We start from the raw sequence: 112,706 nt of genomic DNA, 5'->3' as shown, positions 1-112,706 counted from the left end.
TCTGCACGACCTTCACGATCACGAGGCCGACCGCGATCACCAGATAGCCGCGCAGCACGGCCATCCAGATCCGCGTCGCGAGCGTCATGTTCTGCGGCGCCAGCGTGTCGAGCGGCGGCATGCGCCACGTGTCACGCAGCGAGCGATCGACGGCCGGCTCGACGACGCGCTTGTTGCGGCGAATCAGTACCGTCGCGAGATAGCCGGCGATCGCGAGCACGGTGCCGCCCACCAGCACGTCGACGATCGCTTCGCCGCTGATGTCCGGATACATCACCGACGCGGTCAGGATGATCGACAGCAGCACCAGCACCCAGATCACCGCGCCCGTGAACACGTTGAGCTTCGTCGAATTGACCCAGGGGCCGAGCACCTGGCGGTCGTTGCACAGCACCAGCAGAAACACCGTCGCGCTCGGCAGCAGCACGCCGGCGAGCGTCTGCACGGCTTCGGTCAGCAGGCCGAGCGGGCTGCCCGGGATCAGCACGAGCGTGGCCGCGGCCGCGACGATGCCGAAATACACGAGATAAAAGCCCTTCGCGTCGGTCACGCCGCGGTGCAGCGAGTGGCGGATCTTGAACACGTCGCCGATCGCGTAGGCGGTCGACAGCGACACGGCCGCCGCGCCGATGATGCACGCGTCGAGCAATGCGACCGCGAACAGCGTCGCGCTCGTGCGGCCCGCATACCGCTCCAGGCCGGCGATGACGCCGCCCGCGTCGGTGAAGTTGCCGGCTTCCGGATGGCCGCCGAACAACGCCGAGCTGAAGCCGATCATCGCGACCGCGCCGACCAGCACGAACGCGATGCCGATCCACAAGTCGGCCTTTTCATATTTCATGAAGCGCGGCGTGATGCGCTTGTCGATCACGTAGCTCTGCTGGAAAAACAATTGCCACGGCGCGACCGTCGTGCCGACGATACCGATCACGAGCAGCATCACGTCCGACAGCTTCGCGTGCGCGGGCCAGTTCGGCACGAAGAAATCGCGCGTCATCTGCGCGACCGGCGGGTGGATCGACACGAGCACCGGCACGAGCAGCAGGCTCAGCACGCACAGCCCGATCGCGAACCGCTCGAAACGCCGGAAGTCGCCGGTACTGACGGCCGCCATCGTCAAGGCCGCGGCCACGCACACGCCGGCCACCTTCGGCAATCCGAAGAAATCCAGCACGAACGTGATGCCGATGAACTCGGTGACGATGGTCAGCGCGTTGAGCAGAAACAGGTCGATCACGCTGAACGCACCCCAGAACTTGCCGAAGCGTTCGAAGATCAGCCGTGCATGGCCGACGCCCGTAACGGCGCCGAGGCGCAGCACCATTTCCTGGTTCACGTACAGCACGGGCACGAGCAGCAGCAGTGTCCACAGCAGCGTCGTGCCGTAGTTCTGGCCGGCCTGCGTATAGGTGCCGAATGCGCCGGCGTCGTTGTCGCCGACCATCACGATCAGGCCCGGGCCGATGATCGCGAGCAGCGTGCGCAGGCGCGCCCACCACGTGCCGCGCGCACCGGTGTCGTGGTGCGAGATCGTGCCGAGCGCACCGCGGATGTCGCCCAGATGGGCTTCGTCGAGCACGGCGCTGCGCTCGACCGCGATCGGTGGGGAGACGTTGGAGGGCGTGGACATGATGTATTCCGTACGGCTAAGGGTTATGCGATTCGATGAGCGTGTGACCTTGGCATGCGCGCGGGACGGCCGCTCGAAGGCGGGCGCGCGTGCGCATGCCGAGGCGCGCTCGACGCTTCTTTTCAGTGGATCAACGCTTTCAGCTGGTTCAGCAGGCGGGAGAACACCCGCGGACGGGCGTCGAGCGTCAGCATCGCGTCGTAGTGGTGGCGCGATTCCGTGACGTGCGGAAGGTTCGACAGCAGAAGGCCGAAGTTCATGGTCTGGCTCCGTGCGGCGACGGCATCGTGCCGGCCGCGTCGTGGGCGCGGGGCCAGTCCGGTGCCTGAACGACGTGTCAGGCTAGGCGGCCGGCGTGTCCCCGCGACCCGGGTTCAAAAGGGTCTGCGTATGCAACGGGCATAAGGGACAACTGTCACTGTCGTTCACGGCGGCTCCTGTGCGGTGTTCCGGAGAACACGGTTGACCGCCGTCCGGCGGGCGGGCCGGCGTTCGCGCGCCCGGAGAACGGATGCGCGAACGCGGCCGCCTGCCTGGCGGCGGTGAAACCGGGCAACGCATGCGAGAACGCATCACGCTAACCGGCGCGAATCAGGGTGCACGTAGGGAGTGGCTGCGGAATACTGCTGCGCGCACCGTTTGCCCGGGAGACAAACGGCGGCGTCGATGAGGCGCGGACGTCGGTCGCTCAGGCGGAAATGTCGTTCGAAGATCGACTACTGCAGGCGTCCAAGGCGGCGGCCCCAAGAGTGAAGATGGCGGATTCTATGGACCGCCCGAAAGTGAAGTCAACCCCTTGAAACCCCATTTTTCGAAATAAATTCCCCGCCTGACGCGACTGAAAGATTTGCCCTTGAAATAACGTTCCGAAACCTTTCAGCGCCGTCATCACGCGGCCGGGCGCCGATGCGTGCGAGCAACGGCCGCGGCACCCTACTGTGCATCCTTTTGACGATCGCCCGGCGGCCAAGTGCCCGCCCCGCCCCGCGGCGACGCGCACGCGACACAGCGCATCTTTCGTGCGTTTTCTGCTTGCGCCGCAGCAAAAGTCGCGACTACAATCCGCCCCAATTCATCAAGGGAGTCCCTCCGTGGACACATGCTCTAGTTGCAGTTCGATGCCGGTCCAGGCCGGCCAAGCCATCGCGAGATAGCAGCCAGACACATGTCTTTCGCCGCTAGCTCGCATTCGTCGGGTTAGCGCGCCTCCTCCCGGGCCGGCCATCGCCGGTTCGTCAGTCGCACGCTCCGTTATGTTCCATCCTCCGATCGCAGGGTCGCGTCACGCACCCGCGCTCGATCACGTCGTCCGGCGTTCGCCGGACGGAAACGGAGGCAGCGTCATGTTCTTTCAATCGTTCGCGGTCAGGCTCAAGCGCGTCGTGCACGTCGCGTGCGACCGCTCGTTCGTTTCCGGCCTTTCGCCGCTCACCCATGTGTTGAGCAACTGGCGCGGCTTCGCGCTCGCCCATGTGCCGGCGGCGCCCCGCCTGCTCGATTGCGTGCTGATCGCCGCGACGGCGGCCGCGGTCGCGCTCGCCGCGCTGCTTTGCTCGGTCGCGCCACGCGTCGGCTTCGCGCAGGTATGGCGCGTCGGCGGCTGGCTGCCGTAATCCCTCTGCGTCCGTGCGGGCCGTCTCGCCATGCGTCCCGCATCCCGTTCCCGTTTCTTCAGCCTAACGAATCAAATTGCCAACGGAACCAAATGAAGAACACTCTCGCACCCGTCCCGCGCAAGCGTCGCGTCGATGCGCTCGCCGCGCTGCTGCTGTCGTTCGCCGCCGCACCCGCATTCGCGCAAGCGACGTCTCCCGCCGCAACCGAACCGGCGGCCGGCGCGCGCGATGCGGCCGCCCCCGCGCAACAACAGGCCGCCGATGCTGCCGCGCCCGCTCCCACCGGCTTGTGGGAGCGCTCGAACCTGCTCGGCAACATCGGCGGCCTGCGCGACGTGCTCGACCAGCACGGCGTCACGCTGAGCCTGCAGGAAACCAGCGAGTACCTGTACAACACGTCCGGCGGCACGGGTCGCGGCGGCGCGTACCAGGGGCTCACGCAATTCGGCTTCAACGTCGACACCGGCAAGGCGATCGGCCTGCCGGGCGGCACGTTCAACGTGTCGGGGCTGCAGATCCACGGCACCAACCTCTCGCAGCGCTACCTGCAGACGTTGCAGACCGCGACCGGCATCGAAGCCAATTCGACCACGCGCCTGTGGGAGCTCTGGTATCAGCAGTCGCTGCTCGACGGCAAGGTCGACGTGAAAGTCGGCCAGCAGAGCGTCGACCAGGAATTCATGGTGAGCGAGAACGCGGCGACGTTCATGAACGCGACGTTCGGCTGGCCCGTGCTGCCGTCCACCGACCTGCCGTCCGGCGGCCCCGCGTATCCGCTGTCGGCGCTTGGCGCGCGTCTGCGCGTGAAGCCGGCCGACGCGTGGACCGCGATGGTCGGCGTGTTCGACGGCAACCCGGCCGGCCGCAGCGACGGCGACGCGCAGGTGCTGAACGCGCACGGCGCCAACTTCAACCTGCGCAGCGGCGCATTCGTGATCGGCGAAGTGCAGTATGCGCTGAACGCGCCGGCCGCCGATCCGAAGGCGCCGCCGCCGGCCGGCCTGCCCGGCACGTACAAACTCGGCGCCTGGTATCAGTCGCAGCACGCGAACGATCCACGCTACGGCACCGACGGGTTGTCGCTCGCCGATCCGGCGAGCAACGGTACGCCCGCCACGCATCGCGGCAACTACGGCTTCTATGCGGTCGCGGACCAGATGGTGTGGCGGCCGTCGGCCGACAGCCCGCGCTCGGTCGGCGTGTTCGCGCGCGTGATGGGCTCGCCGGGCGATCGCAATATCGTCGATTTCGCGGCCAATGCGGGCGTGACGCTGAAGGCGCCGTTCGTCGGACGCGACAACGACGTCGCCGGCATCGCGATCGGCTACGCGAAGATCGGCTCGCATGCGCGCGGCCTCGACGGCGACACCGGCGCGTACACGACGCCCGGCTATCCGGTGCGCCGCGCGGAGACGGTCATCGAGGCGACGTACCAGTATCAGGTCGCGCCGTGGTGGCAAGTGCAGGCCGACCTGCAGCACTTCTTCCGTCCGGGCGGCGGCATCCCGAACCCGAATGCGGCCGGCGCGCGCATCGGCGACGAGACGGTGGTCGGCGTGCGCACGACGATCACGTTCTGATGCCCGCCGCATCGAGGCACGGGCCGGACGGCCGCTTGCGCGACGGCCCGGCCCATGTGGTGGCTTGCCGTGCGGGCATGCGGCCCGCGCCGCCGTGCGTTACTCGCCGTACAGCCCCAGCAGTTTCAGCGTGACGCCGTTGGTCCAGCCGAAGCCGTCCTGCAACGGATATTCGCCGCCCCCGCCGCCACCCGTTCCGGTGCCCTCGACCACGTACTTCTCGACGAGCTTGCCTTCGGCCGCGTACACCTGCTTCACGTCGGACAGGAAACGCGTGCCGATGTCCTTCGCGAGCGCCGGTTCGCCGTAACGGCGCAGCCCGTCGATCGCGATCCACTGCAGCGGCGCCCAGCCGTTCGGCGCATCCCACTGCTGGCCCGTGTTCTCGGTCGTCGTCGCGAGCCCGCCCGGCTGCAGCAGCGTCTTGCGCACTTCGCGCGCGGTCGCCTTCGCGCGCTCCGGCCACGCGACGCCAGCGAACAGCGGATACAGCGCGGCCGCCGTCACGCCGTCGCGCGGCTTGCGCAACTGCCAGTCATAGTCGCCGTAATAGCCGCGACGATTCCACAGGTAGTGATTGATCGCGGCCGCACGCCGCCCCGCGCGCGCCGAGAAATCGGCCACGCACGCGATGTCGCGCGTGACCACGCAGCCCTTCACGATCGTCGTCTCGAGATGGAACATCAGGCTGTTCAGGTCGACCGGCACGATCGACGTCGTGCGGATCGTCGCGAGCGTCTTGCCGTCGCCGAACCAGCGCGAGCTGTAGTCCCAGCCGCTTTCGGCGCCCGCGCGCAGGTCGCGGTACACCTCGTTCGCCGGCCGGGACGGCACCGATTTCGCGGTCGTCACGTCCTCGAGATACGACTCGTCGCGCGGCGTGTCGCTCGCATCCCAGTAGCGGTTCAGCACGGCGCCGTCGGGCATCGCGACCACGTTGCGCGTCGCCTGCCCGCGCGGTGTCGTGGTTTCGCCCTGCATCCAGTACGCGTGCTCCTTGCGCAGCGCCGGCAGGTATTTCTGGTAGACCTTGTCGCCTTCGACCTGCGCGGCGAGCGTGACCATGTACGCGAAGAACGGCGGCTGCGAGCGGCTCGCGTAGTACGTGCGATTGCCGTTCGGGATGTGCCCGATCGTATCGATCAGGTATGCGAAGTTGTCGAGCATGTCGTCGACGAGATCCTCGCGCCCCGACACCTGCAGCCCGAGCATCGTGAAATAGGTGTCCCAGTAGTAGCCTTCGCGGAAGCGGCCGCCCGGCACGACGTACGGCTTCGGCAGCGGAATCAGCGAACTGTACGGGGGCGCCGCGGTGCTCGTGCGCGTGAGCTGCGGCCACAGCCAGTCGATGTGCTGGCGCAGCGTCTGGTTCGGCGGCGGCGTCACGCCGCCTGTCGCGGGCGGCGTGAAATGCTGGTCGACGAACGCCTTCAGCGAGAAGCCCGGCTGCGATTTCTGTTGCTGATACAACTGCACGATCGTCGCGGGATCGGTATCGGGCGTGGCGTCGACGAAGGTCTTCTGGTCGGGATAGAGCTGCGCGGTCTGCACCGCGACGAACAGGTCGCCGTAGAGCTGGCTCGGCGGCGGCAGCAGCGTGCCGGACGCGGGAGCGGATGCGGCTGCGGGGGTGGCCGGCAACGCGGACGGGCTCGCCGCTTGCGCGGCGGCCTGGTGCGCATTGTCGGCCTGCGCGGCGCAACCGGCGACGGCGAGATAGGCAATGGCCAGTGCGGCCGCCCAGCGCGGACGCGGCGCGGGCGGTGACTGACGCGACGGGAAGCGAGATGCAAGCGGTGCGGCACGACGTGACGTCATGGCGTGTCCCCTCCTTTCGAATGGTGAGTGGATCGGCACGAGGTCTCGTTCGCGCGCGCGTTCGTCTCGATGGCCTTCGATCGATACGCGTCATGTTGTGGTGCGAATGGGCCTGACTGTCGCACGAAACATGCATGTCAAGCAAGTTTCGATTCGCGCGACTCGCGGAGATAGCCGCGTACCGCCCGCCACGCACGCGCTTCGAGTGCATCCGCATCGGTCTCGCCGCGCGCGCCCGCCGCATCGACGATGCCTTTCACGATCGCGAGCAGATCGTGTGCCACGACGCCGGGCGCGGCGACGCGCGGCGCATCGCGCAGCCCGAGCGCATGCAGCAAGGTCGCGTGGATGCGGTCCGCGACGCGCGCGGTGCGCGCGCCGAGCGGCAAGCGCGCCTCCTCGAAATCGATCAGCCGCGCGAGCACCGGCCGGCGCATCTGATGCGCGACGGCCCCGCGCACCAGCGTGCGCAGCACGTCGTCACAGCACGACAGCGCGGCGGCCCGGTCGACGTCGTCGAGCAGACGCGCGCTCTCGCGCTCGACGAGCGCGGCCGTCAATGCATCGCGGTTCGGGAAGTATTGGTAGAGCGAGCCGATACTCACGCCGGCCAGCGCGGCCACCGCGTTCGTCGTGTAACCGTCGAAGCCGTCGCGCTCCAGAATGCGGGCGGCAGCCTCGACGATCGCATCGACGGTGGCCACCGAGCGGCGCTGGCGCGGCGCCTTGCGCGGCGAAAGCGGAATGCGCGACGACGATTCGGACATGGCGGGAAGGCGGCTTTCGAATGTGAGCAAGTGCTCATATTCTAGAAACGCACGGACACGCCGTCAAAAGGAATCGACATGACCGGGCCCAACGTCGTCCCCGCTCGTCGCGCATTCCAACGCGAACGCGCGGTCGACTTGCCGTGCGGCAAGCGGTTCGCAGATCACCGCGTCAACCTCCGGCCTCGCATCGAAAACGCGTGCGCATCGCGACGACGATGCCGCGTCGTTCATCGCCCAGGCAGCACATCGCTCACACGTGCGCGGTCGTCCTTTCCGCGCCATCCGCCGGAAAAGACGACTGTTGCAACATGCGGAACAACTGTTGTCGTACGTGACGCAGCGGTCACATTGTGGGCATAATGGCGTCTTTACCGCGCGCCCTGCCCATGTCGCCCGTCTTTCTAGCACCGCTCATCGTTGCCTGTGCGTTGTTCATGGAAAGCGTCGACGCGAACATCATCGTCACCGCCCTGCCCGCGATGGCGAGGGACTTTGGGCACAACCCCGTCACGTTGAACATTGCGATCACGGCCTACGTGGTCGGTCTCGGCGTGTTCATTCCGATCTGCGGCTGGCTCGCCGACCGCTTCAGCGCGCGCGCCGTGTTCCGCACCGCGATCGGCATCTTCGTCGTCGGCTCGCTGATGTGCGCGGCATCCAACTCGCTCGGCGTGCTCACGTTCGCGCGCTTCATCCAGGGCGTCGGCGGCGCGATGATGGTCCCGGTCGGCCGCATCATCATCTTCCGCGCGGTGCCGCGCGCCGATCTCGTGCGCGCGATGAACTACCTCGCGATTCCCGCGCTGTTCGGGCCCACGGTCGGGCCGCTCGTCGGCGGCTTCATCACGACCTACCTGCACTGGCGGATGATCTTCTTCATCAACGTGCCGATCGGCATCTACGGGATCTACCTCGCCAGCAAGCACATCGCGAACACGCACGAGCCCGATCCGGGCCCGCTCGACTGGTTCGGCTTCCTGCTGTCGGCCAGCGGCGCCGCGTTGCTGCTGATGGGCCTCACGCTGATCGACGGTTCGCTCACGTCGCGCTCGAACGCCATCATCATGTGCGCGGCCGGCGCCGCGATGCTCGCGCTGTACGTGCCGTACGCGCGCCGCAAGGAACGCCCAGTGCTCGACCTCAGTTTTCTGAAGATCCCGACGTACCACGCGAGCGTCGTCGGCGGGTCGCTGTTCCGCATCGGGCTCGGCGCAGTGCCGTTCCTGCTGCCGCTCGCGCTGCAGGAAGGGCTCGGCATGAGCGCGTTCCACTCGGGGCTCATCACGTGCGCGTCCGCGCTCGGCGGCGCGGTCAGCCGTTCGACCGCCACGCATACGCTGCGCCGCTTCGGTTTTCGCACGGTGCTGATCTACAACGCGGCATTCGCGGGCCTCGCGATCGCCGCGTACGGCGTGTTCCATCCCGGCATGGCGACCTGGACGATCTGGCTGATCGTGCTGGTCGGCGGCATCTTCCCCGCGCTGCAGTTCACGAGCCTGAATTCGATGATCTACGCGGACATCTCGCCGCGCGACGCAGGTCGCGCGACGAGCCTCGGCAGCGTCGTCCAGCAGATGTCGCTCGGCCTCGGCGTGACGGTGGCCGGCCTCGTGCTGCACGTGTCGCACTGGCTCCAGGGCCATCAGACGATGATGTGGTCGGATTTCTGGCCCGCGTTCCTCGTGGTCGGGCTGTGCTCGTTCGCGTCGATTCCGATCACGCGGCGGCTGCCGCCCGGCGCCGGCGACGAAGTCGCGCGCGGCAAGCGGGCATAAGCGCCCGACGGCCGACGCGGCGGAAACGTTTTCGCCGCAATCGGTCGCCCGCGTATTGCATCGCTTTATTTTCCAATTCCGCGATTTATTCAATCTCGCGAAACGCAAAAAGCATTCGCCGTATCCGCATGTCGAAATAACATCGGCTCGAAAATCGACTGCGCATCACCGCTTTCGATATCGGCCGGCACCCCGCCACGCCTGCTCGGTCGCTTGCGCTGGCGCGCCGAGAAATGGTGCATGCGAATGACTTGAAAATCCGAAATTCATTGATCAATAATAATCGCTCGCATCGGTGCGAACAGAATTCCCACGCCGGCATGCGGCAGTCGCCATAACGATCCCATCTGCTGTTTCACGTTTCGATCGCTTCCTCGCCTCGAAGGAGTCGCCATGACTCAAGAGCTGATTCTGCGCGCGCCGGCAACGTTCACCATCGACTCGCCTGCCGCATCAGAAACGGCCCGGCCGCCGTTGCCGACGCATCTTGCCGTCATTCTCGATGGCAACCGGCGTTGGGCGGACCGTCTCGGCCTGCCGGCCGTCGACGGCTATCGGGCCGGCGGGCGCAACGTGCATGCGCTGCTGTCGTGGTGCGAGGAAGCCGGGATCCCGTTCGTGACGCTGTGGCCGCTGTCCACCGAAAATCTCAATCGCGACGCCGCGGAATTGCGCGGCCTGCTCGCGGTCATCGCCGACGTCTTCGACGAGCTCGCCGCCGGCGGCCGCTGGCGCCTGCACGTGATCGGCGACCTGACGAAGTTGCCGCCCGCGACAGCCGAGCGCATCGGTGCCGCGCAACAACGCACGGCCCACGCGTGCGGGCTCGATGTGAACATCGCGGTCGCGTACAGCGGCCGCCTCGACCTGCTGCACGCAGTCCGCTCGCTGATCGCGGAGCACGTCGCGGCCGGCACCGTCGATCAGTTGCTCGCGCAGCTCAGCCCGGAGCTGATCGCGAGCCGGCTCTATACGGCCGGCCAGCCGGAGCCGGACCTCGTGATCCGCACGTCCGGCGAGCAACGCCTGTCGAATTTCATGCTGTGGCAAACCGCTTTCTCGGAGTTCTATTTCACGCCGACGTGCTGGCCCGATTTCGGACGCGACGATTTCGAACAGGCGATCGATGCATACGGCAAGCGCGCGCGCCGGTTCGGCATGTAGGCCGCCCCCCCCCTTCACGACACCTGTTGTCACCCGCCATCCGCGAGGTACGCCATGTCCACCGCCGAAACCGTTGCCGCCGAAGCCGCCGCGCCCACGCTCGTGCTGCCGCACCTGTTCCACCCGTTCGAAACGCCGGTGCATCCCGACGCCGACCGCGCCGAAGCCGACCTGCTCGCGTGGATGAACGGCCATGGCCTGCTCGACGATCCGCGCTGGGCCAACGGCATCCGTCACGGCAAGGTCGGCGAATACTGCTCGCGCGTCTATGCGCACGCCACCTTCGACGGCCTGTGCACGACGACCCGCGCGTACGGCTGGATCTTCGCGATCGACGACGGCCTGTGCAGCCTGCACGGCGTCGCGCGCACGCCCGGCGAGCTCGGCGCGCTCTACCTGTGGCTGTACGAAATGATTGCCGATCCGACCGGCCACGATCCGGCACCGCTGCGCGCCGCGCTGGCGGCGCGCCTGCCGCACCTGGCCGCGTTCCTGCCCGCCCTGCAACGGGCGACTCAAGATGTGTGCGCGCGTATCGCCGCGACGTCCACGCGCGTGCAGTACGCACGCTGGGTCGCGGGGATGATGACGTTCCTGTTCTCGACGCTGTGGGAAGCCGGCCGGTTCGCGACCGACGTCGTGCCCGACACGGCCGAGTACCTTTCCGGTCGCACCTATAACGGCTGCGGCGAAGGCGCGTTCGCGCTGATCGATATCGCCGCTGGCTACGAAGCGCCCGCCGCGTTCTACGCCGACGAAGGAGTCGAGCGCCTGCGCAAGCTGTCCGGCCTGATCCTCTGCCTGTGCAACGACATCTTTTCGTATCCGAAAGAAGCTGGCGAATCGAGCAGCAATCTCGTCTGCGTCCTGATGCACGAACGCGGGCTCGCGCCGCAAGCCGCGCTCGACACGGCGGCGGACATCCACAACGGCTATCTCGCGCGTTATCTCGATCTGGAAAAACAGGTACGTGCGCGCACCGACGACCGCGCGTCGCTGCGCCTGCTCGACGAGGCCCGGACGTACATTCGCGGCAATTACGACTGGCACTTCGGTTCGCCGCGTTACGGCGCGGCGAAACACTACGACCTGTCCCGCGCGCTGCGGCCCGGACAGACGAGCGCCGCGGCATGACCCGTCGCGCGGCAATGGGTGAAAACCGGAAAAACAAAAAAATCAGCGGACATCCACACGGGGCCGGTGCACAGCCGCATGGATGTCCGCTCAGGGCTCCGGGTCTCCCGATGGGGGTCGGGAATCCCGGATTCGCTTCCTGCGTGCCATGGACATATGTGCGTCGGAAGCGGAATCGTTGCGCGCATTGATCGTCGCGCCATGAACTGCACTATAGGGAAACTTGCGAAACGCATCTGTCAACCATTGTCAGACGTGTTGCAGCCGCACGTCGCACGCGCGCGCCGCTTTCGCGCTAAAGTGGTTCCCGATCGCCACCCTCGACCGTCCCGCCGATGCTCACGCTTTCGCCCGCCGCCGCCCGCGCGCTCCATCTCGCCGCACAGGGCCTGCTCACCCCGCCGCGCCGCAAGGCGACCAAGTCCGACGTGCTCGACACGATCCGCCGGATGGCGCAGTTGCAGATCGACACCATCCACGTCGTCGCACGCAGCCCGTATCTCGTGCTGTTCAGCCGTCTCGGCGATTTCCCGCCGCGCTGGCTCGACGAACATCTCGCCGAGGCGCGCCTGTTCGAATACTGGTCGCACGAAGCGTGTTTCCTGCCGATCGAGCAGTTCGGGCTGATGCGCTACAAGATGCTCGATCCGTCGGGGATGGGCTGGAAATATGCGGCCGAATGGCACGAGCAGAATCGTCCGGAGATCGAACGGCTGCTCGCGCGGATTCGCGACGAAGGCCCGGTGCGGTCGGCCGATTTCGCGCGCGAGGACGGCGTGAAAGGCAACGGCTGGTGGGATCGCAAGCCCGAGAAGCGTCACCTGGAAGTGCTGTTCACGACGGGCGACCTGATGGTGTCGGAGCGCCGCAATTTCCAGCGCGTGTACGACGTGCGCGAACGCGTGCTGCCCGACTGGGACGATACGCGCGACCTGCCGCCGCGCGATGCGGTGCTGCCTGCGCTGCTCGACTACACGTGCCGCGCGCTCGGCGTCGTGCGCGCGGACTGGGTGGCCGACTACTATCGGCTGCCGCGCCGTTCGTACCGCGCGGAACTGGAGCGGCTCGCCGAGGCCGGTGACCTGATTCCGGTGCAGATCGACGACTGGAAGGAACCGGCCTACGTGCATCGCTCGCTCGATGCGCTGCTGCCGGCGGCCGCTGCCGACACGCTGCGCTCGACGGTCACGACGCTGCTGTCGCCGTTCGACCCGGTCGTGTGGGACCGGCGGCGCGCGTCGACGCTGTTCGGTTTCGATTACACGATCGAGTGCTATACGCCCGAGCACAAGCGGCGCTACGGCTATTTCTGCCTGCCCGTGCTGCATCGCGGCCGGCTGGTGGGCCGCGTCGATGCGAAAGCGCATCGCACGCTCGGCACGTTCGAGCTGAAAGCCGTGCATGTCGAGCCGGGCGTGCGGTTCGGCGCCGGGCTCGCAGCCGACGTCGCGAAGGCCGTGAAGAAACTCGCGGCGTGGCACGGCACGCCGGAGGTCACGGTCGCCCACGCGCCGCCGGCCCTCGTGCAGGCATTCGCGCGGACCTGAACGCCGCGCGCCGCCGGCGCGCTAGAGCATGTGCATGCCGGCGTCGACATAGTGCGTGCCGCCCGTGATCGCCCGTGCGCCGTCGCTGGCGAGAAACGCGCAGAATGCGCCGACGTCGTCGATGTCCAGCGCGTGATGCAGCGGCGCCCGGCGCGCGGTGTCGTCGAGCAGCCGGCCGAAGTCCGGCAGGCCCGACGCCGCGCGCGTCGGCAGCACGCCCGGCGAAATCGCGTTGACGCGAATGCCCGCGCCGCCGAGTTCGGCCGCCAGGTACCGCACGCTCGCTTCGAGCGCGGCCTTGACCGGCCCCATCACCCCGTAGTTCGCGACGACCTGCTCCGCGCCGAGATAGCTCATCGCCATCAGGCTCCCGCCGCGCGTCATCAGAGGCTCGGCGAGCCGCGCCATCCGGATGAACGAATGGCACGAGGTATCCATCGCCAACGCGAAGCCTTCCGGCGAACTGTCGACCACGCGGCCGTGCAGATCGGCCTTCGGTGCATACGCAACCGAATGCAGCACGAAGTCGATTTCGCCCCATTGGGCCGCGATTGCATCGAACACCGCCGCCATCTGGTCGGGCCGCCCGACGTCGAGCGGCATCCGGATCGGCGCGTCGAGTTGCGCGAACAGCGGCTCGACGTGCGGCAAGGTCTTGTCCGACTGCCAGGTCACCGCGAGCGTCGCGCCGGCCCGGCAAAACGCACGCGCGCATCCCCACGCGATGCTCTGTTCGTTCGCAATGCCGACGACGAGCCCCCGCTTGTGTCGCAACGTCATGCCGCCTCCCTTGCCGATCCGCGCCGGCCTAGCGCTGCGCGGCGATCCATCGCGCGATGTCGGGCCACACCGTCGTCAGCGTGCGCGTCCCCATGAACAGACCGATATGGCCGCCCGGCACGAGCCGGCTCTCGATCCGCGACGCGGGCGTCCCGAGAAGATCGTGCGCACCGAACACCTGCTCCGGCGTCGTGATGTCGTCGGCCTCGCCACCCAGCAGATAGGCCGGGCACGCGACGTCCTTCAGGTCGAGCGTGCGCCCGAGCGCGACGAACGTGCCCTTCGCGAGCCGGTTCTCCTTGAAGATCTGCACGATCGCCTGCAGGTACCAGCGCCCCGGCAGGTCGATCGGGCTTTCGTACCAGTTCGCGAACACCTCGCGCTTGCGCAGGTATTCGGGATCGTCGAGATGCTCGTACAGGTCGACGTGCTCGGCGAGATAGTGCTGGTCCGGATGCATGTTCTTCCAGCCGCGCAGCATGAAGCGCCCGCGCATCAGCCCGCCGCCCATCGCGACGAGTTCCTCGTAGAACGACGTCGGATACGTGTGCACCATCCGCTTGATCGGGCCGTCGCCCGCGTCGGTGTCGATCGGCGAGCCGGCCAGCACGAGGCTCGCGACCTTGTGCGGGAAACGCGCCGCATACATCGCGGACATCCAGCCGCCCTGACACAGGCCGACGAGATTCACGCGGCCACCGAGTTCGTCGACGCACACGTTCAGCTCGGCCAGATACTGGTCGATCTCGAGGTCCTTCATGTCCTCGGTGGCCGAGCGCCAGTCGGTCAGGTACAGACGCGTCACGCCGTGCTCGCGCAGCGTCTGCATCAGGCTCTGCCCCGGCTGGTAGTCGGCGATCATCGCGCTGTGCCCCGCGTACGGCGCATCGACGATCGTCGGCAGCCCGTGCGCCGGCGCGACCGAATAATCGCGGAACGTCATCGTCCGCAGTTCCAGCAACGGCCGGTTCGCCGATGCGAGCACCGGATGCGCTTCGAAATGGAGCTTCTCCTCTTCCGCGAGGAAGCGGAGATTGCGCGCCGTGATCTCGGAGCCGGCGGCAAACATCGCCGTGGCGGCGGCCATCGGCCAGAAAATCGGCAGCGCGGGGGCGCTGACGGCAGGGGAAGGCGTGTCGCGTGCTGTCATCGGAGGTCTCACCGGGTCGGATACGGCGTGGAAGGGATCGCGTCGTCCAGCACGCGGCGCGTGTGGCGCGCGATCATCAGGTTCTCGTCGGTCGGAATCACGCGCACCGTCACGCGCGACGCGTCGCTCGAAATCACCGGCAAGCCGGCCGCGTTCGCCGCGTCGTCGAGCACGATGCCGAGCCACGCGGCGCGATTGCAGATCCGTTCACGCACGTGCGGCGCGTGCTCGCCGATGCCCGCCGTGAACACGAGCGTGTCGAGACCGCCGAGCACGCCGGCCAGCGCGGCGAGCTCGCGGGCCGCGCGATAGGCGAACAGCTCGACCGCATGCGCGGCCGACGGTGCGTCGCTCGCGAGCAGCGTGCGCATGTCGCTCGACACGCCGGATACGCCGAGCAAGCCGGATTCGGCATAGATCAGATGCTCGACCTCGTCGAGCGACCGGCCCGCGTGACGCTGCAGATACAGGATCACGCCCGGGTCCAGCGCGCCCGTGCGCGTGCCCATCGGCAGCCCGTCGACGGCCGTGAACCCCATCGTCGTCGCGACGCTGCGGCCGTTCTCGAGCGCACACAGGCTCGCGCCGTTGCCGAGGTGCGCGACCACCGTCCGGTGCTGCACCCACGACGGATCGAGGGCCGCGAGCGCCGTCGCGATGTACTCGTACGACAGCCCGTGAAACCCGTAGCGCACGATGCCCTGCTCGGTCAGCGCGCGCGGCAACGCGAACTCCCGTTCGAGCGCCGGCACCGTCGAATGGAACGCGGTATCGAAACACGCGACCTGCGGCAGGTTCGGCGCAACCGCGGCCACCGCGCGAATCGCGTCGACATGATGCGGCTGGTGCAGCGGCGCGAGCGGCGAAAGCGACGCGATCGCATCGAGCACGTGCGCGTCGATCCGCACCGGCGCGGTGAAATACGGGCCGCCATGCACGACCCGGTGCCCGACGCCGTCGAACCCGGCCTCCCGCCCGACGTGCGCGACGAACCACGCGTGCAGCGCCTCGATCGCGCCTTGATGCCCCGGTCGCGCGACCGGGCTGTCGGCGAGCGTCGCGCCGTGCGCATCGGCCACGAACAGATGCGGTGCGCCATGCAGGTTCTCAACCTGCCCGTGCAGGCCCGCATCGAGCGAACGATCGTCGCGCGTGTCGTAGACCGAGAACTTGAGGCTCGACGAGCCGGCGTTGAGCACCAGGACGGGATGTCGCATCGCGGCCTCGTCAGTGTGCGTCGGCCGCAATCGCCGGCGCGTCCATGGGCGCCGCCGTGGCGCGCGCCGCCGCCGCGACGAGCGCTGCGACCGCGCAGCTCGCCAGGCGCGTGCGTTCGCTGTCGGCGCGACTCGTCAGGATCACCGGCACGCGCGCACCGAGCACGATGCCGGCCGCATCGGCATTCGCGAGGAACGTCAGCTCCTTCGCGAGCATGTTGCCGGCCTCGAGATCGGGCACGAGCAGGATGTCCGCATCGCCCGCGACCGCGGAACCGAGATGCTTGAGCCGCGCGGCCTCCGGGCTGATCGCGTTGTCGAACGCGAGCGGCCCGTCGAGCAGCGCGCCGGTGATCTGGCCGCGCTCGGCCATCTTGCACAGCGCGGCCGCGTCGAGCGTCGACGGCAGCTTCGAGCTGACCGTCTCGACCGCCGACAGGATCGCCACCTTCGGCCGGGCGATGCCGAGCGCATGCGCGAGATCGATCGCGTTCTGCGCGATGTCGGCCTTCTGTTCGAGCGTCGGACGGATATTGACGGCGGCGTCGGTGATGAACAGCGGCTTGGGGTAAGTCGGCACGTCCATGATGAACACGTGGCTCAGGCGCCGCCCGGTGCGCAGCCCCGTGTCGGCGCGCACCACCTCCGCCAGCAACTCGTCGGTATGCAGGCTGCCCTTCATCAGCGCCTGCGCGTCGCCCGCGCGCACCAGCTCGACGGCGCGCGCCGCCGACGCATGACTGTGCGGCGCATCCACGAGACGATAGCCGGACAGGTCCACACCGAGCGTCGCGGCGAGCATCGTGATTCGCGCCACCGGGCCGACCAGCACGGGCACGATGATCCCGGCCCGGGCGGCGGCGGCCGCCGCGTGCAGCGATACCTCGTCGCAGGGATGCGCGACCGCGACCGTCACAGGCCGCAACGCGTGGCAACGCGCAATCAGCGCGTCGTATTTCTGATGCGTGTGCAATTCGGTCATCGACTGCCCCTTCGCAAGGATCACGTGAACGGATTCTGGTGCGGGACCGGGCGAAGTCGTTTGATTTCCGTCAATCGTTTCAGGTGAAGTCCCGATAGCATGAATCCGCACGATGACATCCGGACGGCCGCAACGCCCCCCTGACATGCACATACGCGAAATCCGCTCGAAGATCGCCAGTACCTCGTCCACGCGCAAGATCACGAAGGCGATGGAAATGATGGCGCGCACCAAGATGGCGAGCGCGCAGCGACGCGCGCGCGAGTTCCGCCCGTATGCGGCGCGTATCGCCGCGATGGCGGAACGCGTGCTGCGAGACCGTCCCGACCACGTATCGGCGCTGATGGCGCGACGCGATACCGTGCGCCGCGTCGGCCTGATCGTCGTCAGCACCGATCGCGGGCTGTGCGGCCCGCTCAATGCGCGGCTGCTCGTCGAATGCGTGGATGCGCTCGAACGCTGGGACCGTGCCGGTGTCGCATGCGAGTTGAGCGTGATCGGTGCGCGCGGCCTCGCGCCGCTGCTGCGCCACGGTGCGACCATCGCCGCGCGTGCGAGCGGCCTGGCCGCCGAGCCGCACTTCGAGCAGTTGCTCGGTGCGCTGCTCGTGCCGCTGACCGCGTTCGTCAACGGCGAGCTCGACGAAGTACACGTCGCATACAACCGGCTGACGAGCCCGCTCGCGTACGAGCCGCGCATCGATGCGATGCTGCCGATCGTGGGGCTCGACACGGGCGCGCCGACCGACGGCGCGCCCGTGTCCGCACCCGCGTCCGACTATCTGTACGAGCCCGCGCCCAAACCGGTCGTCGACACGTTGCTGCTGCGCTACGTCGAGGCGACGCTCTATCAGGCCGTCGTCGAGAACTACGCGTGCGAGCAATGCGCGCGGATGTTCAGCATGCAGACCGCGACAGACAACGCCGACCGCGTGTTGCGCGAACTGCGGCACCTGTACCAGAAGACGCGACAGGCGCAGATCACCACCGAGCTGTGCGAAATCGTCGCCGGTGCGGCGGCGGTCTGAAGGAGCATGCATGAAGACGTCGATGAGGCTCGACATCGTAAGCGTGGAAGCGGTGCTGTATGCCGGCGACGCGCATTTCGTCGTCGTTCCGGGGGAAAGCGGAGAACTGGGGATCTACCCGCACCACGCGCCGCTGCTCACGCGGATCCGGCCGGGCGTCGTGATGCTCGTCGATGCGCCGACCGGCGAGCATCGCCGCCTGCTCGTCGCGGGCGGCGTGCTGGAGGTCAGCCGCGACGGCGTGACGCTGATCGCCGATCACGCGTTGCGCACGCCCGAACTCGACGATCTGCGCGCACGCGAAGCGCGGCATGCGGCCGACGACTGGCGCCAGCGCTACGCGCACGAAAACCGGCGCGCGTTCGATTTCGCGTCGGCCCGCACGGAATTGATGGATGAAATTCGACGCTTCTTTGCGATGGCGCTGCGGCAACAGGCGCCGCACGACAAGCCGGGCAGCGCGAGCTAGACACCGGCGCCGGCCCCGGTGCCGCCCGCTCAGTCGCGCAGCTTGCGAAACCGCGGCGTGCCGTCTTCGAGGTTGCCGTTGAACATCGCTTCCGGCCGCACCCACAGCCCGCGCGCATGCGGCCACAGATGCTCGTAGACGACCACCGATTCCTCGGTTTCGGAATGGCGCGCAACGCCGATGTAGCGGTACAGGCCGCCCTTGTAGTGGCGGTGCGTCGCGAGCTGTTCGGCTTCCTGTTCGGTCATGGTGTGCTTTTCTTCGGCAAAAACGGAAAGCGCGTATTGTATGCGCTGCGGCGCGCGTCAGCGTTTCGTGTAGATGTCGGGCCGGCGGATCTCCATCAGCCGCTCGGGATTCGCGGGCGGACCGAAACCGACCGGCCGGTACAGCGCGTGCGCGTCGGTCGTCGCGAGCATGATGCGGCGCAGCCGCTGCACCATCTGCTGCGCGAAGATATGGTCGATCAGTGCGCGGCCGTAGCCGTTGCCGCGTTCGGCCGGCAGCACGAACACGTCGCACAGATACGCGAACGTCGCGTGATCGGTGACGAGCCGCGCAAACCCGACGAGCCGGTCGCCGACATACGCGCCGAAGCACAGCGAGCCCTCGATCGCCCGCTCGACCACGTCGCGCGGAATGCCCTGCGACCAATACGCGTCGCGATGCAGGAAATCGAAGATCGCGTCGATGTCGAGTTCGCGCTTGTCGGTGGAAATTCTCAGCATGGCGGGGGTGGCTGCGGGCACGTCTGTTCTCCGGTTCGAGGGGCGGAAGGCGCAGCATCGACGATACCGCGCCGTGGGGGGGCGGGACAAGGGGCACTGGAGTCCGCCGTGGACGAACAGCCGCACTGCCACCCTCGATTCGGCGACAATGGCACCCGCCGATAAACCCGAGACGCCGCTTCATGACCTTCCGCCTCATCGCCTTCGACTTCGACGGCACGCTCGCCGATTCGCTCGACAGTTTTCTCGCCGCGCTGACGGAAGCCTCGCGCCTGCACGGCTTTCGCGACGCCACGCCCGAACTGCGCCCGGCGCTGCGCGGGATGTCGGCGCGCGACATCGTTCGCGCGCTCGGCGTGCCAATGTGGAAAGTGCCGCGCGTGACGATCGACATGCGCCGCCTGATGCGGCCGCGCGTCGCGCACGTGCAACTGTTCCCCGGCGTCGCCGAAACGTTCGACGCGCTCGCCGCGCGCGGCATCCGCATCGCGATCGCCACGTCGAATACCGAGGAGATCGTGCGTGACCGGCTTGGCCCGCGCGCCGGCGCACGCGTCGACCATTTCGCGTGCGGCATTCCGCTGTTCGGCAAGGCGCGCCGTCTGCGCGCGCTCGTTCGCGAGGCCGGAGTGCGCGCAGACGAAGTGCTGTACGTCGGCGACGAAATCCGCGATGCCGACGCGGCTCGGCGTGCACATATTGCATTTCAGGGCGTCGCGTGGGGCTACACCGCGCCCGACGCGTTGCAGGCGCATTGCGCGACGCCGTTGCTGCCGCGCCTCGATGCGCTGCTCGATCGCGTGTGACGCTTTCACGCACGCCACGCACGCACCCCGTCCCTCGCACGACGCGCCGCGACGACAACTGCCGCGACGACATCGCACCGCTGAAATGCCGATGACACGCGCACGCATCTCATCCATTGCATGCGCCACGCGCACGCAAAAATTGCCGCCGCCACATGCGTATCAGGTACGCCCTACCGGGCTGCGCGCGTGCTCATCGTTTCGTCTTACCAACCGTTACACAAGCCACAGCACGGTTGCACCTGCTACCCGGCCGCTCTCCTAGAATCAGTCGGGCCGGAAAACACTTCGAACGCCGCCGCGGCAGAGCGGCAGTCGAACCCGGCCCGGGCGCGCCCGGTCTCTCGCACAGCGACGGATCGTACGATCCGTTTTTCAACCAGAGCCCCGATCGAGGAGGTCCCATGAACCGCTTTCCCCACCTTTCGCGCCTTGCCTTGTCTGCCGCTGGCCTGCTTCTCGTCGCCGTGACGGCGACCGCGCAAACCGCGCAACCGGCACCCGGCGCATCGGCTGCGCCGGCCGCGACCGCGACGCGCATCCACGAAGCCGACCAGACCTTCATCAACGACGGCACGAAGACCGTGTCGACCCAGCACGACGCCGCGCGCATCGCCGATGCGCGCACGTCGGACAGCCAGGTCAAGGCGTTCGCGCAACGCGTGTCGACCGACGATGCGAAGATCATCCAGGCGATGCGCGCGGCCAGCCCGCGCGGCGTCGACGTGCCGGCCAACGACCCCGACACGACCGTGCTGAACGGCATCAAGAGCCTGCGCGGCGCCGAGTTCGACAAGGCGTATATCGAACAGGTCGCGCTCGCCGGCCAGCAGAAGGCGATCTCGGCGTTCCAGGCCGAAATCGCATCGGGCCGCGACACCAAGCTGAAGGAAGTCGCCCGCCAGGCGCTACCGATCCTGCAGGCGCACTACGCGGATGCACAGAAGCTCGCGCAGCGTCATCACCTCGCATCGGCGCAGTAATTCATCCGATGCAGCGCCGCGCATCGCGCGCGGCGCACCGTTTCCCCCGCCGTCGCGCCGCCGCCTCCCCTGCCGGCGGCGCGACGCACGTTTCGAGCATCGAGCGCTCCGCCTCGCACGTCACGCGTTACGTCGCCAGCTTCGCGTCGAGTCGCGCCCGCACTTCCGGCCATTCGTCGTCGATGATGCTGAAGCGCACCGAGTTGCGCTTGCGGCCATCCGGCATGATCCGTTCGTGACGCACGATGCCCTCCTGTTTCGCACCGAGCCGCAGGATCGCCGCGCGCGATTTCTCGTTCAGCTCGTCCGTCGTGAACTGCACGCGCACGCATCGCAGCGTGTCGAACGCATAGCCCAGCAGCAACCGTTTCGCTTCGGTATTCGCGCGCGTACGCTGCGCCGATTCGCTCAGCCACGTATGACCGATCTCGAGCTTGCGATTCTTGCGGTCGATCTTCCAGAAGCGCGTGCTGCCGATGGCGCGGCCCGACGCGCGATCGACGATCACGAACGGCATCACGGTGCCGGCCGCCCGCCCCTGCAACGCCGTGTCGATGTAGGCGTCGACCGTCTGCGCGCCGGGCACGACCGTGACCTTCAGGTTCCACAACGCGCCGTCAGCCGCGGCATCCAGCAGCGCCTGCCGGTCGGATGTGTCGAGCGGACGCAGGACGACACGTGCGCCGGTGAGGGTCGGTTGTTCGAGGAAAGACGATGCGTCGGTCATGACGGGATTCCGGAAAATGACGGCGATGGCGGCGAAACGCCCATCATACGGCGGTGCCGCTAGCCGAGGTGGGCGGCCAGCCGGCGGCGGATCGCCTTCGCTTCGGCGCGCAGCGCATCGGCGAACGCGTCGACGAGCAGGTTCTTCGGCCGGTGCTCGGGCACGATCACGCTGACCCGGTACGGAAACGACCGCGTCAGCGGCCGCACGTGCAGGTCGCGGCCGACGAAATCGAGCGCGGTGAGCGGGTTGACGATCGCGGCGCCGAGCCCCTGCCGCACGAACGCACACACCGACACGGCCGACGGCGTGTCGACCACCGAGCGCGGCGCGATGCCGAGTTGCGCGAACGCCTCGTCGATCAGGATGCGATACGGATCGTTCAGCGACAGGCTCACGAACGGGCGATCGGCGAGATCCAGCAGGTCGATCGCGTCCTGCGCGAGCAGCGGATGGCCGCCGGGCAGCACGCACACTTCATCCACTTCGAGCAGCGGCGTGAGCACCGTGCCGGCCGGCGCGACATCGCGCTCGGTCAGCCCCAAATCGTAACGCTGCGCGGTGAGCCACTCCTCGAGCACCGGCGACTCCTGCGTCGCGACCGATACGCTGACGCCCGCATGCGCGTCGTGAAAGCGCCGGCATGCACCGGGCAGGATCGCGTGCGAGAACGCCGGCAACGCGATTACCGACAGTTGCCCGTCGCGAAACTCGCGCAGGCGCGCGGCCGTCGCCGCGATGCGTTCGAGCCCCGCATACGCGAGCCGCACATCGTCGAACAGCGTGAGCGCGGCCATCGTCGGGCGCAGCCGGCCGTGCGCGCGTTCGAACAGCGCAAAGCCGACGACCTGCTCCATCCGCGCCAGTTCGCGGCTGATCGTCGGCTGCGACGTGTACAGCATCTCGGCCGCGCGCGTCGTGCTGCCGGTGACCATCAGCGCGCGGAAAACCTCGATATGACGGTGCGTCAGCATGGCCGTATATATCAGAAATGAATCGAATGAAGATAAACAGGCATTTTACCGTATAGCTTTTCAGGCGCATCATCCGGCTATCCGTTCATTCGATCCGATTCATCCGCCATGTCCCTCGATTCCCGCCAGCTCGCGACGCTCGCGCAGCAATACGGCACCCCGCTGTGGGTGTACGACGCCGACGTCATTCGCGACCGCATCGCCCAACTGCGCCAGTTCGACGTGATCCGCTATGCGCAGAAGGCAAATTCGAACGTCCATATCCTGAAGCTGATGCGCGACGAAGGCGCATGCGTCGACGCCGTGTCGCTCGGCGAGATCGAGCGCAGCCTCGCGGCTGGGTTCAGCCCGGGCGGCGAGCCGGAAGGCGTCGTATTCACGGCCGACCTGATCGACCGCCCGACGCTCGCGGCGGTGCTGAAGCACGGCGTGACCGTGAACGCCGGCTCGCTCGACATGCTCGCGCGCATCGGCGAGCAGGCGCCCGGCCACCGCGTGTGGCTGCGCGTCAACCCCGGGTTCGGCCACGGCCACAGCAACAAGACCAACACCGGCGGCCCGCAGAGCAAGCACGGCATCTGGATCGACGACGTGCCGCGTGCGATCGAGATCGTGCGCCAGTACGGGCTGAAGCTGGTCGGCATCCACATGCACATCGGGTCGGGCGTCGACTACGGCCACCTGTCGCAGGTGTGCGATGCGATGGTCGATCTCGTCACGTCGCTCGGCCACGACATCGACGCGATCTCGGCCGGCGGCGGCCTGTCGATTCCGTATCGCGACGGCGAGCCGCGCGTCGACGTCGGACACTACTTCAGCCAGTGGGACGCCGCGCGCAAGCGCATCGAACGGCATCTCGGCCATCCGGTGCGCATCGAGATCGAACCGGGCCGCTTTCTGGTTGCCGAAGCCGGCACGCTCGTCACCGAGGTGCAGGCCGTCAACCGCCGGCCGAAGCACGATTTCGTGCTGATCGACGCGGGCTTCAACGACCTGATGCGCCCGTCGATGTACGGCAGCTATCACGCGGTGTCGGTGCACGCGCACGATGGCGCGTTGCCCGCCGGCCGGCCGCTCGTCGACCTCGCGATCGCCGGGCCGCTGTGCGAATCGGGGGACGTGTTCACGCAGGACGCAGGCGGCGTGGTCACGCACCGCAAGCTCGCGCAGCCGCAGATCGGCGACCTGCTGTTCCTGCACGACGCCGGCGCGTACGGCGCGTCGATGTCCTCGAACTACAACAGCCGGCCGCTCGCGCCGGAAGTGCTCGTCGATCGCGGCACGCCGCGGCTCATCCGCCGCCGGCAGACGATCGGCGAATTGCTCGCGCTCGAAACGTTCGAGTAACCCGCGCGCGGCGTGACGAACGCCAACGGCCAGGCTTGCCGCTACCGGTAGCCTGGCCGTTTTGCCTGGGGTCTTGCTGCCGGGCGCAGGATCGCTATCGTGCGTTCGGCAGCAACGGGCTTGCCGCCAGCCGCGGCGCCTGCATCACCCCACGCGCTGCACGGGCGCCATCTTCGAGAAGTACTTCGCGCCCGCCACGCAGCCGACCACGATTACCGTCACGACGACCATCGACGGCGGCACCGTCTCGTGCAGCAGCCCGGCCGCGAGCAGGAAGCCGAAGAACGGCTGCAGCAGCTGCAACTGGCCGACGCCTGCAATCCCGCCGAGCGCCAGCCCGCGATACCAGAACACGAAGCCGATCAACATGCTGAACAGCGACACGTACGCGAGCCCCCACAGCGCGGCGGCATCGACGCCGTCGAACGACGCGGGCCACGTCAGCCACGTGAGCGGCAGCATCAGCGGCAGCGACAGTACGAGCGCCCACGAGATCACCTGCCAGCCGCCGAGCTGGCGCGACAGGCGCGCGCCTTCCGCATAACCGAGCCCGCACGCGACGATCGCGGCCAGCATCAGCGCATCGCCGACCACCGACGCGTGCCCGCCGTTGCGCAGCGCGAACGCGGCCACCGCGCCGCTGCCGACGATCGAAAAGATCCAGAACGGCAGCCGCGGCCGCTCGCCGCCGCGCCACACGCCGAACAGCGCGGTCGCGAGCGGCAGCAGCCCGACGAACACGATCGCATGCGCGGACGTCACGTGCTTCAGCGCAAGCGCCGTCAGCAACGGAAAACCGACCACGACGCCGAGCGCGACGACGGCCAGCGACACGGCCTCGGTGCGCGACGGCCGCTTCTGCTTCAGCACGACGAGCAGCAGCAGGCCGAGCGCGCCGGCGATCGTCGCGCGGGCGAACGTGAGAAACAACGGGTCGAGCCCTTGCACCGCGACCCGTGTCGCGGGCAGCGAGCCACTGAAGATGATGACGCCCAGCATGCCGCTGAGCCATCCGTCGGTCGTCTTTTGCACGGTCAATCCTGAATGGAAAGTGGATGACCGATGATCCGCCGCCGGCGAAAACGGCGTAAGCTACAGCCCAATACAATTCAGACAAACTGTACTGGACAACCGGCCGTACAGTTCATCGTCCGCCATGCGCCCTTCCGCCCCGATTCCCGCTCCGCCCGCACCGTCGCGCACGCGCGTGGAAACCGTCATGGACACCCTGCGCGCGCGGATCGCGAGCCGCGCGCTGATGCCCGGTGCGCGCGTGCCGTCGATCCGGATGATGGCCGACGCGCTCGACGTATCGAAATCGACGGTCGTCGATGCGTACGAGCGGCTCGCGAGCGAAGGCGTGCTCGTCGCACGGCGCGGTTCGGGCTTCTATGTGTCGGGCCACGCACCGCCGCTCGCGCTCGCCGAGCTGGGCCCGCGCCTCGATCGCGAGCTCGATCCGCTGTGGCTGTCACGCCAGTCGCTCGAAGCGGCGCCGACGTCGGTGAAGCCCGGTTGCGGGTGGCTGCCGTCGTCGTGGCTGCCCGACGAAAGCCTGCGTCGCGCGCTGCGCGCCGTGTCGCGCGACGAAGCCGATGCGCTGACCGACTATGCGACGCCGCTCGGCCTGCCCGCGCTGCGCCAGCAGCTTGCATGGCGGCTCGCGCAGCACGGCGTCCACGCGGAACCCGCGCAGATCATGCTGACCGACGGCGGCACGCACGCGCTCGACCTCGTGTGCCGCCTGCTGCTGGAGCCGGGCGACACCGTCGTGCTCGACGATCCGTGCTACTTCAACTTCCAGGCGCTGCTGCGCGCGCACCGTGCGCGGATCGTCAGCGTGCCGTTCACGCCGAACGGCCCCGATCTCGTGCGCTTCGAGCAAGCACTCGCCGAGCATCGACCGCGCCTGTACATCACCAACGCCGCGCTGCACAACCCGACGGGCGCGACGCTCGCGCCGCCCGTCGCGCACCGGCTGCTGACGCTCGCGGCCGAGCACGGCCTGCTGATCGTCGAGGACGACATCTTCGCGGATTTCGAGAGCACGCCCGCGCCGCGCCTCGCGGCGTTCGACGGGCTGTCGCGCGTCGTGTCGATCGGCAGCTTCTCGAAGACGCTGTCGGCCGCGATCCGCTGCGGCTATGTCGCCGCGCGGCCGGAATGGATCGACGCGCTCGTCGACCTGAAGCTCGCGACGTCGTTCGGCAACGCGCAGATCGGCGCCAACGTCGTGCATCGGCTGCTGATCGACGGCACGTACCGGCGCCATCTCGACAGCCTGCGCGCGCGGCTCGCGGATGCGATGGGCGAGACGATCCGGCGCCTCGCGCGAGCCGGGCTCGGGATCTGGACGGAGCCGCGCGGCGGGTTGTTCGTGTGGGCGCAATTGCCGGACGGGCTCGACGCGGCGCGCGTCGCACGTCATGCGCTGGACCACGACGTGGTGCTCGCGCCGGGCGACGTATTCAGCGTGTCGCGCAGCGCGTCGTCGTACATGCGCTTCAACGTGTCGCGCTGCAAGGGGCCGGCGGTGTTCGATGCGCTCGCGCGGGCGATGGACGCGGTGCGGGTGGGAGAGCGCGGCGGCGCGCAAGCCGATGCAGGCCGGGGCGTGCTGGCTGATGAATGATCGAGGCCGGCAACATTCTTCTTGCCGAACAGATCCGCAACGCCCGAGTTGCATCGGTCAAGATGCCGTGATTCACCCATCGAAAATCGTACCTGTCTCATAGACGGGCATACCTTCTTAAATCGATAGTAGCCCCCTCATTCCGGATAACTATCGAGTCCATGGGCCTAACTTTCAACTCACACGACACCACACGCCAAGAAGAAGACGAAGAGTGGATTTGCGTCGGGACCACCTGTACCAACACAATACCCGGTTCCATTCACGCTATCGAACTCGACATGACGCAAATCTGCGAGAACATGTCGAACAAGACGTTCAGGCGGTTAATTGCACGTCTGCGTGACGCTGCAGTCGTCCTGATTCGCGAGCGGATGGAGGCGCTCGCCGCTTGGGATCAGGAAGAACAAAGCCGCGTCCGGACGTGGTTCGGGCGATCTGACGAGACAGTCCGGCAACGTTTGGGCATCGGGTTACCCAAGCTTCTGAGCGTCATGCAGCAACTCGAACCCGAGAACGTCATCAGATGGGACGAGCAAACGCAGAGGAACATAACGTGCACCGTATTTCCCGACAATGGGATTACGGATGCAGCAGTATGCAAACCCGACTCACACAAACGAATGATTGCAATTTACCCGCACTTCTGCACGCTTCCCGATGCTCGGCTTTCTACGAACTGCAAGCTGAAAGTGCTGATTCACGAGTGCACGCACTATATCGACACCTTCGATTCAAACGACGAAATCTATGGATTCGGCACCGGCCTGAAATATTGGGCTCAGACACACGCGGATGTAGCAATCGACAATGCAGACAGCCTCGCTTGTTATATTTCATTTTTCGACGACCGGACCCTGTGGTGATATCTCCCGCTCGCATGATCAGCATGGCAATCTGTACTTGCCTGTCGTTCCCGATTTCGTCCACTGCATGTACCGTTTCCGAAGACATGCTCGACAGCGTCCCGCTCAATTCCGATGCCATTCCCAACAAGGATCGCGTCAGAATAGCGGAGATGGTCATCCGTGCGCGCGAGTGGCCTGACGCCGAAATTCGAGGCATCGTCACGGCCGGCGCCTACATTGGCGAAACGAATCCGCAGGCACTCGCGCGGCAAAGATCGATGCACTTGACAGACTATCTGGTTCAACTAGGAGTCAAGCGCGAAAACATATGGTCGGACACCCACATGATTTCGAAGCCCTATCCGAAAGACAGTGCGGGTTACGAAGGCTATCTTCAGATTGGAGTGACGCTGGTCCCCATATGCAACGGTGGATGTCAGCATCTGTGCGGTGACCCGCGCGTCGCGCCGACATCCAGGGCACTCCGTTAAGATGCCAAAGTAACGCAACCTGTCTCAGGGCCTCACCCGCGTCACACCTCCCCCGCGTGCGCCCTTGCCCTGACCTCCGCAAACGACGTATCGACGACCAGACGCCCGGTGTCGAACACCGTCTCGAGCGCCTCGTCCCATTCGCCTTCCAGCGCCCGATCGTCCCACGCAACCGGCAGCGTCGCCGTCCGATACTCGCCGGTGCGCCAATTGCGCAGCAGCGTCAGCCGCCCTCGCTTCGAGCGCTTGCCCTGATCGGTGACCGGATCCTTGCGGACGTCGTGCCACACGCCGCCGCGCCGGATGGCCGAGCACTTCATCGCGAAGCGCTGCGTATCGCGATTCACCCGCTGCAACAGCGCACCGCCCATGCCGAACACCACGTTGCCGGCCGCGTAGCCTGCCTCGTCGAGCGCGGCGAGGATCGCTTCGATCGACTGCTCGTCGACGCCGTCGCCCTGGATCACGCGCACGTGGTTCAGCACGCGCCGCCCCTTGCCGTTCACGGTCGAGCCGAACGACACGTCGAGCGCCCGCACCGTTTGCAGCACGATCGTCACCGGGTCGCCGGAATCGGGACGCACGACGAGCGTCGCGCCCGAATCGATCACCGCCTGCCGAAGTTCGCCGCCCCACAGATCGAGCGCGGCGAACAGATCATAGGAGTCCGATACGACCGATACGATCGCGCCCGGCAAACCGAAGCGGTTGATCATGTTGCGGTACGCGTCGGCCTCGCCTTCGCGCCCCCACGACGTGATCGTGCTGTGCTCGGCCGCCGGCACCGAGTAGGCGGCCATCGGCTCGCGATAGAAGCGGTTCGCGGCCAGCACGCCGAGCACGGTATCCGAGCCCATGAAGCTTACGAGATGCGCGGCGCCGCCGATCGCGGCCGATTCCGCGCTCGACACGCCGCGCGCGCCGAAGTCGTGCAGCTTGAACGGCAGTTGCGCGAGATCGTCGTCGGTCCTTTCGAGGAAGCGGCGGATCGTTTGCCGCAGGTGCCAGCTGCGGGTCGCCACCGTCACCGGATACCAGATGCGCAACAACATCGTCTCGAGATACGACGCGAGCCAGAACACCTGCGGATCGTCGCATTCGACCGTCATCAGCACGTTGTGCACCGGCACGATCGAGCCTTCCGGCACCGCACGGATCTTCACCGGCAGGTAGCCGTCGTAGTGCTCGACGATATGGCGCCATCCGGCTTCGTTGAACGGCTCGCCGTGCACGGCGAAGAAATCGCGCGCGTCGTCGATCATCGCGTGCGTGACCGGCTTGCACAGGTACTCCTTCAGCAGCATCTGAAGGCCGAAGAACAGCGTGCGGTCATAGCGGCCGCCGCGCGATTCGACGTACGAGAACATCGCCGATGCGTCCGGCGGATATTGCAGGAAGTGGGAAGCCTTGTACGAATCCGTGTTGAGAATCGGATTGGCGAGAACCGCGGCAAAGCCGCCGGGATCGTTTTGCATGGCTAGAGCTCCTCTAGGCCGTTGAAGTGCCGCCGCGTCTGTCGCGGCGGACCGAATGCGGGGAATCAGCGCGTCACAGCTTCCCCAGGAAGTGATACGCGATGTCGAAGTGATCCTCGAACATCACGTTGCGCATCTGCGCGAATTCGTTGAGCGGAACCCAGCGCGCCTTGTCGGCGTCGTCGCTGCCCTTCACGCGCGGCAGCTCGCCGGTCGGAAAGTTGAACAGGCACGCATGCGTGATCGTGCGGCCGCGCAGCGAACGCGTCGGGTGATCGAACACCTGGCGATCCTTGATCGAGCCGCGCAGCACGGGCTCCGGCAGCTTGAGGCCGGTTTCCTCGCGCAGTTCGCGAATGCACGCCGCATCGAGCCGCTCGTCCTGGTTCACGAAGCCGCCCGGCAACGCCCACAGGCCGCGGCCCGGTTCGCTGCGACGGCGCACGAGCAGGATATGCCCCGAGTGCACGACCACCGCGTCGACCGTCACGAACGTGACCGGATACGGCGCGGCCGCCCACGCCTTGCGATACGCGGCGATGAATTCGGCTTCCGACTTCAGTTGCGCGAATTCCGGCTGCGTGCGGAACCGCTCGAGCCAGCCGAACACGGGTTCGGGCACGGCCCACTGCACGAAGCTGTTGGTCCGTTCGGCGAAATACTGGTCGCGGATCTCGGTAGCGGAAATGTCTTCCGTCGCGTCGACGTCGACGAGCGCCCATTGCGGGAACATCCGCAGGTAATACGACGTGGCGTCCTTCTCGTGGCCGATCAGCCCGACCTTGCGCTGCGCGACGTCGCCGAGCGCGCCGGCCACCGCATCCTGCACCCAGCGCACCCAGTCGCCGTCGTTGTAGGTCGAATCCTGCAGCGGGGCGATCGTCACGCGGTCGCGCTCGGACGCGTCGAGCAGCGAAGCCAGCATCTGGCGGCGCTCGTCGAACGAGAACGGATCCTTGATGGTGCGGGGCTTGTCGGTCGATCCAATCAGCACGCACACGCGCTCGGCCCGGCTCAGTGCCGACTTCAGCACGTTCAGGTGACCACGATGCGGAGGCTGGAAACGACCGATGAAAACGAGCGCGTCGAAGCGCCGGTTCTGTTGCGTACTCATGAGGCTCCCTCAAGAGATTGAAACGCTCCGGGTCTGTCCCGAAGGGTTGGGATAAATCCTAGGGGAATTCCCGAAGTGCGTCAATCGATCCCATTCGAGCCCACGCTCGACTTGACGATGTCTGACGAAACACAGGTTATTGGCGCGGTACACTCGATTGCATTCCAATCCGAACCCTGGCGCGCGCGCTCATGAGGATCTCAGTCAGCCGGACCGTCGGCGTCGATCGCAGACGCCTCTTCACGTGGTCGCAGGATTACGCGCGGCGGCTCGTGTGGGATAGCTTCCTCATCGATGCCTATCTGCTCGACGGAACGACCGCCCATGTCGGCGTCGATGCGTTCTGCCGCAGCCAGTCGGGCGCGACGATGGTGTCGCGCTACATCTCGTACCGCCCGCCGCAGGTCGCCGCCGTCGAAATGGTCGACGGGCCGAAAGTGCTCCAACGCTTCAGCGGCAGCTGGAACTTCACCGAGCACACGCCCGGCATGACCGAAGTGAAATTCACGTACCACTTCCGCGCCCAGCCTGCCTGGCTGCGCTGGCTGCTCGAACCGCTGATCGGCGCGTTCTACCTCGTGCACACGCGCCGGCGTCTCGATTCGTTCAAGCGCTGGGCCGAAGCGGAAGCGCTGCCGCGCTGAGCGGCGCGCCGCCGCGCGCAACCTGCTGCCGTACCTGCGCCTGCGTGCCGAGCGCCGCGGCGATCGCATCGACCGCGTCGGCCGCGCGCGCCGCGCCGCACATGAACGCGTCGACGGCCGCGAAACGATGCTCGGGCCACGTATGGATCGTGATGTGCGATTCGGCGAGCAGCACGACGCCCGTCACGCCATGTTCGCCGCCGAAATGATGGAAATGCGCGCCGATCACGCGTGCGCCGGCCCGCAGCGCTGCTTCGGTGAGAATCGACTCGAGCCGAGCGGGGTCACGCAGCAGCGCCGCGTCGATGCCGGCCAGATCGGCCAGCACGTGCGAGCCGAACGTCGCGCGCGGTGGCGCGATCCCGTCGCGCGCGGTCATTTGTGCGACCCGTACGACGAGTAACCGCTGCGCGCCGACGAACTGCCCCAGCCGCTACCGCCCGACCCGCTGCCGCCGATCGATGCGCAGCTGAACAGCGTGACGACGATCAGGCCGTAGATGCCGTAAAGGATGTACCGGATCACGCGTTGCCCCCGTCCGACGCAAAGCGCGCCCACAGCCATTCCGGCAGCCACAGCACCAGCAGGCCGACCAGCACGTAGACGGAGCGTCCGGTGAACGAGAACAGCGAACCCAGGTTGAAGACCACGAGCAACGCGCTGAACATGAACGGCAGCGGCGCAAAACTGTGCGGCCCCTTCCTGCCGAACAGGCCCATCGATTCGGTGGCGCCCGCGGCAGCGGCGGTGGCCGTCGCCAGCGCCGGCGTGCCGAAACGCTCGGCGAGCGCGCTGCCCGTCAGCGGCCGCGCACGCGACCAGACGATCTCCGCGTCACTGCGCTCGCGCGTGAGCTTGTCCTTCTGCCAGCCGTAATCGATGATCGACGTGCGGTCGCCCGCCTGCACGCGCCAGTTGAATGCCCCGACCACGTAGACGACCTCCGATTCGTATTCCTCGCGCAAACGATAGGTCTTGCCGCCATCGGTCACGCTGGATTCGCCGCCGATCGTCGGCCAATGGTCGAGCACCTGCACGCGCTCCCAGCGCCCTTCGCTTTGCACCAGCCACAGGAAGCCGCGCTTCGGGTTCAGCAGCAGGTATTCGTCCCATGTCTCGGCGTCGCCCGGCACGCGGCAGCGCATCATGCCGATCACCGTGTACTTCACACCGTCGAACGTGCCGATCGCGCCGAGTTCGAGCGCGCCCTTCACCGATTCGAGCTTGCGCTGCGCCGCGAACACGGTCTGCTGCTCGGCCGTGCACTGCACGCCCGCATGGCAGTTGCCGCACACGACGTAGTCGGCCACGTTCGGCGCATAGGACAGTGGCGCACCGCAGCTCGGGCACGCGAACGGCACCATCTCCGCGCCGCGTTTCTCGCGCGTATCGTTTTCGGTATCGCGTAACCCCGTGAACGCGAGCGCATCGAATGCCAGCGCCTCGCCCGAATAGACGGCCGGGCTCCCGGCGTTCGACTCGGCGTCGGAATAGTCGTAGGTCGCGAATGCATTGCCGGTGCGCAGGTCGACGACGCGCGCTTCCCACCCGGCATCGACGCGGAACGGCAGCTCGCCGTCGCCGCCCGTGCAGCGTGCGGTACGCACGTCGGACACCAGATACGCGCGGCCGCCGTGGTCGATCCGCATGCCCGGCTCGAGCGTGCCGAATGCGGGCCACGCGGCGCCTGCCGCATCGTCGGGTTCGCGCACCGTGATCGCGTACTGGCCCGACGCATCCGACAGCCATCCGAACGCGCCGTCGTCGAACACGACGTACCATTCGCTCCACGCACCGGCGTCGTAGGTCATCTGGATGCGGCCGAGCACCGTGAACACGCGGCTACCGTAGCGCCCGGCCGTGCCGATCTGGATCGGCGATGCATCGTCGAGCACCGTGGCCAGTTCGCCGATGCGCTCGACGTCGGCGCCGCGCTTGAGCAGCGTGCTGCGGCAGAACGCGCAGACGGCCATCACCGCCGCGGCCGAGCGAAACTCGACCGGCGCGCCGCATTGGGGGCACGAGGTACGGAACATGCGCGACGCTTACCGCGTGAGCTTCGCGAGGATCTCGGCCTTCGCGCGCGAATAGTCGTCTTCGGTCACGAGGCCCTTGTCGAGCAGCGCCTTCAACTGCTCGAGCCGCTGCACGTAATCGGTGCCCTCGGCCGCTCCCGCGGCGATCGGCGCCGCGACGGGCGCGGGCGGCGCAGCCTGCGCCGGTTGTGCGGCGCCCGCGATCTGGCCGGCCATCGCCTGCCCGATTGCCGCCCCGGCGGCCAGCCCCGCGCCGACCCCGGCGATGCCGCCCGGGTTTTGCGCGGCGAGCGGAATCGCCTGCGCGGTCTGGTATTGCGTGGCGCGCGCGAGATCGCCGGCCATCCCCGCTCCGATCCGCAGGTCGAGCGCCTTTTGCAGCTCGGCCGGCAGCGACACGCTCTCGACCGCGAACGCGTCGAGCGCAAGCCCGTAGCGCGTGAACACCGGCACCAGCGCGTCGGCCACACGCTGCGACAGCAGCGACTGGTTCGCGGCCATGTCGACGAACGGCACGTCGGCCGAGCCGAACGTCGTGCTCATCGCGGTGACGACCAGGTTGCGCAGTTGCTGCTCGAGATCGTCGACCGTATAGGCCGCGCGCGTGCCGCTGACCTCGCGATGGAATGCGGCCGCATCGACGATCCGGTACGAGTAGATGCCGAACGCGCGCAGTTGCACGAAGCCGAATTCGCGATCGCGGATCGTCACCGGCTGCGCGGTGCCCCAACGCCGGCCCAGCTGCAGCCGCGTGCTGAAGAAGTAGACGTCCGACTTGAAAGGCGACTGAAAGAATTTATCCCAGTTCTTCAGGTTCGTGAGCACCGGCAGCGTGCGCGTTTCCAGCGTATAGAGCCCAGGCTGGAACACGTCGGCGACCTTACCCTCGTTGACGAAGATCGCGACCTGCGTTTCGCGCACGGTCAGCTTGCCGCCGTACTGGATTTCCTGGTCTTCCATCGGATAGCGCCAGGCCAGTACGCCGTCGGTGTCTTCCGTCCATTGCAGGACGTCGATGAACTGCTTGCGGATGAATGAACCCAGACTCATGTCGGTCTCCTCGAAACGCGTGGCGCGTCAGGTCAGGCAGGCGGCATTGATAATGCCGACGACGAGCGACGCGGTGCCCATCAGGCCGCCCATCGCGACGTTGCGATCCTCGATCGCATGATTCATGCCGGGCATCACGCGCGTCAGCACCGCATAGGTGATCAGTTGCACGATCATCGCGCCGACGGCCCAGATCACGACTTCGCCGAGCGTGGAATTGTGCGCGATGCTGGACGCGAGCGTCAGGCAGAAACCGATCAGCGCGCCGCCGAACGACAGCGTCGCGGCCGCGTTGCCGTCGCGGATCAGCGCGAGTTCGTCGAACGGGGTGACCTTCAGGTACACTGCCGCGAACACAAGAAGCAGCACGAACGCCGACAGTAAATGAACCGCATAAAGATAGGCACTATTCATTCTTTTCCTCGGATTTTGTGCTCGGTTCGCCGCCCCGTCGCCGGTCGGCCCGCACGGGGCCGCCAGACGAAAATCCGCGCCAGTATATCCACATTGCCGAACACTGCACAACGGATGCGCGATGCTGCATAAGCGTGCGCTCGTCCTGTCGATTCTCGTGCTCGCGTCGTGCGGGCTCGGCTACGAACTGATCAGCAGCGCGCTGTCGAGCTACCTGCTCGGCGATTCGATCCTGCAGTTCTCGTCGGTGATCGGCTGCTACCTGTTCGCGATGGGGATCGGCTCGTGGCTCGCGAAGTTCGTCGAGGACGACGACGTGCTCGACCGCTTCGTCGACATCGAGCTGCTCGTCGGCCTGCTCGGCGGCGTATCGGCCGCGCTGCTGTTCGTCGTGTTCGCCTGGCTCGCCGCACCGTTTCGCGCGGCGCTTTACGCACTGGTGCTCGCGCTCGGCCTGCTGATCGGGATGGAGATTCCGCTCGTGATGCGCGCGTTCCAGCAGCGCCGCCAGGCGTTCCGCCATACCGTCAGCGAGGTGCTGACCTTCGACTATCTCGGCTCGCTCGCCGTGTCGCTGATCTTCCCGCTCGTGCTCGCGCCGCGTCTCGGCCTGCTGCGCACGAGCTTCCTGTTCGGTCTCCTGAACGCATTCGTCGCGTTGTGGACGACGCACCTGTTCCGCGACGAAATCCGCAACGTGCGCGGCAAGCTGATGCGCGCGTCGCTCGTGATCGGGCTGCTGATCGCCGGGTTCGCGCTGTCGGAGCGCATCACGCACTGGGCCGAGCACGGCGTATACGGTGACGAGACGATCTATTCGGAAACGACGCCGTACCAGCGCATCGTGCTCACGCAGTGGCACGACGACATGCGGCTGTACCTGAACGGCAACCTGCAATTCTCGTCGCGCGACGAGCACCGCTATCACGAAGCGCTGATCCATCCGGCCATCGAGGCGCTGCCGTGGGCGAAGCGCGTGCTCGTGCTGGGCGGCGGCGACGGCCTCGCGGTGCGCGAACTGCTCAAGCACCGCCATCTCGAACGGATCACGCTCGTCGATCTCGATCCCGCGATGACGAAGCTGTTCTCGACGTCCGCGCCGCTCGTCAAGCTGAACCAGGGCGCGCTGAAGGACCCGCGCGTGCAGGTGATCAACGACGACGCGGTGCGCTGGCTCGAATCGAATGCCGACGTGTATGACGCGATCGTCGTCGACTTCCCCGATCCGACCAACTTCGGGCTCGGCCGCCTGTATTCGGTGCCCGTATTCCGGCTGCTCGCGCGGCACCTGTCGGAGAACGGCTACACGGTGATCCAGTCGACGTCGCCGTATTTCGCGCCGCATGCGTACTGGACCATCATCGCGACGCTGCGCGAAGCCGGGTTCAACACGTGGCCGTACCACTGCTACGTGCCGTCGTTCGGCGACTGGGGCTTCGTGATCGCCGGCAAGCGCCGCGATTTCACGGTGCCGACGCACTACTCGGTGCCGACGCGCTGGCTCGATCCGCAAACGGCCGCCGAGATGTTCCACTTTCCGGCCGACATGCCGGCGCTGCCGATGTCGCCGAACGAACTCAACGACCAGCCGCTCGTGCGCCGCTTCGACGACGACTGGAAGCACGTACTGCGCTGATGGACCGTCGCACGTTCCTCGTCGCGTCGGCGGCCGCGTCGCTCGCCGCCTGCGGCCGCACCGGCTGGATCGAGACGACGCCGCGCATCGACTACCCCGGCATGCGCGAAGGCCACGCGCTGCGCGACCATGCCACGCTGCCGCCGCCGTCCGGCACGATCGAGACGGACGTCGCGATTCTCGGCGCCGGCGCGGCCGGGCTGTCGTGCGCATGGCAGCTCGCGCGCGCCGGCCATACGCGCTTCACGGTGCTCGCCGGCCCCGAATTCGGCGGCAACGCGGCCGGCGGGCGCTTCGGCGAACTCGGCTATCCGAAGGGCGCGCACTACCTGCCGCTGCCGTCGCTCGAGTCCGTGCATCTGCGCGACATGCTCGCCGATCTCGGCGTGATCGAATCCGCGCCGTTCTCTGCGCGCCCCGTCTACGACGAGCGCGCCCTCGTCCATGCACCCGACGAACGGCTGTTCATCGGCGGGCAGTGGCAGGACGGCATCGTGCCGACCGCCGGCCTCGATGCCGACGAACTCGCACAGCAAGCGCACTTCTTCGCGTACACGGACGGGCTGCGCACCCCGCGCGGCGCCGACGGCCGCAAGGTGTTCTGCATCCCGATCGCGGAATCGTCGCGCGACCCGCGCTGGCGCGCACTCGACCGGCGCTCGTTTCGCCAGTGGCTGCGCGACGAGGGCTATACCGCGAAGGCGCTGCACTGGTATCTGGACTATTGCTGCCGCGACGACTACGGCGCCGGTTACGAGCACGTCTCCGCATGGGCCGGGCTGCACTATTTCTCGTCGCGCGGCGGCCATGCGGGCGACGCGGGCGACGGCGCGGTGCTGACCTGGCCCGACGGGCTGCACACGATGGTGACGAAGCTGAGTGATTCGATCGCCGCGCGCACCGGCTCGAACGCATGGTCGCGGGACGGCTTCGCGGTGCGCGCGACCGAACGTGCGGGCGGCGTCGACGTGCTGTGCGCCCGCGTCGGCCGCGACGGCGCGCTGTCGACGTTCATGCTGAAGGCGCGCCGGGTCGTTTCCGCGATGCCGCTGTTCGTCGCGGCGCGCGTGTTTCCTCAGATACACGCATACGGCTTCGATCCCGCGCGCGATCTGCCGCCGCGCGCGCCGTGGCTCGTGTCCAATTTCCTGCTCGACGGCATGCCGGCCGAGGAAGCCGGCGTACCGCTCGCGTGGGACAACGTCGTCTACGGCGGCGCGGGGCTCGGCTATGTCGTGTCGACGCACCAGTTGATCCGGATGTCGCCGCCGACGCGCTCCGTCTTCTCCGCCTATCAGGCATTGAGCACGCAAACGCCGGACGATACGCGCCGCTGGCTCGCGCAGGCGAAGCCCGACGCGTTGCGCGAGCAGGCGGCAATCGACCTGCAGGCCGTGTACGGACGCGAGCTGTGGAAGCATGCGACCGCACTCGAGATCACCGTGCGCGGCCATGCGATGGCGACACCCGACGTCGGCTTCCTGAGCCGACCGGGGCTGCTCGCGCTGCGCGATGCCGACGGCCCCGTCGTATTCGCGCATGCCGACCTGTCCGGGCTGTCGCTGTTCGAGGAAGCGTCGTACTGGGGTATGCTGGCGGCCCGGCGCGTGCTGGCCTGACAACCGCCGTTCGTCATTGCGGCGTCGCCGCCACCCGCTATAATCGCGCGACATTCCGACTGCATAGAGCAGGCCGACGGTGGCGCGCCGTTCGACGCGCCGACCGCCCTTCTCGACAACAACAATGACGAACCGAACCTTCCGACGCCTTCGCCCGCTGGTGCGCGCCGCCGCGCGCGTGCTCGCGTGCGCCCCGCTGCTCGGCGCACCGCTGGCGCTGCACGCGGCCGATGCCGCCGTTGTCCGCGGCGCTTCCGGGACCTCCGTAACCGAGCCCGCGAGCGGGCGCTACATCGTCGTCGACACCGGCCATACGCCCGCGCGTCCGGGCTCCACCGGCGCGAGCGGCCGCGTCGAATACCTGTACAACCTCGACCTGTCCGGCGCGGTCGCCGACACACTCGCCGCGCACGGCGACCGCGTGCTGCGCACGTCGGCGGACGGCCGCGAGATCGCGCTCGATCGGCGTTCGACGCAGGCGCCCGACGCGAACCTGTTCGTGTCGATCCATCACGACTCGATGCAGCAGCAGTTCATCGACGCGGGCCGGCAGCGCGAATTCCGCGGCTTCTCGGTGTTCGTGTCGGAACGCAATCCGCACTATGCGGAAAGCCTGCGTTGCGCGAAGGCGATTGCCGAGCGGCTGGTCGCGGCCGGCGAACGGCCGTCGCTGTATCACGCGCAGCCGATCAAGGGCGAGAACCGCCCGCTGATCGACCCGCCACTCGGCATCCACCGCTTCGACGATCTCGTCGTGCTGCGCACCGCGCCGATTCCGGCCGTGCTCGTCGAAGCCGGCGTGATCGTCAATCCGGACGAGGAAGCGCGGCTCGCGCGGCGCGAGACGATCCAACGCCTGTCCGCCGCGATCGCGGGCGGCATCGACGCGTGTACGACACCCCGATAAACGACGGTATCGCCCGTCGGATTCACCGGTTTTCACCCCGTCAGGAGACTCACCATGAAGAAGAATCTGCTCGCATCCTGTGCGCTGCTCGCGCTTGCCGTTCCGTTCGCCGCGCACGCGGCCGGCTGCGGGAAGCCGCGCAGCGCGTTCGACCAGGTGTATTGCACGAGCACGCAGTTCTCGCAGTCCGACCGAGATCTCAACGACGAATACGGCCGGCTGCGCAAGCAACTGAGCGGCGATCAGCAGGCGACGCTGAAGGCCGGCCAGCTCGCTTGGCTGAAACAACGCGACACGCAGTGCAGCGAGACGCGCGGCAGCAGCTACCTCGTCGATATCCAGTGCGCGAACGACATGACGCAGTCGCGGCTGTCGTTCCTGCGCGAGCGTGAGCGCGAATGCTCGAGCACCGGGTGCGTGACGTCGAAGCTCGGGGAGTAAGGGCGTCGAGCATGCCATGCCGCGAAGCCGCTTCGCGGCATGCGTTCTCCGAAGTCTTCGATGACCCGATCGACTACTTTTTCATCGGCGATCTTCTGCCGCTGAAACGTTATCTACGAACGCGAAGGTTTCGTCGCCGAACGCGACATCAAGGCCTTCGAGATCGACGGTACGCCGATCGAGGAAGTGCACTACTGGCGCGCACTCCCGTAGCCGGCTGCGTCGACGCGCGCGGCCATCACAGAAACCACCGATACTCCCGCGCGCCGATTTCGTTGCGAAAATCCAGTTCCTCCTGCCGCTTGTTCTCGCAATACACCATCACGAACTCGCCGCCGAGCCCTTCGCGCACGGCCGGATGATCCTGCATCGCGGCGACCGCCGACAGCATCTCCTGCGGAAAATCGATGCCGCTGCCGCGATCGTCGTTGAGCGGCGCGATCGGCTCGAGCCGCGCATCGAGCCCGTGCTCCATCCCGCTCAGGATCGCCGCCAGCACCAGGTACGGGTTCGCATCCGCGCTCGCGAGCCGGTGCTCGATCCGCAGGTTGCGTGCGTCCGATTCCGGAATCCGGATGCACGCGTCGCGATCCTCGAAGCCCCAGCTCGCGCGGCTCGCCGCGTTCACCATCGACCCGTAGCGCCGGAACGCATTGTGGTTCGGCGCAAACACCGGCATGCAGTGCGGCAGCAGCGCGAGGCAGCCGGCCACCGCGTGCCGCAACGGCCGCTGCCCGTCGGCCGCAAGCACGTTGCGCCCCGCGTCGTCGTACAGGCTCACGTGCACGTGCATCCCGCTGCCCGGCGCATGCAGGTACGGCTTGCCCATGAAGCTCGCGCGATAGCCATGCCGCAACGCGACGCCGCGCGTGCTGCGACAGAACAGCGCCGACCAGTCGGCCGCGCGCAGCGCGTCGTCGGTATGCCCGAAATTGATCTCGAACTGGCCGGGCCCGAGCTCGGCGGTGATCACCGTCGCATCGACGCCCTGTTCGCACGCGGCGTCGACCATCTCGTGCAGCACGTCGGAGAAGCGCGACAGGCGCTCGATATGCATGTTCGGCTGATCGTCGCGGTCATCGCTCAGGCGATCGCGCGGATACTGTGGCATGCCTTGCTCGAGCTGCGCGGCGAACAGGTAGAACTCGAGCTCGAATGCGACGACCGGCCGGATGCCGCGCGCCGTGAACCGCCGCAGCACGCGCGCGAGCACCTCGCGCGGCTCGAATTCGATCGGCGAATCGGTGCCGTCGGAGCTGATCAGCATCTGCGCGAGCGGCTGCCGTTCCCAGCGCACGGGCTTCAGCGTGCCGGGGATCAGGCGGCGCGGCGCATCGGGATCGCCGTCGTTGAAGCAGTAATCGCCGATCTTGTAGAGGCCGCCCTGCGTGCCGAGCAGCACGCAGTTCTGCGGCAGCTTCAGCAGCGAGCCCGACGCGACTTTTTCGAGCGCGTCGATCGGATAGCGCTTGCCGTAGAAATGCCCGGGCAGGTCGAGGCAGATCAGGTCGACATAACGGATCTCGGGGTGCGCCTGCCGGAACGCGCGGACTTCACTGACCAGCGCGGGAACGACGTCAGCCATGTCTCATCCTTTCCATGTCTTGTAGGGCGGTGCCGCAACGCGGCGAACCGGATTCATGCGGCACACGGCGCAGCGCAAGCCGCAAATCACTCAGTAATGCAAACAGACTGCACGGCGCGGCGGCCTCCGACGCCGCCCGCCCCGCCGACCACTCGGCTCAGGTGAATACCCAGATCACGCGCGTCGGCGCGTCGGTCAGGTTCGCATACCGGAAGCGCTTGTGCGCGGGAAGCTGAAACGCATCGTTCGGGCCAAGCGTGACGTGCGTGTCGTCGCCGTCGAGCCAGATCGTCAGTTCTCCTTCGAGCACGAAGCCGCCCTGCTCGTCGCTGTCGTCGACCGGGCGCTCGCCGCTGCTCGCGCCCGGCCCGAGATGGCTTTCGAGGATCGAGAAGCGCGACCGCATGTTCGGCGACACGAGGATGTCGGTAATACCATTCGCGTAATACACGGTGCGCCGCTCGCCGGGCCGCGTGACCCACGGCACGCTGCGCGGTTTGCTGAGGCTGTAGAAATACGTGGTCGGCACGCCGAGCGCCTCGCCGATCGCGGTGAGATCCGCGACCGTCGGACGCGACAGCCCGCGCTCGACCTGCGACAGAAAGCCGACCGAGCGGCCGATCCGTTCGGCGAGATCGTTCAGCGTGACCTTGCGATGCTTGCGCAGGTCGCGGATCAGGATCGCCAGACTTTCTATCTCTTCCTGTTCGTTCATGATGGATTCCGGTGCAATCAAACGGTATCGCGCAGGCGGTACCAGGCCTTGCCGATCGCCTCCAGCGGCGCGGCCAGCCGGTCGCCGCCGGGAAAGCGCGGGTTGCGGATGCGCTGGTACTGCGCGAGCAGGTGTGCGTCGCCGAGCACGGCGTCGGCCACCGCGCGCGCACCGGCGAGCGTCGGCAGCACGCCGTGCCCCGAAAAGCCCTGCAGCCAGAAGCGCTGCCCGTGGCGACCGATGTCCGGCGTGCGACGCATGCTGATGTCGATGTGACCGCCCCACGCGTAGTCGAGCGGCACGCCGGCCAGTTGCGGAAACACGCGTTCGAGATGCGGGCGCGTCGCCGCCGCGATATCGGCCGGAATGCCGCCGAGATACGTGCAGCCGCCGCCGAACAGCAGCCGGTTGTCGGGGCTCAGGCGGAAATAGTCGGGCACGAACTGGTTGTCGATCACGCAACTGTTGCGCGGCAACAGCGCATGCGCGACGTCGGGCGCGAGCGGCGCCGTTGCGACCTGGTACGTGCCGACCGGCAGCAGCCGGCGCGCGAGGTCGCGATCGAGCCGGTCGACGTACGCATTGCACGCGAGCACCAGCACGTCCGCCCGCACTTCGCCGTGCGCCGTGCGCGCGACGTGGCCGCCGGCCGTCTCGCGGCAGTCGAGCACGCGGCTCTGTTCGAAGATGCGGCCGCCCGCGCACTCGATCGTCTGCGCGAGGCCGAGCGCGAGCTTCAGCGGGTTCAGGTGGCCGGCCTCGGGATCGTGAAGCGCGGCGAGATAGCGCGTGCCACCGATCCATTCGGGCATCTCGTCGCGGCCGATCACGCGCAGCCGGTCGTAGCCCCACCGCTCGGCGGCCTCGTCGCGCGCCTGCGCCAGCATCGCGACGCGCCGCGGCCGCACCGCGGCCCACAGGCTGCCGGGCCGGTAGTCGATGTCGAAACCATGCCGGGCCGGCAGTTCGCGCACCTCGGCCGCCGCCCAGCGCATGCTGTCCCACAGCAGCCGCGCGCCGTCGCGGCCGAGCGCATCCTCGAGCGGCTGCATGTCGCACGACCAGCCGAGCAGCGCCTGTCCGCCGTTGCGGCCCGATGCGGCCCATGCGACGCGGCTCGCTTCGAGCATGACGACGCGCTTGCCGGCAAGCGCGAGCCGCAGCGCCGTATGCAGCCCGCTGAAGCCCGCGCCGACGACCAGCACGTCGGCATCGATGCGTTCGTCCAGCGCCGGCCGATGCGGGATCGGCGTCGGGTAGGTGCCGGCGTAATAGCTTGCGACGTGACGGTCGGACTGCATGAACATGCGGATTTCCGTGAAAATTACACCGGTAAATTTCATGAAAAACTAGCATGACAATTTCACGGAAGCAAGGCCGGGCATGATTTCACCGATCGTCGGCGCGACGGGGTCGGGCCTTTCGGATCGTCTGACGGTTTATTTGTCGCGCGCTCCACCGACGCCTGCCCGCCGCCCGGCAGGTGTGACGGCAACGAAACGAGCATCGGGAATTCGACACGAACGCATTCCCCGCCATCCTAATGATATGGACTGCGAATTCAATCGAATCGACCTGAACGACGAAGCATTGGCAATCCCACCGCGTGTCGCCCCACCACCGACACGCGATCGTCTTCCGTCATCGAAGCGCCGCGATACCGCCGACGACGACATGGCTGGACTGCCATCGCTCGCGCCGATGCGCGCGACGGGCATCACGATCACGTCCGCGTCCGGCAATCGCGCTCCGCCGCCCATCGCAACCCCGCTTGCACTCGAATCATCCGCCGCCGCACGCCGCGTCGAAGTGCAATAACTGACAGTTTCTCGCCCGGGGGCTTTTCATTAGATTGGCGACACGATCCATGCAAAGTCTCGCGCCCCGACATGACTCTCACCGCCTGCGAAGCACAGCACACGACGACCGCCGCATACCGGGACATCGCCGAACGCCATGCGCGGTCCGCCCCTTGCGGCGCCTTCCATCGCGATGCGTGGGATGCCTTGTCCGACGCGGGACTGTGGCGCGTGCCGGTGCCGCGCGAACTCGGCGGCGCGGGCGGCACGTGGCACGACTTCGTCGATGCGTTCGAAGCGGTCGCCGCGGCGCTGCGCTCCGTCGGCTTCGCGATGGCGCTCGCGAATCAGGCGACGCTGATTCGCGCGCTCGTCGCATACGGTTCCGACGCGCAGCGCACGCGGCATCTGCCGTCGCTGCTGTCCGGCGCGATCGGCGCCACGGCGATCTCCGAGAAAGGTACCGGCACCGAAGTGCGCGCGCTCGAAACGTGCCTCGTTCGCGACGGCGACCACTACCGGCTCGACGGCCACAAGTACAACATCAGCCACGCGCCCGAAGCGCGCCTGATGATGATCGTCGCGACCCTGACCGGCGACGGCAAGCCGGCCACCGCGCTGGTGCTGATCGATCCCGAACGCGCGGGCGTGCAGCGCAGCGCCCCACAGGCGACGTTCGGCGTCGCGGATCTTCCGATCGGCGACGTCGCGCTGTCCGGCGTGCGCGTCGATGCCGACGAACTGCTCGGCACGCCCGGCGACGGGCTGCGCCTGCTGATGGACATCGCGTCGATGAATCGCGCGCTGTTCGGCCTGCTGTGCGCGAACGTCACCCAGCCGTTTCTCGCCGACGCGCTTGCGCACGCCAGCGCCCGCAAGACGCTCGGCGTCGCGCTGGACGCGCATCAACACGTGCAGCGCCGGCTGGTCGACGTCCAGGTCGGCATCGAACGCACCCGCTGGACGGCACGCGCGGCGCTCGACCTGCTCGTCGCGCAGCGTCCCGAGGCGCTCGCGAACTGCTCGATCGCGAAGCTCGCGGGCGCGCGCGATCTCGCGCAGGCCGCGCTGCACCTGCTCGCGATTCACGGCAGCGACGGCTACCGGCGCGGGCCGCTCGCCACCTTCGTCGCCGACGCGCTCGCGATGGGCTCGGCCGGCGGCACCGAGGAAATGCACTACCGCAACATCTTCAGCCAGATGCAACGCCGCGCGGCCGCCACGGCGCGCGCGGCGTGACCGCACACCCTTCCCTCACCCGTTCAGGAGTTGCCCTTGACTATCCAGACTGGCCTGCGTGCCCGCGCCACCCACCGCGTCGACACGATTTCGCTCGCCGATCAATGGGGCGGCGAAGCGCACGCGCTCGCGAGCCCGATCATGATCATCTTCATCGAACAGACCTGCATGCAGGCGACCGACCATCTGCTGCCGGCCGGGCAGATGACGGTCGGCTACAACTTCGAGATCAAGCATCTCGCACCGACGCCGCCCGAATGGGAAGTGACGGTCGATGCCGAACTGATCGAGGTCGACGGCCGCATGATGACGTACCGGGTCGAGGTGCGCGACGCGGTGGGCGTCGTCGGCGAAGGCGTGCATACGCGCTGCGCCGTGAGCCGCGACGGCTTCCACCGCCGCCTGGAAGAGCGGCGCGACAGCGCGGCGCTCGCCCGCTAACGAGCCGGAGCCCGACCATGATTCCGCTTCCGCTGCAGGGTCTCCGGCTGCCGGTGATTGCGTCTCCGATGCTGATCGCGAGCTATCCCGAGATGGTGCTCGCCCAGTGCAGGAGCGGGATCGTCGGCGCATTTCCGGCGCTCAACGCGCGGCTCAGCGCGCAGCTCGGCGACTGGATCGACACGATCGACGGCACGCTGCGCGCGTACCGGGACGCCCATCCCGATGCGCCGGTCGGCCCGTACGCGGTCAACCATATCTGCCATCCGTCGAATCCGCGCGTCGAACAGGACCTGCGCATCTGCATCGACCGACGCGTGCCGCTGATGATCACGAGCCTGCGCGCACCGTCGCGCGACGTCGTCGATGCGATCCATGCGTACGGCGGGATCGTGCTGCACGACGTCACGACGGTGCGACATGCGCAGAAGGCGCTGGAAGCCGGCGTCGACGGCCTCGTCCTCGTCGCGGCGGGGGCGGGCGGCCACGCCGGCACGCTGTCGCCGTTCGCGCTGGTCACCGAAGTGCGGCGCTTCTACGACGGCTTCATCGCGCTGTCCGGTGCGATCGCGACGGGCGACGCGATCGCCGCCGCGCGCGCGCTCGGCGCCGATTTCGCGTACATCGGAACGCGCTTCCTGGCGTCGCACGAAGCCAACGTGGTGCAGCGCTACAAGGACACGATCGTCGAAGCCAGCGCGGCCGACATCATCTACACCGACGCATTCACCGGCGTCCACGGCAACTACCTGCGCCAGAGCATCGAGGCGGCCGGGCTCGACGCGCGGCGACTCGCCCGGGTCGACGGCGCGCAGCTCGATTTCTCGCCGGACGGCGGCGCGAAGCAGTGGCGCGACATCTGGGGGGCCGGCCAGGGCGTCGGCGCGATGGACGCGGTGCTCAGCGTCGCCGAAATCGTCGAACGGCTCGCGGCCGAATACGCGCGCGCCGTCGCCCGCATGCAGCCGGGCGCGGCGACGCACGTCGCCCCGCACCGGCCGGCCGTTTCCGCGACTTCACGGACCGATACGCGATGACGCCGACCGAACTTGCCGCCCCGTCGTCCGTCGACGATGCGATCGCACGCCGCCGCGCGCAGATCGACGTGATCGACGACCAGCTTCTCGAGCTGATCGGCCAGCGCATCGCTCACGCAACCGAGATCGGTCATCTCAAGCGGAATGCGGGGCTCGCGGTGCGGCAGCCCGCCCGCGAAGCGTCGATCGTCGCCGAGCTGTGCACGCGCGCGCCGTGGGGGCTACGCGACCGCGACCTGCGCGCCATCTGGCAGACGCTGTTCAGCGCGAGCCGTGACGCGCAATCGCTGCCGTCCGTCGCGTTCCTCGGCCCGTCGGGCACCTACACCGAAACCGCGATGCTGCGTCACTTCGGCGAATTCGCCCGCGGGCAGGCGCACGAGACGATCGACGCCGTATTCGACGCGCTTGCGCGCGGCGACGCGGAATGCGCGGTCGTGCCGGTCGAGAATTCGTCCGAAGGCACCGTGACCCGCACGCTCGACCTGCTGATCGCGCAAGCGGCGCCCGTCACCGGCGAGATCGAACTGCCGGTCGCGCACTGCCTGCTGAGCGCCAGCGGCTCGCTCACCGGCGTCGACAGCGTGGTCGGCCATCCGCAGGCGCTCGCGCAATGCCGCGCGTGGCTCGACGCGCATGCGCCCGGCCTGCGCCGCATCCCGGTGTCCAGCAACGCGGTGGCCGCGCGCGAGGCCGCGCACCTGTATGACTGCGCGGCGATCGCCGGCGAACCCGCGGCCGCGCTTTATGGACTGCGAATCGTCGCCGCCGCGATCCAGGATCACCCGGACAACCGCACGCGCTTCGTGATCGTCGGCGGCCAGACGCCGGCGCCGACCGGCTACGACCGCACGAGCATCGTGCTGCGGCCGACCGATGCGCCCGACGCGCTGGCGCGCGTGTTCGACGCGCTCGCCCACCACCGCGCGCCGCTGCTCTGGGTCGACGTGCGCCCGGCACGGGACGCCGGCCATGCATATCGGTACTGCATCGACTTCGGCGGGCATCCGCTCGATCCGAACGTGCGCGCGGCGCTCGACGAGATTGCGTTCGCCGCTTCCGAGCTGCGCGTGCTCGGCGCCTATCCGCGTGCCGCGGGCGGTACCGACCGGCACGCCGACGGCCCCGCCGCATCATGACGACGGCGCCCGCTTCGTCCCGCGTCGCGGCCCGGCTGCTCGCGATTCGCGACGGTCGCGACGATCGCCTGCTCGTGCTGTGCGGCATCGCCGCGGCGGACTGCCTGCCGCTTGCCGCCGGACGATGGCTGCGCGCGCTGCGCGCCGAATACGACGACGAACTGGAGCTGCTGCCGTTCGTGCGCGGCACGCCCGACGCCGCCGGCATCGCGTGCCTGCTGCGGCGCTGCGAGCGTCTGCGGCTTCCGGCGGTGGCGATCGGCGACACCGCGGCGACCGCCTATGGCCGCTGGCGCGCGTGCCTGCCCGCGGCGCCGCTGACCTGGCGGGTGCTCGAAACGTCCGCTGCACGGGCCGCGACGCCGCTGCCCGGCGGTCTGCTGGCGCGCTGGCCGGTACGCGCGGCCGAGCCGGTCGACTGGCCGCGCTCGCGCCGCGTCATTGCGGATCTCGGCGCTGCGTCGCCGGCGCTTGGCGCGCGCATCGGCGCGCTCGCCGACGCACTGTGCGACGGCACGCTCGTAGTCGCCGGCATTGCGCTGGACACGGCCGCCGGCGCGCCGCACACCTTCATCACCGATGCGCTGGACCCGCTCGCGAACTACGTCCGGATGCAGCGCATCGCCGCCGTGACGCGCCGCGCGCCGTCGCTGCGGAGCCGCCTGTGAACCCGCGCCCGCAGGCCGGCCCGACGCGCATCGCGCTCGTCGGCATGCCCGGCGCCGGCAAGACGACGATCGGCAGCGCACTGGCCCGCGCGCTCGCGTTGCCGTTCGTCGACGCCGACCGCGAACTCGAACGCCGCTTCGGCGCGCCCGTCGCCGTGCAATTCCATGCGGGCGACTTCCGCGCACGCGAAGCCGACGTGATCGACGCGCTGACGCGCGGGCCGGCGCTCGTGCTCGCGACCGGCGGCGGCGCCGTGCTGCGCGACGACACGCGCGCGCGGCTCGGCCAGCGCTGTTTCGTGATCCATCTCGCGACCGATCTCGACATCCTGTGGCACCGCACGCGCGGCGACGCGTCCCGCCCGCTGCTGAACGTCGCCGACCCGCGCGCGGCGCTCGCCGTGCTGCACGACGCGCGCGAATCGCTGTACCGCGCCTGCGCGCACTGCCGCATCGACACCTCGGGCCAGTCCGTCGCACAAACGCTCGCGGCAGCGCTCGACGCACTCGCCATCGCGTAACCCGCGCGCCCCTGTCTGCCCCCCTTCCGCTGTTTCGACGATGCCGTCCGGTGCGGCCGACTGCCATTTCTACCAGTTGCCGATCGTCAAATAATATCTAAAGATATATTTTTAGATACAGATCGTTTGCCTTCACGCGACAGGAAACCGACCATGCCCCTCCTCATCGACCGCGCGCGCGGCGCCCGCCGCCTGGTTCCCGCGCTCGCCGCGCTCGCGATCGCCGGCTGCGCGCCGTTCGGCCCGCAACGCCCGGCGGCCCGGATCACGCCCGTCGAGCAGCTCGATGCGGGCGCCGCGATCGGCGCGGCCAGCGCCGGCTCGCCGACGGTCGCCGAACGCTGGTGGACCGCGTTCGGCGATGCGCAGCTGGATCGCCTCGTCGACGATGCGCTGGCCGGCGCACCGACGCTGCAGGCGCAGCGCGAACGGGTCGCGCAGGCGCTGGCCGACGCCGACGTCGAAAATGCCGCGCTGCTGCCGCAGCTCGGCGCGACGGCGAGCGCGGTGCCGACGCGCCTGCCCGGCAGCTACCGGACGCCGCCGCCCGCGGCCGGGCACTGGCAGGTCGACGCGCAGGCGCTGCTCGGCGCGTCGTGGGATCTCGACATCGCCGGCCGGCAGCACGCGCTGGCGCGCGCCGCCGCACTGCGCGCGGACCAGCAGCGCGCGCTCGAACGTGCGGCCGCCGTGTCGTTGCAGGCGGCGATCGTCGAAACGTATCTGCAACTCGCGCTCGAACAGCGACTGCTCGCGATCGCGCGCGATACGCTGCAGCAGCACAGCTATCTGCTGCGCCTCACGTCGCAACGCGCGGACGCCGGCCTCGACATGCACGTCGCCGTGCTCAGGGCGAGCGAACCGATTCCGCACGCGCAGGCCGACATCGACACGCATGCGGCCGCGTCGGCCCGGCTGCGCCACCGGCTCGCCGCGCTCGTCGGCCGGGGGCCCGGTTACGCCGATGCGCTGACGCCCGCCGCGCCGCCGGCCGCGGCGCTGCCGATGCCGGCCGTCCTGCCCGCGGCGCTGATCGGCCGCCGGCCCGACGTCCTGGCCGCGCGCTACCGGGTCGAAGCCGAAGCGGCGAACATCGACGCGGCGCGCGCCGCGTTCTATCCGGACGTCAACCTGCTGGCCTTCGCCGGCGTGCAGAGCTTCGGCTTCCGCGCGCTGTTCCACGGCAACAGCGGCACGCTCGGCGCGGGCCCCGCGATCACGCTGCCGATTTTCGAGGGCGGGCGCCTGCGTGCCGGCCTGCGCGCGCAAACCGCCGCGTACAACGCGGCCGTCGCGACGTACGACGACACGGTCGTCAACGCGCTCGCGCAGGTCAGCGACACCCTCGTCCAGATCGACACGCTCGGCCGGCAGCGCGCGCTTCAGCGCGAGGCGCTGTCGCGCGCGCAACAGGCCTACACCATCGAAACGCAGCGCTACCGGAAAGGCATTTCCGGCTATCTCGACGTCCTGCTCGCCGAAGGCCGGCTGCTCGACGACCGCGCATCGGTCGCCCGCGCGGACGCGTCGTTCGCGATCGAGCATGCCCGCCTGATCGCCGCGCTCGGCGGCGCCACTTCCACTGGAGTCACCCAATGAACCGTCCCGAATCCCCCGCCGCCGAGCCCGCGCTGCAACGCGCGCGCCGGCGCTACTTCCGCTGGTTCTTCATCGCGCTCGCCGGCGCGGCCGGCCTCGCCGCCGTCGCGTGGGCCACCACCCGAGGCACCGAGACGACCGACGACGCGTACGTCTCCGGCGACGTCGTGCAGATCTCGCCTCAGATCGGCGGCACCGTCGACGCCGTGCGCGTGCAGAACGCCGACTGGGTCCGTCCCGGCGACCTGCTGTTCAGCGTCGACAAGACCGACGCCCGGCTCGCGCTGGACGAAGCGGTCGCGCAACTCGCGCATGCGGTGCGCCAATACCGCACCGCGCATGCGGACGCGGTGCGCGACGAAGCGCAGATCCGGGTGCGGCGCACCGAATGGGCGAAGGCGAACGACGACCTGCAGCGCCGCCTGAGCCTCGCGCAAGACGGCGGCGTGTCGCGCGAGGACCTGCGCCATGCGCGGGATGCGATGGACGGCGCGGCCGCCGCGCTGAACGCGCAGCAGGCCGCGTACGATGCGACGCTCGCGCGCACCGACGGCACGTCGATCGACACGAATCCGCTCGTGCGCGCGGCGGCCGCCCGGGTCCGCAGCGCGGCGCTCGCGCTGCGCCGCACCGAAATACACGCGCCGCTCGGCGGGCTCGTCACGCGCCGGGTCGTGCAGGTCGGCCAGCACGTGTCGCCCGGCACGCCGTCGATGGCGCTCGTGCCGCTCGATCACGTGTGGGTCGAGGCCAACTTCAAGGAGTCGCAACTGCGCGGCATGCGCGCCGGGCAGCCGGTCGAGCTGTTCTCGGACCTGTACGGCAGCGACGTGGTGTTCCACGGGCGCGTCGTCGGGCTCGAAGCCGGCACCGGCGCCGCGTTCGCGGCCGTGCCCGCGCAGAACGCGACCGGCAACTGGATCAAGGTCGTCCAGCGCGTGCCGGTCCGGATCGCGCTCGATCCCGCCGAGCTGCGCGCGCACCCGCTGCGTATCGGCCTGTCGATGACGGCATCGGTACCGGTCGATCACGGCCCCGGCACCGCGTCGGCGTCGCCGCCCGCCCGTCCGCCCGAAGCGCGCCGGTCGATCGACGCCACGTCGATCTATCGCGACGACGACGAAGCGGGCGAGGCGCTCGTCACCGAGACGATTCGCGCGAACAGCGGCGCACGCCCGCTCGCATCGGGAGCCTGACGATGCGCTTCTTCACCCGGAACGCGGCGCCGAAACTGCCGCTGGAGCCGCTCGCCGGCATGCCGCTGGCGCTCGTCGCGATCGCGGTCAGCGTCGCGAATTTCATGCAGACGCTCGACCTGACGATCGCGAACGTCGCCGTCCCGACCATCGCGGGCGATCTCGGCGTCGCCCCGGACATGGGCACGTGGATGCTGACCTCGTTCGCGACGCCGCTCGCGATCACGCTGCCGCTCACCGGCTGGCTCACGCAGCGCTTCGGCCAGGTGCGGCTGTTCCGCGTGTCGGTGCTGCTGTTCGTGCTGACGTCGGTCCTGTGCGGGATGGCGCCGAACTTCGAGTCGCTGCTGCTGTTTCGCGCGCTTCAGGGCGCCGCGTCGGGCCCGATCACCGCGCTGTCGCAGGCGCTGCTGATGGCGGTGTTCCCGTCGACGCGCCGCCACGTCGCGCTGGCCGTGTGGCAGACCACGACGTTCGTTGCACCGGTGCTCGGGCCGATCGCCGGCGGCTGGATTACCGACAACCTGAGCTGGCCGTACATCTTCTACGTGAACGTACCGCCGGGCCTGCTCGTGCTGGGTGTACTCGCGCGGCTGCTGAAGGGACGCGACAACGCGACGCGGCGGCTGCCGGTCGACGTCGTCGGGCTGCTGCTGCTCACCGCCGCATTCGGTTCGTTCCAGTTGCTGCTCGATCGCGGCCAGAACCTCGACTGGTTCGCCTCCGACGAAATTCGCATGCTGGCGGTCGTGAGCATCGTGTCGTTCGTCGCGCTGATCCTCTGGGAATTGACCGACGACCATCCGATCGTCGACCTGCGGCTGTTCGCGGACCGCAACTTCACGACGAGCACGCTCGCGATCACGGTCGGCTTCGGGCTCTACTTCGGCGCGCTGGTGCTCGTGCCGCTGTGGCTGCAGACCCAGCAGGGCTACACGGCCACCTGGGCCGGCATCGCCACCGCACCGCTCGGCGTCGCGGGGATCGTGATCGCGCCGCTGCTCGGCCGCTTCCAGGGCCGCACCGACCCGCGCCTGCTCGCGACCGTCGCGCTCGTCGGCTGGGGCGCCGCGTCGTTCTGGCGCATGCATTTCAACAGCGACGTGACCCTCGGCGACATCGCCGCCAATTCGCTGCTGATGGGCGCCGCCACCGCGTTCTTCATCACGCCGCTCGTGTCGCTGTCGCTCGCCGGGCTGGCCCGCGAGCGGCTGCCCGCGGCATCCGGGCTGCAGAACGCGCTGCGCCGGATCGGCACCAGCGTCGCGACCTCGGTCGCGCCGACTTACTTCGAGCGTCGTTCCCGCGTGCACAACACCTATCTCGTCGACCACATCACGCCGTACGATTTCGCGTCCGCCGACTGGTTCGCGCGGCTCGATCACGCGGGGCTGTCGCCGTCCGGCGCGCTCGCGTCGGTCTCGCATGCGATCGACGTCGAAGCGCACATGCTCGCGCTGAACGATTTCTCGTTCGGCTGCCTGCTGCTGTTCGGCGCGACGCTGCTGGCGGTCTGGTCGATCCGCTATCGTCATGCGTGACGTCGTGAGGGGAAACCGCCGGAAGCCGTGTCGGCCGGCGGAGCGATCGACCGGGTAACCGGGCGGCGGGCGGCGGGCGGCGGGCGGCGGAAGTCTCTGCCGGATCGCATCGCCGCCTCACCGATGAATCGACTGCGCAGGGCCGCGTTCGGCGGCGCCCCGAATGAAAAAGGGGGCTCCGCGCCGAACGACACGGCGCGGAGCCCCTTCTACTTCTACTTCTACTTCTACTTCTACTTCTACTTCTACTTCTACTTCTACTTCTACTTCGCTTAACGCGGATCGCCGGGCGCCGGCACGTAGCCGTCGGCAAGGATACCGATCGTCCGCGCGGCCGGCTCGCGCAGGCGCTTGGCCGCCTGATAGCCCTCCGACCGATACCACTCGCGGGCGCGCTCCGCCGACTCGAATTCGAGCACGACGACGCGCTTCGGCGCCCAGTCTCCTTCCAGCGTCTCGACTTCGGCGCCGCGCACCAGGAAGCGCCCACCGTACTCCGCCACCGTCGGCGCACCGAGCCGGCGGTACGCCTGGTAAGCGTCGACGTCGTGCACATCGATATCGAACACCACGTACGCGCTCATGATCGCGCCTCCGCTGGCGCCGCCGCATCGGCCGGCGCGAGCTGCACGAACACGCGGCCGTTCTCGATCTTCACCGGATAGGTGTGCACGCACGTCGTCAGCGGTGCGCACAGCGCCATGCCGGTCCGCACGCTGAAGCGCCCCTGATGCAACGGGCATTCGATCTCGTCGTCGAGCAGGAAGCCGTCGCTCAATCGCGCGTCGCCATGCGTGCACTGGTTCTCGGTCGCGAAGATCTCGTCGCCGACCGCATACAGCGCGATGTCGCGGCCCCCCACCCAGACGCCGAGTATTCCGTCGGCGCGCACCGTTTCCGGCGCGACTGCATCGATCCATTCCGTAGTCACGTTCGGCACCTCGTTCAGATCGGGTAAATCAGCGAGTTCGGAATCATCTCGCTGTCGTACACGCAGATGCGCGACTCGAAACGCAGCCCGTGCGGCGTACGCACGATCCGGTCCAGGTAGCGCCCGGTGTTGTACACATCGCTCATCTGCTCGGTCTTCGTGCGCAGCACCGCGTAGTTCGTCTCCGCCTCGATCACCGCGTCGTCGAGATACGTGATGAACGGCAGCCCGATCACGTGGCGCTGGTAGTACGGATCGAAGAACAGCGTCTCCTTGATCCCGTAGACGCGATCCTTCAGCATGCCCTTGCTCTCGAAGTCCATCACCGCGAGGGGCAGGTTGCGCTCGTGGTTCTCGCGCGGCACCACCGTGTACCGGCATTGCTCGATGAAGAATTCCGGCCACGCGTCCCAGTCGCCGCCGTCGAGCACGGCCGCATATCTCGCATTGAGCTGGACGAGCGAATAGAAATCCTCGAAATTCGCGCCGCCCGCGTGCGGCTCGGCGGACGGTCGGTCCGTTCGTGTCGTGATCGTGCTCATTCAGGCCTCCATCACTTGGCGCCAGTACTGGTACATGCCGCGCACCAGCGTTTCGCTGACCATATGTTCGGTCTGCTCGTCGATCTGCCGGCCGCCGAGCTCGTTGTAGACGTTGCCGTGCTGGATCTGCTCGAAGCTCTGCTGCACGCATTCGATGACCTCGCCGTCGTCCGCCGACACGAAGCCGGCCGGCCCGAACAGATTGGCCTGACGCAGACGGCGCCGCGTCATCTCTTCCGTGTCGGTCTCGAAACCGAAATGCGTCCACACGTAGTCGAACACGCCCGGGCCGATCGGCCGGATGCGACGCGTCGACAACGCATTGACCTGCTGCTGGATGATGACGCTCGGCATCAGCGTGAGCATCACGACGGTCGGATCGCCCCACCACGGTTCGTGCACGACGTCGAGGAAGCGGTCGTCGTGCAGCGTCATGCGCTCCTTGAAGCTCGTCACGTTGTGGGTCACCTCGCCGCCGCCGCCGCCGCTGCGGATCGACACCATCGCGCCATGCCGGTGATGCGCATCGGTCACGAGCCGGGCGGGATTGTCCGCGCGCCACAGGCCGAAGTTGACGAACCAGGTATGCAGCAGCCCGGCGTGATACGGATCCTTGATGTTCTCGACCATCAGTTTCCAGTTGCTCGGCACGCGCTGCCGCGTGTAGCCGAGCACGGTCAGCTTCGGGCCGTGGAACAGACGATCGTAGTAAGGCAGGATGCGCGGGCCGAGGAAGTCCTCGAACGATTCGACGTTCTCGTCGAACGACGCGAACACGGCGCCGCCGCGCGTCGACACGCGCAGGCGCCGCAGCGCATGCTTGCCCGGCTCGAAATCCGCCGGCATGCCGCCGTTGATCGTGCCGCCCTGACGCACGCCGCGCCGGAACGGCACGCCGATCAGGTTGCCTTTCAGGTCGTAGTTCCACTGGTGATACGGGCAGTGGAAATCCTTCGCCTTCCCCGAGCGCTCGCGGCAGAACTGCATGCCGCGGTGCGCGCACGCGTTTTCGAAGACGACGATCTCGCCGTCCTCCGTGCGCGTCATCACGACGGATCGCTCGCCGACTTCCGTGCGCTGGAAATCGCCGGGAGACGGCACTTCGGCTTCGAGGCCGATGTAGCACCAGTGATTCGCATAGAACAGGCGCTCGAGTTCCCGCTGGTACAGCGCTTCACTCGTATACGCCTCGTAGGGTGTGCGGCTGGCGCCGTCGCCTTTCCAGTCGAGCGCGCGGGCGATGTCGATGGGTGAGTTCAAGAGAGCTCCTTTCATTCAGTAAGAAACGGCCTGCATCGCGACGGCGGCGCCGTGCGCGATGAAGCCGGCTGGCGAACGCCGCCGCGCAACCGCCGCGGCAGCCAACTGCTCGACGAGTTCGGCCGTGTGATCCCAGCCGAGACATGCGTCGGTGATGCTTTGGCCGAATACCGGCGGCGTGCCCGGCACCAGGTCCTGCCGCCCCTCGACGAGGAACGACTCGATCATCACGCCCACGATCGCGCGCTCGCCGCGATGCAGTTGCGCGGCGACGTTGCCGCACACGTCGATCTGCGCGCGGGTCTGCTTGCCGCTGTTGCCATGGCTCGCGTCGATCACGACATACGGGGGAAGATGGGCGTCGCGCAGCGCGGCGCAGGCGGCCGCGACGCTGGCGGCGTCGTAGTTCGGGGTCTTGCCGCCGCGCAGGACGACATGCGTGTCGGGATTGCCGCGCGTGGTCGCGATTTCCACGCCGCCGGACACGGACGACCTCAGGTAGCTATGCGACGCCCGCGACGCGCGGATCGCGTCGATCGCGACCTTCACGTTGCCGTCGGTGCCGTTCTTGAAGCCGACCGGCAGGTCGAGCCCCGACGCGGCCTGGCGATGGATCTGCGATTCGGTCGTGCGCGCGCCGATCGCGCCCCACGACACGAGATCGTCGAGATACGGCGCGGTCATCGGATCGAGAAATTCGGTCGCGGCCGGCAAGCCCAGCGCATTGATGCCGAGCAGCACCTTGCGCGCGACGCGCAGGCCGTCCTCGATCCGGAAACTGCCGTCGAGATACGGGTCGTTCAGCAGCCCTTTCCAGCCGACCGTGGTGCGCGGCTTTTCGAAATAGACGCGCATCACGATCTCGAGCACATCGGCGTACCGCTCGCGCAGCGGCGCGAGGCGGCGCGCGAACGCCAGCGCGGCGTCCGCATCATGGATCGAGCACGGGCCGACGATCAGCGCAAGCCGGTCGTCCTCGCCCGCGATGATGCGCGCCAATGCGCGCCGCGCATCGCCGATCGACCGTGCCAGGCCGGGATCGCAGGGCAACTCGGCGCGCAACCGCTGCGCACTGATCACCGCCACGCCTTGCGTCAACGCTGCCTCAACGGATTTTTCCATTTAACGCTCCACTCTCGCTGATCGGATGCCGATTTACGGAGGCAATTAGAGCGCGGTCAAATCCCCGGTGATACTGTCATTTATCTCAGAAGCATTTCACATAGTGAATATCTGTGATTTCCGACAGTATTCCGATATGCGGTTCACGTCTAACTTAACTCCTGCCAAAAACGTTCTCACCCGCCGTTCTGCCAAGGAGCCTCGCAATGACAAGAAAGTATTTTGAAACCCGAATCGACGTGAAGTATCGGGAAACGGACGCGATGGGCCATGTGAGCAGCCCCGTCTATTACGACTATCTGCAGCACGCGTACCTGACCTACATGCACGACCTGCTCGAGCTGCCGTATTCGGAAAAGCTGCCGCACATCATGGTCAAGACCGCGTGCGAATATCTGAAGCCCGCGCAGTACGGCGATACGATCACGGTCCGCAGCAGCGTCACGCGCTTCGGCTCGAAGAGCTTCGAACTGGAATACCTGATGGTGCGCGACGGGCAGGCGGGCACCGAGGATTCGGCCGACGATCCGGCGGTGGTGGCGCGGGCCGTGTCCACGCACGTGATGTTCGACTACGGCAGCAAGACCACGGTGCCGGTGCCGGAAGAGTTCAGGACGCGCGTGCTGTCGTTCCAGGGCGCGATCTGATGCGGCAACCGGGGGTCCACGACGGACGCCCCGGTACCGTTCACGCAAACACGATCAGGCCCATCAACACGGCTTTCACGACCGCATTGGTCTTGTTGGACGCGTTGAGCTTGACGATCGATCTCGAAATGTGGAAGTTGATCGTCCGCTCGGTCAGGCCGAGAATGATGCCGATCTCATAGGCGGTCTTCCCTTCCGCCGCCCATCGCAACACCTCGCATTCGCGCATGCTCAGCGCGACATCCGCGGGCGCCGCTATATTCGCCGCACACTGAATCATTCGTTTCTCCATCCAGAATAAGACGCCAATGTTTCAGATTCGTTATTTCCAGCGTTCACCTCAATTCACATACCCCTCGGATTGGATGTTTATTATTTAAAGGCGTCACGAATATTCGGCGAATTCACAAGCAACGATCGTCCCACGCATTATCTCCGGCGTTGTCACAATGGAATCGAGCATACCGAATCGATTTACGCTGCGGAAGATGCACGAGACGCAATGTATCAATGACGTTGACGCACGCCACCAGAGTTGCATGATGCGTCACATCGAAGCGGCCGCATGACAAGCGGGTGCGATCGCCTCGGCCACGCGCGGCGCGCAGATACCGCGCACGCAATCGCGCAGCCAGCGATGCGCGGGGTCGCGGTCGAAACGCGGGTGCCAGATCTGCGAGACGGTCAGGTCCGCGATCGGCAACGGCAGCGTGAAGCTGTACATGCCGACGCGGGACCGCTCGGTCTGCCGCTCCGGCACGCTGGCGACGAAGTCCGAGCTGCGCGCGAGCGACAGCGCGGTCGGAAAGCTCGACACGACGGTCGTCACCGAGCGCGCGATGCCGAGCGAATCGAGCAGCGTATCGATCGGGCCGTTGAACTGCCCGCGGCGCGACACGCTCACTTGCGGAAACGACGCGAAGCGCTGCGGCGTGATTTCGCCGGTCGCCAGCGGATGATCCGCGCGGACCACGCCGATGAAGCGGTCGCGAAACAGCGCCTGCACGCGCAGCTCCGGGCCGGCCTGGCCGATCACGCCAACCTCGAGATCGATGTCGCCGTTGCGCAGCGCATCGACATGCTTGTTGGGTTTCGGCGCGAAGCGCAGCCGCACGTCGGGCGCGGCGCGCGACGCGTGTTCGAGCAGCGCCGGCGCGAAGGTCTCGACGAATGCCTCGTTCGCGCGAATCGAGAACGTGCGCTTGAGCGTACTCATGTCGACCCGTTCGCACGGGCACATGACCGAATGCGCCTCCACGACGAGCGCATGCACCCTGTCGCGCAACTCGAGCGCGCGCGGAGTCGGGACGAGATCGCGCCCTGCCCGCACCAGCAACGGGTCGCCCGTCATCACCCGCAAGCGCGCGAGCGAGCGGCTGAGGGCGGACGGACTGAGGCCGAGCGCGTTGGCCGCGCCCACGACGCTGTTCTCGGACAGCAACGCGTCCAGAACGACGAGAAGATTGAGGTCGATGGAAGTCGCCATGTTGCGCTCTTGCTGTACTGTCGGGACCGGCCGGCCGATGGGCCGACGGCATCGTGCCTCGGGCGCATGTGCTCCGTGATTCGCGATAGACCGGAAATCGGCAATCGCGCCGCCGAGCCTGACGCACGATCGTGCGTCCGCCGAAATGGCGGGCAGCGAATGGCGGGGAGTATTCGTGCCACTGAGAAAATCCGCTGCGGATTTATTGCACTTGTGAACGATTGTGCACCGCGCTGCAATAAATCGCAACCGGACGCGATGCGTATCGGGTTTAAATGAAACGATGCGCGCGAATGAACAATAAAATAAAACCGATTTCGATTGCGTCGATCCGCGCATCGCGCACGCAAGCCGGCCGGTGAAGCAGGGCCCGCAACGGCAAAGCCAGTGCGGGCGCCACCAGGCGCTGCATGCCCGGCCGGCACGGCTTCCGCGCAAAGCACCGCACACTCCCGCGCATCGCGATCGAATGTCAGAACATTTAGACGCTTCTATTGACTTTCACACCGATATTCCGCGCTGGCTCGCATACGTTTATGAAACCCATTCGATCGGCCGATTCGCGCAGGTCTTCCCGCGATATGAGATAAACCCGTCGGATTGTGTGGCCTGCCCCTTTTTGCGATTCGATCGATATTTCACTTGTCCGGTGACGTTTGGTCCGATCCGCGCTGCCCGAGTCTTTATCCTTGTAAAAATTTCGGCCAGAGAGAAAATCGCGCGACATTGGTTCGTCGGTCTCGTCGTGCAGGCAACGCAGCGCCGCGCGGCCGTCTATGTCTTTCTCCGCGAACGGTCGTGGCCGATAATGGGCACGCCGTTCGTCCCGGCATGACGACACACACCGCCAGGATCGACGCACACGGCAACCGCGCCAGGAGGACCCGCTGCATGACCACCCCATTCAAGCTGGGCGACCACGTCCGCTGGAATTCCGAGGCCGGCTACGTGACCGGCACGATCATCGCGATCCACACCGCCGACTTCGACTACAAGGGCCATCGCCATCACGCGTCGCCCGACGATCCGCAGTACGAGGTCAAGAGCGACCGGACCGACCATGTCGCCGCGCATCGCGGCCGCGTGCTCGAACGGATCGCCGGCAAGGACCGCGCATGACGCTCCCGTTCTACACGATCGGCCATTCGAACCGCACGCTCGACGAATTCGTCGGCCTGCTCGATGCGGTCGAGATCACGCTGCTCGCCGATATCCGCAAGATGACGCGTTCGCGCACCAACCCGCAGTTCAACGAAGCGACGCTGCCCGATACGCTCGCCGCCGCCGACATCGCGTACGAACACATCGCCGAACTCGGCGGCCTGCGCGGCAAGTCGCGCGGCATACCCGACGACGTCAACGACTTCTGGACGAACCGCAGCTTTCACCGCTACGCGGATTACGCGCTGTCGCCCGAATTTCACGCGGGCCTCGACCGACTGATCGCCCAGGGGCACGAGCAGCGCTGCGCGATCATGTGTTCGGAAGCCGTGTGGTGGCGCTGTCATCGACGCATCGTGTCCGACTACCTGATCGCGCGCGGCGAAACGGTACTGCACATCATGGGGCGCAACCGCGTGGAACCCGCGCGACTCACGGCCGGCGCAGTCGTCCGGCCCGACGGCACGATCGTCTACCCAAATGTCGACGACGACCACGGCAGCGCCGCGCGAGCGAAAGACGCCCCACCGGACGCGTGACATCGCGCGCGCCCCGCGCCGGCTTCCGGCGGCCGCCATCCTGCATTACCATCGTGCGGCCACCCCGCCCGCGCTTCTCCGGCAGCGGGCCCCCCGCCACCTCTTCCGTTGCGCACCGATGCTCGCTCTCATCATCGTCGCCGGCCTCTGGGCCGGCCTGCAGAACGCCCTCGCGGGCGGCGGTTCGTTCGTCACGCTGCCCGCGCTGATCGTGTCGGGCATGTCGCCGCTCGCAGCCAACATCACGTCGACGGTCGCGCTGTTCCCCGGCCAGGTCACGACGGGCTGGGCGAGCCGGAACATGGTGAGCGGCGTGGGCAAGCTGCCGTTTCGCGCACTGTTCGCGATCAGCGTGGCCGGCGGCGCGCTCGGCGGCCTGCTGCTGCTGAAAACGCCGTCGTCGATCTTCTCGCACCTGGTGCCGTGGCTCGTGCTGTTCGCGACGGTCGTGTTCGCGTGGGGCAGTTTCTTTCGCAAACCGGGCGCCGGCGCGCAACATCTCGGCCCCGTCGCGGCCGGGGTCGCGCAGTTCCTGATCGCGATCTACGGCGGCTACTTCGGCGGCGGCATCGGGTTCCTGATGATGGCCGCGCTGACGATGGCCGGCCTGCCGCCGCGTCACGCGATGTCGACGAAGAATGCGCTCGCGGGCGTGATGAACGCATCGGCCGTCGTGCTGTTCGTCACGTCGCCACACCTGCACTGGCGTGAGGCGATCGCGCTCGGCGCCGGCGCCATCGTCGGCGGCCTGCTCGGCGCATGGGCGCTGCATCGCGTGAACGAACGCGTGCTGCGCATCGCGATCGTCTGCATCGGCGCGCTGCTGTCCGTCGGGTTGTTCGTCAAGCCGATCTGACGCACGCACGCCGTTGCCGCGGCAGCCGGTCCGGCCCGGCGTGCACGTTCAGCCGAACGGCCGCACGCCGATCAGCGGGCCGTGCAGGAATCGCGCGAACACAGCCCACGCGACGAGGCCGGCCGCCACGGCCGCGACGTCGCCGGCCAGTGCGCCGGCCGGATAGCGGACACCGTCGCGGCGATCCCGCGCACGCGACACGACAAAATCGACGATCGACCACACGAAGAACGCGCCGAACAGCACGACCGCGTGCACGGTGCCGTTCACGAGGAGGTGCGCGACCGCCCAGACCATCACGCCGGCCAGCATCGGATGCCCGACGAGCGTCTTGATCCGGTTGCGCGGCACGTACGACGCGGCGATCAGCACGAACGCGACCGCGGTCAGCATGCCCGTCAGGTGACGCACGCCGACCGGCGACACCCACAGCAGCGTCGCGCCCGCGCGCGCGAGCCCGTACCCCCAGACGATCAGCGCGAAGCCGACGATCGACGCGATCGCGTAACCGCCCTTCCAGCCCTTCTCGCCGATCCGCTCGATCGTCGCGGACCGCCAGCCGTCGGCGACGATCCGGATCGAATGCACACCGAGGAAGATCGCTAAACCGAGAATCAGGACGAGCATCGGCTGTCTCCGTCTGGAATGATGAGTGGGGAAGCGTTCCGCGCGGCGTCGGGTGCGCCGTTCTCGAGGCCGGCGGCGAGGCCGGCGCGGGTCGCGCGACGCATGGGCACAACCCGCGCCGATCATAAACGCCGGGGCCGCCGTTGTGAAGCATGCAGGACGTGCGGTGCGTCAAGCTCGATGCATGCGTGCGCCGGATCGTGCGGGCACATAGGCCGCGCAGCGTGCTGGTCGGCCGCGACGGGCGCGCCTGAAAGTAAGGAAAGCGAAAATCGCGAGGCGGTCGCTTCTCGTGATCGGGACTACGCCTGCTTGCGCTTCGCCGCGGGTTTCGGTGCCGGCGCGGGCGACGATTTCGATGCCGGTTTTGCTGTCTGCGCCGACGCCGGTTTCGCTGCTGCTTTCGCCGCGGGCTTCGTTTTCCGTGCCGACGCGGGTTTCGTTACCGATTTCGTCGCAGGCTTCGCCACCGGTTTCGCTGCACGTTTCGACGCGACCTTCGATGCCGCTTTCGGTGCAGCCGCCCCCGCTCTGGACACAGTCTCCGACGCCGCCTTCGCCTTGCGCTTCGGGGTCCCGGCCAGCAGCGCCGCGCGATACGCGCCGCGGCACCAGTCGAACAGCGTGCCCGCATCCTCGAGCACGTCGGCCGGCGTTTCGTAATAGCCCTCGAGCGAGACGGTGCGCGTGGGCCTCGCATACGAGAACGGCCCCATCCCCGCCGCGACGAACGCCGGGCGGTTCACGTCGTCCACCCGCAGGAACAGCGACCCGCGCGACATGAAGCCGAACATCACGCCGTCGAGCCGCAACGCCGCACCGCTGAAGAACCGTACAACGGCGACCGTGCCGAGCGGCGCAAGCTGATACGCGATTTCCTCGCCGTGCGCCTTCTCCGACTGCCAGCTCATGCGGGCACCTCGCAGCGCTGCGTCCATGCATCGAGCTCGGCCGCGTCGACACCGACGGCCGCCGCGCTCTCGCGAATCTGCCGCCACGTCGCGCGGTCGACCGGAATGCCGGTCGTGCCGCGTGCGGCGCGGCTCGCCTCTTCAGGTTCGCCCGGCATCTGCACCGGCGTATCGCCGGCCTGCGGCGACGCCTTCGCCCACGCGACGAACGCATCGGCTTCGCGTTCGGCATCGGCCGCGTCGAACGCTTTCGGATCGATCAGCACCGACAGCATCCCGTTGACGATCGCGCTCGTCTTCTGCAGCGTATCGCCGTACGTCGTATGCCCGCCCACGAGCGCGCCACCGAAAATCTCGCACATCGCCGCAAGCGCATATCCCTTGTGCAGCCCGAACGGCAGCAGCGCGCCGAACGGCTGCTCGTGCATCACGGCCGGATCGTCGGTCGGCTCGCCGCGATGGTCGATCAGCGACCCGGCCGGCACGCGCTTGCGCTGGTTGTACGCGACCCGCGTCTTGCCGTACGCGATCGCGCTCGTCGCGAAATCGAGCAGCAGCGGCGGCTTGCCCGCACGCGGATACGCGGCGCAGAACGGGTTCGTGCCGAAACGCGGATCGGTGCCGTGCAGCGGTGCGACCAGCAGATCGCCCGGCACGTTGACGAAATGGAACGACACGAGCCCCGAGCGCGCGCACTGCTCGGCCCAGTGCCCGATACGGCCGAGGTGATGGACGTCGCGCAGCCCGATCGCGCAGATGCCCATGCGCCGTGCGCGTTCGATCCCTTCGACCATCGCCTCGAACGCGATCACCTGGCCGAAGCCGCGCCCGCCGTCGATCGTCAGCACCGCGGCGCCGTCGCGGACGATCGACGCGTGCGCGTTCAGCTGCAACTGCCCTTCCCGCCACGACGCGACGTAATTCGGGATCATCCCGATCCCGTGCGAATCGTGGCCCGCGAGATTCGCGCCGACCAGGTGATCGGCGACGAGCGTCGCCTCGCGCGGATTGCTGCCGGCCCGTTCCCAGAGTGCCGCGACGAATGCATGCAGCGGTTCGGCGCGCATGCGCAGCGGTTCGGTATCGGGCGTCGGCAGTGCGGTCATCGGCAACACTCCATCCAGTCGGTTCGGGTCGGGCAATCGGTTCGTCGAACGCTGCGACGCTCAGCGCGCGGTCGCGATCACGTCGGCCACCGCCGCCGTGAGCTTCTTCGCGTACGGCACGTGCAGGAACTCGTTCGGGCCGTGCGCGTTCGACTTCGGCCCGAGCACGCCGCACACCATGAATTGCGCGGCGGGGAAGCCTTCCTGCAGCACGTTCATCAGCGGGATCGTGCCGCCGAGGCCCATGTACGCGCAGTCGGCGCCGAAGTGGCGGCGCGACGCGGCGTCGAGCGACGACGCGAGCCACGGCGCGAGATCCGGCGCGCTCCAGCCCGTCGCCGCGCCCGCGTCCGGCTTGAACGTGACCTTCGCGTTGTACGGCGGATCGAGTTCGAGCAGTTCCTTCAACTGCTGCACGGCCTGCGCGGCGTCGACGAGCGGCGGCAGCCGCAGCGACAGCTTGAACGCGGTGCGCGGACGCAGCACGTTGCCCGCATCGGCGAGCGCCGGCATGCCGGCCGCGCCCGTCACCGACAGCGACGGACGCCACGTCGAATTCAGCAGCGCCTCGCGCGGATCGGTCGTGGTCGGCAGCACGGGCTTGCCGTCCTGGCCGCACGCCCAGGGCAGCCCCTTCCACACCGTGTCGCCGAGAATCGCGGCGGCCGCTTCGGCTTCGCGCACGCGGCTCGACGGAATCTCGCAATGGAACGCGCCCGGCAGCAGGTTGCCGTTCTTCGCGTCTTCGAGGCGTTCGAACAACTGGCGCATCACGCGGAAGCTCGACGGCGCGATGCCGCCGTACACGCCCGAGTGGATGCCTTCTTCCAGCACCTCGACCTGCAGGTCGCCGGACACGAGGCCGCGCAGCGACGTGGTGAGCCACATCTGGTCGTAGTTGCCGGCGCCCGAATCGAGGCACACGACGAGCGATACCTGGCCGAGCCGGTCGCGCAATGCGTCGACGTACGGCAGCAGGTCGTAGCTGCCCGACTCTTCGCAGGTCTCGATCAGGCCGACGCAGCGCGGCCGCTCGATGCCCTGCTCGTCGAGCGCGCCGAGCGCCGCGAGGCTCGCGTAGATCGCATAGCCGTCGTCCGCGCCGCCGCGGCCGTACAGCTTGCCGTTCTCGAATTTCGGCGTCCACGGGCCGAGATCCGCGCGCCAGCCGTCGAATTCGGGCTGCTTGTCGAGGTGGCCGTACAGCAGGATCGTGTCGGTGCTGCCCGAACGCGTGGCCGGCGACTCGAAGAAGATCACCGGCGTGCGGCCCGGCAGACGCACGATTTCGAGCTTCAGGCCCTTCACCGGCTGGCGTTCGGCCCACTGCGCGGCGTCGGTGACGACGCGTTCGAGATATCCGCGCTTCGCCCAGTCGGGGTCGAATGCGGGACTCTTCGCGGGAATCGCGATGTAGTCGGTCAGTGCGTGGAGGATTTCATCGTTCCACTTGCGCTCGATGAAGGTAACGAGCTTGTCATGGTCGAGGACGGGGGTAGTGTCGACGGAAGTCATGGTGGGGGTGCCTGGATCGGGCTGACGAAAATCCAGATCATACGCCGATGCTCCCCCGCCGGCGCCCCTCCTGGCCGTTCAGCCAGCCGTCGGAAACGCGTCGCGCAGCCCGGCCGCGCACGCGAGTGCGTCGCGCCACAGGCGCTGCGTCAATTCACCGGCATCCTCTTCGCGCGCGAGCGCCGCGGCCTCGCCCGACCACAGCAGCGAGAAATCGTCGCGGCCCTGCCGCTCGAACGCGCCGCGCAGCGGATCGACCGCGGCCGTCGCGAGCGGAAACGCCGGCGCGAGCGCACTCATCGGCCCCTGTTCGCGCATGAAGCGCGTCAGCAGCCCGCGTGCGGGGCGGCCCGTGTACAGGTTCGTGATGCGTGTGCCGTCGTCTCGGGCGGCGCGCACGGCCGCGCGATGTTGCGCCGAGCGGCCGGCCTGCGGCGTCAGCAGGTAGCCGGTGCCGATCTGCACCGCGCGGGCGCCGAGCGCGAACGCGGCCGCGATGCCGCGCCCGTCGGCGATCGCACCGGCTGCGATCACCGGCGCGCGTACTGCATCGACGATCTGCGGCAGCAACGCGAACAGGCCCGGTTGCGCGTGGATATCGTCGGTCAGGAACACTCCGCGATGGCCGCCGGCCTCCGCGCCCTGCGCGACGATCGCGTCGACGCCGCGCGCATCGAGCCAGCGCGCCTCCTCGACGGTCGTCGCGGACGACACCACCTGCGCGCCCGTGCGACGCACGCGGTCGAGCAGCGCGTCGTCCGGCAGTCCGAAATGGAAGCTCACAACGGCCGGCCGCAGTTCCTCGACGACCGCGCACATCGCATCGTCGAACGGCGCGCGGCCGGGGCCGCCTTTCACGTCGGCCGGGTCGAGCCCGGCTTCCGCGTAGTAGCCGGCGAGCGCCGCGCGCCAGCGCGTGTCGACCTCGGCATCGGGCGCGGGCGACGCATGGCAGAAGAAGTTCACGTTGAACGGCGCGGCCGTGCGCGCACGGATCGCCGCGATCTCGTCGCGCAACTGCTGCGGGCCGAGCGCCGCGCACGCGAGCGAACCGAGCCCGCCGGCTTCGCACACGGCGATCGCGAGCGGACTCAGCGAGCCCACCATCGGGGCCTGGATCAACGGCAAACGGGAAGGCAGCATCGTCATCGGCATCCTTGTTCGGAATGAGTGGCCGTCGCCACACCAGTGGTTCTTTTCTTCGTCGCGCCCGAGCGATGCCGCCCGGCGCCTGCTACGTGCCGCCGCGATCCATCCCGCGCCGGTACGCGGCCGGGCTCGTCGCCGCGACGCGCCGGAAATGCCGGCGCAGCGATTCCTCGGAACCGAACCCGGCGCGCGCCGCGACTTGCGCGAGCGGCAACGCGGGCTGCGCTTCGAGCATGTCCTTCGCGACGTTCACGCGTTCGCGGATCAGCCATGCGAGCGGCGACATCCCGGTCGCATCCGCGAACTGACGCTGCAGCGTACGCGTACTCATCGCGGCCTGCGCGGCGAGCGACGCGAGCGTGTGCGGCTCGGCCGCATGCGCGCGCATCCAGTCGATCAGCTTCGCGAGCCGGTCGGTGCCGCCCGGTGCGACCGGACGCGGCACGAACTGCGCCTGCCCGCCGTCGCGATGCGGCGGCAGCACGAGGCGCTGCGCGACGCGGTTCGCGATCGCGCCGCCGTGATCGCGGCGCACCAGGTGCAGCAGCATGTCGAGCCCCGCCGCCGAGCCGGCCGACGTGACGATCTGCCCTTCGTCGACGTACAGCGCATCGGGATTCACGCGCAGCGCCGGATAACGCGCCTGCAGGCGTTCCGCATACCGCCAGTGGGTCGTCACGGTAAGGCCATCGAGCACGCCGGCTGCCGCCAGCACGAACACGCCCGAACAGATCGAGCAGAGCCGCGCACCGCGCCGATGCGCGGCCCGCAGCTTCTTCAGCAACGGCTCGGGCGGCAGTTCGTCCGGATCGCGCCAGCCGGGAATCACGATGGTGTCCGCGCGATCGAGCGTCGCGAGCCGGTACGGCGCCGCAACGGTGATGCCGCCCGCCGCGCGCACGGGCCCCGGCTCGCTCGCGCATACCGCGAAGCGATACCAGTCGACGCCGAGTTCGGGGCGCTCGAGCGCGAACAGTTCGACCACGCAGCCGAATTCGAACGTGCAGAGACGATCGTAGGCGAGCGCGACGACGAGATGATTGTGCATGGCGCGATGTTACCGGAACTTGTCGATCGCGCCACTGCCGCGAAACGAGCCGAACCGCGATACTGCCCTTCATTGCGGCGCGTTCCGTGCCCGCTCGGTTCCGTACCCGCTCAACCAGGAGAGCCCGACCATGTCCCATGTCACCGACGTCCCCGCCGCCGACTGCCCCGCCGCGCTCGCGCATTTCGAGGCATCGCTGCGCTTCGAGACCGATTGCTGGGACGTGCACGACGCACTCGCGTCCGGCACGCCCGATTTCGTGCTGCTCGACGTGCGCGGCGCCGCCCCGTTCGCCGCCGGCCACGTGCCCGGCGCGCGCAACCTGCCGCACCGCAAGATCATCGAAAGCAAGCTCGCCGGTTATCCGGCCGGCACGCTGTTCGTCGTCTACTGCGCGGGGCCGCACTGCAACGGCGCCGCGCGCGCGGCGATCCGGCTCGCGCGCCTCGACCGGCCGGTCAAGCTGATGATCGGCGGCGTGACGGGCTGGCTCGACGAAGGTTTCGCGCTGAGCAACGACGTGCAGCCGGCGGACGCCGAAGCCGGCTGATCGTCACCAAAAGCGCAACAATCAATTGCCTGCACACGAACGGAAAAAGCGCGACAATCAGCCTCATTGCAGTTCGGACGGAGCAGCACCATGCATGATGAAGTCCTGATTCAACTGGCCGGTTCAGTCGCGGCGATCGCGCTCTATTTCCTGCCGGCCGTCATTGCCGACCGGCGCGGCCGGCACGACAAGCTCACGATCGCGATGTTCAACGCGCTGTTCGCGTGGACGGGCATCGGCTGGCTGATGACGCTGTACTGGGCGTGCCAGCCGAATCCGCGCACCGACGTCGCGCAGACGATCCTCGCGAAGCGCCGCGGCGTCAGCATGCGCACCTTCTCGACCGGCCTCGTCGAACGCGTGCAGCGCCGCGTCGCCGCCCAGGAGCAATGGGCGGAAAAACAAGGCTGCCGTTAAGTCCCTCTTTCCGCTTCACCGCGTCGCGTCGAACTTCGGCATCCTGACGTTGGTCGACGCGCGGTAATCCCACTTCAGTACGTCGCGCGGCGGCCAGCCGCCTGCGCGCAACCGCGCCGCGAACGCCCCCGCCGTCACCGCCCGTGCGATCCGCTCGCCCGGACACCCATGCGGCCCCGTGCCGAAGCCGAAATTCGGCCCCGCCGCGCGGCCGGGCATCAGCCGATGCGGCTCGCGATGCACGGCCGGATCGCGGTTCGCCGCCGCGAGCACGACGAGGATCGCGTCGCCGGCTTCGACGCTCACGCCTTCGATCGACGTGCGCGCCGCGACGAACCGGCGCGTGTTCTGCACCGGCGCATCGAAACGCGCGGCTTCGGCAACGAATGCGTCGAGCGCGAACGCGTCCGGCGCCACGCCGGCTTCGCCGTCCCATGCCACGAGCGCATTGCCGAGCCAGGCGGCCGTCGCCTCGCACGTCTGCGACAGCAACCCGACGAGATTCGCGACCAGTGCGCCGCTCGCGTGCCAGCCGGACGCGCGGGCCGCCTGCTGCACCGCGGCGACCAGCGTGCCGTCGCGCGCATGCGACTGCGCAACCCGTTCCGTCATCCGGTCGAGCAGTTGCCGCGCCGCGTCGCTCGCGCGCGCCAGCGCCGCGGCATCCGACAGCGGCGACAGCGCGGCGACGAACTCGACGACCCGCTCGGCAATGTCGTCGAGTTGCGCTTCGTCGAAGCCGAGCAGATCGGCAACCGCGCACACCGGCACCGTCATGCACCACGCATTCAGCGCATCGGCATCGCCGGGCGTCGGCAACCGCCGCGCGGCAAGCGCGTCGGCGCGAGCGCGCAGCGCATCCGTGTCGATCGGCGCGAACGCCGCGCGCAACGCCTGCTTCGGCATGTCGTGTCGCGACGGGCCATCGTTCATGCGCACCAGCTCGCCGAACAGCGCACCGGCCGTCGTACCGCGCAACGCGGGCGGCACCGGCGCGTCGAGCGGGCGTACGCGGCAGGCCGGATGGCCGAGCACGGCCGTCACGGTCGCCGCGCGGCTCGCGACCCACAGGCCGAGCGTGGCGTCGAACGCAAGCGGCGGCCCGTCGACGAGCGCGGCGTAATAGGGATAGGGATCGCGGTGCGTGACCGCGGCAATGGGATCGGTCGGGTTCATGCGTTCAGTATCGGCGCAGCGCGCCGCCGCATGTTTCGGAATAGCGTAAAGTGTCGTTGCACGGACGCCGCGCGTCGCGGCATCGCGGCGGCCGGCGTCAGGCCGCCGACCGGTAGCGGTGCGACTGCATGCGCAGTCGGACCCGCCCGGCCGAAATCGCACGCGGCTCGGGCGCCACCGTGTCGTGATGAAACATTTCCTGCCGGAACTCGCCGTTTTCGTCGAACCACTGGCAGATCAGCCAATCGCCGTCGTCGAACACGACCGGCCCGGCATACGTGACGGTCATGCGCGGCCCGCCCGTTTTCAGCGTCACGACATCGCCCACGCGAAACCTCACTCGATGATTTTCTCGGATCGTCATCGCTCTCTCAGCTTTTAATATATTGAATATATTGATATTCCCGGCAGCCCACTCGCCGGTCATTCGAACGTGACGCAGATTATCAATCAAAAAATCATCCGGCAACTGCCGCGCACTGAAACGTTCTGAACGAGAACCTGCAACAATGCACGACATCGTCGCGTATGACAGCCCGCCAAGCCTCAGATCCGGTGCGGTTTGCGCGCCGGCGGCAGCCGATCGGGCGGAATGCGGAGAATAAGCGACGATTTTCGCGTCAGCGCCGACGATTAATGCAGGCGCGAAACCGATTGATTATTGTCAATCAATGCTTAAGTGGAAACGATTCCGGATTTTATTGGGGCTCATTCGCCGAACAAAATCGGCGAATTATCCGGCGCCGCGAACCAGCGGTTGATATCGCGCCCCGGCACGGCTGCCCGCGTAAAGGTGAACGTGCCGTCGCGCCGCATTTCCGTCGCCGCGTGCAGGAACGCGCCGAGCGCGGCCCGCGCCAGCGCGCCGCCGACGCTGACGCGCTTCACGCCGAGCGCCGCCAGTTCGTCGAGGCTCAGCAACCCGCCCTGCAGCCCCATGACGACATTGACGGGCGCGCCGACCGCCCGGGTCACGGCCGCGATCTCGTCGGCGTCGGTGATGCCGGGCGCATACAGCACGTCGGCGCCGGCGTCGCGATACGCGACGAGCCGCGCGATCGTGTCGTCGAGGTCGCGGCGGCCGTGCAGGTAGTTCTCGCAGCGCGCGGTCAGCGTGAACGGAAACGGCAGCGCGCGCGCCGCGTCGACGGCCGCCGCGATGCGTTCGACCGACGCGTCGCGCGCATAGATCGGTGTATCGGCGCGGCCGGTCGCATCCTCGATCGAGCCGCCGACCGCGCCCGCCTCGGCCGCCAGCCGGATCGTTTCGGCCACCGTGTCGGGCGCGTCGCCGAAGCCGTTCTCGAGATCGGCGCTGACGGGCAGGCCGCCCGCGGCGACGAGCTCGGCGATGTGATCGAGCATCGCGTCGCGGTCGATCGCGTTGTCGGGCTGCCCTTTCGAAAACGCGTACCCGGCGCTCGTCGTGGCGAGCGCTTCGAAGCCGGCCATCGCGAGCAGGCGCGCGGTGCCGGCGTCCCACGGGTTCGGGATGATGAACGCGCCGGGGCGCGTGTGCAGTGCACGGAAAGCTTCGGCGTGGCGGACTTGCTGGTCGGAACGGGTCATGACGAACTCCGGGAAGGTGTTGACGGTGAGCTTACGCCGGTCGTGCACGCGACGTTTCAGCGTTTGCCGAAATGTCGTCGCGCAACGGAAACACCCGGGCCGGCCGGATGCGGGTCGCCACGTTCAACGGCCCGCGTCGCGTCACGTCGATGCGGGCCGCCCGTCGTCGATGCCGAGCAACACGTCGGTGACGGCGTCGGAGAACCGCATCGCGCGGCCGTCGATCAGCACGCCGTCCGGATTCGACGGATCGCGCACCGCTGGCGGCACGCCGTGCGCGAGCAGCACGCGCGCGCACGCGTCCCAGTCGGGATCGCCGACGCCCTCCGGCTCGTTGACGGATGCCCACGACAACGTACCGAGCGCATCGCTGCCGAACCCGTGCAGGTCGCGCCAGCTCGCGCCGTGTGCAAGCAGGAACGCCAGCAGTTCGGCATCGCCGCGGAACACCGCGTGATTCAGCGCGCTCGCGTCCCAGTCGCCGCCGCGCGCGGCGATCGGCCAGTCCAGCTCGACCATCACCTTCACCGCGTCGCGCGAACCCCATGCAGCGGCGTCCGGTAGCAACCGCAGCCGATCGTCGGACAGCGCACCGGGCAGTTCGGGGTGTTCCGCCTGAATGCGCCGCGCGTCGTCGGCATCGGCGCGCGCGCAGGCCGCCATGAACGCGTCTTGCGCATCGAGCGCCTCCTCCGCGCCGGCCGCGCGCAATAGCGCCGCGACTTCGGACAACCCCGTCTGCATCGCGAGCCGGTACGCGCTGACACCCGCGGCGGTCCGCGCGCGGGGATCGGTGCCGGCCGCCAGCAGCGCGGCGACGTGGCGTGCCGGGCAACGCACGGCGATCGCGCGCAACAACGGCGCGCCCCACATCCTCGTCGGCCCCTCGCCGGCCGGCTCGTTCGGGTCGCCGCCATGCGCGAGCAACAGCTCGAGCGCGGCCGCGTCCGGCACGTCGAGGGCGCGCCGCAACGCATTCGTGCCGCCCACCCGTGCGCCGTGCTCGAGCAGCAGACGCGTGCACGCCGGGTTCTCCACCGAGTGATACAGCGATTCGCCGTCGTTCGGATCGGCGCCGGCTTCCAGCAGCATCGCGGTGAGCGCCGGATCGCGATTGACGCCGGCGGCGCCATACAGCGCCGACAACGATTCCGACTCGTCGGGCTCGGCAAGCGAGGCCGGCGGATACCGGTTCCCGATCCGCTGGTTCGGATCGGCGCCCGCCTCGAGCAGATGACGCGCGCACGCACGCAACCCGGCCGCGAATTCGGGAAGCTGCGCGAGCCGCGAATGCGTGACGGCGACGAGCGGCGGCAGCTTCAGCGCCCCGCCGGCGCGCGCGATCCAGCCGGGATCGGCGGCCAGCGCCGCCTTCACCGCGTCGAGATCGCCCGCCGCGCATGCGATGGTCGGGTCCGCCGACACGAGATCGGGACGATCGAGCAGCAATTGCGCGGCGACGCGCGGCCGGGCCGCGTCGAAACCGCCGGTCACGTCGGCGCCGTACGCGAGATCGAGCCAGCGCCGGATCAGCAGCGATCGCGGTTGCCGCGTGAGTGCGTGCGTTTCGACGAACACGCCGAGATCGGCCCACGAAGCAAAGCCGTACTCGCGTGCGATGCAGGACTGCGCGTCGTGCAGGCGCAGCCCGAGCGCGAGCGTTTCGTCGTGCGTGCGATTCGCGGCGGCGGGCAGGGATGCGACGAAGCGCGCGACGGCATCGGCGTCGCCCTGCCGGTACAGGCGCAACAATGTCTTGGCCTGCTTTTTCAGATGATCGGGATGAGCGTCGGGAGGCAGCTTTTTCATGCGGATCCTCGTGCATGGATGGCCGAAGGTCCGCAACACCGCCAGCACGAAGGATGGGGAAGACTGGATTGACTGCGACAGGTGGGTTGAACCCTTTCCGCGGACCCGGAAGCGACCTGCATCGCTGCCCGGTATCGTAGGCGACGGCTGACCGCATCGTCAACCGGGCCGGGCCGCGCCGTTCAGCCCGCGAGTTGCTTCGTCAGGAAGATGCGCGTGTGCCCGACCGGGTAATCGGGCAGCTCGCCAAAGCGCACATAGCCGCGCTTCTCGTAGAAAGGCCGCGCCTGAAAGTCGAACGTATCGAGCCACGCGCTGTGGCAGCCGCGCGCGATGGCCTCTCGTTCGGCCAGATCCATGATGCGCGTGCCGGCGCCCTGGCCGCGCGCGGCCTCGGGCACGACGAGCAGGTCGACATGCAGCCAACCGAACGCCGTGCCGCCCCACAGGCCGCCGACCACCGCGCCGGCCGCGTCGGTCGCGATCACGGCCAGCGGCCGGAAATCGACCGGGCCGGCGTGGCTTTCGTTGAAGCGGATCAGCGGCGCGACGATCTGCTTGCGCACGTCCGCGTCGGCCGCGTCGGTCACTGCGTAGGTCAACGTCATCGGTTACGTCGGGTCGTGAATGAGAGTTGGCTGAAACCATCCATACCGCCGCGCGCGTCAAACGACGTACGCGCCCTTCGCGTGCAGTTCCGCTTCGGTCCGTTCGAGCGCCGCGATCGCATCGCTGCCTTCGAGCGCCAGCAACTGCGCGACGAGCGCCTCGGCCATCGCGTGCGCGGCCACCAGCGACGGAAAGAACGACGGGCTGTCGTGCGTGAAGATCAGTTGCGCGTCCGCGTGCAGCGCGATCGGCGACACGGCGCTGTCGGTGATCGCGACGATCCGGCTGCCCTGCGCCTTCGCGGCCTGCGCGACACGCGTCGCTTCGGCCGAATACGGTGCGAAGCTGACGATGACGGTCACGCTCTGCTTCGCGATCGTCCGCAGCTCCATTTCGAGCGAGCCGGCGACGCCGTTGAGCAGCGACACGGTCGGCCGGAACAGCCGATAGCCGTAGACGAAACCGAACGCAACCGGATAGCACGAACGAAACCCCGCCACGTGCACGTGCGACGCCTTGCGGATCAGCTTCGCCGCATCCGCGAGCGTGTGCTCGTTCTGGGCGGCGGTCGCCGACAGGTTGTGCTGCTGCGCGGCGAGCAGATCGTGCGCGAGCGACGCCTTCGCGTCGGGCCGCACGAGCGAGCGCGCACGCTGGGTGAGCGGCTCGGGACGCGTGCGCACGCGCGCGACGCACAGGTCGCGCAGCTCGTTCCAGCCGGGAAAGCCGAATTGCTGCGCGAGCCGCACGAGCGACGCAGGCTGCACCTGCGCGCGCTGCGCGACCTTGCGCATCGACGACGTGGCGACTTCGTCGGGATGATCGAGCAGGAAGGCGGCGCCCGCCTGGAATTGCGGGCTCAGCTCGGAAAATTGCGCCCGGATCCGGGACGCGAGTTCGTCGAAATTGGCGGCCATCTTGGTGGGAACGGGAACCGGTCGTCCATGGTATCACCGGCCCCGCGCCCACCGGTCAGCGCAGCACTTCGACGTGATCGGCGTCGACCTTCACGCGGCCCGACCATTTGCGCTCGAATTCGCCGGTCAGCTTCACTTCGTTCTTGTCGCTGACGGGCTGGCCCGCCGCCCACAGCTTGCGGTCGATCTCGACGTGGATCGTGCCGGTGGCGTCGGCGAACTCGTAATCCTCGCCGCCGACGTGCTTGACGATGCGCCCCTGCAACTGCACGTGCTGGTCGTCCTTGCCGTTGGCGAGCAGTTCCTTCACGGTCGTCGTGGTCAGCGCGGACGGCCCCGTGTATTGCGCATGGACGGCAGCAGGCAACGCGACGAGCGCGACCGCCAGGATTCTGGCCAGGTGTTTCATGATCTCGGTCCTCTTCTTCGATGTGGCGCCGCGCTCCGTTGAACGCGACGGCGCCAGATTACGGACCGTAAGATTAAGCAAACCTGAAGGTCGCGCCCAAGTGACACGCTGCCGCATAGGACGAGTACGAAAGCCCGCCGCACGCCGCCCGCATTTAAGCTCCGCCTAAGACGCGTGCGCTTATCATGAGAACCTCGGGCGCTGCCGCGCCCCCGTTGGAGAGACACCAATCCATGCGCGTACTGCTCGTCGAGGACGATCCGCTGATCGGCAGCGGGCTCGAACAGGGCCTCAAACAGGAAGGCTTCGCGGTCGACTGGGTGAAGGACGGCGACGCCGCGTCGCTCGCGCTGCGTGCGACCAGCTACGGGCTGCTGCTGCTCGATCTCGGGCTGCCGAACCGCGACGGTTTGTCGGTGCTCGCCGCGCTGCGCCGCCGCGACGAAACCCTCCCCGCGATCATCATCACCGCGCGCGACGGCGTGCCCGACCGCATCGCGGGCCTCGACAGCGGCGCGGACGACTATCTCGTCAAGCCGTTCGAGCTCGACGAGTTGCTCGCCCGTATCCGCGCGGTCAGCCGCCGCCATGCGGGCCGCGCGCAGACGACGCTCGCGATCGGCCCGCTGCGGCTCGACCCCGTCAAGCACCTCGTCTGGCTCGACGACGACGAAGTGCCGCTGTCGCCGAAGGAATTCGTGCTGCTGCACGAGCTGATGCGCGAACCGGGCGCGGTGATTTCGCGCGAACAGTTCGAGGAACGGCTGTACAGCTGGGGCGAGGAAATCGAGAGCAACGCGGTGCAGGTGCATATCCACAACCTGCGCAAGAAACTCGGCCACGACATGATCCGCACGGTGCGCGGCGTCGGCTACCGGATCGGTGACGGCACGTGACGCGGATGCAACGCGCGGTCGCGCGCTGGCGCAACGCGTCGCTGCGGCGGCGCCTGCTGACGTGGCTGCTGCCGGCCGCGTGCGTGATCGGCCTGGTCGCGAGCGCCGGCACCTACTGGGGCGCGCTGCGCGAACTCGACGACCTGCTCGACGACCAGATGCGCAGCATGTCGAAACAGATCGTCGTCGGCCCGAACGGCGAGCTGTCGTTCAGCAACCACGCCAAGGGCAAGCACGGCTTCGAAGCGAGCGACCCCGATGCGGTGCTGCTGCAGGTGTGGCGCAACGGCACGCTGGTGTATTCGACCGACCGCGATTCGGAGCTGCCGCCGCCCGAGCAGAAAGGCATCGCGAGCATCGACGTCGATGGGCAGCCCTGGCGCACCTATGTGACCGAGCGAGGCGGCACGACGATCCGGCTCGCGCAGGCACGCCACGCACGATGGGAAGCGATCGCGGGCATCGCCGTCCACCTGCTGTGGCCGGTGTTCTCGATGCTGCCGCTGCTCGCGCTCGGCCTGTGGTTCGGCATCGGCGCGGGGCTGCGGCCATTGCGCGCGATCGCGGCCGGCCTGAAACGCAGGAATGCGAACAACCTCGAGCCGGTCGACGTCGCATCGATGCCGAACGAGGTTCGCCCGCTTGCCGAAGCAATCAACGATCTGCTCGCACGCCTCGACCGCTCGTTCACGCTGCAGCGGCACTTCATCGCCGATGCCGCGCACGAACTGCGCACGCCGATCATGGGGTTGTCGATCCAGTCGGAACTGCTGCGGCGTGCAGCGACGGCCGAGGAACGCGAGCATATCCTCGCGCAAATCCATGCGGGCACGACGCGCCTCGGCCACCTCGCCGAACAGTTGCTGACGCTCGCGCGCCTCGAACCCGATGCGCAGGCGGCCGCCGCCGCATTGGCGCCGGTCGATCTCGCCGCGCTGTGCCGCTCGGTGGTGTCGGACCGCGCGCGCGTCGCCGATGCGCACCGCATCGATCTCGGCGCGATCGTCGACGCCCCCGTGATGGCATCGGGCAACACCGACACATTGCGCGTGCTGCTGAACAACCTCGTCGACAACGCGATCCGCTATGCGGGCGAAGGCGCGCGCGTCGACGTGTCGGCGCGCATCGACGGCGAGACGCCCGTGCTCGAAGTCGCCGACGACGGCCCCGGAATCCCGGAAGCCGAACGCACCGACGTGTGGGAGCGCTTCTATCGCGGTGAAGGCGCGCAGGCGGTCACGTCGTCGGGCAGCGGGCTCGGGCTGTCGATCGTCAAGCGGATCGCCGAACAGCATCGCGCGACCGTCGCGCTCGGCACTACGCACGGCGGACGCGGGCTGACCGTCACGGTGCGCTTTACGCAGCCGGCCTGACGCCGCGCGACGCAGGGCTTTTCCACAGATTGTGTTGGCAAGCTTGTGGACAACCGTCCATTAACGGCACCAAGCCATTGATCGAAAAGGGTTTGTCGTGCGTGCGCGGCAAATGCGCCCGGCAGATCAGCTACGCACCCGACTCAGTTGTCGTCGGCGATTCGCTCGACCCGCAGGCCGGTCGGCAGGCGGTGCTGAAACAGATCGACGTGCTGACCGGCGAAGGGCTGATTGGGCCGCTACCCGATCCGGCACACAAGCGTTCCCCTTTGCACGCGCCGACGTCTCTCGGCGAGGCGTCCTATCAGGCCGTGGTCGGGCGGTGGCAACAGCATGTCCGCGACATCGCCGGCGACTTCAGTTCGGCTGACCTGGATGCAGCGATCCGCGTGCTGCCGGCCTATCCGTCGTCCGCCGTCGCGAGCCCGCACCTGTTCCAGAAAGTCGGCGTGGCCGGTATCTGCACGGCGTGAGGGCATGGCCTGCCCGGCGAAGTTCAAGAAAACATCCTGGCGGCTGGTTGTCCGGTCCAGTAATCAATCGTCCCTGGCGGGCAACCCAACCCGATTGCAGAAGCACGTTGCAGCCGTCCCGGTTGGGTGGCTGGATCGTCCCCGGCGGCAAATGCCCTACCCCCAAACACCGATGCGGCTGTTCGGCGTAGCCAAGTGCGTTGCTCTGATCGTCGCGTCAAAGTAAGACGCGAAAGCGCGAAGAACTTTGCCTGCCGCCACACAAACGGTAGCCACCCCGTCCTGTCTACTATTGAGATTCATGCGAACAGCGACAAGCTGCCGCGACTCAGCGGACGCCGATGCGTCGCCCGGTGCATGTCTGCCTGGAAGCTGAATCATGGCGTGCTTTCCCTGTTCCGCTCAATCAAGCAACCAGCCGTTATCTCCCTCGACCAGCGTGCCGCCGTGGCTGGTGGTGTCACCCTCGCGGGCGACCGCCCGGCCGCCAAACGTGGTTACGCCCCCGGTGACGATGACAGCACCGCAACTCGTAGAGTCACCGACACAGGCCGCTTTTCTCCCCCCGACGGTCACGCCGTCCGTGCCGCTGATAACAGTTCCGGGTCCGTGCAACGGACAGACATGGCGATGGCCGACAAGCACAACGGGTCGCATGAAAATCTCCGATGGTGATATTGATCTGCCGTTACTTTCCAGCGGCGGCACTCTGTTCGCCCACGTACTTCCACTGGAAACTGAAAGGGTCCACCCCCCGGTCCCCCGGCAGGTTCGGCAGTGAATCCCCTTCCTTCACGAACACTTCGTGATAGCCGCCGAGCCGTTCGATGCTCTTGCCCGTCGCGGCCCAATAGCCAGTCTTTGGCGCGTAGTCACCCGAACGGGCGTATGGCAGCGCGGGGACCTGCGTACGGGCATCCACTTCGCCGAGGAATTCAATGTGCCGCCCCTCACGCACTTCTTCATCGGTCGGCTTGTAGACCCTGAAATAAAGGCGGTTCGACGGCGCGTTGTCCGTGATCGGGTACATCATCCTGCCCTTGCCCGTATCGGTACGGTCCAGAACCTCGCGCACGTCGATCCAGTCGAGTTGCGTATGCCAGTAGACCATCTCGTAGACGTGCGTGCCAGTGAGGAACTGGCTATTCGCGATTACAAATTCACCCGGCCCATCTGAGGTCCATTTGCTTTTTGCTTTTACTACACTAGCGTTCGCCTTTATCTCGTCATCTCTGGGGGGAGCCTTGAGAGCTATAATGCCGCCATCCTTACGCGGGGGCTCTGGATTAATGCGCTTGCCTTCTGAATACAATCGAATGACAGGATCATCCGGTGTCGGCATATCAGTCCATTTAGCATCTTTCTCACTTGGATTGATGCAAGAAAATCCGTACCGTATCTTGATGCTGCTGGCACGTACGATCGCGTCATGAAAACTGATCTGCGTAATCAGCGGATTCTTGACCCAGGTTACCCGCTCATTCGGCACGACGCCCGTCTGGTTTCCGCTTTGCTTGTCGGTCATAGAACTTTTCGTATTTTGGTTCGAAGGCGGCGCCGCTTGCTGTTCCGCAAGAGACGAGCAGCCGACCAGTGCCACCATTCCTCCAATCGAAATAATGGCACGAACGCCGTTCATTGTCAGACGGTCAGGCCTCATCCTTCGCTCTCGATAAAAATGCAATACTTTCGGCATTCGCTAACGCCCTGTTGGGCATGAGCTCGGCGAGTACCCGTTACTTTCCAGCGGCGGCACTCTGTTCGCCCACGTACTTCCACTGGAAGCTGAAGGGGTCCACGCCCCGGTCCCCCGGCAGGTTCGACAGTGAATCCCCTTCCTTGACGAACACTTCGTAATAGCCGCCGAGCCGTTCGATGCTCTTGCCCGTCGCGGCCCAATAGCCGGTCTTTGGCGCGTAGTCGCCCGGACGGGCGTACGGCAGCGCGGGGACCTGCGTACGGGCATCCACTTCGCCGAGGAATTCAATGTGCCGCCCCTCACGCACTTCTTCATCGGTCGGCTTGTAGACCCTGAAATAAAAGCGGTTCGACGGCGCGTTATCCGTGATCGGATACATCATCCTGCCCTTGCCCGTATCGGTACGGTCCAGAACCTCGCGCACGTCGATCCAGTCGAGTTGCGTATGCCAGTAGACCATCTCGTAGACGTGCGTGCCAGGAAGGAGCTGGGTATTCATAATCACAAATTCACCGGGGCCATCTGAAGTCCATTTGCTTTCAGCCTTAACCTTGTTGGCGTACAGTTTTATTTCCTCATCCCGGGGAGCCGCGACATAAGGCTCAATACCACTGTACTTGGGCGGGGCAGGCTTAATCTCCTTGCCCCCCGAATACAGCCGCATTGCAGGACCATCAGGTGTCGGTTTACCGGTCCACTTAACGTCCCGTTTACTTGGATTGATATAGGAAAGGTAGTACCGTATTTTAATGCTGTCGTCACGTACGATTGCGTCATGGAACCTGATCTGCGTGATCAGCGGATTCTTGATCCAGGTTACCCGTTCATTCGGCACGACACCCGTCTGGTTTCCACTTTGCTTGTCGGTCATAGAACTTTTCGTAGTTTGGTTCGAAGGCGGCGCCGCTTGCTGTTCCGCAAGGGACGAGCAGCCGAGCAGCGCCACCATCCCTCCAATCGAAATAATGGTGCGAACGCCGTTCATTGTCAGACGGTCAGGTTTCATCCTTTGCGCTCTCGATAAAAATGCAATACTTTCGGCATTCGCTAACGCCCTGTTGGGCGTGAACTCGGCGAGTACCCGTTACTTTCCAGGGGCGGCACTCTGTTCGCCCACGTACTTCCACTGGAAGCTGAAGGGGTCCACGCCCCGGTCCCCCGGCAGGTTCGGCAGTGAATCCCCTTCCTTCACGAACACTTCGTAATAGCCGCCGAGCCGTTCGATGCTCTTGCCCGTCGCGGCCCAATAGCCGGTCTTTGGCGCGTAGTCACCCGGACGGGCGTACGGCAGCGCGGGGACCTGCGTACGGGCATCCACTTCGCCGAGGAATTCAATGTGCCGCCCCTCACGCGCTTCTTCATCGGTCGGCTTGTAGACCCTGAAATAGAGGCGGTTCGACGGCGCGTTATCCGTGATCGGGTACATCATCCTGCCCTTGCCCGTATCGGTACGGTCCAGAACCTCACGCACGTCAATCCAGTCGAGTTGCGTATGCCAGTAGACGACTTCATAAATGTGTGTGCCAGTAAGAAACTGGGTATTCAAGATCACAAATTCGTCTGCAACCTCGCCTACCCATTTCTCCTTTGCCTTCATCACATAGGTAGATCGCTTTATATCTTCGTCCCGGGGAGCCGCGACATAAGGCTCAATACCACTGTACTTAGGCGGGGCAGGCTTAATCTCCTTGCCTCCCGAATACAACCGCATTGCAGGACCATCCGGCGTGGGCTTGCCCGTTGTCTTAACGTCCCCATCGCTCGGATTTATGTATGTGGTGTAGTACCGTATTTCGACATAGTTGCTGCCAAGCTTTCCGTCATGAAACCTGATCTGCGTGATCAGCGGGTTCTTGACCCACGTTACCCGCTCATTTGGCACGACACCCGTCTGGTTTCCACTTTGCTTGTCGGTCATAGAACTTTTCGTAGTTCGGTTCGAAGGCGGCGCCGCTTGCTGTTCCGCAAGGGACGAGCAGCCGAGCAGCGCCACCATCCCTCCAATCGAAATAATGGTGCGAACGCCGTTCATTGTCAGACGGTCAGGTTTCATCCTTTGCGCTCTCGATAAAAAATGCAATACTTTCGGCATTAGCTAACGCCCTGTTGGGCGTGAACTCGGCGAGTACCCGTGCCGCGCGTGCCCCGTAGGCGGTCTTTCCGTTGTATTTGTCAGGGTCATCTGCCCCGTTAACGTCGATCTTCTGGTCCTTGGCATGAGCGGTATTCTGCAAATGCGCCACCTCGTGCAACTGGATTTCCATACGGTTCTGATCGACCGGATCCCTGTTATTAAAGCTTCGAAAGAACGGACCATACTGGCAAGCGATATTGACGTATTCCATCCGGAAGCCTGATTGGGCAGGCTTGAGTGCCTTTGCCGGATACACCCCCGGGTGCACATAGGCACCTGCTTCAAAACCCAGTGCGCCCTTGACCACCCGCTGCATGGATATATGGCGGAAGAACTCCCGCATGCCTTTCAGGTAGTTATGGATGTGATGCCCGGCAGGCTTGGCTGCAAGCTGTCCGTGCAACGTCTCCGGAGCAGCGATGTCATTGGGCGTCACGCCAAACCAGTATTCGAAGTTCGACCAGAGATCGTGATGGGCAACATTGTGAATCGTTTGCAGAGTCGCATATTCCCTGACGACTGGCGCCCGCGCCGAGGGCGCATCAGGCATGGCGGCGTTGGCGTCCGCCCAGGGTTCGAGTTGTTTGAGGCGCTTCTCGATCAGCCTCAGGCAGGTTATCCAGCTCTGCCGGATTTCCAGTTCGAACGCCTCCTCGGACAGCGTTGCGTCCGTTGCGAGACATTCCCGCATCTGGGCCAGAAAGCCCACTGGATGGAAATGCCAGTTCTTCGCATCCATCGGCGTGGATAGCGGCTTCATGGCATTGTTCACACCGTCCTGCTGTACCTTCGCGTTGCTCCAGAACTGCTGATGCTGAATATCCTGCAAGAACGTCTTGAAATGGCTGTCGGATAATTGCGGAAGCGGCGGATGGCCGCCTTGCTGAAGTTTGCCATAGCGCTTGCTGTTGTTACTGCTGTCCCATTCGGTGTGAAACCGGACAGCAGCGGTGCGCAAGATCGCGTCAACGCCATCAGCATGAAGATCATCAAGACTCAGGCTCGCAGAAGACTTGTGCGCGGCAGACAGGATTTTCTGCATGACCGCATCGTCGTCCTCAACGAAGCCGTCGTCTGTCGTATTCAGTTCGTTATCCTTATAGGTCTGCCACCCCCGCGCTACCCAGTCACTGTCAGTAGTCAACGTCACCCACGCGTCGCGGACAAATTCCCGCCCATCGGCTGCGGCCCTCGCTTGATCGGTGTACGCGTAATAGGCACTCCCATTCATGCCAAATAGCTTGAAACAGATAAGTTTTCCAACCACATCAGGCTTCATTCCATCTACCCCACAGGGTATCGCTCCAAAGAAGCAGGAGCCGGCTGGAAACACTTGCATGCTTGATGCGGATAATCTGCCTTCCCTTGAAAAAACATCTTTTGCCAGCGTTGCATTCCGCGTCAACCACACCTTCCCCATACCATCGCTTTTCTGTCCATCCGCATATTCCTGGTACGACGAACTTGGGTCGCTAATGTTCAGCGGAACAAGCGGCTTCATCTGCTTCACCAACTTGTTCTCGCCCGTAAAAATCTCGAAGTGAAAGCTGTCCGCCACCGAGCCAAGATCACCGTCCGTTATCCCGGCGTAACCGATCACCTGTCCGGCCCTGACCGGATACTCCAATGAGAAGGTGCAGTCCAACGGCATCCACCGCTTTTCCGTAGGATGGCAGCAATACATGAATGAAATGGGGTAGCCCAGCCGGATTTTCTGCTCGGGCCTCAGTGGAGCGCCTGGCTCCACGTCCAGATACATGCGCTCGATCCATCCCTCGCCACTGTTTCGGGTATTGATGTCAGTAATCCTGATCTTTACCATGTGGTGCCCGTCATCGATCACCGCGCTTACCGTTACTTCGTCCCCGCGCAACGCGGCAACCGGAACAATTGTATTGGTGGTCGTGAGAAACGGCGGCAGGACTGCCTTGTTCTGCAACTGCTTCTGCGGCAGCAGATTCGCGTAGAGCGAGTAGAAGTGTGCCCCGATGTATCTGGGGATGCTCGCGCTGACACCCTGCGAAACGCCCTCCACAGGCTGCATTTCACCGCCGCCTCTATTGACCTCGCACTCGTGCCGAATCAGTACAAAGCTACTGCTGAACTGTCGGGGCGGTGACGGCTGTGGCTTGGCTTTCGACGCTGACGCCTTCACCGGTGCGGTCGCCTTGATCTGCCGGTCGAGTTCGCTGTCGATATAGTCCCGATCCAGTCGGAACGCGACGATGGTGCCGTCCGCGACCGCGCGCACCGGCTTTTTTCCGCTCAGGTGTACGCCGCCGTGCCAGAAGCGGTTGCGCCCCACCGGGAATACACCTCCCGCGACGTGCTTCGCGAGATCAATATATTTGCGGACAAGTGCTGGCGTACTCAGCGCGGCACTGGCTGACTGCGGGTAAGACGCTGGCTGCGGGGCGCTGTAATAAGGATCGTCTTCAAACGGGAAAGTCACAATCACGAGACACGGTTCCTTGATGGAATGAACGGCAGGCGTCAGCCTGAAAACGGGAAGTAGTCCGGTGTGAACGGATCGCCCTTGTTCACGTCTGAGCGCATGTCCAGGGCATTCTTGACCCAGCCGGTCTCGGTCTGGACCGGCCCCTTCAGCTTGATCCGGACTCCCTCAATCGTGACGCCCTCACCGTCGAGCGTGATCTTTCCGGCTGGGCCGATGATTTCAGCCTTGTCGCCCGCCTGTAGCTGGTAGATACGGGTCTTGCGCTCAATAGCCTGCCCCGCCTCGATCTGGTGACGCCCCTGCACCTTGTGTTCGGCGTTGCCGCCAGTCGTGACCAGGAAGTTGGCCGCAATGGTGTCCTTGCGATTGTTGCCCGTTTCCTCGATTCGATCCTTGCCGATCTGGATGCGGTGATCGCGCCCAACCGAAAGGAACGCATCCTGGCCAATGGTGTGACGACGATCTACACCAATCTCGACCTGTTCGCCGCGGCCGACTTTTTCCGTACGATCGTTGTCAATCGTCACCGATTCATCATGTCCGACTGTCTTCGCGCGATCATGCCCAACCGTATGCGATTCATCGCTTTCAACTTCGGTTCGCATATCCCTTTCGGCGTGGAGCCATATTTCCTCCCTGCCTTTCCTGTCCTCGAACCGCAGCGCGTTGGCGGTTTCGTAGCCGCCTTCATCGGTGGAGCGCGTCAGCGTGCCGCTCTGGGTCGCATTGGCGGGCAACTCCCACGGCGGCATGTTGTGCGCGTTGTAGTGCCGCCCCGTCACAAATGGCCGGTCAGGGTCGCCGTTCTCGAAGTCCACTATCACTTCCGAGCCGACCCGCGGAACGCTGATGGTCCCGTAGTTGTTGCCTGCCCACGGATAGGAGACCCGCAGCCAGCAGGATGATGTCTGATCATGTACTGGCGAGCGGTCCCAGTGGAACTTCACCTTCACCCGGCCGTACTGGTCCGTGTAGATTTCGCTCCCGTCGGCCCCCGTGACAATGGCCGTCTGCGGGCCGGTTGTGCGTGGCTTGCTGACCGTGCGCGGTGGACGGAAAACGGTCGTGGCCGGCTGCACTTCAAACCGTGTCCGAATCCGGTATTCGCCGGTATCGGTTGCCCCGTCGAGTTCAGCCGCATCCAGCCGAGCCCGGATAACAAGGTATTCGCGGTTTGCACCGGCTTGCGGAAAGCCCGCCAACGTAAAAGTCGTCCCGCACACAACGTTCCGCACATGCCCACCGCCAGTGCCCCGCTCACCCAGGGCACGCATTTCCTGCATGCGTATCCGTGCAAACTGCTCACCGGCCTTCAGTTCGGTGTAGTCGCCGGGCCACTCGTAGCGTTCAAGCGTATTGTGCGAGGTGTCCTGCGGCAACTGAATCTGGGCCTCGAGATTTGCCCTTGGCCGCGTAAAGTCGAAATCGTTCGTGGTCCACTGACCTGACTGGATACGCGCAGTCGTATCGAAGTTGTCGATGTGCTCCATGTCAACCCTGCGGCCTGGCGGATAGTACGACAGCGTCCGATAGGCTTCACTGTCAACCGGCTTGTGCGCCCCCAACTGGTCCACCAGGACCATGCGATGCACGGTATCTGAATGCTCGAAGAACCAGTAAATCCCGTTTTCTTCCATTAGACGCTGGATAAAATGAAAGTCGGTTTCGCCATACTGGACCTGATAGACCAGCTTCGGATAGGACTCGCTTAGCCGCATGTCCCACGAGTAGAGGTAGTGCTCGCTCAGCACTTCGTGAATGATTTCAATAACAGACTTATTCTGGAAAATTCTGTAATCCGAGCGTTTCTCAGCTAGCGCGATCCACGGTTGCAATTTGAGTCGATATCTACTCTGTCGGTTTGACTGACCGGCAAAACTCACTGCCGTGATAATCCCGCTGATTTCGCGTAACCCGCGTCCGACGTTTGCTGCACCGGTCGCCCCTGGCATTCCAGGGATAAAAGTGCCCATCCCGTCAAGCTGGATGGTGACGGTCAGTTCCTTCCCAATCATGTCGAGCGTATTGAGATTCGCCGCCTCTTCGTCACTCAATCCCGCATCGAGCGAGGTTTTAACCTCCAAATCGTAGGTGTAGATTTTGGAAAGTTCTTCCTCGCCTTCGATCGCAACCAATTGCAATACAGGTTCGCCATTGTGCGATAACGGGACGGCCGCCCCACTGATAGAGAGCGTTCGGGGCCGGCTGAATTTCTGCATGACCGGATATAGCTTTTGAACGTCAAACGCGTTGGACATGGTGATTCCGACAATAAGATGGATCGTATCGGGCTACTCGGCGAGCGTATGCAGACTGACTCGTCAGGACGTTTCGCTATCAGGCAACAACCCGACCGGCAGGGACACGGGGCTATCCATTGCGACCATATGATGTTCGCGTCGCGTCAGTTCGGGTGGCCGCTGGGCAGCATGGCGTGATGCGGCTGCGAGGAATTCGGCAGGCGCGAACAGACTCAGCACGTCGTTCCATTGCTCCGGTTCACAGAGGTCCGGTGCCCCACTGAGGTCGCCGAACAGCTGTTCAAGTTTGACCGGCGGCCTGAGTAGCTCCATGATCCCCTGGGGCTTGGCAACCGGCTTAACCGGTTGCGGCGGCAACTCCACCATAGTGAGCAAACCCAATCCCGGTTCAGCCTGCACGGGCAACGCAGATGGCGTGGCTTCCGGTGTATAAGAGATTGCCCACTCGGCCAATGAAAGCGGATCATCGAGAAATCTGAGGTATTGACTGTACAGTGACGCAATAATATTTTCGTCCTCCACAGCAACGTTATTGTCATCGAGCTCGCGAAGGGCCTCGCTGCCACGAAGGGACGCTGATGATCCAAGCAGGCCAAATACTGCCCCACTGCCGCATTCATCACCACTCGACAACGCCCGAAATCCCCCGCGCATAACGTTGTCCGCGACGTGAATGACCGTGCCGTCGTGATCCGTTGAATCGCCAAAGCGAGCGACATCCTTGCCTGAGGTATCGTCCTGCACGTTTCATCTCCATCGAACGGAATTTCTCCTGCGTCGAATTTACCGAGCACTCGGAGAAAATCACATAAGACACGTCCGAAATTGACAAAAACCTAGCAAAAATCACAGGGTGTGATTTCTTTTGTCGCGACAATGGACATGCCCCGCATATAAGTTGCATACACAACTTCTGCACAACCGCGGATGGCTCAAGCGAACAACGGCAAGTGACTTGCTGCCTCACGCGAACCCAATCGGGCGGCTCGGACATATTGCAGCCTTCTGGACACTCGTCCGTCATATGGCTTGCGCCGTCCGCCGAAGCAAATTCACACCAGCAGAACAACAACCAGCAGACCGCATCAACCACGCGACAAGTCGAGATAAATCCCACCCATATCAATAGGTATCCTGACTTCTTGAGGTAAAAAGACACACATACCCCGCCCGAAATCGAGTGGCTGAGCGACAACGGTTCGGGCTACACGGCTGACGACACGCGTCGGTTCGGAGTGGCCATCGGCCTGAAGCCATTGACCACGCCGGTGTGCAGCCCGCAAAGTAACGAGACGGCCGAGCGCTTCGTGAAGGCGATGAAACGCGACTACGTCGCCTTCATGCCGACGCCGGACGCAGCGACTGCTGCACGCAATTTGGCCGTCGCGTTCGAGCATTACAACGAGAAGCATCCCCATAGCGCGCTGAAACATCGCTCGCCTCGCGAGTTCCGGCGTTCGATGGATTCAGCAATCCTTACTGTAATGCCGCGTCCGGTATGACAGGGGCAACTCCAGCGGGGTTGCATGTCAATTCGTCATGCGGGATGGTGGATCGTGGGGGAGTGACCTGAAGGAGCCCGCCCGTTTCGCCGCATCGTCTATCTTGCCCGCCTGACAAGGGTTCGCTGCCACCGTCAAAGTTGTCCACAGAAAATGTTGGCAAGCTTGTGGATATCCTGCGCACCGCGACGCTAAACCCTTGATCCGATGGACTTTGGCACGCATGATGCAGACGCGGCGCGCGTCATGGCCGTCGCGCACACCGCTTCGCCGCACTTCGCATCACGATGCCACGACGATGCGCTACTTACCCACAGATTGTGTTGGCAAGCTTGTGGATATCCTGCGCAAGCCTGCGCTAACTCGTTGATCGGCCTATGGTTCGTGTCGCGTGTCACCGTTTCGGCAGCGCGCGGGTTCGGCCTGCGCGAACACGGACGCTTCAATGCGATCGCAACGCACCGCCGATGCCTTGACGCCCGCGCCCGTCACGCATCAAGATCACGCAAGCCGCACGCGGCCGCGCATCGCCGGCGACGCGCGTCGGCGCCCCGGGCCGGCCATTGCGTCGGCACCGCATGACGACATTTCACTCCGAGGAAGGCCATGGAACACTTCACCGCGTGGCAGTTGATCGTCTCACTCGTGCTCGTCGCCGTCGTCATCTACCCGTACGTGCGCATCGTTCGGCGCACCGGACTGTCGGGCTGGTGGATCCTGACGATGTTCGTCCCGGTGCTGAACTTCGTCATGCTGTGGGTGTTCGCGTTCGCGCGCTGGCCCGCCGTCGACGATCGGCAGCCCTGAGCGTTGCGGCCGCAGCCGCACGCGAGCTTGTCCACAGATTGTGTTGGCAAGCATGTGGATAGCCTGCGCATACCGCGACCAAGCGCTTGATCCGAAAGACTTTGTTCGCGCTGCTTCGAAAGCGGCACACGGCCGCGCAAGCGCGGTTGTGTACCGCGTCGGCACGTGACGCGCCGCCTGCCACGCCGGCTACCCTGCTTGTCCACAATTTTTGTTGGCAAGCGTGTGGATAGCCTGCGCATACCGCGGCCAAGCGCTTGATCCGAAAGACATTGTGCGTGCTGCTTCAAACGCGGCACGGTGGCGTACGGCACGCCGGACGCCGCCGCGCGCGAGCTTGTCCACAATTTTTGTTGGCAAGCATGTGGATATCCTGAGCATGCGCGACCTAAGTCGTTGATCGCACAACGTTTGAGCGCGCGGGTCACGACTGCGGCACGGCGCGCCCGCGGATCTTGCCACGCGCGCCGTGCCGTGCCGCTCAACCGAACGTCTGCGCGACGATCCGCGCGACCGACGCGATCACGTCGTCCTTCGCCCGCGCATCGGCGCGAGCCTGCGTGTAGTACACGGCCAGCACGATCGGCGCGCGCGACGTCGGCCAGATGACGCCCGCGTCGTTCGTCGTCCCGTAATCGCCGGTGCCGGTCTTGTCGCCGACCGTCCACCCGGCCGGCACGCCCGCACGAATCCGCTTGTCGCCGACCTTGTTGCCGCGCAGCCACGCGACGAGCTGCGCACGCTGCGCGGCCGGCAATGCGTCACCGAGCGTCAGCACGCGCAAGCTGGCAGCCATCGCGGCAGGCGTCGTCGTGTCGCGCGGGTCGCCCGGCAGCGCGGTATTCAGTTCGGTCTCCCATCGATCGAGCCGGAACGCGTCGTCGCCGATCGAGCGCGCGTGGGCGGTCACCGCCGACGGGCCGCCGATCAGCTTCATCAGCAGGTTCGCGGCCGAGTTGTCGCTGTACTGGATCGTGGCCTCGCACAGCGCGGCGACCGTCATGCCCGCGCCGACATGCTTCTCCGACACCGGCGAATAGTTGACGAGGTCGGCCTTCGTATACGTCACGCGCTGTTGCAGCAAGCCCGGACGCTCGACGCTCCGCGCGAGCACCGCCGCGCTCAGCATCGCCTTGAACGTGCTGCAGAACGGGAAGCGCTCGGCCGCGCGATGCTCGATGACCCGGCCGCTCGCCGTGTCGATCGCGCACACGCCGAGACGGCCGCCCGCGTCGCGCTCGAGGTCGGCAAGCGTCGCCGCCGCCGCGGCCGGCGCAATCACATCCGCGGCAGCCGCCGCTGCCGCCGTGGCTTCGTCCGGCGCGGCGGCCTGTCGCGACGCGCACGCGGTGACGGTAAGAACGAGCGGCGCCGTCGCGGCGGCCAGCAACAGGGTTCGACGTTTCGATGAGTAGGTCATGTCGGTTGTCTCATGGTGGAATGGCGGCGCAACGTGGTTGACGCGTTGAAAACGGCCAGCCGCCGAGACAGCACTATCGAGACTTTACGGTTGCCTGACAAGCAACGATAATTGAGCGCTGACAAAAGAAATTCTTATGACGAAGCTCCGCCCTCATCTTCCGCTCAATGCGTTGCGCGCGTTCGAATCGTCGGCGCGCCATCTGAACTTCACGCGCGCCGGCCTCGAGCTGAGCGTGACCCAGGCCGCCGTCAGCCAGCAGGTGCGCTCGCTCGAGGAGCGGCTCGGCTGCGCGCTGTTCACGCGGCTGCCGCGCGGTCTCGGGCTGACCGACGAGGGCCGCGCGCTGCTGCCGGTGCTGAGCGACGCGTTCAGCCGCATCGAGACGGTGCTCAAGCAGTTCGACGGCGGACGCTTCCACGAGGTGTTGACGCTCGGCGTCGTCGGCACCTTTGCCCTAGGCTGGCTAATGCCGCGGCTGAAGCAGTTCGGCGACACGCACCCGTTCGTCGAGCTGCGGCTGCGGACCAACAACAACGTCGTCGATCTCGCCGGCGAGGGCCTCGATTTCGCGATCCGCTTCGGTGAAGGCAACTGGCCGGCGACGCGCAACGAGCGGCTGCTCGATGCGCCGCTCACCGCGTTGTGCGCGCCGGACATTGCGCGGCGCATCGCGCAGCCGGCCGATCTCGCGAACGAAACGCTGCTGCGCTCGTACCGCACCGACGAGTGGCTCGGCTGGTTCGACGCCGCGCAGCTCGAACCGTGGGCCGTCAACGGTCCCGTGTTCGATTCGTCGCGGCTGATGGTCGAGGCCGCGATGCAGGGCGCGGGCGTGGCACTCGCGCCGGCCTGCATGTTCGCGCGCGAACTGCAGCTCGGCCAGCTCGCGCGGCCGCTCGACATCGACGTGCGCGCGGGCGGCTACTGGCTCACGTCGCTGAAATCGAAACCGCTGACGCCCGCGATGACGCTCTTTCACGACTGGATCGTCGCGGAAGCGGCCGGCACGGCGCCGGCCGGGTAACGCGGCCTCGCTTGTCCACAGAAAGTGTTGGCAAGGATGTGGATATCCTGGGTACCCGGGGCCTAAGCCCTTGATCGCGCACGCATTAGTGTGCCGATACATGGAGCGGGCGGCCTTTGCGTGCGGGCTTCGTGCACGCAGCCCCTGCCGACCGGATCGTCAACCATTGCGACGCAATCGATTGCAAGTTGTCCACAGATTTTGTTGGCAAGCCTGTGGATATCCATCCAATCGGACGCGTAACATCTTGATACACAAGGGGATTCGATCCACGGACCTTGACCGGTCAATGGTGTGGCACCGGAATGGTTGTCGAACCGCACGCCGTGCACGCGCGGCGCGCCCGGCCCAAGGCCGGGCGGTTCTCCACAGATTGTGTTGGCAAGCTTGTGGATATCCTGCGTATCGGGCACCTAACTGATTGAGCGCACGGGGTTTTGTGCCGCGTCCACCGAATCGGGCAGCGCGTGCGCCGCCCGTGCATCAGTGACGGTCGAGGCCGCCGCGCAATTCGCTCGCCTTGTCGCGCAGCGCTTCGTAGCCGGAACGCGCATGCTCGGGCAGATCGGGATCGCCGATCAGCGCGCCGAGCGTTTCGATCAGGCTGAACAGGATGCCCTTCGCCGCGCCGACCGCGATGCTCTGCGATTCGATCGACTTGTGCAGGTGGTCGACCGCCGCTTCGAGATTCTCGAGCTTGTGCTCGCCGTCGTCGGGCCGGTTGTCGGTCGTCATCGTCTACCTCCGCCATCGTTCAAGGGTCATGTCACGATTCTATGCCGCTGCGCGCGAACGTGGCGCGACATCGCGCAACGTTCGCGCGACACCGCACTACAGCACCGCGACCACCTGCACGCGGCCCGGCTGCTCCGCCGCGGCGATGACCTGGCCGTCGACGCGGCGGAACGTCAGCGACACGGTTTCGTCGCCGACGCGCAGCGCATCGATCCGCAGCCAGTCGACGCCTTCCGGCAAGGCCGGGCGCTCGACGCGCACCTCGTGGCGCGATGCGTCGATGCTCACGCCGAGGCACGCCTGCAGCATCATGAACGGCGCGCCGGCCGCCCACGCCTGCGGCAGGCAGGCCACCGGATACGCGGTCGGCGGTTCGCCGCGCCGGCGCGGGAACCCGCAGAACAGCTCCGGCAGGCGCATCTCGAAGCTCACCGCCGCCTCGAACAGCGCACGCAGCAGATTCACCGCGGCCGTCTTGTCGCCGTAGCGCGCCAGGCCGCGCGCGATCAGCGCATTGTCGTGCGGCCACACCGACCCGTTGTGATAGGCCATCGGATTGAAGCGCGGCTGGCCGGCCGCCAGCGTGCGGATGCCCCAGCCCGTCTGGAACAGCGCCGAGCCGAGCACGCCGGCGACCGCCGCGCCGCGCTCGGCGTCGGGCAGCCCGAACGCCAGCAGGTGGCCCGCGTTCGACGCGAACACGCGGCACAGCTCGCCATGACCGTCGAGCGCGATCCCGTAGAAATCGCCTTCCGGCATCCAGAACAGCGCATCGACCTGGTCGCGCAGCGTCTTCGCGCGCAACGCGTAGCGCGTCGCGTCGGCCGCATGGCCGCGCCGACGCGAGCACGCCGACATCGCGTCGAGCGCCGCGCACGCATAGGCCTGCACTTCGACGAGCGCGATCGGCCCGTCCGGGAAACGGCCATCCGCGTGGAACACCGAATCGTGGCTGTCCTTCCAGCCCTGGTTCGCGAGGCCGCGCTCCGACGTGCGCTGGTAATCGAGCAGCCCGTACGGGTTGCGGTCGCACTTGTCGATCACCCATTGCGCGGCGCGCTCGAGCGCGGGCCACAGCTCGTCGATCAGCGCATCGTCGCCGGTGCGTTCGAGATAGGCGCCCGCGAGCACGATGAACAGCGGCGTCGTATCGACGCCGCCGTAGTACAGCGCGAACGGCACCTCGCCCGTCGCGGCCATCTCGCTGCGGCGGAACTCGTGCATGATCTTGCCGGGCTCCGCGTCGCGGAACGCGGAGGTCTCGCGCGCCTGATGTTCGGCGAGAAAACGCAGCACGCCGCGCGCGAGCGACGGCTGCAGCCACAGCATCTGCAGCGACGTGATGATCGCGTCGCGGCCGAACGGCGTCGAGAACCACGGAATGCCCGCATACGGGTACGGCCCCGTGTCGAGCTGCGTCGTGAGCAGCCCGAGATCCGCGAGCGAACGATCGAGCCAGGCGTCGAACAGCGGATTGCCGGTGTTCACGCGCGCCATCGACTCGCGCCGTGCCCGCATCTCGCGATGCACGCCGACGAGCGCGGTGCGCAGCGCGACGCGGCCGCATCCGGGCCCTTCGGCCTGCGCGGGCCCGAGCGTCGCATCGACGGTCAGGTAGATCGACACGCACGCCTGCGCGGCGATCGTCAGCGTGTAGTCGGCGCGATCGACCGACAGCGCGTCGGGCGCCGGCGAGAAATGCACGGTCACGTTGCGCTCCACGCTGTCGAGGCCGTCGTAGCGCAGCCGCACCGCGCCCGCGTCGACGCGCGGCGCACCCACCGTGCCGCGCTTCGGCCGCTGCGTGCCGCGCACTTCGAACATGTCCTTGAAATCGGCCGCGAACGACAGCGACAGCGGCACCTCGGCTTCGCTCGCGCCGTAGTTCGTCAGCGTCAGCGCTTCGTACAGCACGTCGCCCGCCAGCACGCGCGTGCGCTCGATATGGATCACGCCCTCGGGCGTCTCCTTGCCGCCGAGCGGCGGCAGCGGGCGGTTCGTCAGGTGCGCGGTGAACGACGCGTTGTCGGCGCTCGTCGCGCCCGACAGCAGCGACGGCGCGCGGCCGCCGAACGTCAGGCGCCATTTCGACAGCACGCGCATGTCGTCGACGAACAGGCCATCGTCATGCCCGCCGATGTCGCCGAGCGCATCGCTGACCACGAACGCGTCGCCGGATTTCAGCACGTACTGGTTGTTGCGCGCGAGGACCTGCTGATCGGCTTCGGGCGCGATGAAGGCGGGACCCGACGCGATGGTCGGGGCAATCGGCGCGACTTGCGGCGCCTGCGTCGTCGTGGCTTCGGCGTGATTCGGCATCGATGCTCCTGTGTCGAGGCGCAACGCGCGGCGCGCGTCGCGTGTTTCGCACAGGATAGGCCAGAACGGCGAACGTGCGCAGCGACGAAACGGCTGCGGCGCGAGGCGACGTTGCTTCGTCGCCTCGCGCCGCGTACGGGCACGTCAGTTGCCGGTCAGAATTTCCACAGGATGTTGCCGAGGATCGCGTTGTCGCGCACGCCGCTGCCGTATTGGCCGCTGTACGTGAGGCCGAGGGTCAGGCGCTTCGTGATGTTCGCGTCGATGCCGGCCTCGAGCACCGCGCTGTCGCGAGCAATCGGCACGCCCGACACCTGGAACGACGTGCCGCCGTTCGCGAACGTGAACGCCGACGACGGCCGCACGTTGCCGAACGCATGCCGCCAGCCGACCGTCCCGCGCGCGGTGAACGTGCCGCTCGCGATCGAGCCGAGCTGCGACGCCGCACGCACGCCGAGCGTCGAGAAGCCGACGTGGGTCGTCTCGCCGCCGGCGCGCAATGCGGCCGCGCCGCCGGTTTCCGTATAGCCGTCGGTATGCAGGTTCACATACGCGAGGCCCGCGAACGGTTCGATCGCGACCGGCCCGACCGGCAGCGCGTAGCCGACTTCGCCGAACACCTGCGCCGAATGCGCGTTGTAGCCGGCCGAATCGTGATCGGAGAAGCCCGCGAAGCCCGGATAGCGGTCGCTGTTGATTCGATACCACGTGTACGACGCGCCGCCGCGCACGCCGAGCGCGCCATACTGCGCGCCGCCGTACAGCGACACGTAGTAGCTGTTCACCGCCGCCGACGAACTCTGGTCGTTGTCGAGCGAGCTGTGCGTGACGCCCGCGGCCAGGCCCGCGCGCCACTTGTCGTTGAGCGCCATGTCGGCGCCGGCGATGAAGCCCGTCATGCTGCGGTTGATCGACGATGCGTTGCCGTCGCCTCCGAGCCGGCTGCGGCCGCCGAACGCCTGCCCCCAGACGACGGGCTGATAGGGCGTCCCGCCGTAGCACCCGGCGCGCGAACCGATCCGGCGTTCCGGCGGCAGCGTCGGATCGGCCACGCCGGCCGTGTTGTCGCCGCACAGCGCGGCGCCGCCCGACGACAGGGCCGCGAGCGGGCCCGATCCGGGCGCGAGGCCCTGACGGACGCGATCGGTCACCGCGTCGCGCACATAGCGGCTGTCGAGCAGCAGCATGCTCTTCAGGCTCGCCTGCAGTTCGCCGCCGAGCAGCCCGTACGCGCGGCGTGCGGTCGGCGCGTCGGTCGTCAGCACCGTGTCGTACAGCGGATTGCCGGCGCCGAGCGCGGCCACCGCGGTCGCGACCGAGCGCTGGTTCGGCGTCGTCGCGACGTCGGGCAGCGCGGTGCCGTTCTGAGCCAGTTGCAGATACACGTGACCCGGATCGTAGCTGAGGGTCGGCGTCAGGAACGCATAGTTCGCGCTCACCTGGGCGAACGCGCCCTGCACGCCCGACGACGCGCTGAGGATCGTGTACGTCGTGCCCGGCTGATAGGTGCTCTGGTTCGCGAGCACCTGCACGGTGCCGCCGTTCAGCGTCGCCGTGCCGCTCGCCGCGAGGCTGCCGCTTTGCTGCGGCGTGGCGGCGACCTGGAACGTCGAACCCGGCTGGAACGTGACGTTGCCGCCCACGTTCAACGCCGCGCCCGGCTGCGTGGCGGCCGCCGTCGCGCCGCCCTGCACCACGAGGCCGCCGATCGTGCCGGTGCCCGTCACCGTCGCGCCGTTCTGCACGGTGACGGTCGACTGGCCGAGCGAACCGTTGACGGCAAGCGTGCCCGCGCTGACCGTGGTCGGGCCGCTCAGCGTGCTCGTGCCGGTCAGCGTCAGTTGCCCGCTGCCGGCCTGCGTCAGCGAGCCGGTGCCGGACAGCACGCTCGCGATCGTCACGTTGCCCGATTGATTGACGACCAGCGCACCGTTGTCGACGACGTCGCCGGCCACGCTGCCCGACGTGCCGCCGTTGCCGAGCTGCAGCGTGCCGCCGGCTGCGATCGTGGTGCCGCCCGTGTACGTGTTGCCGCCGGTCAGCACCTGCGTGCCGCTCGCCACCGTCACGCCGCCCGAGCCGCCGATCGTGCCGCCGAACGTGCTGCTGCCGCTGCCGTTCAGCGCCAGCGCGTTCGCACCGAGATTCACGTTCGTGCCGGCCGCGCCCGACAGCCCGCCGATCGTTTGCGCGCCGGTCGCACCGCTCACGTCGAACGTCGCGCCCGTGCCCGCGAGATTCACCGCGCCCGTCGACGCGAGGCTGCCGCCCGCGCCGAGTGCGAGCGTGCTGCCGCCGTTGATCGTCGTGCCGCCCGTGTACGTGTTCGCGCCCGTCAGCGTCTGCGTGCCCGTGCCAGCAAACGTCACGCCGCCCGTCCCGCCGATCGCGCCGCCGAACGTGTCGTTGCCGCTGCCGTTCAGCGTCAGCGCATTCGCGCCGAGATTCACGTTCGTGCCGGCCGCGCCGATCAGTGCGCCGATCGTCTGCGCGCCCAATGCGCCGCTCACGTCGAACGTCGCCCCCGTGCCCGCGAGATTCACCGCGCCGGTCGATGCCAGGCTGCCGCCCGCGCCGAGCGCCAGCGTGCTGCCGCCGTTGACCGTCGTGCCGCCTGTGTACGTGTTCGCGCCCGTCAGCGTTTGCGTGCCCGTGCCAGCAAACGTCACGCCGCCCGTCCCGCCGATCGCGCCGCCGAACGTACCGTTGCCGCTGCCGTTCAACGTCAGCGCATTCGCGCCGAGATTCACGTTCGTGCCGGCCGCGCCGCTCAGCGTGCCGAGCGTCTGCGCGGCCGTCGCGCCGCTCACGTCGAACGTCGCGCCCGCGCCCGCGAGGTTCAGCGCGCTGCCCGACGCGAGGCTGCCGCCCGCGCCGAGTGCGAGCGTGCTGCCGCCGTTGATCGTCGTGCCGCCGGAATACGTGTTCGCGCCCGTCAGCGTTTGCGTGCCCGTGCCGGCGACGGTTACACCGCCCGTCCCGCCGATCGTGCCGCCGAACGTACCGTTGGTGCCGCCATTCAGCGTCAGCGCATTCGTGCCGAGGTCGACGTTCGTGCCGGCCGCACCGGTCAGCGTGCCGATCGTCTGCGCGCCGGTCGCGCCGCTCAGATTGAGCGTCGCACCGGCGCTGGCGAGGTCCACCGCGCCGGTCGATGCGAGGCTGCCGCCCGCGCCGACTGCGAGCGTGCCGCCGCCGCTGATCGTCGTGCCGCCCGTATACGTGTTGGCGCCCGTCAGCGTCTGCGTGCCGCTGCCGGCCAGCGTCAGGCCGCCGGTGCCGCCGATCGCGCCGCCGAACGTGCTGCTGCCGTTGCCGTTCAGCGTCAGCCCGTTGCCGCCGAGGTTCACGTTCGTGCCGGCCGCGCCGGTCAGCGTGCCGAGCGTCTGCGCGGCCGTCGCGCCGCTCAAGTCGAACGTCGCCCCCGCGCCCGCGAGGTCCAGCGTGCTGCCGGACGCAAGGCTGCCGCCCGCGCCGAGCGCCAGCGTGCTGCCGGCGCCGATCGTCGTGCCGCCCGTATAGGTGTTCGCGCCGGTCAGCGTCTGCGTGCCGGTACCCGACAACGTGAGACTGCCGGTGCCGCCGATCACCCCGCCGAACGTGCCGCTGGCCGTGCCGCCGAGCGTCAGTGCGTTGCCGCCCAGGTTGACGTTCGTTCCCGCGACGCCCGACAGCGCGCCGAGCGTTTGACCGCCTGTCGCGCCGCTCAGGTCCAGTGCCGCGCCCGCGCCGGCAAGGTTCATCGTGCCGGTCGATGCCAGGCTGCCGCCCGCGCCGAGCGCCAGCGTCCCCGCGTTGATCGTCGTGCCGCCCGTATAGGTGTTCGCGCCGGTCAGCGTCGTGGTCGCCGCCCCGTCCTTCACGAGGCTGCCCGCGCCGGAAATCGCACCGCCCAGCGTGAGGCTGTTGCTGCCCCCCAGTGTCAGCGCGGCGCCCGTACCGAGATTGACCGCATTGCCGACCGACAACGCGGCGTTCGTATCGAGCGTCGCCGCGCCGCCGACGGTCAGCGCACCGGAACCGAGCGCGCCGCCGTTGCCGAGCACGAGGCTGCCGCTATTGAGGTTCGTGCCGCCGGTGTAGACATTTGTGCCGGTCAGCGTCTGCGTGCCGGTGCCCGCCAGCGTCAAGCTGCCCGTACCGCCGATCACCCCGCCGAACGTGCCGCTGGCCGTGCCGCCGAGCGTCAGTGCGTTGCCGCCCAGGTTGACGTTCGTTCCCGCGACGCCCGACAGCGCGCCGAGCGTTTGACCGCCTGTCGCGCCGCTCAGGTCCAGTGCCGCGCCCGTGCCGGCAAGGTTCATCGTGCCGGTCGATGCCAGGCTGCCGCCCGCGCCGAGCGCCAGCGTCCCCGCGTTGATCGTCGTGCCGCCCGTATAGGTGTTCGCGCCGGTCAGCGTCGTGGTCGCCGCCCCGTCCTTCACGAGGCTGCCCGCGCCGGAAATCGCACCGCCCAGCGTGAGGCTGTTGCTGCCCCCCAGCGTCAGCGCGGCGCCCGTACCGAGATTGACCGCGTTGCCGACCGACAACGCGGCATTCGTATCGAGCGTCGCCGCGCCGCCGACGGTCAGCGCGCCGGAACCGAGCGCACCGCCGTTGCCGAGCACAAGGCTGCCGCTATTGAGGTTCGTGCCGCCCGAGTAGGTGCTCGCGCCGTTCAGCGTCTGCGTGCCGGAGCCGGCCAGCGTCAGGCTGCCGGTGCCGCCGATCGCCCCGCTGAACGTGCCGCTCGCCGTCCCGCCCAGCGTGAGCGCGTTGCCGCCCAGCGTCACGTTCGTCCCGGCGACACCCGACAGCGCCCCGATCGACTGCGCGCCGGTCGCGCCGCTCACGTCGAGCACCGCACCCGCGCCTGCCAGGTTCACGCTGCCGGTTGCCGACAGGCTGCCGCCTCCGCCGATCGCCAGCGTGCCGGCATTGATCGTCGTGCCGCCCGTGTAGGTGTTTGCGGCGGTCAACGTCGTCGTCGCCGCGCCGTCCTTCACCAGACTGCCCGCGCCGGTGATGCCGCCGCTCAGCGTCAGCGCGTTGCTGCCGCCCAGTGTCAGCGCGGAACCGGTAGCGAGGCCGATCGCGTTGTTGACCGACAGGCTCGCGCTCGTATCGAGCGTTGCCGCGCCGCCGACGGTCAACGCACCCGTGCCGAGCGCCGCATTGTTGCCGAGCACCAGCCCGCCTGCATTCAGCGTCGTGCCGCCGGCGTAGGTGTTCGCGCCGGACAGCGTCAAGGTCGCCGCGCCGTTCTTCACGAGACCGCCGCCACCCGCGACCACGCCACCCAGGCCGAGATCGGTGCTGCCGCCAAGCGTCAGCGTCGTGCCCGTCGCGATGTTGACGTCGTTGGCCAACGACACGTTGGCCGTCCCATCGAGCGTCGACGACCCGTTGACGTTCACCGCGCCGAGGCCGAGCGACGTATTGCTGCCGACGACGAGGTTGCCGCCGTTCAGGTTCGTGCCGCCCGTGTACGTGTTCGTGCCCGTCAGCGATTGCGTGCCGGTACCCGACAGCGTCAAGCTGCCGGACCCGCCGATCGTGCCGGCATAGGTCGCATTGACGCTGCCGCCGAGCGTCAGCGAATTGGCGCCGAGGTCCACGTTCGTGCCGGCCGCGCCGGCCAGCGCACCGATCGTCCGCCCGCCCGCCGCAGTGCTCAGGTCGAACGTTGCGCCCGCACCGGTCAGGTTGACCGTGCCGGTCGCCGACAGACTGCCGGCCCCGCTCAGCGCGAGCGTGCCGCTGTTGATGGTCGTGTCGCCCGTATACGTGTTCGCGCCGGTCAGCGTCGTGGTTGCCGCGCCATTCTTCGTGAGGCCGCCGCTTCCGCTGATCGTGCCGGTCAGCCCGAGATCGTTGCTGCCGCCGAGCGTCAGCGTCGAGCCGGTCGCGAGATTGACCGTGTTGGCGAGCGTCACGTTCGTGCTCGTGTCGAGCGACGCCGACGCGTTGACGTTCAGCACGCCGGTGCCGAGCGCCGAATTGTTGCCGATCACCAGGCCGCCGGCGTTCAGGTTCGTGCCGCCCGTGTAGCTGTTCGCGCCGGACAGCGTCAGCGTGCCGCCGTCGTTCTTCGTCAGCGCGCCGCCACCCGACACCGTGCCGGACAGCGTCAGCCCGGTCGCGCCCTGCACCGTCAGGCCGCCCACGCCGAGGTCCACGTTGTTGCTGACGTTGAGCCCGGCCGTACCTGCCTGCAGTGCGCCGCCGGTGGCCGTGATGGTGCCGGTGCCGAGCGACGCGTTGTCGTTGATGATCGCGGTGCCGCCCGCCAGCGTCGCGTCCTGCGCGGTGGATGCGCCGTTGATCGTCCAGTTGCCGCTCGTGACGTCGAGGTGATTGAAGTTGATGTAGTTGTTGACCGCGATCGTGCCGTTCGCCGCGACGCCTTGCTGCAGGTTGAGCGTATTGTTGCCGCCCGCGCCGCCGTCGACGACGCCGGTTGCCGCCACGCCGAGCGTGACCGGGCCGACCGTGATGTTGAACGCGCCGCCGGTGCCGCCGGCCGTATTGACCGACGAGCCCGTCACGGCATTGAACGTATTCGTGCTGTTCGCCCCCATCGACACGCCGCCGTTGATCGTGCCCGAGTTGGTGAACGTATTGCCCTGTCCCGGTGTGCCGCTCGAACCCAGCGACACGCGACCGGTGATCGTCCCGCTGTTCGTCATGTTGACCGTGCCGCCGCCGTACGCGGCGACCACCGGCGCATCGGCGCCGACGAGGGTCGCGCCGACCAGCGGGGAGGAGCCGATCGTACCCGTGTTCGTAATCGTCGACGTGCCGCCCGTGCCGTTTTGAACCGACAGCGCCATGCCCGTCACGCCGCTGATCGCCACGCCGGTCGAGCCCATCATCGTGCCGTTGTTGGTCACGGTGGTGGTGCTCGCCGCCGCGTTGCCGATCACCGTACCGCTCGACAGCACGCCGAGCCCGGAGCCGAGCGCCGACGGGTCGATCGTGCCGTTGTTGGTCAGCGTGACGTTACTGCCGGTCAACGACATCGCCGTGCCGCCGACACCGAGCAGCACGCCGACGCTTGCACCGGGATTGACCGTCGCGTTCACGTTGTTGGCGCTGTTGGAATAACTGGGCGCCAGCGGATTCGCGACGCCGGAACAGGTCACCGTGGTGCCCGCCGTGCTGCAGGTCGCATAGGCGGGGACGATGCCCGCGCCCGACAGCGCCAGAAACACGCCGGTGGGCAACAGCAGTCTCGGAAACGGCTCACTCGCTTTTTTCGGACGGACAGGGTTCATGCTTTCCCTCTTTATTGATTTCGGCTTTGGTATTGGTATTGCGGCCGCAACGGCCGGCACGCAGCAGAAAATCGCGGATAAAAGCGTCCTCCCCGGCAATCGCGATGCGCTGTCGGTTTATTCGTGATGAGTTTTTTGATCGGCCCGGGAATGCAGCTGCGGAACTAGTCGAATGACATGATGGCGGCCCCTGGTTTCTGAAGCGACTTTCTGGTTGATTTGATTACTACGCGCTTTCGTCAGACTAGGCTATATCAAAGTCAAACCGTTTTCCAGTCGATATTTTCCCATCGGATCAACGGCCGACGATTATGTAGTTTTTTTACTTTCTGACAGACGAGCAGGAATAACACGCGACACACTCTTCACCGACTTTCCTTGATTTTTCGCAAAGACAACGGTTGTGCCGCATCGGTGGAAACACCGATATATCGCCCTGATTCAATACACGTGGATTTTTGCAGTGCAATATTTTCACCGCGATGAATGATCCATTTAGATAACCAACATCCGCTTAATAAATCGATCGGAGCTGGATTATGGAACTGTCGGCGAAATTGTTTTGATTTTCAGCCTCGCAAGGCATCTGAAACGCGAATCGTTATTATTTATTCGGCGCCTGTGACAGTCGCGCGGCCGGCGCGAGACGACAGGAAACCGGAGTAACGACGAAACCGCCCGCACCGGAAGCGCGCGCTTCCGGGCCGCCCCGTCACGAAAACAGGCTCATCAGATAAAGCATCGGTCGAAACGACACCGGCCGCGCATCGGGATTGATCCACAACCGCACCGCATACACCGCGTAGGCCGGCACCTCGCGCCAGCTCGAATAGACGTCGCGCCACTGGAAGCGGCGCGGATACGCGGCGGAGATGTTCGACCGCGCAATGCCGACGCGCTCGAACGCGAGGCGCGCCCGCGCGAGGTGGTAATACTGGCTGACGATCAGCACGCGCGACAGGCGATGTGCGCGCAGGTAGGCCAGCGTGTGCTGCGCGGTCGCGAGCGTGTTGTCGCCCTGGTCGTCGACGGCGATCCGGTCCGCCGGCACGCCGCGCGCGACGAGGTAGTCGCGCATGGCCGTCGCCTCGTTCAGCCCGGGCCCGTCGATCGCGCCGCTGACCAGAAACGCCGGGCACTGCCCCGCGCGGTAACAACGCACGCCGACATCGAGCCGGGCCGCGAGCACGGGCTTCGGCGCGCCGGTTGCGTCGAGCGCGTTGCCGAAGATCACGGCGACGTCCGCCGGGTCGCTCGGCATCCGCATGCCATGGACGACGATCGCGGCCGCCGCAGCGCCCCAGACGCACGCGACGACGGCCAGCACGCGGCCGGCCCGGGCCGCGAAGCCCCGTTTGGTTCGATATTTCAAGGTATTCGGTCTCTCAGGTGTCGTCGGGCGCGTCGGCCGGCCCGGCCCCGAACGGGCGCGTCACGCTAGCACGGCGCGCCCGCGCCTGTCCATGCGATGGACCGATGCCGGCCGAGCAGGCCGGCCATTGGGAGATCGAAAGAATGTGAAGGCGTGCGCCGGGCCGCGGCCGGCAGCACCGCCCGGCTCAATCGGCCGGGCACATCGCGAGCCGCCCCATCGCCTCGCCGGCGCCGCGCACCGCGCAGGTGGCCGGCTCGTCGGCGATCCGCGCGACCAGCCCGGTCTCGTCGTACAGCAGGCGTTCGAGATCGGCGAGCAAAGCGCCGCCGCCGGTCAGCACCACGCCGCGATTCGCGATGTCGGTCACGAGTTCGGCCGGCGCGTTTTCCAGCACCGACTTCACCGCGCCGATCACCTGCTTGAGCGGCGCGGCCAGCGCGTCCGCGACGTCGTGATTGGACAGCTCGACCGAGCGCGGCAGGCCGTCGCCGATGCTGCGGCCGACGGCGCGGGTCGACGTGCGCGGCACCGCGCTGGTGGCCGAGCCGATCGTCTTCTTCACGTGCTCGGCCGTCTGTTCGCCGAGCAGCACGCCGTACAGGTTGCGGACGTGGTTGACGATCGCCGCGTCGAACTGGCTGCCGCCGACGCGGATCGCCTCGCGGTAGACGATGCCGCCGAGTGCGACGACCGCGACTTCGGTCGTGCCGCCGCCGATGTCGATGACCATCGAGCCGACCGGCTCGGTCACCGGCAAACCCGCGCCGAGCGCGGCCGCCAGCGATTCCTCGATCAGTTCGACCTCCGATACGCCGGCCGCGAACGCGGCCTCGCGGATCGCGCGGCGCTCGACGGCCGTCGCGTCGGACGGCACGCACAACGTGACCTCGACCCGGCGGCTGAAGCGCGAACGGGTGCGCGACATGTCGATGAAGCTGCGGATCATCTGCTCGGCCGCGTGCGCGTCCGCGATCACGCCGTGCCGCATCGGCCGCACGGCTTCGAGATGCCCCGGTTCGCGGCCGAGCAGCGCCTTCGCGAGCTCGCCGACGGCCTCGAGCGTCGGCCGCGCGTCGCTCGCGCCGCCCTTGCGGAAGCAGACGACCGACGGCTGGTTCAGCACCACGCCGCGTTCGTGCGTATAGATTCGCGTACTCGCCGTTCCCGGGTCGATCGCAACGGGTTGCGCAAACAACTTTCCGAACAGCGGTGTCGACATATCAAACCTTTGTGAGGGAACGGGCCGGGACAGCCGCGCCGCACATTTTGCCGCGCGTCCATGCCGCCCCATCACGAGCTTAGCGGCAAATCGTTCCGATACTTTAGGCAATTCCGATGATTTTTTCGCGACGGAATGACCGGATGGGGCGTTTCGGGCACGTCCGGCCACGCAACGGCCGCTCGCGTCGGGCCTGTAAAACACGGTAATCTCTCGGTCTTGCCTGCTCCCGGCAGGCCTCAGACGCACGATCACGCCAGGTATGTTCACCATGACAGCGACCGTTTCCTTCCGCTGGGCGCCGGTGCGCCCGCTCTGCACGACGCTCGTTGCCTTCTGGTGCTGCACGGTCGCCGCGCAACCGCTGCCGGCCGCCGAACCCGCCGCCGCCCAGACCGCTGCCGCTGCCGTCAACGCACCGGCTGCGCCCGCGCCCGCCGCACCCGCTGCGGCGGCGCACACCTGCGCGGCCGACGGCGGCCCGGCCGGCCGGCCGTCGATCGGCCTCGTGCTGTCCGGCGGGGGCGCGCGCGGCTACGCACACCTCGGTGTCCTGAAAGTACTGGAGGACAACCGGATTCCGATCGACTGCATCGCGGGCACCAGCATGGGCGCCGTGGTCGGCGGCCTGTACGCGAGCGGGATGGCGGCCGACGAGATGCAGAAGCGGCTGTCGGAGGTCAACCTGGCGGATATCGCGTTCGACGTGACGGACCGCGCGGACCTGCCGCAAACCAGCCGCGAAGACGAACGCCTGTACATCAACGGGCTGACGCTCGGCTTCGGCAAGAAAGGCGTCAAGGCGCCGGTCGGCCTCGTACAGGGCAACCGGCTGCAGGCGCTGCTCGCGAACTGGACGGCCGCCGTGCCGACCAACCAGCCGTTCGACCAGCTGCCGATCCCGTACCGCGCGGTCGCGACCGACCTGCAGACGGGCCAGATGGTCGTGCTCGACCACGGCTCGCTGCCGCTCGCGATTCGCGCGAGCATGGCGATGCCGGGCCTGTTCGCGCCGGCCGAGATCAACGGGCGCGCGCTCGTGGACGGCGGGCTCGTCAGCAACCTGCCCGTCGACACCGCGCGGCAGATGGGCGCAAGCGTCGTGATCGCCGTCGACATCGGCTCGCAACTGCGCCCGCTCGACGCGCTCGCGTCGCCGGCCGACGTGATGCAGCAGATGGTCGGCATCCTGATCCGCCAGAACGTGACCGCGCAGCGCAAGCAACTCGACGCGCAGGACGTGCTGCTCACGCCGGACCTCGGCGCGCTCGCGTTCACCGATTTCCAGAACGCGAAGCAGGCGATCGCCGCCGGCGAGATCGCCGCGACCGCGGCGCTGCCGAAGCTGCGGCGCTTCGCGCTCACGCCGGAACAGTACGCGGCCTACCGGTCCGCGCACGCGCAGCCGCTGCCGCCGCCGATCCGCATCACGCGCATCGACATCAAGACCAGCGGCGGCGTGCCGAAGCGCGTCGTCAGCAACGCGCTGCACGTGAAACCCGGCGACATCTACGATCCGAAGACCGTCAGCCAGGATCTGCTCGGACTCACGACGGGCGGCAACTTCGAGAGCGTCACGCAGCAGATCGTGAGCCGCGGCGACGACAACGTGCTCGAGATCGACGCGCGCGAGAAGTACTGGGGACCCAACTTCCTGCTGTTCGGGCTCGGCATGTCGAGCAGTTCGACCGACGAGGGCGGCTTCCGCCTGCACGTCGGCTACCGGCGGCCGTGGCTCACGGAGTCGGGGCTGGAATTCCGCGCGGACACGACGATCGGCAGCGACCTGCAGTCGGCGCGCGTCGAATTGCGCCAGCCGCTGTCGACCGCGTACGGCGTGTACCTGTCGCCGTACGCGGAATACCAGCGTCGCTACGCGAACCTGTACGACGACTCCGGCGACGTGAAGATCACGCAGTACCTGATGCAGACGGCGCGCGCCGGGATCGACCTCGGCCTGCCGATCGCGCGGCTCGGCGACTTCCGCGTCGGCCTCGGTTACGTGACCGGGCACGGCTCGCCGACCTACAACCTGCCGTTCGACGACGGCAGCGGCCAGAGCCTGCTGTGGCCGAGCTTCACGTCGCAGGCGCTGATCGCGCGGGCGCGGCTCGTCATCGATCAGCTCGACGATCCGATGTTCCCGCGCAAGGGTTATTTCGGCGAACTGCGGGTCGAGCGCTCGCTCGTGTCGCGCAACGGCGGCTCGGCGCAGGTATTCGACGACGGGATCAACAACGCGCCCTATACCGAGATCTACGGCAAGGCGATGATCGCGCAGCAGTTCGGCCGGCACAGCGTCAGCGCGACGATCGAAGGCGGCAAGAGCATCGGCGGCACCAACCTGATCAACGCGTTCAACTTCACGCTGGGCGGCTTCCAGCATCTGTCCGCCTATGCGGCCGACCAGTTGAACGGCAACGAGCTCGCGTACGGACAGATCACGTACATGAACCAGTTGATGACGTTCAACGCGTCGCCGATCAAGGCGCTGTCGGTGGGCGCCAGCGCGGAAGTCGGCAACGTGTGGTCGAGCGGCCAGCAGATCGGCGGCGGCGCGCTCAAGCAGAGCTATACGTTCTTCACGAGCCTGTCGACCGCGTTCGGGCCCGTCTATATCGGCGTGGCGCTCGCGCCGGGCGGCCGACGCAACTTCTACCTGCAGCTCGGCCGCACCTACTGAGCCTGCGCGGATGCCGCTTCGGCGGCGTCCGTGGCGGCGTCGCGCCCTGCGCGCTCGCCGGCAGCCTGCGCCTTCACGATTACCGCGTGCCGAGCATCGCGCGACGTCGCGCTAGACCGGCCAGCTGATCTCGAACCGCGCGCCGCCGAGCTCGACCGGATCGACGACCGCGATCCGGCCGTTGTGCGCGTGGAGCACCTGCCGCGTGATCGACAGGCCGAGCCCGTAGCCGCCGGTGCGACGGTCGAGACGCACGAACGCGTCGAAGATCCGTTCGCGCTCGCTTTCGGGCACGCCCGGGCCGTCGTCCTCGACGAAGATCCCGATGTTGCCGTGCACGAGCGCGATCCCGACGACGATCCGCGCGTTCGCGTACTTGCTCGCGTTGCGCAGCAGGTTGCGCATCGCATACGACATCAGCCGCCGGTCCATCTTCACGCGCAGATCCGATCCGATCGCGACGCGGGCCTCGATCGTACGGTCCGGATACAGCAGTTGCGCGTCGTTCACCTGGTGCTCGAACCACGCGACCGGCGCGGTCATCTCGAGGTTCGACTGCAGCGAGCTGTATTCGAGCCGCGCGTACGTCAGGCTCATGTCGATCAGCTCCTCGAGCTCGGTCACGTCCTGCGCGATGCTCTCGAGCGCACCCTGGTATTCGGCCGCCGAACCCGGTTCGCGCAGCATTTCGAGCGCGAAGCGCACGCGCGCGAGCGGCGTGCGCAGTTCGTGCGAGATCCCGTTCGTCAGATCGCGCTGCGCGGCGATCAGCCGCTCCATCCGCATCGCGAGCGCATTCAGCGTGCGCGCGAGCGGGCCGATGATCACGCTGTGCGATTCGCGGGCGCGCGTGTTGAAACGCCCGCCGGTGAAGTCGATCGCACGCTCGCGCACCATCACGAGATCCGACCAGACCGGCCGCATCCACCGGTACGCGGCGAGCGCGGGCGCGGTGAACACGAACGCCAGCACGATCCAGATGTCGCCCGGCAACGCGTCGAACGCGTGCCACACGACCTGCGGCGACAACACGACGCACAGCGCGAGCGCGGGCACCAGCGCGGTGAGCAATACGAGGCCGAGCAGATGCAGGTAAGTGCGCACGTACAGGCGCGACCAGCTCGGAATGCGGTCGGCGCGCGTGTCGGTCCACGCGCGGCGGAAATGCAGCCAGCGCCATTTGACGTAGCGCAGCGTCGGCAACGGCGGTGCATCGGGGTGCGAACGGGTTCGTCGAATCATCGCGGCTCCCGGCCGGCGGGCGGAATGCCCGCGCGGAACGTGACGGCGTCGCGCGAGCGCGGCGTCATTCCCACGCGTGCTTGCTGAATTGATAACCCTTGCTGCGGATCGTCTTGATCCGCTGCGGGTTGCTCGCGTCATCGCGCAGCTTGCGGCGCAGCTTCGAGATGCGCCCGTCGATCGTGCGGTCGAGGCCGTCGAATTCGACGCCGCGCAACTGCAGCATCAGATCGTCGCGGCTGACGACTTCGCCCGCATGACACACGAGCGCCCACAGCAGGTCGAATTCGGCCGACGTCAGATCGGGCGTGCTGCCGTCGGGCAGCACGACGGTGCGGTCGGTGCGGTCGATCGAGAACTTGCCGAACGCGTAGCGCTCCGGCTGCGGCGCGGTGCTCTCGGCCGCGCGCGCGGGCGCGCGGCGCAGTTGTGCCTTGATCCGCGCGAGCAGGATGCGCGGCTCGACCGGCTTGTGCACGTAGTCGTCCGCGCCGAATTCGAGGCCGAGCAGCTCGTCGAAGGGTTCGTCGCGCGCCGTCACCATGATGATCACGCCGTCGTACTGCTTGCGCGCCTCGCGGCAGATTTCGAAGCCGTCCTTGCCCGGCAGGTTCACGTCGAGGATGACGAGATCGGGACGAATGGACAGGATCGCCGGCACCGCGGCGTCACCATGCAGCACGGTGTCGACTTCATAGTCGTTCTTGCGCAGGTAGCCGGCGATCAGCGTGGACAAGCGGGTGTCGTCTTCGACGAGCAGGATGCGAAAAGACATGGGCGGCGGTCGGATCATCGAGGAAGCCGCGGGGGGCGCCGGCGGGTGCCGGACGCCGGCCCTCGGCCGAAACGTACCGCATGATACTGCGCCCGCCGCTCACCTGTTTGGCGGTCTTGAAAATAAGGGCGGGATTCCGGCCGCGCTTGACGAATCGACGCCGGGACGGTTCCATACGGGCTCGCCGGAATCCCGGCTCTGCTTCTACCCTGCCTGACGTGATGAATTACCAGACGATTCTTGAACGCATCCACACCGAACTCGCCCCCTGGATCGGCCAGGGCCGGGTCGCCGACTACATTCCCGAACTCGCGAAAGTGCCCGCCGACAAGTTCGGGATGGCCGTCGTGACGCTCGACGGAAACGTTTACACGGTCGGCGATGCGCACGAGCGCTTCTCGATCCAGAGCATCTCGAAGCTGTTCGCGTGCACGCTCGCGTTTCAACTGCTGGGCGACGAGCTGTGGGAACGTGTCGGCCGCGAGCCGTCCGGCACCGCGTTCAATTCGCTGGTCTTAAGATGACCGGCATCATCACTGTAAATAACAAGCGACTGATCTCCAACTAACAGGCAAGACCGACTGTTGTCAATGTTTTTCGAGCGTACTAGGATCGTTGACATATTGGGCACCAGATGCAATGTGTCAATAAGTACCCGGTAATCCCCCCGTTTTCCACGGGGTTCAGAAGTAGAAACTAAGCGGCCATGGCCAGCCGCTGCTTCGGCGTAAATCCGCCCAGGGCCATGTTCGGGCGGTCGTGATTGTAAGTCCACATCCAGTCGGTCGCGAAGCGCTGCACATGGTCCAAGTCTTCCCAGTGGTACTGCGACAGCCATTCGTATCGCACGGTCCGGTTGAATCGCTCGACATACGCATTCTGCTGAGGCTTCCCCGGCTGGATGTAGTCGAGCTTGATGTCGTACTGCCGGGCCCATTCGGTGATCGCTGCACTTAGGTACTCGGGGCCGTTGTCACACCGAATCGCTTTCGGCCTGCCACGCCAACCGATGATCTGCCGTAGCGCACGGATCACCCGCTCCGACGGCAAGGAGAAGTCGATCTCAATTCCGAGCGCTTCGCGGTTGAAGTCGTCGATCACGTTGAACAGCCGGATGCTGCGCCCATCGGCCAGTTGGTCGTGCATGAAGTCCATCGACCAGACCTGGTTGACGGCAGACGGTACCGCCAGCGGCTCAGGTACCTGTCTGACCAGCCGCTTGCGCGGCTTGATCCGCAGGTTCAACTCCACCTCGCGATAGATCCGGTACACCCGCTTGTGATTCCAGCCGAAGCTCTTCACGTTGCGCAGGTACAGGAAGCACAACCCGAAGCCCCAGTTCCGGTGGTTGTCGGTCAGACGCAGCAGCCAGTTCGCAATCTCGTCGTTCTCGGCATCGCGCACGTTGGCGTACCGATAGCAAGTCTGGCTGTTCCCGAACGCCTCACATGCCAGCCGGATCGACACGCCTCGACTGGACACCGCATGCTTGGCCATCTCGCGCCGGCGAGATGGCCTCAGCCCTTTTTTGCGAGTGCCTCCGCGACGATCTCTGCCTTGATCTTCTCCTCGACGTACATCTTGCGCAGCCGGGCATTCTCAGCCTCCAGTTCCTTCATCCGTGCGATCAGCGACACATCCATGCCACCATATTTCGAGCGCCATTTGTAGAACGTCGCCGTGCTGATGCCCAGTTCCCGGCACAGGTCCGGTACCGCCAGCCCCGCCTCCACGCGCTTGAGCGCATCCATGATCTGGCTGTCCGTGAATCTCGACTTCTTCATTCTGTAGAACTCCCTCAACGAGAAAATTCTACTTCTGATCCCGCCGGTTCTGCGGGGGGATTACCACCCTACTAGAGCGTTTCCGCCAAGCGAAATCCCATCGCATAGATCGCGCCCGGATACCATCCGTGCCGGCGCCGGCATCGCGCGAGGTCGCCGAACCGCGTGAAGCTTCCGCCCCTCGCAACGCGATAGGTGCCGCAGATGCGCAGAAGATCGTCATCAATCGTTTCGCCACCCGGATAGACAGCGTAGTCGTCGGCCGTGTATTCCTCTACGTTGCCGCCCATGTCGTCGATCCCAGCGGCGCTTCGTCCTCGCGGATACATGCCGACCGGGCTTGTGAACAACGGCCCGTCCTCGGCAGTATTCGCGCACGCCGGATCAAACTCGTCGCCCCACGGATACTCGCGCCGTCCGCCGTCCGACGCGGCGTACTCCCATTCAGCTTCGGTTGGCAGCCGAAACCGCCGCCCGGTCCGCTCGTTCAGCCACGCCGCATACGCGTCGGCGGCGGCCGGCGGAACAGTCCAGACGGGATGATTGGCGAACCACGCCGGATACATGCCAAACTGCCATGAAGTCGGCAGAAGGTCGCTGTGCGTCGCCTCGAGAAACGCGCGATATTCGGCGTTTGTCACCGGAAACCGCGCCAGCGCAAACGGCGCGACGTCGCACTCATACTCAGGACACTCCTTCAGGATCCATTCCCGCTGCACGCCGTGATGCGCCCATTGCGCCACCACCCGCTCGACCTCGTGCCGGCTCAACCCGAGCGTCACCCGCCCGCCGGCCAGCCGGATCATCTGTGGTCGTTCGACCGATATGCGCGGATCGCCGCGCAGCCCGAGCATCAGCCCCGCTGCGAAGCGGCGTTGGCGATCCGCCGAGATCGACTCCAGCACTTCGATCAGTTGCACCGCATCGCATTCGACCAGATCCTCATGCGCAGACAGCAGGTTACGGCCGAGTCGGTCGTGGAATCGGCCGGGCAAACCCATCGCGGTCCGCGGATCAAGCAAGTTCGGATTGCGCATGCGACTCGCCCTGCACAATTTCAGCAGCAACATCCAATTCGTATACGTGTCCGTCGTACGAACTCATCAGGAACGTGCCGGTCGCTGGTCCGTTGCAGATCGACGAAATGCCAGATGTCGTCGGGCGTACCGTCGCGACCCAGCGCGCGTCGATCACATCGAACACCGCAACGACGCCGGAATAGGAACCACTCGCGATGTAGCGCCCGTCGCGCGACGTAGCCACGCACTTGATCGAATGTTCATGTGGCGTATCAAGCGTTTCCATGTGCTGCTCCCGCCAGATGCGCATCTTTCGGTCCCGGCTTACACTCACGAAGCGACGGTCCGGCAACGGCGCGGCGCCGTTCGCGATCCGGTCGTGTGCGTCGTCAACCCGGCCAATCTCATCAAGGGTATCGACCGAGAACCACGCGGCGCCCCGGTCGGCGCACACTGAGAAAATGACACCGTCGGATACCGCGACAGACTTGACGGCGTTCGTATGGAGCCGCAGGATCCCGACCAGCACGGCCCCGCTGTCCTGCGCCATCCTGAATACGAGGCCTTCACCGGTATAGGTCCCGATTAGTGCATGCGCATGCCCGTCGCGCGTGAACGCGACGCCGCAATTGAGTGGCGAATGATGCTGATAGAGCACTCTGCCTGTCAGCGCGTTCATCACCTGCCCCAATTGGCCGCCGGTGAGGATGTGTCCATCGGTTGGCGTGATGAAGTTGCACAGGCTGCCGAGATGCGTAACCGGTTGGCCATCGATCGCGAACACACCGCTGTCGCCGACCGTCAGCCGGTGCCCGTCGTGCAGCGCGACCGCGTTAACGCCAGCCGTCGGTCCGACGCGGGTTAGGTCCCAGCTACCGGTGT

105 protein-coding genes and 3 pseudogenes (2 of these 108 running past the window's edge) are annotated in these 112,706 nt (G+C 67.1%); 47 read left to right on the top strand and 61 right to left on the bottom strand.

Features of this window, described 5'->3' with window-relative positions; all coding sequences use genetic code 11:
- Nucleotides 1-1,630, bottom strand: the 5' portion of a protein-coding gene (locus KR541_RS24195; protein ID WP_050015013.1) for an NRAMP family divalent metal transporter. The gene continues 17 nt to the left of window position 1, outside the view; 1,630 of the gene's 1,647 nt are visible here — the first part of the coding sequence; it begins with the start codon at nt 1,628-1,630; the stop codon falls past the left edge of the window.
- 122 nt (nt 1,631-1,752) lie between these two features.
- Nucleotides 1,753-1,890 (bottom strand): hypothetical protein, encoded by a 138-nt coding sequence (locus tag KR541_RS24190; protein WP_162838124.1) that lies wholly within the window; start codon nt 1,888-1,890, stop codon nt 1,753-1,755.
- A 1,083-nt stretch (nt 1,891-2,973) separates the two neighbouring features.
- Between KR541_RS24190 and KR541_RS24185 the strand changes: the two genes are divergently transcribed.
- Nucleotides 2,974-3,243, top strand: a complete 270-nt coding sequence (locus tag KR541_RS24185) for a hypothetical protein (protein ID WP_050015011.1) — start codon at nt 2,974-2,976, stop codon at nt 3,241-3,243.
- 92 nt (nt 3,244-3,335) lie between these two features.
- Nucleotides 3,336-4,826 (top strand): carbohydrate porin, encoded by a 1,491-nt coding sequence (locus KR541_RS24180; protein WP_050015010.1) that lies wholly within the window; start codon nt 3,336-3,338, stop codon nt 4,824-4,826.
- Between the two features lie 99 nt (nt 4,827-4,925).
- On the opposite strand, the gene treA is transcribed toward KR541_RS24180, so the two are convergent.
- The gene (gene treA, locus KR541_RS24175) at nt 4,926-6,644 is read right to left on the bottom strand and encodes an alpha,alpha-trehalase TreA (RefSeq protein ID WP_050015008.1); all 1,719 of its coding nucleotides are present in this window, start codon (nt 6,642-6,644) and stop codon (nt 4,926-4,928) included.
- 137 nt (nt 6,645-6,781) lie between these two features.
- A complete protein-coding gene (locus tag KR541_RS24170) occupies nt 6,782-7,411 on the bottom strand; it encodes a TetR/AcrR family transcriptional regulator (RefSeq protein ID WP_050015006.1) in 630 nt (209 codons plus the stop codon).
- Nucleotides 7,412-7,800: 389 nt separating this feature from the next.
- Here KR541_RS24170 and KR541_RS24165 point away from each other — a divergent pair, with 389 nt between their 5' ends.
- The 4 genes from KR541_RS24165 to KR541_RS24150 all read left to right on the top strand — a co-directional run bounded on the left by KR541_RS24165 (nt 7,801) and on the right by KR541_RS24150 (nt 13,034).
- Nucleotides 7,801-9,189: an MFS transporter gene (locus KR541_RS24165; RefSeq protein ID WP_050015005.1), complete on the top strand. Its 1,389-nt coding sequence runs from the start codon at nt 7,801-7,803 to the stop codon at nt 9,187-9,189.
- 393 nt (nt 9,190-9,582) lie between these two features.
- The gene (uppS, locus tag KR541_RS24160; protein ID WP_050015004.1) at nt 9,583-10,353 is read left to right on the top strand and encodes a polyprenyl diphosphate synthase; all 771 of its coding nucleotides are present in this window, start codon (nt 9,583-9,585) and stop codon (nt 10,351-10,353) included.
- Between the two features lie 54 nt (nt 10,354-10,407).
- A complete protein-coding gene (locus tag KR541_RS24155; RefSeq protein WP_050015002.1) occupies nt 10,408-11,487 on the top strand; it encodes a terpene synthase family protein in 1,080 nt (359 codons plus the stop codon).
- A gap of 335 nt (nt 11,488-11,822) precedes the next feature.
- Nucleotides 11,823-13,034 (top strand): winged helix-turn-helix domain-containing protein, encoded by a 1,212-nt coding sequence (locus tag KR541_RS24150; protein ID WP_050015000.1) that lies wholly within the window; start codon nt 11,823-11,825, stop codon nt 13,032-13,034.
- 21 nt (nt 13,035-13,055) lie between these two features.
- On the opposite strand, the gene fabI is transcribed toward KR541_RS24150, so the two are convergent.
- The 4 genes from fabI to KR541_RS24130 are packed head-to-tail and all read right to left on the bottom strand — an operon-like array spanning nt 13,056 to nt 17,310.
- Nucleotides 13,056-13,814 (bottom strand): enoyl-ACP reductase FabI, encoded by a 759-nt coding sequence (gene fabI, locus KR541_RS24145; RefSeq protein WP_050014998.1) that lies wholly within the window; start codon nt 13,812-13,814, stop codon nt 13,056-13,058.
- A gap of 28 nt (nt 13,815-13,842) precedes the next feature.
- Complete coding sequence (locus tag KR541_RS24140; protein ID WP_050014996.1) at nt 13,843-14,964, bottom strand: alpha/beta fold hydrolase; 1,122 nt, start codon at nt 14,962-14,964, stop codon at nt 13,843-13,845.
- Between the two features lie 8 nt (nt 14,965-14,972).
- The gene (locus tag KR541_RS24135; protein WP_050014993.1) at nt 14,973-16,181 is read right to left on the bottom strand and encodes an acetate/propionate family kinase; all 1,209 of its coding nucleotides are present in this window, start codon (nt 16,179-16,181) and stop codon (nt 14,973-14,975) included.
- Between the two features lie 10 nt (nt 16,182-16,191).
- Nucleotides 16,192-17,310 carry a phosphate acetyltransferase gene (locus tag KR541_RS24130; protein WP_256975820.1) on the bottom strand — a complete coding sequence of 373 codons (1,119 nt, stop codon included), beginning with the start codon at nt 17,308-17,310 and terminating at the stop codon, nt 16,192-16,194.
- Between KR541_RS24130 and atpG the strand changes: the two genes are divergently transcribed.
- Nucleotides 17,309-18,190 (top strand): ATP synthase F1 subunit gamma, encoded by an 882-nt coding sequence (gene atpG, locus KR541_RS24125; RefSeq protein ID WP_089489552.1) that lies wholly within the window; start codon nt 17,309-17,311, stop codon nt 18,188-18,190. The genes KR541_RS24130 and atpG overlap by 2 nt on opposite strands.
- A 10-nt stretch (nt 18,191-18,200) precedes the next feature.
- A complete protein-coding gene (gene atpC, locus KR541_RS24120) occupies nt 18,201-18,659 on the top strand; it encodes an ATP synthase F1 subunit epsilon (protein ID WP_216089845.1) in 459 nt (152 codons plus the stop codon).
- Between the two features lie 29 nt (nt 18,660-18,688).
- Here atpC and KR541_RS24115 read toward each other — a convergent pair whose 3' ends face one another.
- Both KR541_RS24115 and KR541_RS24110 read right to left on the bottom strand, forming a co-directional pair.
- Nucleotides 18,689-18,907, bottom strand: a complete 219-nt coding sequence (locus KR541_RS24115; protein ID WP_006480837.1) for a DUF1653 domain-containing protein — start codon at nt 18,905-18,907, stop codon at nt 18,689-18,691.
- A 57-nt stretch (nt 18,908-18,964) separates the two neighbouring features.
- Complete coding sequence (locus KR541_RS24110; protein WP_216089844.1) at nt 18,965-19,408, bottom strand: GNAT family N-acetyltransferase; 444 nt, start codon at nt 19,406-19,408, stop codon at nt 18,965-18,967.
- Nucleotides 19,409-19,569: 161 nt separating this feature from the next.
- On the opposite strand from KR541_RS24110, the gene KR541_RS24105 reads away from it, so the two are divergent.
- Both KR541_RS24105 and KR541_RS24100 read left to right on the top strand, forming a co-directional pair.
- The gene (locus KR541_RS24105; protein ID WP_050014984.1) at nt 19,570-20,193 is read left to right on the top strand and encodes an HAD hydrolase-like protein; all 624 of its coding nucleotides are present in this window, start codon (nt 19,570-19,572) and stop codon (nt 20,191-20,193) included.
- Between the two features lie 404 nt (nt 20,194-20,597).
- Nucleotides 20,598-21,176 carry a DUF4142 domain-containing protein gene (locus tag KR541_RS24100; protein WP_089489553.1) on the top strand — a complete coding sequence of 193 codons (579 nt, stop codon included), beginning with the start codon at nt 20,598-20,600 and terminating at the stop codon, nt 21,174-21,176.
- A 127-nt stretch (nt 21,177-21,303) separates the two neighbouring features.
- Here the strand turns inward: KR541_RS24100 and KR541_RS24095 are convergent, their stop codons facing one another.
- A complete protein-coding gene (locus KR541_RS24095) occupies nt 21,304-21,903 on the bottom strand; it encodes a GNAT family N-acetyltransferase (protein ID WP_050014981.1) in 600 nt (199 codons plus the stop codon).
- 59 nt (nt 21,904-21,962) lie between these two features.
- Nucleotides 21,963-22,877, bottom strand: a complete 915-nt coding sequence (locus KR541_RS24090; protein WP_050014980.1) for a LysR family transcriptional regulator — start codon at nt 22,875-22,877, stop codon at nt 21,963-21,965.
- A gap of 108 nt (nt 22,878-22,985) precedes the next feature.
- Here KR541_RS24090 and lysA point away from each other — a divergent pair, with 108 nt between their 5' ends.
- Nucleotides 22,986-24,224: a diaminopimelate decarboxylase gene (gene lysA / locus KR541_RS24085; RefSeq protein ID WP_050014978.1), complete on the top strand. Its 1,239-nt coding sequence runs from the start codon at nt 22,986-22,988 to the stop codon at nt 24,222-24,224.
- Nucleotides 24,225-24,368: 144 nt separating this feature from the next.
- Here the strand turns inward: lysA and KR541_RS24080 are convergent, their stop codons facing one another.
- Entirely contained in the window at nt 24,369-25,256 is an 888-nt protein-coding gene (locus KR541_RS24080; RefSeq protein WP_050014976.1) for a DMT family transporter, read from the bottom strand.
- Nucleotides 25,257-25,380: 124 nt separating this feature from the next.
- Here KR541_RS24080 and KR541_RS24075 point away from each other — a divergent pair, with 124 nt between their 5' ends.
- From KR541_RS24075 to KR541_RS24065, 3 genes are all read left to right on the top strand, one after another.
- Nucleotides 25,381-26,856: an aminotransferase-like domain-containing protein gene (locus tag KR541_RS24075; RefSeq protein ID WP_089489555.1), complete on the top strand. Its 1,476-nt coding sequence runs from the start codon at nt 25,381-25,383 to the stop codon at nt 26,854-26,856.
- A gap of 281 nt (nt 26,857-27,137) precedes the next feature.
- Complete coding sequence (locus KR541_RS24070; protein WP_235356244.1) at nt 27,138-27,722, top strand: M35 family metalloendopeptidase; 585 nt, start codon at nt 27,138-27,140, stop codon at nt 27,720-27,722.
- Nucleotides 27,723-27,745: 23 nt separating this feature from the next.
- Entirely contained in the window at nt 27,746-28,195 is a 450-nt protein-coding gene (locus KR541_RS24065) for a hypothetical protein (RefSeq protein ID WP_124630681.1), read from the top strand.
- A 41-nt stretch (nt 28,196-28,236) separates the two neighbouring features.
- On the opposite strand, the gene KR541_RS24060 is transcribed toward KR541_RS24065, so the two are convergent.
- Both KR541_RS24060 and KR541_RS24055 read right to left on the bottom strand, forming a co-directional pair.
- On the bottom strand, nt 28,237-29,670 hold the full coding sequence (locus KR541_RS24060; protein ID WP_216089843.1) for a nicotinate phosphoribosyltransferase: 1,434 nt from the start codon (nt 29,668-29,670) through the stop codon (nt 28,237-28,239).
- 73 nt (nt 29,671-29,743) lie between these two features.
- The gene (locus tag KR541_RS24055; protein WP_050014966.1) at nt 29,744-30,784 is read right to left on the bottom strand and encodes a bifunctional nicotinamide-nucleotide adenylyltransferase/Nudix hydroxylase; all 1,041 of its coding nucleotides are present in this window, start codon (nt 30,782-30,784) and stop codon (nt 29,744-29,746) included.
- Between the two features lie 191 nt (nt 30,785-30,975).
- Here KR541_RS24055 and KR541_RS24050 point away from each other — a divergent pair, with 191 nt between their 5' ends.
- Nucleotides 30,976-31,428, top strand: coding sequence for an SRPBCC family protein (locus KR541_RS24050; protein ID WP_089489557.1), 453 nt, complete (start codon nt 30,976-30,978; stop codon nt 31,426-31,428).
- Here KR541_RS24050 and speD read toward each other — a convergent pair.
- The 5 genes from speD to KR541_RS24025 are packed head-to-tail and all read right to left on the bottom strand — an operon-like array spanning nt 31,391 to nt 34,928.
- A complete protein-coding gene (gene speD / locus KR541_RS24045) occupies nt 31,391-31,807 on the bottom strand; it encodes an adenosylmethionine decarboxylase (RefSeq protein WP_089489558.1) in 417 nt (138 codons plus the stop codon). The two genes, KR541_RS24050 and speD, sit on opposite strands and share 38 nt — an antisense overlap.
- Nucleotides 31,804-31,953, bottom strand: coding sequence for a hypothetical protein (locus tag KR541_RS24040; RefSeq protein WP_155291822.1), 150 nt, complete (start codon nt 31,951-31,953; stop codon nt 31,804-31,806). The genes speD and KR541_RS24040 overlap by 4 nt, the downstream gene beginning before the upstream one ends.
- Nucleotides 31,950-33,464 (bottom strand): DUF4178 domain-containing protein, encoded by a 1,515-nt coding sequence (locus KR541_RS24035; protein ID WP_050014961.1) that lies wholly within the window; start codon nt 33,462-33,464, stop codon nt 31,950-31,952. The genes KR541_RS24040 and KR541_RS24035 overlap by 4 nt, the downstream gene beginning before the upstream one ends.
- 9 nt (nt 33,465-33,473) lie before the next feature.
- Entirely contained in the window at nt 33,474-34,514 is a 1,041-nt protein-coding gene (locus KR541_RS24030) for an SPFH domain-containing protein (RefSeq protein ID WP_050014959.1), read from the bottom strand.
- A gap of 27 nt (nt 34,515-34,541) precedes the next feature.
- Nucleotides 34,542-34,928 carry a DUF350 domain-containing protein gene (locus KR541_RS24025; RefSeq protein WP_006480820.1) on the bottom strand — a complete coding sequence of 129 codons (387 nt, stop codon included), beginning with the start codon at nt 34,926-34,928 and terminating at the stop codon, nt 34,542-34,544.
- Between the two features lie 121 nt (nt 34,929-35,049).
- On the opposite strand from KR541_RS24025, the gene KR541_RS24020 reads away from it, so the two are divergent.
- From KR541_RS24020 to KR541_RS37070, 5 genes and pseudogenes are all read left to right on the top strand, one after another.
- Nucleotides 35,050-36,564: a polyamine aminopropyltransferase gene (locus KR541_RS24020; protein ID WP_050014957.1), complete on the top strand. Its 1,515-nt coding sequence runs from the start codon at nt 35,050-35,052 to the stop codon at nt 36,562-36,564.
- Complete coding sequence (locus KR541_RS24015) at nt 36,564-38,183, top strand: FAD-dependent oxidoreductase (protein ID WP_216089842.1); 1,620 nt, start codon at nt 36,564-36,566, stop codon at nt 38,181-38,183. The genes KR541_RS24020 and KR541_RS24015 overlap by 1 nt, the downstream gene beginning before the upstream one ends.
- Before the next feature lie 124 nt (nt 38,184-38,307).
- Entirely contained in the window at nt 38,308-39,090 is a 783-nt protein-coding gene (locus tag KR541_RS24010) for an N-acetylmuramoyl-L-alanine amidase family protein (protein WP_216089841.1), read from the top strand.
- Between the two features lie 54 nt (nt 39,091-39,144).
- Nucleotides 39,145-39,531: a lysozyme inhibitor LprI family protein gene (locus KR541_RS24005; RefSeq protein ID WP_216089840.1), complete on the top strand. Its 387-nt coding sequence runs from the start codon at nt 39,145-39,147 to the stop codon at nt 39,529-39,531.
- A gap of 114 nt (nt 39,532-39,645) precedes the next feature.
- Nucleotides 39,646-39,744 (top strand): annotated as a pseudogene (locus KR541_RS37070) (GNAT family N-acetyltransferase); the annotation flags it as partial.
- A gap of 25 nt (nt 39,745-39,769) precedes the next feature.
- Here KR541_RS37070 and KR541_RS24000 read toward each other — a convergent pair.
- The 3 genes from KR541_RS24000 to KR541_RS23990 all read right to left on the bottom strand — a co-directional run bounded on the left by KR541_RS24000 (nt 39,770) and on the right by KR541_RS23990 (nt 43,138).
- Nucleotides 39,770-41,116, bottom strand: a complete 1,347-nt coding sequence (locus KR541_RS24000; protein WP_124630676.1) for a glutamine synthetase family protein — start codon at nt 41,114-41,116, stop codon at nt 39,770-39,772.
- Between the two features lie 157 nt (nt 41,117-41,273).
- Nucleotides 41,274-41,831 carry a helix-turn-helix domain-containing protein gene (locus tag KR541_RS23995; protein WP_050014949.1) on the bottom strand — a complete coding sequence of 186 codons (558 nt, stop codon included), beginning with the start codon at nt 41,829-41,831 and terminating at the stop codon, nt 41,274-41,276.
- A gap of 17 nt (nt 41,832-41,848) precedes the next feature.
- On the bottom strand, nt 41,849-43,138 hold the full coding sequence (locus KR541_RS23990) for an NAD(P)/FAD-dependent oxidoreductase (RefSeq protein ID WP_089489771.1): 1,290 nt from the start codon (nt 43,136-43,138) through the stop codon (nt 41,849-41,851).
- A gap of 76 nt (nt 43,139-43,214) precedes the next feature.
- On the opposite strand from KR541_RS23990, the gene KR541_RS23985 reads away from it, so the two are divergent.
- The 11 genes from KR541_RS23985 (at nt 43,215) to KR541_RS23935 (ending at nt 53,287) form a co-directional block, all read left to right on the top strand.
- On the top strand, nt 43,215-43,649 hold the full coding sequence (locus tag KR541_RS23985) for a hypothetical protein (protein WP_176017009.1): 435 nt from the start codon (nt 43,215-43,217) through the stop codon (nt 43,647-43,649).
- 71 nt (nt 43,650-43,720) lie between these two features.
- A complete protein-coding gene (locus KR541_RS23980) occupies nt 43,721-44,869 on the top strand; it encodes an acyl-CoA dehydrogenase family protein (RefSeq protein WP_175973497.1) in 1,149 nt (382 codons plus the stop codon).
- Nucleotides 44,870-44,905: 36 nt separating this feature from the next.
- On the top strand, nt 44,906-45,310 hold the full coding sequence (locus KR541_RS23975; RefSeq protein ID WP_050014941.1) for a thioesterase family protein: 405 nt from the start codon (nt 44,906-44,908) through the stop codon (nt 45,308-45,310).
- 17 nt (nt 45,311-45,327) lie between these two features.
- Nucleotides 45,328-46,347, top strand: coding sequence for an NAD(P)H-dependent flavin oxidoreductase (locus tag KR541_RS23970; protein WP_050014939.1), 1,020 nt, complete (start codon nt 45,328-45,330; stop codon nt 46,345-46,347).
- On the top strand, nt 46,344-47,486 hold the full coding sequence (gene pheA / locus KR541_RS23965; RefSeq protein ID WP_216089839.1) for a prephenate dehydratase: 1,143 nt from the start codon (nt 46,344-46,346) through the stop codon (nt 47,484-47,486). Before KR541_RS23970 ends, pheA begins: the two co-directional genes overlap by 4 nt.
- Nucleotides 47,483-48,154, top strand: a complete 672-nt coding sequence (locus KR541_RS23960; RefSeq protein ID WP_050014935.1) for a hypothetical protein — start codon at nt 47,483-47,485, stop codon at nt 48,152-48,154. Before pheA ends, KR541_RS23960 begins: the two co-directional genes overlap by 4 nt.
- Nucleotides 48,151-48,675 (top strand): shikimate kinase, encoded by a 525-nt coding sequence (locus tag KR541_RS23955; RefSeq protein ID WP_252996683.1) that lies wholly within the window; start codon nt 48,151-48,153, stop codon nt 48,673-48,675. The genes KR541_RS23960 and KR541_RS23955 overlap by 4 nt, the downstream gene beginning before the upstream one ends.
- Nucleotides 48,676-48,828: 153 nt before the next feature.
- Nucleotides 48,829-50,274 carry an efflux transporter outer membrane subunit gene (locus KR541_RS23950; RefSeq protein ID WP_216089838.1) on the top strand — a complete coding sequence of 482 codons (1,446 nt, stop codon included), beginning with the start codon at nt 48,829-48,831 and terminating at the stop codon, nt 50,272-50,274.
- Complete coding sequence (locus KR541_RS23945) at nt 50,271-51,470, top strand: HlyD/EmrA/EmrK family protein (RefSeq protein ID WP_216089837.1); 1,200 nt, start codon at nt 50,271-50,273, stop codon at nt 51,468-51,470. The genes KR541_RS23950 and KR541_RS23945 overlap by 4 nt, the downstream gene beginning before the upstream one ends.
- Nucleotides 51,471-51,472: 2 nt before the next feature.
- Nucleotides 51,473-53,011, top strand: coding sequence for a DHA2 family efflux MFS transporter permease subunit (locus tag KR541_RS23940; RefSeq protein WP_050014929.1), 1,539 nt, complete (start codon nt 51,473-51,475; stop codon nt 53,009-53,011).
- 123 nt (nt 53,012-53,134) lie between these two features.
- Nucleotides 53,135-53,287 carry a hypothetical protein gene (locus tag KR541_RS23935; protein WP_216089836.1) on the top strand — a complete coding sequence of 51 codons (153 nt, stop codon included), beginning with the start codon at nt 53,135-53,137 and terminating at the stop codon, nt 53,285-53,287.
- On the opposite strand, the gene KR541_RS23930 is transcribed toward KR541_RS23935, so the two are convergent.
- From KR541_RS23930 to KR541_RS23910, 5 genes are read right to left on the bottom strand one after another with little or no spacing between them, the layout of a single operon-like run.
- On the bottom strand, nt 53,284-53,595 hold the full coding sequence (locus KR541_RS23930; RefSeq protein ID WP_060011815.1) for a DUF1330 domain-containing protein: 312 nt from the start codon (nt 53,593-53,595) through the stop codon (nt 53,284-53,286). The genes KR541_RS23935 and KR541_RS23930 overlap by 4 nt on opposite strands.
- Nucleotides 53,592-53,942, bottom strand: coding sequence for a non-heme iron oxygenase ferredoxin subunit (locus tag KR541_RS23925; RefSeq protein WP_089489772.1), 351 nt, complete (start codon nt 53,940-53,942; stop codon nt 53,592-53,594). Before KR541_RS23925 ends, KR541_RS23930 begins: the two co-directional genes overlap by 4 nt.
- A gap of 14 nt (nt 53,943-53,956) precedes the next feature.
- The gene (locus tag KR541_RS23920) at nt 53,957-54,484 is read right to left on the bottom strand and encodes an aromatic-ring-hydroxylating dioxygenase subunit beta (protein WP_050018150.1); all 528 of its coding nucleotides are present in this window, start codon (nt 54,482-54,484) and stop codon (nt 53,957-53,959) included.
- Nucleotides 54,485-55,744, bottom strand: a complete 1,260-nt coding sequence (locus KR541_RS23915; RefSeq protein ID WP_050018149.1) for an aromatic ring-hydroxylating oxygenase subunit alpha — start codon at nt 55,742-55,744, stop codon at nt 54,485-54,487. It abuts the gene before it with no gap.
- Between the two features lie 15 nt (nt 55,745-55,759).
- Complete coding sequence (locus tag KR541_RS23910) at nt 55,760-56,866, bottom strand: 3-deoxy-7-phosphoheptulonate synthase (protein WP_063812545.1); 1,107 nt, start codon at nt 56,864-56,866, stop codon at nt 55,760-55,762.
- A gap of 206 nt (nt 56,867-57,072) precedes the next feature.
- Here KR541_RS23910 and KR541_RS23905 point away from each other — a divergent pair, with 206 nt between their 5' ends.
- Nucleotides 57,073-57,513, top strand: a complete 441-nt coding sequence (locus KR541_RS23905) for an acyl-CoA thioesterase (RefSeq protein WP_050018148.1) — start codon at nt 57,073-57,075, stop codon at nt 57,511-57,513.
- A gap of 40 nt (nt 57,514-57,553) precedes the next feature.
- On the opposite strand, the gene KR541_RS23900 is transcribed toward KR541_RS23905, so the two are convergent.
- The gene (locus KR541_RS23900) at nt 57,554-57,793 is read right to left on the bottom strand and encodes a LuxR C-terminal-related transcriptional regulator (protein ID WP_050018147.1); all 240 of its coding nucleotides are present in this window, start codon (nt 57,791-57,793) and stop codon (nt 57,554-57,556) included.
- Nucleotides 57,794-58,060: 267 nt separating this feature from the next.
- A complete protein-coding gene (locus KR541_RS23895) occupies nt 58,061-58,999 on the bottom strand; it encodes a LysR family transcriptional regulator (protein WP_050018146.1) in 939 nt (312 codons plus the stop codon).
- 358 nt (nt 59,000-59,357) lie between these two features.
- Here KR541_RS23895 and KR541_RS23890 point away from each other — a divergent pair, with 358 nt between their 5' ends.
- From KR541_RS23890 to KR541_RS23875, 4 genes are all read left to right on the top strand, one after another.
- Entirely contained in the window at nt 59,358-59,834 is a 477-nt protein-coding gene (locus tag KR541_RS23890) for a hypothetical protein (RefSeq protein ID WP_124653818.1), read from the top strand.
- Between the two features lie 56 nt (nt 59,835-59,890).
- The gene (locus tag KR541_RS23885) at nt 59,891-60,118 is read left to right on the top strand and encodes a hypervirulence associated TUDOR domain-containing protein (RefSeq protein ID WP_050018145.1); all 228 of its coding nucleotides are present in this window, start codon (nt 59,891-59,893) and stop codon (nt 60,116-60,118) included.
- A complete protein-coding gene (locus KR541_RS23880; RefSeq protein ID WP_050018144.1) occupies nt 60,115-60,699 on the top strand; it encodes a DUF488 domain-containing protein in 585 nt (194 codons plus the stop codon). The genes KR541_RS23885 and KR541_RS23880 overlap by 4 nt, the downstream gene beginning before the upstream one ends.
- A 118-nt stretch (nt 60,700-60,817) precedes the next feature.
- Entirely contained in the window at nt 60,818-61,555 is a 738-nt protein-coding gene (locus KR541_RS23875) for a sulfite exporter TauE/SafE family protein (RefSeq protein ID WP_216089835.1), read from the top strand.
- 48 nt (nt 61,556-61,603) lie between these two features.
- On the opposite strand, the gene KR541_RS23870 is transcribed toward KR541_RS23875, so the two are convergent.
- The 6 genes from KR541_RS23870 to ftrA all read right to left on the bottom strand — a co-directional run bounded on the left by KR541_RS23870 (nt 61,604) and on the right by ftrA (nt 67,911).
- Nucleotides 61,604-62,182 carry an NnrU family protein gene (locus KR541_RS23870; RefSeq protein ID WP_050018142.1) on the bottom strand — a complete coding sequence of 193 codons (579 nt, stop codon included), beginning with the start codon at nt 62,180-62,182 and terminating at the stop codon, nt 61,604-61,606.
- A gap of 302 nt (nt 62,183-62,484) precedes the next feature.
- Nucleotides 62,485-63,093 (bottom strand): TfoX/Sxy family protein, encoded by a 609-nt coding sequence (locus KR541_RS23865; protein WP_216089834.1) that lies wholly within the window; start codon nt 63,091-63,093, stop codon nt 62,485-62,487.
- Nucleotides 63,090-64,199: a malate/lactate/ureidoglycolate dehydrogenase gene (locus KR541_RS23860; protein WP_050018140.1), complete on the bottom strand. Its 1,110-nt coding sequence runs from the start codon at nt 64,197-64,199 to the stop codon at nt 63,090-63,092. The genes KR541_RS23865 and KR541_RS23860 overlap by 4 nt, the downstream gene beginning before the upstream one ends.
- Before the next feature lie 60 nt (nt 64,200-64,259).
- Complete coding sequence (locus KR541_RS23855) at nt 64,260-65,714, bottom strand: M20 family metallopeptidase (RefSeq protein WP_006480804.1); 1,455 nt, start codon at nt 65,712-65,714, stop codon at nt 64,260-64,262.
- A 78-nt stretch (nt 65,715-65,792) separates the two neighbouring features.
- Nucleotides 65,793-66,863 (bottom strand): NAD(P)H-dependent flavin oxidoreductase, encoded by a 1,071-nt coding sequence (locus KR541_RS23850; protein ID WP_216089833.1) that lies wholly within the window; start codon nt 66,861-66,863, stop codon nt 65,793-65,795.
- An 85-nt stretch (nt 66,864-66,948) separates the two neighbouring features.
- A complete protein-coding gene (gene ftrA / locus KR541_RS23845; protein WP_006480801.1) occupies nt 66,949-67,911 on the bottom strand; it encodes a transcriptional regulator FtrA in 963 nt (320 codons plus the stop codon).
- 130 nt (nt 67,912-68,041) lie between these two features.
- On the opposite strand from ftrA, the gene KR541_RS23840 reads away from it, so the two are divergent.
- Complete coding sequence (locus KR541_RS23840) at nt 68,042-68,461, top strand: rhodanese-like domain-containing protein (RefSeq protein ID WP_216089832.1); 420 nt, start codon at nt 68,042-68,044, stop codon at nt 68,459-68,461.
- A gap of 90 nt (nt 68,462-68,551) precedes the next feature.
- Entirely contained in the window at nt 68,552-68,878 is a 327-nt protein-coding gene (locus KR541_RS23835; RefSeq protein WP_050018136.1) for a superinfection immunity protein, read from the top strand.
- Between the two features lie 15 nt (nt 68,879-68,893).
- Here the strand turns inward: KR541_RS23835 and KR541_RS23830 are convergent, their stop codons facing one another.
- From KR541_RS23830 to KR541_RS23800, 7 genes are all read right to left on the bottom strand, one after another.
- Nucleotides 68,894-70,054 (bottom strand): cytochrome P450, encoded by a 1,161-nt coding sequence (locus tag KR541_RS23830; RefSeq protein WP_216089831.1) that lies wholly within the window; start codon nt 70,052-70,054, stop codon nt 68,894-68,896.
- Between the two features lie 97 nt (nt 70,055-70,151).
- Nucleotides 70,152-70,418, bottom strand: coding sequence for a YodC family protein (locus KR541_RS23825; protein ID WP_050018134.1), 267 nt, complete (start codon nt 70,416-70,418; stop codon nt 70,152-70,154).
- Between the two features lie 344 nt (nt 70,419-70,762).
- On the bottom strand, nt 70,763-71,623 hold the full coding sequence (locus KR541_RS23820; RefSeq protein ID WP_124638812.1) for an isocitrate lyase/PEP mutase family protein: 861 nt from the start codon (nt 71,621-71,623) through the stop codon (nt 70,763-70,765).
- Nucleotides 71,624-71,764: 141 nt separating this feature from the next.
- Nucleotides 71,765-73,432, bottom strand: a complete 1,668-nt coding sequence (locus KR541_RS23815) for an ankyrin repeat domain-containing protein (RefSeq protein ID WP_216089830.1) — start codon at nt 73,430-73,432, stop codon at nt 71,765-71,767.
- A 182-nt stretch (nt 73,433-73,614) separates the two neighbouring features.
- Nucleotides 73,615-74,040: a GNAT family N-acetyltransferase gene (locus KR541_RS23810; RefSeq protein WP_050018131.1), complete on the bottom strand. Its 426-nt coding sequence runs from the start codon at nt 74,038-74,040 to the stop codon at nt 73,615-73,617.
- A 57-nt stretch (nt 74,041-74,097) separates the two neighbouring features.
- Nucleotides 74,098-74,958, bottom strand: coding sequence for a MurR/RpiR family transcriptional regulator (locus KR541_RS23805; RefSeq protein WP_050018130.1), 861 nt, complete (start codon nt 74,956-74,958; stop codon nt 74,098-74,100).
- A 55-nt stretch (nt 74,959-75,013) separates the two neighbouring features.
- Complete coding sequence (locus KR541_RS23800; protein WP_050018129.1) at nt 75,014-75,367, bottom strand: NirD/YgiW/YdeI family stress tolerance protein; 354 nt, start codon at nt 75,365-75,367, stop codon at nt 75,014-75,016.
- A 233-nt stretch (nt 75,368-75,600) separates the two neighbouring features.
- Here KR541_RS23800 and KR541_RS23795 point away from each other — a divergent pair, with 233 nt between their 5' ends.
- From KR541_RS23795 to KR541_RS36785, 3 genes are all read left to right on the top strand, one after another.
- On the top strand, nt 75,601-76,263 hold the full coding sequence (locus KR541_RS23795; RefSeq protein ID WP_050018128.1) for a response regulator: 663 nt from the start codon (nt 75,601-75,603) through the stop codon (nt 76,261-76,263).
- 5 nt (nt 76,264-76,268) lie between these two features.
- A complete protein-coding gene (locus KR541_RS23790; RefSeq protein WP_425542637.1) occupies nt 76,269-77,636 on the top strand; it encodes an ATP-binding protein in 1,368 nt (455 codons plus the stop codon).
- 77 nt (nt 77,637-77,713) lie between these two features.
- A complete protein-coding gene (locus tag KR541_RS36785; protein ID WP_425542631.1) occupies nt 77,714-78,109 on the top strand; it encodes a MarR family winged helix-turn-helix transcriptional regulator in 396 nt (131 codons plus the stop codon).
- Nucleotides 78,110-78,511: 402 nt separating this feature from the next.
- On the opposite strand, the gene KR541_RS23775 is transcribed toward KR541_RS36785, so the two are convergent.
- The 7 genes from KR541_RS23775 to KR541_RS23745 all read right to left on the bottom strand — a co-directional run bounded on the left by KR541_RS23775 (nt 78,512) and on the right by KR541_RS23745 (nt 87,405).
- Nucleotides 78,512-78,766, bottom strand: a complete 255-nt coding sequence (locus tag KR541_RS23775) for a PAAR domain-containing protein (protein WP_080334425.1) — start codon at nt 78,764-78,766, stop codon at nt 78,512-78,514.
- A 31-nt stretch (nt 78,767-78,797) separates the two neighbouring features.
- Nucleotides 78,798-79,634: a hypothetical protein gene (locus KR541_RS23770; protein ID WP_252996682.1), complete on the bottom strand. Its 837-nt coding sequence runs from the start codon at nt 79,632-79,634 to the stop codon at nt 78,798-78,800.
- A 211-nt stretch (nt 79,635-79,845) separates the two neighbouring features.
- Nucleotides 79,846-80,814: a hypothetical protein gene (locus KR541_RS23765; protein ID WP_252996681.1), complete on the bottom strand. Its 969-nt coding sequence runs from the start codon at nt 80,812-80,814 to the stop codon at nt 79,846-79,848.
- A 78-nt stretch (nt 80,815-80,892) separates the two neighbouring features.
- Nucleotides 80,893-81,726, bottom strand: a complete 834-nt coding sequence (locus KR541_RS23760) for a hypothetical protein (RefSeq protein ID WP_252996680.1) — start codon at nt 81,724-81,726, stop codon at nt 80,893-80,895.
- Nucleotides 81,727-81,850: 124 nt separating this feature from the next.
- The gene (locus KR541_RS23755) at nt 81,851-84,400 is read right to left on the bottom strand and encodes a M35 family metalloendopeptidase (protein ID WP_216089828.1); all 2,550 of its coding nucleotides are present in this window, start codon (nt 84,398-84,400) and stop codon (nt 81,851-81,853) included.
- Nucleotides 84,401-84,435: 35 nt separating this feature from the next.
- The gene (locus KR541_RS23750) at nt 84,436-86,658 is read right to left on the bottom strand and encodes a type VI secretion system Vgr family protein (protein ID WP_252996679.1); all 2,223 of its coding nucleotides are present in this window, start codon (nt 86,656-86,658) and stop codon (nt 84,436-84,438) included.
- A 63-nt stretch (nt 86,659-86,721) separates the two neighbouring features.
- Entirely contained in the window at nt 86,722-87,405 is a 684-nt protein-coding gene (locus KR541_RS23745) for a TagK domain-containing protein (protein ID WP_176016998.1), read from the bottom strand.
- A gap of 416 nt (nt 87,406-87,821) precedes the next feature.
- On the opposite strand from KR541_RS23745, the pseudogene KR541_RS23740 reads away from it, so the two are divergent.
- A pseudogene (locus KR541_RS23740) lies at nt 87,822-88,163 on the top strand (integrase core domain-containing protein); the annotation flags it as partial.
- Between the two features lie 606 nt (nt 88,164-88,769).
- Nucleotides 88,770-88,970 (top strand): DUF805 domain-containing protein, encoded by a 201-nt coding sequence (locus tag KR541_RS23735; protein ID WP_124557734.1) that lies wholly within the window; start codon nt 88,770-88,772, stop codon nt 88,968-88,970.
- Nucleotides 88,971-89,451: 481 nt separating this feature from the next.
- Here the strand turns inward: KR541_RS23735 and blaPEN-B are convergent, their stop codons facing one another.
- Entirely contained in the window at nt 89,452-90,390 is a 939-nt protein-coding gene (gene blaPEN-B / locus KR541_RS23730) for a PEN-B family class A beta-lactamase (protein ID WP_089489573.1), read from the bottom strand.
- A gap of 136 nt (nt 90,391-90,526) precedes the next feature.
- On the opposite strand from blaPEN-B, the gene penR reads away from it, so the two are divergent.
- Nucleotides 90,527-91,417, top strand: a complete 891-nt coding sequence (penR, locus tag KR541_RS23725; RefSeq protein ID WP_050018225.1) for a beta-lactamase transcriptional regulator PenR — start codon at nt 90,527-90,529, stop codon at nt 91,415-91,417.
- Nucleotides 91,418-91,900: 483 nt separating this feature from the next.
- Here penR and KR541_RS23720 read toward each other — a convergent pair whose 3' ends face one another.
- The 3 genes from KR541_RS23720 to KR541_RS23710 all read right to left on the bottom strand — a co-directional run bounded on the left by KR541_RS23720 (nt 91,901) and on the right by KR541_RS23710 (nt 101,727).
- Complete coding sequence (locus KR541_RS23720) at nt 91,901-92,152, bottom strand: hypothetical protein (protein ID WP_006482135.1); 252 nt, start codon at nt 92,150-92,152, stop codon at nt 91,901-91,903.
- A gap of 96 nt (nt 92,153-92,248) precedes the next feature.
- Nucleotides 92,249-94,471 carry an amylo-alpha-1,6-glucosidase gene (locus tag KR541_RS23715; RefSeq protein ID WP_089489574.1) on the bottom strand — a complete coding sequence of 741 codons (2,223 nt, stop codon included), beginning with the start codon at nt 94,469-94,471 and terminating at the stop codon, nt 92,249-92,251.
- A 155-nt stretch (nt 94,472-94,626) separates the two neighbouring features.
- A complete protein-coding gene (locus tag KR541_RS23710) occupies nt 94,627-101,727 on the bottom strand; it encodes an autotransporter-associated beta strand repeat-containing protein (RefSeq protein WP_252996678.1) in 7,101 nt (2,366 codons plus the stop codon).
- Here KR541_RS23710 and KR541_RS36965 point away from each other — a divergent pair.
- The gene (locus tag KR541_RS36965; RefSeq protein ID WP_256975824.1) at nt 101,726-101,854 is read left to right on the top strand and encodes a hypothetical protein; all 129 of its coding nucleotides are present in this window, start codon (nt 101,726-101,728) and stop codon (nt 101,852-101,854) included. The two genes, KR541_RS23710 and KR541_RS36965, sit on opposite strands and share 2 nt — an antisense overlap.
- 585 nt (nt 101,855-102,439) lie before the next feature.
- On the opposite strand, the gene KR541_RS23705 is transcribed toward KR541_RS36965, so the two are convergent.
- Entirely contained in the window at nt 102,440-103,099 is a 660-nt protein-coding gene (locus KR541_RS23705; protein WP_050018223.1) for a YdcF family protein, read from the bottom strand.
- Nucleotides 103,100-103,286: 187 nt separating this feature from the next.
- The gene (gene mreB, locus KR541_RS23700) at nt 103,287-104,321 is read right to left on the bottom strand and encodes a rod shape-determining protein (protein WP_050018222.1); all 1,035 of its coding nucleotides are present in this window, start codon (nt 104,319-104,321) and stop codon (nt 103,287-103,289) included.
- A gap of 271 nt (nt 104,322-104,592) precedes the next feature.
- On the opposite strand from mreB, the gene KR541_RS23695 reads away from it, so the two are divergent.
- A complete protein-coding gene (locus KR541_RS23695) occupies nt 104,593-107,004 on the top strand; it encodes a patatin-like phospholipase family protein (RefSeq protein WP_124681403.1) in 2,412 nt (803 codons plus the stop codon).
- 111 nt (nt 107,005-107,115) lie between these two features.
- Here the strand turns inward: KR541_RS23695 and KR541_RS23690 are convergent, their stop codons facing one another.
- On the bottom strand, nt 107,116-108,246 hold the full coding sequence (locus KR541_RS23690) for an ATP-binding protein (RefSeq protein ID WP_050018221.1): 1,131 nt from the start codon (nt 108,244-108,246) through the stop codon (nt 107,116-107,118).
- A 64-nt stretch (nt 108,247-108,310) separates the two neighbouring features.
- Nucleotides 108,311-109,021, bottom strand: a complete 711-nt coding sequence (locus tag KR541_RS23685) for a response regulator (RefSeq protein ID WP_006498855.1) — start codon at nt 109,019-109,021, stop codon at nt 108,311-108,313.
- 221 nt (nt 109,022-109,242) lie between these two features.
- On the opposite strand from KR541_RS23685, the pseudogene KR541_RS23680 reads away from it, so the two are divergent.
- Nucleotides 109,243-109,536: pseudogene (locus KR541_RS23680) on the top strand (glutaminase); the annotation flags it as partial.
- A gap of 181 nt (nt 109,537-109,717) precedes the next feature.
- Here KR541_RS23680 and KR541_RS23675 read toward each other — a convergent pair.
- From KR541_RS23675 to KR541_RS23665, 3 genes are all read right to left on the bottom strand, one after another.
- A protein-coding gene (locus KR541_RS23675) for an IS3 family transposase (protein ID WP_216089827.1) occupies nt 109,718-110,805 on the bottom strand; the annotation gives its coding sequence in 2 pieces (ribosomal slippage) (nt 109,718-110,544 and nt 110,544-110,805; 1,089 coding nt in all).
- Nucleotides 110,806-110,876: 71 nt separating this feature from the next.
- Nucleotides 110,877-111,842, bottom strand: coding sequence for a formylglycine-generating enzyme family protein (locus KR541_RS23670; protein ID WP_124631583.1), 966 nt, complete (start codon nt 111,840-111,842; stop codon nt 110,877-110,879).
- Nucleotides 111,820-112,706: the 3' portion of a WD40 repeat domain-containing protein gene (locus KR541_RS23665; protein ID WP_216089826.1), read on the bottom strand. It continues 841 nt past the right edge of the window; 887 of the gene's 1,728 nt are visible here — the last part of the coding sequence; the start codon falls outside the window, past its right edge — the gene reads right to left on this strand; it ends in the stop codon at nt 111,820-111,822. The genes KR541_RS23670 and KR541_RS23665 overlap by 23 nt, the downstream gene beginning before the upstream one ends.

It is taken from the genome of Burkholderia sola (assembly GCF_905400185.1).
Lineage (GTDB): Bacteria > Pseudomonadota > Gammaproteobacteria > Burkholderiales > Burkholderiaceae > Burkholderia > Burkholderia sola.
Note: the sequence above shows the minus strand (reverse complement) of the source record. Positions and strands in the feature narration are given on the sequence as shown.

Excerpts from the sequence above, each read along its gene's own strand:
- KR541_RS23820 (WP_124638812.1), bottom strand. The coding sequence starts at position 71,623 with ATGACCCGTTCCGACCAGCAAGTCCGCCACGCCGAAGCTTTCCGTGCA.
- KR541_RS24050 (WP_089489557.1), top strand. The coding sequence starts at position 30,976 with ATGAGGATCTCAGTCAGCCGGACCGTCGGCGTCGATCGCAGACGCCTC.
- KR541_RS24105 (WP_050014984.1), top strand. The coding sequence starts at position 19,570 with ATGACCTTCCGCCTCATCGCCTTCGACTTCGACGGCACGCTCGCCGAT.
- KR541_RS24010 (WP_216089841.1), top strand. The coding sequence starts at position 38,308 with ATGACGAACCGAACCTTCCGACGCCTTCGCCCGCTGGTGCGCGCCGCC.
- uppS (WP_050015004.1), top strand. The coding sequence starts at position 9,583 with ATGACTCAAGAGCTGATTCTGCGCGCGCCGGCAACGTTCACCATCGAC.
- KR541_RS23790 (WP_425542637.1), top strand. The coding sequence starts at position 76,269 with ATGCAACGCGCGGTCGCGCGCTGGCGCAACGCGTCGCTGCGGCGGCGC.
- KR541_RS24170 (WP_050015006.1), bottom strand. The coding sequence starts at position 7,411 with ATGTCCGAATCGTCGTCGCGCATTCCGCTTTCGCCGCGCAAGGCGCCG.
- lysA (WP_050014978.1), top strand. The coding sequence starts at position 22,986 with ATGTCCCTCGATTCCCGCCAGCTCGCGACGCTCGCGCAGCAATACGGC.
- KR541_RS23795 (WP_050018128.1), top strand. The coding sequence starts at position 75,601 with ATGCGCGTACTGCTCGTCGAGGACGATCCGCTGATCGGCAGCGGGCTC.
- KR541_RS23750 (WP_252996679.1), bottom strand. The coding sequence starts at position 86,658 with ATGTCCAACGCGTTTGACGTTCAAAAGCTATATCCGGTCATGCAGAAA.
- KR541_RS23830 (WP_216089831.1), bottom strand. The coding sequence starts at position 70,054 with ATGAACCCGACCGATCCCATTGCCGCGGTCACGCACCGCGATCCCTAT.
- KR541_RS23770 (WP_252996682.1), bottom strand. The coding sequence starts at position 79,634 with ATGACCGACAAGCAAAGCGGAAACCAGACGGGCGTCGTGCCGAATGAG.
- KR541_RS24000 (WP_124630676.1), bottom strand. The coding sequence starts at position 41,116 with ATGGCTGACGTCGTTCCCGCGCTGGTCAGTGAAGTCCGCGCGTTCCGG.
- atpG (WP_089489552.1), top strand. The coding sequence starts at position 17,309 with ATGCACATACGCGAAATCCGCTCGAAGATCGCCAGTACCTCGTCCACG.
- KR541_RS24015 (WP_216089842.1), top strand. The coding sequence starts at position 36,564 with ATGGACCGTCGCACGTTCCTCGTCGCGTCGGCGGCCGCGTCGCTCGCC.
- KR541_RS23860 (WP_050018140.1), bottom strand. The coding sequence starts at position 64,199 with ATGACCGCACTGCCGACGCCCGATACCGAACCGCTGCGCATGCGCGCC.
- KR541_RS23970 (WP_050014939.1), top strand. The coding sequence starts at position 45,328 with ATGATTCCGCTTCCGCTGCAGGGTCTCCGGCTGCCGGTGATTGCGTCT.
- KR541_RS23850 (WP_216089833.1), bottom strand. The coding sequence starts at position 66,863 with ATGACGATGCTGCCTTCCCGTTTGCCGTTGATCCAGGCCCCGATGGTG.
- KR541_RS23690 (WP_050018221.1), bottom strand. The coding sequence starts at position 108,246 with ATGATTCGACGAACCCGTTCGCACCCCGATGCACCGCCGTTGCCGACG.
- KR541_RS23900 (WP_050018147.1), bottom strand. The coding sequence starts at position 57,793 with ATGATTCAGTGTGCGGCGAATATAGCGGCGCCCGCGGATGTCGCGCTG.
- KR541_RS24180 (WP_050015010.1), top strand. The coding sequence starts at position 3,336 with ATGAAGAACACTCTCGCACCCGTCCCGCGCAAGCGTCGCGTCGATGCG.
- KR541_RS24070 (WP_235356244.1), top strand. The coding sequence starts at position 27,138 with ATGACGCAAATCTGCGAGAACATGTCGAACAAGACGTTCAGGCGGTTA.
- KR541_RS23995 (WP_050014949.1), bottom strand. The coding sequence starts at position 41,831 with ATGAACGAACAGGAAGAGATAGAAAGTCTGGCGATCCTGATCCGCGAC.
- KR541_RS23985 (WP_176017009.1), top strand. The coding sequence starts at position 43,215 with ATGATTTCACCGATCGTCGGCGCGACGGGGTCGGGCCTTTCGGATCGT.
- KR541_RS23800 (WP_050018129.1), bottom strand. The coding sequence starts at position 75,367 with ATGAAACACCTGGCCAGAATCCTGGCGGTCGCGCTCGTCGCGTTGCCT.
- KR541_RS23885 (WP_050018145.1), top strand. The coding sequence starts at position 59,891 with ATGACCACCCCATTCAAGCTGGGCGACCACGTCCGCTGGAATTCCGAG.
- KR541_RS23765 (WP_252996681.1), bottom strand. The coding sequence starts at position 80,814 with ATGAAACCTGACCGTCTGACAATGAACGGCGTTCGCACCATTATTTCG.
- KR541_RS23940 (WP_050014929.1), top strand. The coding sequence starts at position 51,473 with ATGCGCTTCTTCACCCGGAACGCGGCGCCGAAACTGCCGCTGGAGCCG.
- KR541_RS24055 (WP_050014966.1), bottom strand. The coding sequence starts at position 30,784 with ATGAGTACGCAACAGAACCGGCGCTTCGACGCGCTCGTTTTCATCGGT.
- KR541_RS23910 (WP_063812545.1), bottom strand. The coding sequence starts at position 56,866 with ATGGAAAAATCCGTTGAGGCAGCGTTGACGCAAGGCGTGGCGGTGATC.
- KR541_RS23825 (WP_050018134.1), bottom strand. The coding sequence starts at position 70,418 with ATGACGATCCGAGAAAATCATCGAGTGAGGTTTCGCGTGGGCGATGTC.
- KR541_RS23930 (WP_060011815.1), bottom strand. The coding sequence starts at position 53,595 with ATGAGCGCGTACGTGGTGTTCGATATCGATGTGCACGACGTCGACGCT.
- KR541_RS24035 (WP_050014961.1), bottom strand. The coding sequence starts at position 33,464 with ATGTTCCGTACCTCGTGCCCCCAATGCGGCGCGCCGGTCGAGTTTCGC.
- KR541_RS23950 (WP_216089838.1), top strand. The coding sequence starts at position 48,829 with ATGCCCCTCCTCATCGACCGCGCGCGCGGCGCCCGCCGCCTGGTTCCC.
- treA (WP_050015008.1), bottom strand. The coding sequence starts at position 6,644 with ATGACGTCACGTCGTGCCGCACCGCTTGCATCTCGCTTCCCGTCGCGT.
- KR541_RS24140 (WP_050014996.1), bottom strand. The coding sequence starts at position 14,964 with ATGACAGCACGCGACACGCCTTCCCCTGCCGTCAGCGCCCCCGCGCTG.
- atpC (WP_216089845.1), top strand. The coding sequence starts at position 18,201 with ATGAAGACGTCGATGAGGCTCGACATCGTAAGCGTGGAAGCGGTGCTG.
- fabI (WP_050014998.1), bottom strand. The coding sequence starts at position 13,814 with ATGACGTTGCGACACAAGCGGGGGCTCGTCGTCGGCATTGCGAACGAA.
- KR541_RS23935 (WP_216089836.1), top strand. The coding sequence starts at position 53,135 with ATGAATCGACTGCGCAGGGCCGCGTTCGGCGGCGCCCCGAATGAAAAA.
- KR541_RS24150 (WP_050015000.1), top strand. The coding sequence starts at position 11,823 with ATGCTCACGCTTTCGCCCGCCGCCGCCCGCGCGCTCCATCTCGCCGCA.
- KR541_RS23865 (WP_216089834.1), bottom strand. The coding sequence starts at position 63,093 with ATGAGCTGGCAGTCGGAGAAGGCGCACGGCGAGGAAATCGCGTATCAG.
- KR541_RS24185 (WP_050015011.1), top strand. The coding sequence starts at position 2,974 with ATGTTCTTTCAATCGTTCGCGGTCAGGCTCAAGCGCGTCGTGCACGTC.
- KR541_RS23920 (WP_050018150.1), bottom strand. The coding sequence starts at position 54,484 with ATGAGCACGATCACGACACGAACGGACCGACCGTCCGCCGAGCCGCAC.
- pheA (WP_216089839.1), top strand. The coding sequence starts at position 46,344 with ATGACGCCGACCGAACTTGCCGCCCCGTCGTCCGTCGACGATGCGATC.
- KR541_RS24095 (WP_050014981.1), bottom strand. The coding sequence starts at position 21,903 with ATGACCGACGCATCGTCTTTCCTCGAACAACCGACCCTCACCGGCGCA.
- KR541_RS24005 (WP_216089840.1), top strand. The coding sequence starts at position 39,145 with ATGAAGAAGAATCTGCTCGCATCCTGTGCGCTGCTCGCGCTTGCCGTT.
- penR (WP_050018225.1), top strand. The coding sequence starts at position 90,527 with ATGACGAAGCTCCGCCCTCATCTTCCGCTCAATGCGTTGCGCGCGTTC.
- KR541_RS23695 (WP_124681403.1), top strand. The coding sequence starts at position 104,593 with ATGACAGCGACCGTTTCCTTCCGCTGGGCGCCGGTGCGCCCGCTCTGC.
- KR541_RS23715 (WP_089489574.1), bottom strand. The coding sequence starts at position 94,471 with ATGCCGAATCACGCCGAAGCCACGACGACGCAGGCGCCGCAAGTCGCG.
- KR541_RS23810 (WP_050018131.1), bottom strand. The coding sequence starts at position 74,040 with ATGACGTTGACCTACGCAGTGACCGACGCGGCCGACGCGGACGTGCGC.
- KR541_RS23875 (WP_216089835.1), top strand. The coding sequence starts at position 60,818 with ATGCTCGCTCTCATCATCGTCGCCGGCCTCTGGGCCGGCCTGCAGAAC.
- KR541_RS36965 (WP_256975824.1), top strand. The coding sequence starts at position 101,726 with ATGCTTTCCCTCTTTATTGATTTCGGCTTTGGTATTGGTATTGCGGCC.
- KR541_RS24165 (WP_050015005.1), top strand. The coding sequence starts at position 7,801 with ATGTCGCCCGTCTTTCTAGCACCGCTCATCGTTGCCTGTGCGTTGTTC.
- KR541_RS24030 (WP_050014959.1), bottom strand. The coding sequence starts at position 34,514 with ATGAGTCTGGGTTCATTCATCCGCAAGCAGTTCATCGACGTCCTGCAA.
- KR541_RS23880 (WP_050018144.1), top strand. The coding sequence starts at position 60,115 with ATGACGCTCCCGTTCTACACGATCGGCCATTCGAACCGCACGCTCGAC.
- KR541_RS23895 (WP_050018146.1), bottom strand. The coding sequence starts at position 58,999 with ATGGCGACTTCCATCGACCTCAATCTTCTCGTCGTTCTGGACGCGTTG.
- KR541_RS23670 (WP_124631583.1), bottom strand. The coding sequence starts at position 111,842 with ATGCGCAATCCGAACTTGCTTGATCCGCGGACCGCGATGGGTTTGCCC.
- KR541_RS24065 (WP_124630681.1), top strand. The coding sequence starts at position 27,746 with ATGGCAATCTGTACTTGCCTGTCGTTCCCGATTTCGTCCACTGCATGT.
- KR541_RS24115 (WP_006480837.1), bottom strand. The coding sequence starts at position 18,907 with ATGACCGAACAGGAAGCCGAACAGCTCGCGACGCACCGCCACTACAAG.
- KR541_RS24025 (WP_006480820.1), bottom strand. The coding sequence starts at position 34,928 with ATGAATAGTGCCTATCTTTATGCGGTTCATTTACTGTCGGCGTTCGTG.
- KR541_RS24100 (WP_089489553.1), top strand. The coding sequence starts at position 20,598 with ATGAACCGCTTTCCCCACCTTTCGCGCCTTGCCTTGTCTGCCGCTGGC.
- KR541_RS24060 (WP_216089843.1), bottom strand. The coding sequence starts at position 29,670 with ATGCAAAACGATCCCGGCGGCTTTGCCGCGGTTCTCGCCAATCCGATT.
- KR541_RS23815 (WP_216089830.1), bottom strand. The coding sequence starts at position 73,432 with ATGAAAAAGCTGCCTCCCGACGCTCATCCCGATCATCTGAAAAAGCAG.
- KR541_RS23870 (WP_050018142.1), bottom strand. The coding sequence starts at position 62,182 with ATGCTCGTCCTGATTCTCGGTTTAGCGATCTTCCTCGGTGTGCATTCG.
- KR541_RS23905 (WP_050018148.1), top strand. The coding sequence starts at position 57,073 with ATGACAAGAAAGTATTTTGAAACCCGAATCGACGTGAAGTATCGGGAA.
- KR541_RS23980 (WP_175973497.1), top strand. The coding sequence starts at position 43,721 with ATGACTCTCACCGCCTGCGAAGCACAGCACACGACGACCGCCGCATAC.
- KR541_RS23960 (WP_050014935.1), top strand. The coding sequence starts at position 47,483 with ATGACGACGGCGCCCGCTTCGTCCCGCGTCGCGGCCCGGCTGCTCGCG.
- KR541_RS24155 (WP_050015002.1), top strand. The coding sequence starts at position 10,408 with ATGTCCACCGCCGAAACCGTTGCCGCCGAAGCCGCCGCGCCCACGCTC.
- KR541_RS23760 (WP_252996680.1), bottom strand. The coding sequence starts at position 81,726 with ATGACCGACAAGCAAAGTGGAAACCAGACGGGTGTCGTGCCAAATGAG.
- KR541_RS24020 (WP_050014957.1), top strand. The coding sequence starts at position 35,050 with ATGCTGCATAAGCGTGCGCTCGTCCTGTCGATTCTCGTGCTCGCGTCG.
- KR541_RS24130 (WP_256975820.1), bottom strand. The coding sequence starts at position 17,310 with ATGTCAGGGGGGCGTTGCGGCCGTCCGGATGTCATCGTGCGGATTCAT.
- mreB (WP_050018222.1), bottom strand. The coding sequence starts at position 104,321 with ATGTCGACACCGCTGTTCGGAAAGTTGTTTGCGCAACCCGTTGCGATC.
- KR541_RS24190 (WP_162838124.1), bottom strand. The coding sequence starts at position 1,890 with ATGAACTTCGGCCTTCTGCTGTCGAACCTTCCGCACGTCACGGAATCG.
- KR541_RS23735 (WP_124557734.1), top strand. The coding sequence starts at position 88,770 with ATGGAACACTTCACCGCGTGGCAGTTGATCGTCTCACTCGTGCTCGTC.
- KR541_RS23805 (WP_050018130.1), bottom strand. The coding sequence starts at position 74,958 with ATGGCCGCCAATTTCGACGAACTCGCGTCCCGGATCCGGGCGCAATTT.
- KR541_RS23840 (WP_216089832.1), top strand. The coding sequence starts at position 68,042 with ATGTCCCATGTCACCGACGTCCCCGCCGCCGACTGCCCCGCCGCGCTC.
- KR541_RS23855 (WP_006480804.1), bottom strand. The coding sequence starts at position 65,714 with ATGACTTCCGTCGACACTACCCCCGTCCTCGACCATGACAAGCTCGTT.
- KR541_RS24135 (WP_050014993.1), bottom strand. The coding sequence starts at position 16,181 with ATGCGACATCCCGTCCTGGTGCTCAACGCCGGCTCGTCGAGCCTCAAG.
- KR541_RS23990 (WP_089489771.1), bottom strand. The coding sequence starts at position 43,138 with ATGTTCATGCAGTCCGACCGTCACGTCGCAAGCTATTACGCCGGCACC.
- KR541_RS24075 (WP_089489555.1), top strand. The coding sequence starts at position 25,381 with ATGCGCCCTTCCGCCCCGATTCCCGCTCCGCCCGCACCGTCGCGCACG.
- KR541_RS23775 (WP_080334425.1), bottom strand. The coding sequence starts at position 78,766 with ATGCGACCCGTTGTGCTTGTCGGCCATCGCCATGTCTGTCCGTTGCAC.
- KR541_RS23720 (WP_006482135.1), bottom strand. The coding sequence starts at position 92,152 with ATGACGACCGACAACCGGCCCGACGACGGCGAGCACAAGCTCGAGAAT.
- blaPEN-B (WP_089489573.1), bottom strand. The coding sequence starts at position 90,390 with ATGACCTACTCATCGAAACGTCGAACCCTGTTGCTGGCCGCCGCGACG.
- KR541_RS23945 (WP_216089837.1), top strand. The coding sequence starts at position 50,271 with ATGAACCGTCCCGAATCCCCCGCCGCCGAGCCCGCGCTGCAACGCGCG.
- KR541_RS23710 (WP_252996678.1), bottom strand. The coding sequence starts at position 101,727 with ATGAACCCTGTCCGTCCGAAAAAAGCGAGTGAGCCGTTTCCGAGACTG.
- KR541_RS23835 (WP_050018136.1), top strand. The coding sequence starts at position 68,552 with ATGCATGATGAAGTCCTGATTCAACTGGCCGGTTCAGTCGCGGCGATC.
- KR541_RS23685 (WP_006498855.1), bottom strand. The coding sequence starts at position 109,021 with ATGTCTTTTCGCATCCTGCTCGTCGAAGACGACACCCGCTTGTCCACG.
- speD (WP_089489558.1), bottom strand. The coding sequence starts at position 31,807 with ATGACCGCGCGCGACGGGATCGCGCCACCGCGCGCGACGTTCGGCTCG.
- ftrA (WP_006480801.1), bottom strand. The coding sequence starts at position 67,911 with ATGCACAATCATCTCGTCGTCGCGCTCGCCTACGATCGTCTCTGCACG.
- KR541_RS24090 (WP_050014980.1), bottom strand. The coding sequence starts at position 22,877 with ATGCTGACGCACCGTCATATCGAGGTTTTCCGCGCGCTGATGGTCACC.